Raw genomic sequence first — 83471 nt, forward strand, 5'->3', positions numbered from 1 at the left:
TCGCCCCCGCGGCGGCGGCGCAGAACTAGCCGCGCCAGAACCGGGGCAGGAACAGCACCAGCACCGACAGCAGTTCCAGCCGGCCCAGATACATGCCGAAGATCATCAGCCATTTCGCCGAATCGGGCAGGTCGGTGACGGCGCCGTTCGGCGTCAGCTCCGGCCCCCAGATCACGCCGACATTGGCGATGGCGGTCCAGGCCCCGGTCAGCGCGGTGCGTGGATGCAGCCCGGTCAGCGCCAGCCCGACGATCAGCAGGCCGAAGCTGAGGATGAACAGGGTGAAGAAGGACATCACCGAATCGACCACGTCCTGTTCCAGCGGCCGGTTGTCGTAGAGCAGCGGAAACACCCGGTGCGGCGACTGCATGCGCCGCAGCTGCGCCTTGACCGCCTGGAACAGCACCAGATAGCGGAACACCTTGACCGAGCACGAGGTCGAGCCGGTGCAGCCGCCGATCAGCCCGACGATCACCAGGATGACGAAGGGGAAATGCCCCCATTGGATCATGTCGGTCGAGGCGAAGCCGGTGCCGGAAAAGGTCGAGATGACGTTGAAGGTGGTCTCGCGGATCACGTCCAGCGGGTTCTGCGCCTTGAGCCAGAACAGCCGGTAGAGCACGATCACCGCGATGGCATAGAAGGTCCAGCGCAGATAGGCCCGGACCTGGATGTCGCGCCAGATCGGCTCGGCCTGGCCGCGGATCAGCTGCACCATGCGGATGAAGGGAATCGAGGCCAGGATCATGAAGAAGGCGGCGGCATATTCCGCCGGCCCGATGAAGGGCGCGAAGCTGGCGTCGTAATTCGAGAACCCGCCGGTCGAACAGGTCGAGAGCGCCAGCACCAGCGCGTCGAAGCCGTTCATGCCCAGCAGGATATAGACCACCATGCAGGCGGCGGTCATGGCGAAATAGACCCCGGTCATCTCGCGCGCGATATCGAAGGCGCGCGGCAGGATCTTGCCCAGGGTGTCGAAGCCTTCCGAGCGGAAGAACTGCATGCCGCCGACCTTCATCACCGGCAGGAAGATCATGGCGACGACGATGATCCCCAGGCCGCCCGCCCAGTTCAGGAAGGCCCGCCACAGGTTGGTGCCCTTGGGCAGGTCGTCGAGCGCGGGGAATGCGGTGGTGCCGGTGGTGGTGACGCCCGACATCGCCTCGAAATAGGCGTCGGTGAAGCTGACATGCGGGGCGCCGAGGATGAAGGGCAGGGCGCCCGCCACCGGAACCACCAGCCACAGCATCGCCGTCAGCAGGAAGACCTGGTGGATGCTCAGCGACTTGTCGGCTTGGGCGGTGGCGAGGCTGACGAGACCGCCCGCCAGCATGGTCAGCAGCCCGGACTCGAAGAAGCTCTGCCAATGCGGGTCGCCATGCCACCAGTCGACCAGCATCGGCAACGCCATGGTTGCCCCCAGCGTGACGACGATCTTGCCGACGATATTGGCCACGGGGCGGACATCCATCATGACGCCCTGCTTGCCGCGCCGCGTGAAAGGCGTCAAGCGCGCGACGCTTGCGCGGCCGGCCGCCACCGCCTATAGAAAGCCTCGATGCGGGTGTAGCTCAATGGTAGAGCAGCAGCCTTCCAAGCTGAATACGTGGGTTCGATTCCCATCACCCGCTCCATCCATCCTGCCACGCGCGATCCGGCTTCTTTCTTGCGGAAATATCCCGGGGGAACGCCCGAAGGCCTCCATCGAGGAGGCCTTCGGGCGTGGGGGCAGAGCCCCCGGCCCCGCCCGCCGCTTCGCACTTGCAGCAAAGCCGGGGCCATGCCTAATGTGACGGCACCATGACCGCGCTGACCGACCCCGACTCCATCGTCGAAATCACCCCCTCGGCGGGGATCCAGACCGCGCGCCACGGCTGGCGCGCAAAATGCCTGCAGCGCCTGATCCGCATGGAGCTGCCGGTCCCGACCAGCTTTGCGCTCTCGGCCGATGCGGTGCGCGCCATCGCCGCCGGCCAGATGCCCGACCGCGGCCGGCTGGCGCAGATGATCGAGCGCGCCGACGGGCTGGTCAGCGTGCGGCCCTCGGCGCAGAACCCGGCCTGGGGCGGACCGGGCACGGTGCTGAACGTCGGCATCAACCACGCATGCCACGCCCGGCTGGCCGAAACCCGCGGCAAGGCGGCCGCCGACGCGCTGTATCTGGGCTTCGTGCAATCCTATGCCATCCATGTCGCGCGGCTCGATCCCGACATGTTCTCGGACGCGGACGAGGGGCTCGAGGCGGCGCTGCGTGCCTATGAGGCCGAGACGGACGAGGAGTTCCCGCAGGACCCGGCCCGGCAGCTGGCCGAGGTGCTGCGCAGCATGGCGCGGGCCTGGGACGGGCCGACGGCGCGGCTGTTGCGCCAGGCCAAGGGCGCGCCGCCCATGGCGCCCCTGGGGCTGGTGGTGCAGGACATGGCGCTGGCCATCGGGCCGGGCGTCACCGGCTCGGGCTCGATCCAGCTCGTGGACAACGTCACCGGCATGCCGCGCATCACCGGGCGTTTCCGCGGCCAGAGCCAGGGCCGCGCCCGGGGCGAGGGCGCCGAGACGCTGTATCTGACCCGCGACCCGCGCGGCCCCTCGCTGGAGGAGGCCGCGCCCGAGGTCTTTGCCGAGCTGATCCGCTTCGGCGTCGCCGCGCGCGAGCGGCTGCGCGAGGAGATGCAGATCGAATTCGTCGTCTCGGACAGCAGGCTCGCCATCATCGACGCGGTGCGGGTCAGCCGCAGTTCGCGCGCCAGCGTGCGCATCGCGGTTTCGCTGGCGCGCGACGGCATCATCCCGCCCGAGGAGGCGGTGATGCGGGTCGAGCCGCGGGCGCTGTCGGACCTGCTGCACCACCAGGTCGATCCGCGCGCGCCGCGCGACATCATCGCCCGCGGCATCAACGCCAGCCCCGGCGCCGCGACCGGCCGCATCGTCTTCACCGCCGCGAGCGCCCAGGACGCCGAGGCGCGGGGCGAGCGCGCGGTGCTGGTCCGGCGCGAGACCGTGCCAGAGGACATCCGCGGCATGCACGCCTCGGTCGCGGTGCTGACCGAGCGCGGCGGCATGACCAGCCACGCCGCCGTCATCGCCCGCGGCATCGGCCTGCCCTGCATCGTCGGCGCCAGCGGCATCTCGATCGACTCGCGCGCCCGCACCATGCAGGTCGGCCCCCGCACCTTCCGCGAGGGCGAGGAGATCACCATCGACGGCACCTCGGGCGAGGTGCTGGCCGGCGCGGCCGAGATGCTGGAACCGGCGCTGGACGACAGCTTCAGCCAGCTTCTGGAATGGGCCGACCAGCATTGCCGCATCAGGATCCGCGCCAATGCCGACACGCCCGAGGACGCCCGCACCGCGCGCATGTTCAACGCGCAGGGCATCGGGCTGTGCCGCACCGAGCATATGTTCTTCGACGACGAGCGCCTGCCGGCCATGCGCGAGATGATTTTCGCCGGAAAGCCCGAGGACCGCCGCTTGTCGCTGGAGCGGCTGCTGCCGATGCAGCGCGGCGATTTCGCGGCGCTGTTCGAGATCATGGCCGGCCTGCCCGTCACCATCCGCCTGTTCGACCCGCCGCTGCACGAATTCCTGCCCCATGACCGCGAGGGCATGCGCGAGCTGGCCGAATCGCTGGACCTGCCGCTGTCGGACGTGACCCGGCGCGTCGAGGCGCTGTCAGAGTTCAATCCGATGCTGGGCATGCGCGGCGTGCGGCTGGGCATCACCGTGCCCGAGATCTATGACATGCAGGCCCGCGCCATCTTCGAGGCCACCATCGAGGCCAGCCGCAATGGCGCCCCGGTGGTGCCCGAGATCATGATCCCGCTGGTCAGCGCCCGGCGCGAGGTCGAGCTGGTCAAGACCCGCATCGACGCCGTCGCCGCCGCGGTCCGGAACGAGACCCGCCAGGACTTCGCCTATCGTCTGGGCGTGATGGTGGAAACGCCGCGCGCCGCGCTACGCGCCGGCGACATCGCCGAACACGCCGCCTTCCTGTCCTTCGGCACCAATGACCTGACGCAGATGACCTATGGCCTGTCGCGCGACGACGCCGGCCGCTTCATGGGCATCTATGTCAACCAGGGCGTCTATGCCGAGGACCCGTTCCACATCCTGGACCAGGACGGCGTGGGCGAGCTGGTGGCCATCGGCGCCGAGCGCGCGCGCAGCCACAAGCCGGGCATCACCATCTCGGTCTGCGGCGAACATGGCGGCAACCCCGAATCAATCGCCTTTTGTCTGCGCGCCGGGGTGAACTACGTCTCGTGCTCGCCCTTCCGGGTGCCGGTGGCGCGGCTTGCGGCGGCGCAGGAGTCGATTCTGATGGCGCGCGAAACGGCCGAGTCGGAGTTCGATCCGCAGTCCTAAGACCGGCCGGTTTTGGCCGGAATTCGCCCGTTAACCATTTTTTCGTCGGCGGGTTTCCGCCAAAATGCAGCAAATTCAATCGAATCTGCGCTGTCACGCGCATGTGGGCTTTCCCGCCCCGCCCGGTTTCGGGCCTTTGGCCGTCAGACACGGCCCCAGTTGGGGTCCCTCCGACGAAGCTGACCGGGCGCGGCCCGGACCGAAAACAGGACCAACATGTCGTTCAAAATGTCATGGCTGGCGCGCGTTTCCGTGTGTGTTGCCGTTCTTCTTTCGCCCGTGGCCGCCGTTCCGGCATTGGCCGATGCCCAGCACCAGGTCGCCTATGAGACCAAGACCGTGCGCACGGCCAGCGGCACCCATCAGATCAGCACCCGCGACCTGCAATGCCTGTCCGAGGCGCTGTATTTCGAGGCGCGCGGCGAAGGCACCGCCGGCCAGCAGGCCGTGGCCGAGGTGATCTTGAACCGCGTCGACCACCCGCGTTTTCCGAAATCGGTCTGCGGCGTGGTCAACCAGCGCGGCCAGTTCACCTATAACAAGAGCGCCCGCATCCGCGAGAAGGGCACCTTCGCCCGGGTCCAGAAGGTCGCCATGGCGGCCCTGGCCGGCGCGCCGCGCACCCTGACCAACGGCGCGACCTATTTCCACGCCCGCGGCGTGCGCCCGTCCTGGACCAAGCGGTTCGAAAAGACCACGCGGATCGGCAGCCATACCTTCTATCGCTCGGATCGCCGGATGGCCTCGAACTGATACGCTGACGCGAATCTGCCACGCAATGCGCGGCCCCGACCCTTGCGGCGGGGCCGTTTTCCTTTCATGGATAGGCGCATGGACCAGCCAGACCGCATCCACCTGCGCGACTACATCGTCTCGGCCGAGATCGGCGCCTTCCAGACCGAGCGCGGCCAGCGCCAGCGGCTGCGCTTCAACGTGGACGTTGACCTTGCCACCCATGTCGTGGGCGTGAACGACGAGGTCGACCGCATCCTCAGCTATGACATCCTGACCGGCGCGGTGGCGGCGGGGCTGGCGGACCGCCGCTATGACCTGCTGGAGACGCTGGCTGAAAAGATCGCGGCGCAGATCCTGGCGCATCCGCGCGCGGCGCAGGTCCGGGTCGCGGTGGAAAAGCTCGACCGCATCCCGGGCGCGCTGGGGGTGACGCTGGTGCGCCGCCAGGCCCGCGTCGCGGCCGAGGCGATCCAGGCGCCGATCCGCGTCATTTTCCACGGCGCCGAAGCGCCGCTGCCCGAGGGCGGCGTGGCGCTGGTGCCCGAGGATCCCGGCCTGCCGCTGCCGCAGGGCGGCAATGCGCGCGAGATCGCGCTCTTGGCGCTGGACCAGGCTGCCTGGGCCTTGGCCGGACGGCTGGGGCTGACCGTGGCCGACAGCCGCACCGAACTCGACTGGGCCGCGACCGAGGGCCGGGCCGTGGTCTGGGCGCCGGCGCGGATGCTGCGCGACGTGCCCGGCCTTGCGGCCGAACCCCAGGCCGCCGCGATCTGGCTGGCCGAGCGGCTAGGCGCCAGCCGGCTGGACTGGGCGCTGCCCGCGGGCACCGAGCCGCCGGCGCTGCCGGCCGGATTCGCCATCGCCTCGGGGCGGCTCTGACGCTTGGCGCTTGAATCGCCGCGACACCGGCGTAGGAACAGCGGCATGGGAACATGGGCATGAGCGACTATTTCCGACCGATCCCCTGCGAAACCGGGCGCTGGCCGCTGGCCGGCGGCTGGCTGCGCTTTTCGCAATTCGAGCTTTTGCGCCGGGGTGCCGCGCCGCGCGTGGTGGACAGCGCGCCGCCCGAGGTGCTGGCCGCGCTGACCGCGCCGCGCGCCGATCTGCTGGGCCTGTCCCTGGACCGGCCGCGCATCATGGGCATCGTCAACGCGACGCCCGACAGTTTCTCGGACGGCGGTCGCTATGACGGGGCCGCGCAGGCCCGGCTGCTGGCCGAGCAGGGCGCCGAGATCCTGGACATCGGCGGCGAATCGACCCGCCCCGGCGCGCGCGAGGTGCCGGTGGCCGAAGAGATCGCCCGGGTCGCGCCGGTGATCGCGGCGGCGCGCGGGCTGGCCGGGATCTCGGTCGATACACGCAAGGCAGCGGTGGCGCGGGCGGCCATCGCGGCGGGCGCGGGGCTGGTCAACGACGTCTCGGGCTTCGACTTCGACCCCGAGATGGCGGCTGCGGTGGCCGAGGCCGGCGTGCCGGTCTGCATCATGCATGCCCAAGGCGTGCCCGAGACGATGCAGGACAATCCGACCTATGGCGATGTGCTGCTGGACGTCTATGACGCGCTCAGGGCACGGATCGCGCGGGCGCGCTCGGCGGGAATCCCCCTTGGCCGCATCGTGATCGATCCGGGCATTGGTTTCGGCAAGACCCAGGCGCATAATCTGGCCATCCTGCGGCGGATTTCCGTCTATCACGGCCTGGGTTGCGCCATTCTTCTGGGCGTCTCGCGCAAGCGCTTCATCGGCGCGATCGGCGGGGCCGAGGTCGCGGCAGAGCGCATGCCGGGCACCTTGGCGGTGACGCTGGCCGGGGTCGCGCAGGGCATACAAATCCACCGCGTCCATGACGTGGCACAAACAAGGCAGGGCCTGGCGCTGTGGCGGGCCGTGACCGAGGGGGAAGCATGAGCAGGAAGCTTTTCGGCACCGACGGCGTCAGAGGCCGTGCCAATACCCATCCGATGACGGCCGAGATGGCGCTGCGCCTGGGCGCCGCCGCCGGCCGCTATTTCCGCCGCGGCGGGCAGGATCACCATCGCGTGGTCATCGGCAAGGACACCCGCCTGTCGGGCTATATGCTGGAGAACGCGCTGACCGCCGGGCTGACCAGCACGGGCATGAACGTGCTGCTGCTGGGCCCGGTGCCGACGCCGGCGGTGGGCTATCTGACGCGCTCGATGCGGGCGGACGTGGGCATCATGATCTCGGCCAGCCACAACCCGGCGCATGACAACGGCATCAAGTTCTTCGGCCCCGACGGCTTCAAGCTTTCCGACGAGGCCGAGGCCGAGATCGAGAGCATCGTCGCCGGCGAGATCGTTCCGGCGCAGCCGCAGAACATCGGCCGGGCCAAGCGCATCGACGACGGCCGCGGGCGCTATGTCGAATATGCCAAGACCACCTTCCCGGCCGGCCAGCGGCTGGAGGGGCTGAAGGTCGTGGTCGATTGCGCGCATGGCGCCGCCTATCGCGCCGCGCCGGACGTGCTGTGGGAACTGGGGGCCGAGGTGATCCCGCTGGGCGTGGCGCCCAACGGCCACAATATCAACGACGGCGTCGGCTCGACCCATCCCGAGGCGGCGGCGCGGGCGGTGCTGGAGCATGGCGCCGACATCGGCATCAGCCTGGACGGCGACGCCGACCGGGTGATGATCATCGACGAAAAGGGCCAGGTGGCCGACGGCGACCAGATCATGGCGCTGCTGGCCGGCCGCTGGGCCGAGCAGGGCCGGCTGCGCGGCGGCGCCCTGGTCGCGACGGTGATGTCGAACCTGGGGCTGGAGCGCTTCCTGCAGGGGCGCGGGTTGCGGCTGGAGCGCACCGCCGTCGGCGACCGCTATGTCGTCGAGCGCATGCGCGGCCAGGGCTTCAACCTGGGCGGCGAGCAGTCGGGCCATATCGTCATGACCGACTATGCCACCACCGGCGACGGGCTGATCGCCGGGCTGCAATTCCTGGCGGCGATGGCCGAAAGCGGCCGGCGGGCCTCGGACCTGGTGGCGCAGTTCGAGCCGGTGCCGCAGATGCTGAAGAACGTGCGCTATGCCGCCGGCGCCGATCCGCTGTCGGTCGAGGCCGTTCAGGCCGAGATCGCCCGCGCCGAGGCGCGGCTGGACGGCCAGGGCCGGGTGCTGATCCGCAAGTCCGGCACCGAGCCCTTGATCCGGGTCATGGCCGAGGCCGAGGACGAGACCGTGCTGCGTGAGGTCGTGGACGGCATCGTCGCGGCGGTCGAGAAGGCGGCCTGACGTCCCATCCGGCGGCGGCGTCGCCCGTGGCGTCGGCATTGGGTAATTTGGAAAACAGAGAAGGCCAAGGTGGCGCGCGATCCGGGCCGTCGCGCGGGCGGCGGCCTTGCCTTTGGGTATTTGGACAACAAAGAAGGCCGGTCAGAGCGCCGTCGGGTCGTGGTCGTAGAGCCAGGCGAAGCGCTCGATCAGCCGGGTCGGGGCCAGGCGGCTGACGGCGCGCAACCCGGCATGGGCCACGGCGCGGGTCGGGCCCTTGAGATGATAGTTGCGGGCATTGGCATTGGCGGCCTCGACGATGCGCTGGCAGCGCGGCTGGCGCAGCGCCTGGTAGCGGGCCAGCGCCGCCTGCTGGTCGGGGTCGGCGGCAAGGCAGGCGGCCAGGGTCCAGGCGTCCTCGAGCGCCATGACCGCGCCCTGCGCCAGGAAAGGCAGCGTTGGGTGGGCGGCATCGCCGATCAGCGCCCGGCTTCCGTCCTGCCAATGCGCCGCGACCGGGTGGCGGAACAGGCCCCATTGCCCGACCTGCTCGACCCGCGCCAGCCAGCCTGGCACCGGGCCGCCGAAACGGGCGAAGGCGGCGCGCAGCTCGGCCGCGTCGCCGGGGATCGACCAGCCCTCGTCCTGCCAGTCGGGGCGCTCCAGCACCGCGACGATATTGCGCAGGCCCTGGCCCAGCGGATAGCTGACCAGATGCCGGCCCGGGCCCATGAAGACCTGCGCCATGGGCTGCGCGTCGGCTTCGGCCGCAATCAGCGCCCGCCATGCCGTCTGGCCGGTGAAGAAGGGCGTTTCGGGGCCGTTCAGCAGCGGGCGCAACCGGCTTTTCACCCCGTCGGCGCCGATCAGCAGCGCGGCGGCGGGCGGGGCGGTGATTTCATGCCCCAGTTCGATGCGGGCGCCGGCCTCGCGCGCGGCCTGTTCCAGCAGCTCGACCAGCCGGGCGCGGTGCACCAGGCGGAAACGGTCCTGCGGCCGGTGGCGCGCCAACTCCAGCCGCGCGACCGGGCGGCCGGTCGAATCGTTCAACTCGACCCGATCGGAGCGGGTCGAGATCGCCTCGAACCGCGGCCAGAGCCCCAGCGCCTCGAGCACCCGCACGCCATTGGGCGAGATCTGCAGCCCGGCGCCGACCTCGCGCAGGGCGCCGGCGCGTTCCAGCACGGTGACGGAAAAGCCGCGCTGCGCCAGCGCGCAGGCGGCGGTCAGGCCGGCGACACCGGCGCCGATGATGGTGGCCTCGCGATTCACGGCCGCAGCTCGGCACCGGCAAGGGCGAGGAATTCGTCCAGCTTGTCCTGCGGCAGGCCGGCGGCGCGCAGCACCGCGGCGGCGAAGGTGATCGGCGCGGTGCCCGGCGCGGTGATGATCCCGCCGTCGGCCACGGCGCGGGGCTGGTCGCGGTAATGCGCGGCCTCGGCATAATCGGGCAGCCAGTGGCGCAGGAAGTCGAGCCCGTTCGAAGTATGGGCCCGGCCGGCGAGCAGACCGGCCCGGGCCAGCGCCAGCGTGCCGGCGCAGATGGCCGCGACCGCGTTGCCGCGCGCATGCGTGCTGCGCAGCATGGTGGACATATCCGGGGCATCGGGGCGGGTCCAGGCCTCGCTGCCGCAAAGCACCACGATTTCATCCGCGCGCGGCACGGCATCCGCAAGCCCCGTGACGGCCAAACAGCCCATGGAGCGGACATCGCCGCCGCCCGGCGTGACATGGCGGCAGGACAGGCCGTAGAAATCCCCGCCGACAGCGGCGATCAGCGGGGTTTCCCAATCGGCGAAGCCGTCGAGCACGACGATCATCACCGGCTTCAGGCCAGGATCCTGCATCCTTCGTCCTCCGGTTCCCGGGGGCGGCCGGCGGTCAGTCGTCGCGGTGCACGCGCTCGCGCCGCTCGTGCTTTTCCTGGGCTTCCAGCGTCATGGTGGCGATGGGCCGTGCGTCCAGCCGCTTCAGGCTGATCGGCTCGCCGGTCATCTCGCAATAGCCGTATTCGCCGGTCTCGATGCGGCGCAGCGCGGCGTCGATCTTGCTGACCAGCTTGCGCTGGCGGTCGCGGGTGCGCAGCTCCAGCGAGCGGTCGGTTTCCTCGGAGGCGCGGTCGGCAAGGTCGGGGACATTGCGTGCGCTGTCCTGCAAGCCCTCCAGCGTTTCGGCGGATTGGTCCAGAAGTTCCTGCTTCCAGGCAATCAGCTTGCGGCGGAAATATTCAAGCTGCCGCTCGTTCATGAAAGGTTCGTCTTCGGCGGGGCGATAATCTTCGGGCAGAAAGGTCTGGGCTTTCATCGTTCCTCCGGAAGCCGGGCGCCTGTATGCCCGATCCTTGGCGCCCGCATAAAGGATGGAAGACCGATTGTCACTAGGCCATTCCGACAGGTTTCGCCCATCGCTTGCGCAGCGGCGGCGCGCTGGCTAGTTTCGCGGGACTTGCGCAAAGGACAGGCGGATGCAGTTTACCTCAACCGAGACCTATGTGGCGCCGCCGGATCTGGCCATGGCGGTGAATGCGGCGATCACGCTGGAGCGGCCGCTGCTGGTCAAGGGCGAGCCCGGCACCGGCAAGACCGAGCTGGCCCGGCAGGTCGCCGCCAGCCTGGGCCTGCCGATGCTGGAGTGGAACGTCAAGTCGACCACGCGGGCGCAGCAGGGGCTTTACGTATACGACGCCGTCTCGCGCCTGCGCGACAGCCAGCTGGGCGAGGCGCGCGTCCACGACATCGCCAACTACATCCGCAAGGGCAAGCTGTGGCAGGCCTTCGAGGCGACCGGCAAGGTCGTGCTGCTGATCGACGAGATCGACAAGGCCGACATCGAGTTTCCGAACGACCTGCTCCAGGAACTCGACCGCATGGAGTTCCATGTCTACGAGACCGGCGAGACGGTGGTGGCCCGGCACCGGCCGGTGGTCATCATCACCTCGAACAATGAAAAAGAGCTGCCGGACGCCTTCCTGCGGCGCTGCTTCTTCCACTACATCCGCTTTCCCGACGCCGAGACGCTGAAGAAGATCGTCGCGGTGCATCATCCGGGGTTGAAGCCGCGCCTGCTGGACGAGGCCTTGCGCCAGTTCTTCGACCTGCGCGAGGTGCAGGGGCTGAAGAAGAAGCCCTCGACCAGCGAGCTTCTGGACTGGCTGAAGCTGATCCTGGCCGAGGACCTGTCGCCCGAGGATCTGGCCCGTCCGGCGGGCGAGATGCTGCCCAGGCTGCACGGCGCGCTCTTGAAGAACGAACAGGACGTGGCGCTGTTCGAGCGGCTGGCCTTCATGGCCCGCCGTCAACGCTGAGAGGGGCGGCGATGATCCGCGACCTGCGCCCCGAGGACCGGCCGGAGTGGCAGCGGCTCTACCAGGGTTACCAGGCGTTCTACGGCTTTCACGACCGCCCGGCCGGGTTCTATGACAAGGCCTTTGCGCGGCTGTTGTCGGGCGAGGCCGGGGATTTCCACGGGCTGGTCCATGAGGACGGCGGCCGGCTGCTGGGGCTGGTGCATTACGTCTTTCACCCGAACCTGTGGCGGGACGAGGGCGTGTGCTATCTGCAGGACCTGTTCACCGACCCGCAGGCGCGCGGCCGGGGCGTGGCGCGCGGGCTGATCGAGGCGGTCTATGCGGCGGCGGATGCCAGGGGCGTGCCCTTCGTCTATTGGCTGACGGCCGAGGACAACTACGCGGGGCGGATGCTTTACGACCGGGTGGCGATGAAGTCGGGGCTTATTCGGTATCAGCGGTGGGGGTAGGGGGCGGGCCTTTTCCGTCACATGCAGATGCGCGGTGGACCTTACTGAAGACCCTAGTTCATTTCTCCACCTGACCGTACATCTCCATCTCCTGTGCCAATCGGCTCGCAGGGAAGCAAGTTCCCTGTTTTTGCATAAAAGGGTTAATTCGCCCTCGCGGCAATCAGACTTAGATCCAGAAACCAAGCCCTGTAACGGTCCAGAATACAGTCGACATCACTGCCGCAACGGTCTCGCTGGCTGATCCAACTGTGCTGCTTCTGCGCCAGTGCGCTGCGCTCTTCACCGCTGCTCACATTACGAAGAATTGAGTAGATCGAGCCCAAAGCCCTGTCCTCCAGCCATAGCTCGAAGCTGCCGCAGATCGCCCGTTCGGTGATAGTCGCTGCATTGGTGCAATCGTAGCCTGGCCCGGCAATGCCGACTGACATACCCTCTTGGTGAAGGTCCGTCGCAGCGCCAGTGCACCAGTCTTTCAGCGCCATGCTTGCTTTTATCGAACTGACCCGGCCACTCATCTCCGGAACCAAACTAGCAAAGAGCTCGCCACCGAAAAGCTCGTGTCCAAGTCGGAGCCTCTGGCCGCCCTGCTCCTGCAGGAACGCGGCGTCGAGACCGAGGAGCGGGGCGCAGTCGCCGCTCAGACCAATATAAGTAGCCGATTGCCAAGCGAGACGACGCGGCGTCGGCCTCTCCTCGGGCATTCTAATCTGACCGCCCTCGGTAACAGCTGTATCGATGTCGAGTCGTTGAGCAATCTCCGGCGTTATAGGCAGGACGTCATTCGGTCCGGCTGTCGTAAAATAACGAATGGCCACCCGCGAAAGGCCCACATGCGTGAGGAAGGAGCCGATGCCGGCGTTGGCGACACCGGACTCCGATGCCAGCGATGTCCCATCTTCCAACGCCTGGTTGCGGTAGGCCGCGTGCACACCGATTGTCGAGGTGCTGTCCATCATTCGGCTGCCGCCACTGACCCAGATCACGGCGCAAATCGAGTGGCATTCGCCCCCCGGCGCTACGATCGTAGTAAAGCCGCGTTGCCCAATTTCCGCTGCGATTGACAATCCCTCCTCCACCAAGCCTCCTGGCGACTGGAGAAAGACGATAGCCTTCTCGGTTCGTTGCGAAAGATCATAGAACCGGTCGGCATCTCCGCTTTCGATTGGTCCGGTGATGTCGATGATGGACGGTGTTGTCGCATCCCCCTGTGTAATCTGGATGTCGGCCGCTGATGCAGAGGAATGTCCAACAAGGGCGAAGGCAGCAACGGAAAAGAAAGAGGCGTTCAAAATTTTCATTCTGGGTTCCGGAGAATAGGGCAGCCGCGTAGCGGCACCAATACAGCCTTTTTCCGATCGCCGGGCACCGGTCAACGGCTTCCTTCTAAAAAAAAATTGACTCGAACTTCGGCTGTTTAAGTGTCCGTCGAGAACGGCAGCGATGTCCCGTATAGCAGAATCTGGTGTTTCTCAACAAAAAGCCCACCTCGCGGCGGGCTGTTGTTTATCTCACAACGACCGGAGCCTAGCGCAGGCCGGTTTCTTCCAGCAGGCCCTTCTTCTTGGCCTCGTAGTAATAGCCGCGCGAATACCATTTCACCGCGTTGTCGTAATTGCCGCCGGCGACCATATAGGCGCCGCGCAGGTATTTGACGCCGTATTTCAGATTGGTCTCGGCATCCAGCAGGCCCGAGGCGCTGCCCTGATAGCCCATGCCGCGCGCGGTGGCGGGCAGCATCTGCATCAGCCCGTAATAGGGGCCGTTGCGGGCGCCGGGGCGGTGGCGCGACTCGCGGATGATGACGCGATGCACCAGATCGACGGGAACCTGGTATTCGGCGGCGTATTTGTTGATCAAGCGGCGCAGTTCCGGCGTTTCGTTGGCGTGCAGGCCGACGGTCTCGGCGGCGGTGGCGCGCGGTTCGACCAGATAGCGGCGGTCGGGATCGACCCGGTTGTCGCCGCAGGCGCTGACGGCCAAGACGCCGCTCAGGACCAGCAGTCCGATGATGGATTTCATCACTGTCCTCGAATTATCGTTGCCGACAGGCTTAGCCGCAGGCAGGCAATTCGTGGAATCAAAAGAAAGGGCCGCCCGGTGCGGGGCGGCCGATGGGCGAAAACTCGCCGTCGCCTTTTGCGTGTATCGGTGGAAATCCGCCGATCAGGCGTGGATCGCGCCGTCGCCGCAGGCCAAGGCCGCCTCGCGCACCGCTTCCGAGCAGGTCGGATGCGCGTGGCAGGTCAGCGCGATGTCTTGGGCCGAGGCGCCGAATTCCATCGCCACGCAGACCTCGTGGATCATCTCGCCGGCGTTCGGGCCGATGATGTGGCAGCCCAGAACCCGGTCGGTCTCGGCATCGGCGATCAGCTTGACGAAGCCGTCGGCCTGGAACAGCGCCTTGGCGCGGGCATTGCCCATGAAGGGGAACTTGCCGACCTTGATCTTGCGGCCGGTTTCCTTGGCGGCTTCCTCGGTCAGGCCGACGCTGGCGACCTCGGGCGTGGTGTAGATCACGCCGGGGATCACGTCATAGTTCACATGGCCGTGCTTGCCGGCGATGACCTCGGCCACCGCCATGCCCTCGTCCTCGGCCTTGTGGGCCAGCATCGGGCCGGGCACCGCGTCGCCGATGGCATAGATGCCCTTGACGCTGGTCTGCCAATGCTGGTCGATCTGGACGAAGCCGCGATCGGTCAGCGCCACGCCCACCGCGTCGAGGCCGAGGCCCGCGACATAGGGCCGGCGGCCGGTGGCGACCAGAACGCATTCGGCCTTGATCTCGTGCTTGCTGTCGTCCTTGCGCAGCGTGTATTCGACCTCGGCCAGGCCGTCCTCGACCTCGACCTCGGACACGGCGGCGCCAAGGACGAATTTCAACCCCTGCTTGGCCAGGATCTTCTGGAACTGCTTCTGCACCTCGCCGTCCATGCCGGGGGTGATGACGTCCAGGAATTCGACCACCGTCACCTCGGCACCAAGCCGGGCATAGACCGAGCCGAGCTCGAGCCCGATGACGCCGGCGCCGATCACCACCATCGACTTCGGGATCTTCGGCAGCGCCAGCGCGCCGGTGGAATCGACCACCACGCCGGCGGCATTGTCGACCTCGACCCCCTTCAGGCTGGCGGGTTCCGAGCCGGTGGCGATGACGATGTTCTTCGTCTCATGGGTGGTGTCGCCGACCTTGACCTTGCCGGGCGCCTCGATGCTGGCCCAGCCCTTCAGCCAGTCGATCTTGTTCTTCTTGAACAGGAATTCGATGCCCTTGGTGTTGCCGCCGACCGTCTCGGCCTTGTAGCCCTGCATCTTGTCCCAATCGACCTCGACATGGGCGTTCACCAGGCCCATCCTGGCGAAGTTCTCATGCGTCTCGTGCAGCATGTGGCTGGCGTGCAAGAGCGCCTTGGACGGGATGCAGCCGACGTTCAGGCAGGTTCCGCCCAGCGTCTCGCGCCCCTCGACGCAGGCGACCTTCAGGCCCAGCTGGGCGGCGCGGATCGCACAGACATAGCCGCCGGGGCCGGCGCCGATCACGATCAGGTCATAGGTGGACATTCAGGTCTCCTTGTTCCCGGCGCCGCTTCGCGCCGGTGCGGTTCATGTGAACAGGCTGGTGACGATCATCACCATGGTGGCGATAAATCCGACCGCCCAGATCAGCGAGCGCCAGGGCGACCAGCCGAAGGCATAGGCGGGGACGTAAAACATGCGCGCCAGCAGGTAGAGCCAGGCGCAAAGCGTGGTCAGGGCATTGCCGGCATCCGAGAGCATCACCAGCAGCACGGCGATGGTGAAGAGGATCAGCCCCTGGAAATGGTTGTCGACCGCGCGGCGCAGCCGCCCGGTCAGGACCGAGAATTCGGGCTGCGTGTCGCGGGGGCTGGCGTTCCAGCGCGCCCCCACGTCGCGGTTCATCGAGGCGGCGGCAACCCCGATCTGCGCCGCCTGCAGCAGCGCAGCCAGGGCCAGCGCGGTGGTCTCGGCCGCCATCAGGCGGTCTCGACCAGGTGGAAGGCGGTGCCGGTGACGCCGGCCTGCGAATTGAACACCCCGGCCGCGCCGTCCAGATAGGTCTTGGCCGCCTGGGCGTCGCCGATGTTGAACAGCGCCCAGGCGCTGGTATCGCTTTCGCGCCACAATTGCAGCAGCGACAACCCGTTGTTGCCGCGATCCTCGGCGTCATTGTCGAAGGCGGTCTTGAAGGCGGCGTAGTTCGCGACCTCGTAATGGGCGATCATCTGGGTCATGGTTCGGCTCCTGGCGTGAGGCGGGCGGGCCGGCACCCCGCGGGAAAGAACGAGACGGACCGGGCGCTGGCCCGTGCTGCGCCGGTCGCAAGAGCAACGATCCGGGGCGGCCTCGGGTTGCCATGGCCGGGGATGCAACGGGCTGCGCGCGTTGCCGTGCGCAACAAGGGCCGCACGATGCGGGTTTCGCCCAGCAATTGCCGGGATTTGCGCCGTGACAGCCGTGCAGCGGGCGTACACCGCCCGTACACAGCCCGTGCACCGCAGGATGCACAGGCGGGATGCGCGCGCCCGGTCCCGGCGCGGCCGAGAGAGAAGGATGCGCGCATCGCCATGGATCACAGATCCATCAGCAGGCGGCGCGGATCCTCCAGCGCCTCTTTCACCCGCACCAGGAAGGTCACGGCGCCCTTGCCGTCCACGATGCGGTGGTCGTAGCTCAGCGCCAGATACATCATCGGGCGGATGGTGATCTGGCCGTCCACGACGACCGGGCGGTCCTGGATCTTGTGCATGCCCAGGATGCCCGACTGCGGCGGGTTCAGGATCGGCGAGGACATCAGCGAGCCATAGACGCCGCCGTTCGAGATGGTGAAGGTGCCGCCCTGCATCTCGGCCATGGTCAGCTTGCCGTCGCGGCCCTTGGCGCCCAGCTCGGCGATTTCCTTCTCGATCTGGGCGAAGCTCTTGCGGTCGGCGTCGCGCAGCACCGGCACCACCAGCCCGTTCGGCGTGCCGACGGCGACGCCCATGTGGACGAAATGCTTGTAGACCACGTCGCCGCCGTCGATCTCGGCATTGACCTCGGGCACTTCCTTCAGGGCGTGGCAGCAGGCCTTCACGAAGAAGGACATGAAGCCCAGCTTGACCTTGTGCTTCTTCTCGAACTGGTCCTTGTATTCGTTGCGCAGGTCCATGATCGCCTTCATGTCCGCCTCGTTATACGTGGTCAGCATGGCGGCGGTGTTCTGGGCGTCCTTCAGCCGGCGGGCGATGGTGGCGCGCAGCCGGGTCATCTTGACCCGCTCCTCGCGCGCCGCATCCTCGGCCGAGCTGGGCGAGCGCGGCGCCTGGGCGGGGGCGGGGGCCGCCGCCGGCGCGGTGCCGGCGCGGGCCACGTCCTCTTTCATCACCCGGCCGTCGCGGCCGCTGCCGGTGACGGCATCGCGCGAGATCCCGGCCTCGGCCATGGCCTTCTTGGCCGCGGGCGCGTCCTCGATGTCGCGGGGCTTCGGCGTCTCGGGGCCGGCGCCGGGCGATTCCACCGCGGCGGCCTTCTTCGCCTCGGGCTCGGCCTTGGCGGGGGCGGCCGCACCGGCGGCGCCTTCGGTGATGATGGCCAGGCGCGCACCGGCGTCCACCGTCACGCCCTCGGGCGCCAGGATCTCGGCCAGCACGCCCGAGGCGGGGGCGGGCACCTCGACCGAGACCTTGTCGGTTTCCAGCTCGCACAGCATCTCGTCCTGGGTGACGCTGTCGCCGGCCTTCTTGAACCAGGTCGCGACCGTGGCTTCGGTCACGCTTTCGCCCAGGGTGGGCACCATCACGTCCACGGATTTTCCGCTCATCTTTTTCTGTCCTTCCTGGGCGTTGGTGCCCGTATCTGCCTTGGGCAACATTTCCTCGGGGCCTGCATCGCCCTGTTCCATGATCTGCGCGAGCAGGGCGTTGGGCGCGACCACCGCGCCCTCGGGCGCGACGATCTCGGCCAGCTTGCCGGCGACGGGCGAGGGCACCTCGACCGTCACCTTGTCGGTTTCCAGCTCGCACAGCATCTCGTCGACGGCGACGCGGTCGCCCGGTTTCTTGAACCAGGTCGCCACCGTCGCCTCCGAGACCGATTCCCCCAAAGTGGGGACGCGGAGTTCCACAGCCATCTTATCCACCGACCGTGATGGCTTCGCCGACCAGCGCCTCCTGCTCGGCCTTGTGGCGCGAAGCGAGGCCGGTCGCGGGCGAGGCCGAGGCGGCGCGGCCGACATAGCGCGCGCGGCCATGCGTGGCGCCGATGCGCGACAGCACCCATTCGATGTTCGGCTCGACGAAGCTCCAGCCGCCCATGTTCTTGGGCTCTTCCTGACACCAGACCACCTCGGCGGTCTTGAACCGTTCCAGCTCCTTCGACATGGCCTGGGCCGGGAAGGGATAGAACTGTTCCAGCCGCAGGATATAGACGTCGTCGGCGCCGGCCGCATCGCGGGCCTGCAAGAGGTCGTAATAGACCTTGCCCGAGCAGACCACCACGCGGCGGATCTCATTGTCGGGCTTCAGGGTCAGCTGCGAATTGCCGCGCTCGGCATCGTCCCAGAGCACGCGGTGGAAGTTCGAGCCGGTGGTGAACTCCTCGGCCGTCGAGACCGCCAGCGGGTGGCGCAGCAGCGATTTCGGCGTCATCATCATCAGCGGCTTGCGGAACGGACGCTTCAGCTGCCGGCGCAGGATGTGGAAATAGTTCGCCGGCGTGGTGCAGTTCGCCACGATCCAGTTGTCCTCGGCCGACATCTGCAGCCAGCGCTCCAGCCGGGCCGAGCTGTGCTCCGGGCCCTGGCCTTCGTAGCCATGCGGCATCAGCACCACCAGGCCCGACATGCGCAGCCATTTCTTCTCGCCCGAGTTGATGAACTGGTCGAACATGATCTGCGCGCCGTTGGCGAAATCGCCGAACTGGGCTTCCCACAGGGTCAGCGTGTTCGGCTCGGCCAGCGAATAGCCGTATTCGAAGCCCAGCACCGCATATTCCGACAGCATCGAGTCGGTGACCTCATAGCGCGCCTGCCCGCCGCGGATGTGGTTCAGCGGATAGTAACGCTCTTCCGTGGCCTGGTCGATGAAGGCGGAATGGCGCTGCGAGAAGGTGCCGCGCGTCGAGTCCTGGCCCGACAGCCGCACCGGATGGCCCTCGACCAAGAGCGAGCCATAGGCCAGCGCCTCGCCCGTGGCCCAGTCGAAACCCTTGCCGGTCTCGAACATCTGCTTCTTGGCTTCCAGCAGCCGGCCGACGGTCTTGTGCAGCTCGAACCCGTCGGGCACGCGGGTCAGCGCGGTGCCGATCTCGGCCATGGTCTCGGGGGCGATGCCGGTCTGGCCGGCGTTGTATTCCTCGCCCTCGGCGGCCAGGCCCGACCACTTTCCGTCCAGCCAGTCGGCCTTGTTCGGCTTGAAGTTCTTGCCGACCTCGAACTCGTCGTTCAGATGCGCCTGGAAGGCGGCCTTCATTTCCTCGATCTCGCCCTCGGGCACCAGCCCGTCGGCGACCAGCCGGTCGGTGTAAAGCTGCAAGGTGGTCTTGTGACCCTTGATGCTTTTATACATCGCCGGGTTGGTGAACATCGGCTCGTCGCCTTCGTTGTGACCGAAGCGGCGATAGCAGAAAATGTCGATGACCACGTCCTTGTGGAATTTCTGCCGGAACTCGGTCGCCACGCGGGCGGCATGCACCACCGCCTCGGGGTCGTCGCCGTTGACGTGGAAGATCGGCGCCTCGACCATCAGCGCGATGTCGGTCGGATAGGGCGAGGTGCGGCTGAAATGCGGCGCCGTGGTAAAGCCGATCTGGTTGTTCACCACGATATGGATGGTGCCGCCGGTGCGGTGGCCGCGGATGCCCGAAAGCTGGAAGCATTCCGCGACGATGCCCTGGCCGGCGAAGGCCGCGTCGCCATGCAAGAGGATCGGCAGCACGGCCGAGCGATGCGCCTGGTCCGACAGCTGGTCCTGCTTGGCGCGGACCTTGCCCAGCACCACCGGGTTCACCGCCTCGAGGTGGCTGGGGTTCGCGGTCAGCGACAGGTGCACGGTATTGTCGTCGAAGGTGCGGTCCGAGCTGGCGCCGAGGTGGTATTTCACGTCGCCCGAGCCGTCCACGTCCTCGGGCTTGTAGCTGCCGCCCTGGAATTCGTGGAAGATGGCGCGATAGGGCTTGTTCAGCACATTGGCCAGAACCGACAGCCGGCCGCGGTGCGGCATGCCGAAGACCACCTCCTTGACGCCAAGCGCGCCGCCGCGCTTGATGATCTGCTCCATGGCCGGGATCAGCGCCTCGCCGCCGTCAAGGCCGAAGCGCTTGGTGCCCATGTATTTGACATGCAGGAACTTCTCGAAGCCCTCGGCCTCGACCAGCTTGTTGAGGATGGCGCGGCGGCCTTCGCGGGTGAAGGCGATTTCCTTGCCGTAGCCCTCGATGCGTTCCTTCAGCCAGGCGGCCTGCTCGGGGTCCGAGATATGCATGAACTGCAGCGCGAAGGTGCCGCAATAGGTGCGCCGCATCAGGTCGGTGATCTGCCGGACCGAGGCGATCTGCATGCCCAGCACATTGTCGATGAAGATCGGCCGGTCCAGGTCGGCGTCCGAGAAGCCGTAGGTCTTGGGGTCCAGCTCGCCATCGCCGGGGACCTCGCGCATGCCGAGCGGATCCAGGTCGGCATGCAGATGGCCGCGGATGCGGAAGGCGCGGATCAGCATGATGGCGCGCACGCTGTCCAGCACCGCGCGCTTCAGCTGCTCGTCGGTCAGGCTGACGCCCTTTTCGCCGGCCTTGGCGGCGATCTTGTCCAGCGCGGCCTTGGCCTCGGACTTGGACGACATCGGCCATTCGCCGGTCAGCGCCGAGGTCAGCTCGTCCGACGGCATCGGCGGCCAGTCGCGGCGTTGCCAGCTTGCGCCCTTGGCCTCGCGCGTGACGGTGGCTTCCTCGTCGCCGAGGCTGCGGAAGAAGGCGTCCCAAGCCTGATCGACCGCCGCCGGATCCTGGGCCCAGCGGCCATAGAGCTGCTCGACATAGGCGGCGTTATGGCCTTGCAGGAAACTGGAATCGTGGAAGGCCGAGTTGGGAGATTGATCGTTCATGGCATTGCCTCCGGGAAATCCTATCGGTTGGCACCCTGGTCCAGGGCGTCCTTGGTCTTGTGGCCGTGGCTGGCCCGCGTGCCGGCCATCAGCGTTGTCTGTCGATCCTGGTACCATTGCGGCAGGCCGGCGCGCGGCTGGCGCAGCAGGGCCGGAAGTTGCCGCCCGGCCAGCAGGGCGCCGCGCAGCTGCGGCAGATCCCAGCGCCCGCCCGCCAGGTCCTTGGGCAGCTCGGCCAGCACCATGCGCAGATACCACAGCGCATAGCGGGCGAAATCGCGCCCCTGCCGGTCCGAATTGCGGCGGATGAAATAGGCGATGTTCAGAAGCGCCAGGGCGGTATTCACCCGGCGCCGGTCGCGGCCGGCCGCCGCCTCCAGGTGATGGATCGGCGCGTCGGGGGCAAAGGCCAGGATCCCGTGCCGGCCGAAGCGATAGCTCGCGTCCAGATCCTCGCCGATGGCGCTGCCGACCAGCCCGTCGTCGAAGGGCTCGGCCAGCGCCACGGAACGGCGCAGGGTCAGGGCGAAGCCGGTGATGAAATCCACGCGCGCCAGCCCCTCGGGCAGGCCGGCGTCGCCGTGCCAGCGCCGCTCGGGCCGGTCGTAGCCGACGAAGCGCTGGTCGGCCGGGATCATCAGCAGGTGGCGCAGCGCCAGGTCGAGGCCGCGCGAGCGCCGGTTCGCGACCAGGGCGCCGGCGCGGTTGGTCGCCTTGATCACGGCACCCGGCTGCGGCGCCCGGTCCAGCGGCGTGTTGCAGCAGGAGATCGCCACGATCCGGCCGCGGGCGTCGGCGCGGTAATGCGCCATGATCCGCGCCGCCGCCTGGCGGTGCAGCATGGCGTCATCGTCGATCAGGAACAGGATGTCAGCGCCGGCCAGCGCGATGCCCTGGTTGCGCTGCGCGGTCAGCGACTTGCGATGGGCGGGCACATAGGTCAGCGGGCAGGGGCCGGTCTCGGCGATCACCGCCTCGACGCCGGCGCGGTTCTGCTGCCAGTCGTCGCTGGCATCGACGATGACGATCTCGGCCGGTGGTTCGCTCGAGGTCAGCGCATGGCGCACGCAGTCGCAGAGCATGGCGCCGCGATTGTAGGTCGAGACGCACAGCGCCCAGCTTTCGGCGCGCTGCGGGTCGGGGGCAGGCGCGGGGGTCATCCTCGCCTCCCGCAGGGGACGGGCCGGGACGCCGCCGCGCGACAGGGCCGGGCCTGGGCGGGTCGAAAGGCGATCTGGCGACGGGGGCGGTCCACTCTGGCACCTGGCTTGGATGGTTTCGGCGCGGCCCCCGCAAGGTAGGCAGGGACCACGCCTAAGTCAAAAACCCTACGAAGACGTTACCGGCCGAGAGCCTTCAGCACGGCTTCGCCCAGACCGGCAGGGCTGTCGGCGACGATGATCCCGGCCGATTTCATGGCCTCGATCTTCGATTCCGCGTCGCCCTTGCCGCCCGAGACGATGGCGCCGGCATGGCCCATGCGACGGCCCTTCGGCGCGGTGCGGCCGGCGATGAAGCCGGCGGTCGGCTTCCACTTGCCCTTGCGCTTCTGCTCGGCCAGGAACTCGGCGGCCTCTTCCTCGGCCGATCCGCCGATCTCGCCGATCATGATGATCGACTCGGTCTCGGGGTCGTCCAGGAACATGCGCAGCACGTCGATATGCTCCATGCCCTTGATCGGGTCGCCGCCGATGCCGACGGCCGAGGACTGGCCCAGGCCCACGTCCGAAGTCTGCTTCACCGCCTCATAGGTCAGCGTGCCGGAACGCGACACGACGCCGACCGAGCCGCGCTTGAAGATGCTGCCGGGCATGATGCCGATCTTGCATTCGTCGGGCGTCATGATGCCGGGGCAGTTCGGCCCGATCAGCAGCGACTTCGAGCCTTGCAGCGCGCGCTTGACCTTCATCATGTCGAGCACCGGGATGCCCTCGGTGATGGCGACGATCAGCGGGATCTCGGCGTCGATGGCTTCCAGGATCGAGTCGGCCGCGAAGGGCGGCGGCACATAGATCGCGGTCGCATTGGCGCCGGTTTTCGCCACGGCCTCGTGGACCGAGTTGAAGACCGGCAGGCCCAGGTGTTCGCTGCCGCCCTTGCCGGGCGTCACGCCGCCGACCATCTTGGTGCCGTAGGCGATCGCCTGTTCGGTGTGGAACGTGCCTTGCGAGCCGGTGATGCCCTGGCAGATGACTTTGGTGTCTTTGTTGACGAGAACGGCCATGTTCAGCCTGCTCCTTCAGAATGGGTTTGCGCCGACGCGCGTCGCGTCCGGCGATGTCGCGAGATGAAATAGGCTGCCAGCGCCGGCCAAAGCGCCATGATCGGCATGATGACCATCGGCGCCCGGCTGCGCGTGACCAGCGGCGGGGTGATGCCGGTTTCGGCAAGGGCCAGCAGCCAGAACACGGCGGCGAGGATGACCAGCATCATCGCCAATCCCTGCGCCAGCCGCCAGACGCCCAGCAGGGCCGGCAAGCCCACCACCGCGACGGTCAGCAGGATCGAGATCAGCGACCAGACCGCGAAGAACAGCCCGGCCCAGAGAGCCAGAACCACGATGTTCGCGATCAGCATGGCAAGATCCCGACATGGCGAGCCTTACCCCTTCACCGCCTTGACGATCTTCTGCGCCGCATCCGACAGATCATCCGCCGCGATCACGTTCAGGCCCGAATCGCTGATGATTTTCTTGCCCAGATCGACGTTGGTGCCTTCCAGGCGCACGACCAGCGGGACTTGCAACCCGACCTCTTTCACCGCGGCGATGATGCCCTCGGCGATGATGTCGCAGCGCATGATGCCGCCGAAGATATTGACCAGGATGCCCTTCACGTTCGGGTCCGAGGTGATGATCTTGAACGCCTCGGTGACCTTTTCCTTGGTGGCGCCGCCGCCGACGTCAAGGAAGTTCGCGGGCTCGGCCCCGAACAGCTTGATGATGTCCATGGTCGCCATGGCCAGGCCCGCGCCGTTCACCATGCAGCCGATCTCGCCGTCCAGCGCGATGTAGTTCAGGTCGAACTTCGAGGCGGCCAGTTCCTTGGGGTCTTCCTCAGTCTCGTCGCGCAGAGCCATGATGTCGGGCTGGCGATAAAGCGCGTTGTTGTCGAAGCCCATCTTGGCGTCCAGCGCCTTGAGATTGCCTTCCTTGGTCACGATCAGCGGGTTGATCTCCAGCATCTCCATGTCCTTCTCGATGAACATGCGATACAGGTTGCGGATCAGCGCCACGCATTGCTTGACCTGGCCGCCGGTCAGACCTAGCGCGAAGGCCACGCGGCGGCCGTGGAAGTCCGAGAGCCCCGAGGCCGGATCGACCGAGAAGCTGACGATCTTTTCCGGGGTCGAGGCCGCGACTTCCTCGATGTCCATGCCGCCTTCGGTCGAGGCGACGAAGCTGACGCGCGAGGTCTGGCGGTCGACCAGCAGCGCCAGGTACAGCTCGCGCTCGATGTCGCTGCCGTCCTCGATATAGATGCGGTTGACCTGCTTGCCGGACTCGCCGGTCTGGTGCGTGACCAGGGTGCGGCCCAGCATCTGCCGGGTCAGTTCCTCGGCCTCGGCCACGGATTTCGCCAGGCGGACGCCGCCTTTTTCACCAGCGGCCGCTTCCTTGAAATGGCCCTTGCCGCGGCCGCCGGCGTGGATCTGCGCCTTGACGACCCAAAGCGGCCCGTCCAGCTCGCCCGCGGCGGATTTCGCCTCGTCGGCCTTGACGACGACGCGGCCGTCCGAGACCGGGGCGCCGTATTGGCGCAGCAGCGCCTTGGCCTGGTATTCGTGGATGTTCATCTGAGTTCCCCCGCATTAGTCGGTTGGCCGGGCTTGTGGCACATCCGCGCCGGCCTCCAAAGCACTATGCGCCGGGATTTGCAGAAAACCCGCCGCTTTTGCGGGTTTGTGATCACAGCCGTTCAGGCTGTGATCGCAAAAGCCCGAACCGTTACCGCAAGCAGGATCGGAGCGGTCGCGGTTGCCCCTGCGTCAACCTGCTTTTGCTTTGACTTTGCCGCTGCCGGCGCCAGAACTGACCGGGCGAAAATTTCTGGAAACGCAGGATTTGAAACATGGCGGATTATCCCACGAACGACAACGATACGTTGCGGGGCACCGAATCGTCCGAGACGATCGACGGCCTGGCGGGCAATGACACGATCTATGGCTACGGCGGCAACGACACGCTGATCGGCGGCACGGGCGACGACGTCTTCGCGATCGGCGGCACCGGACCGGGCACGGATTTCTTCAACGGCGGAGACGGTAACGACCAGATCCGGCTCTATTCCGACCTGACGGTGTCGAGCCTGCTGCTGGATGCGGCGCATCTGTCCAGCACCGAGACGCTGAACTTCTATGGCTATGATATCGAGGGCACCGGCGGCAACGATGTCTTCGACATCAGCGGCATCACCTATACCAGCAGCTATGACCGCATCTATATGAATGACGGCAACGACAGCTTTACCGGCTATCAGGGCAACGACAATGTCGATGGCGGCTCGGGCAATGACACGCTGCGCGGCGGGGCGGGCAACGACACGCTGATCGGCGGCTCGGGCGACGATTCGCTCGTTGGCGGCAGCGGCAGCGACGTGTTCTATATCGGCGGTACCGATTTCGGCCGCGATACCTTTGCCGGCGGCGACGGCGCGGACGAGATCCGCATGGTCTCGGACGTGACGGTGTCGAGCCTGCAACTGACCTCGGCCAATGTGCTCAGCACCGAGACGCTGAACTTCTATGGCTACGATATCGAAGGCACGGGCGGCGCGGACAATTTCAACATCAGCGGCATCACCTACGCCAGCAGCTACGGCCGCATCTATATGTATGACGGCAATGACAGCTTCATCGGCTATCAGGGCAACGACAATGTCGATGGCGGTTCGGGCAACGATACGCTGCGCGGCGGGGCGGGCAATGACACGCTGATCGGCGGCTCGGGCAACGATTCGCTGGAGGGTGGCAGCGGCAGCGACGTGTTCTATATCGGCGGCACGGAATTCGGTCGCGACGTCTTCAACGGCGGCGATGGCGCCGACGAGATCCGCATGGTCTCGGACGTGACGGTGTCGAGCCTGCAGCTGACCTCGGCCAACGTCCTCAGCACCGAGACGCTGAACTTCTATGGCTACGACATCGAAGGCACCGGCGGCGCGGACAGTTTCAACATCAGCGGCATCACCTACGCCAGCAGCTATGGCCGCATCTATATGTATGACGGCAATGACGTATTCACCGGCTATCGCGGCAACGACAACGTGGATGGTGGTTCCGGCAATGACACGCTGAACGGCGGCGCCGGCAACGACACCCTGATCGGCGGATCGGGCAACGACCGGCTGGTCGGGGATAGCGGCGACGACGTCTTCTATCTCTGGGGCACCGATATCGGCCAGGACACCTTTTTCGGGGGCGACGGCGGCGACCAGATCCGGCTGGTGGGCGATCTGACCGTCTCGCGCCTGATCCTGACGGCCGATACCGCCAAGAGCATCGAGACGCTGAACTTCTATGGCTATGACATCGAAGGCACCGGCGGCGCCGACGTCATCAACATCAGCGGCGTGGGTGGGGCCAGCAGCTATGACTGGATCGAGTTGAACGACGGCAACGACCTGTTCATCGGCCACCGCGGCGACGATTATGTGCGCGGCGGGGCGGGCAGCGACACGCTGAACGGCGGGGCGGGCAATGACCGGCTGGACGGCGGCGCCGGCGTCGACCTGGCCGCCTATGGCGCGGCGACCGGCGGCGTGAGGGTGAACCTGTCGCTGACCACGGCTCAGGTCATCGGCGGCGGGCAGGGCACCGACACCCTGCTCAACATCGAGAACGTGGACGGTTCGGCCTTTGCCGATGTGCTGACCGGGAATGGCGCGGCCAACGTGCTGTTCGGCGCTGCGGGCAACGACCTGCTTGTCGGCGGTGCAGGCAACGACGTGCTGAACGGCGGGTTGGGCGTCGATACCGCCGGCTATGGCGGTGCCAGCGCCGGGGTCACTGTCAACCTGGCGTTGACTGCGGCGCAGTTCATCGGCGGCGGGCAGGGCTCCGACCGGCTGAACAGCATCGAGAACGTGAACGGCTCGAATTTCGCCGACCGGCTGCTGGGCAATGCCGCGAACAACGTGCTGAATGGCGCCGGCGGCAACGACCGGCTGGAAGGGCAGGGCGGCAACGACACGCTGAACGGTGGCATCGGCGCCGATACCCTTCTGGGCGGGCTCGGCAACGACGTGCTGAACGGCGGCGTGGGCAACGACCTGCTGAACGGCGGCGCCGGGGCCGATGCCTTCGTCTTTGCCGTCAACAACGGCGCCGACCGCATTGCCGATTGGCAGGACGGCATCGACCGCATCCGCATCGTCTCGGGCAACTGGCAGGGTGAGCGTTACGACAGCTTCGACGACCTCGACATCCGCCAGACCGGGGCAGGGGCGGAGGTCAGCTTCGGCGGCACCACCATCACGCTGGCCGGCGTGCAGGCCGGGGTGCTGAACGCCGGAGATTTCGTCTTCGTCTGAGCCAAGAAAAAACCCCGCGGCTGCGTGCCGCGGGGTTTCCCGTTTGCCGAAGGGCGCCGATCAGGCCAGCGAGGCGTCGATGCCCTTGCAGGCCGCGACCAGACCCTTGACCGCGTCGACCGACTTGTCGAACATCGCCTGCTCGTCCTTGTTCAGCTCGATGTCGATGACCTTCTCGATGCCGCCGGCGCCGATCACGGTCGGCACGCCGACATAGAGGCCGTTCAACCCATAGGCGCCGTCCACATAGGCGGCGCAGGGCAGCACGCGCTTCTGATCCTTCAGATAGGCTTCCGCCATCTCGATGGCCGAGGTGGCCGGGGCGTAGAAGGCCGAGCCGGTCTTCAGCAGGCCGACGATCTCGGCGCCGCCGTCGCGGGTGCGCTGCACGATGGCGTCCAGCTTTTCCTGCGTGGTCCAGCCCATCTTGACCAGGTCGGGCAGCGGGATGCCGGCGACGGTCGAATAGCGGGCCAGCGGCACCATGGTGTCGCCATGGCCGCCCAGCACGAAGGCGGTCACGTCGCGCATCGAGACGCCGAATTCCAGCGACAGGAAGTGGCGGAAGCGCGCCGAATCGAGCACGCCGGCCATGCCGACGACCTTTTCGGCCGGCAGGCCGCTGAACTCGCGCAGCGCCCAGACCATCGCGTCCAGCGGGTTGGTGATGCAGATCACGAAGGCGTTCGGGGCATATTGCTTGATGCCTTCGCCGACCGATTTCATCACCTTCAGGTTGATGCCCAGAAGGTCGTCGCGCGACATGCCGGGTTTGCGCGGCACGCCGGCGGTCACGATGCAGACGTCGGCGCCGGCGATGTCGGCATAGTCATTCGCGCCCTTCATCACGGCGTCGAAACCCTCGGACGGGCCCGATTGCGCGATGTCCAGCGCCTTGCCCTGAGGCGTGCCCTCGGCAATGTCGAACAGGACGACATCGCCCAGTTCCTTCATCGCGGCCAGATGCGCCAGCGTGCCGCCGATCTGCCCCGCACCGATGAGTGCGATCTTGGGTCGGGCCATGAGTCAACCTCCGATTTCCATGATGGTTTCGCGGGGTGGGGTAGTCCCTTGGAATGGGAATCGCAAGCCATCTTGGCGCGCGAGCAAGAAGATTGCGCGCTGTCAACCGCTAACATGCCGAAACGGTCCCCGGCGTTGCCAAGGTCGGCGGGCTGGCGTAACCGGGACCGGGGATACCGGAGACGCGCATGGATCTGCTGGGTTGGGTGCTGGCGGCGGTGGCCGCCTTTTCGATCGGCCTGGCCAAGGGCGGGCTGTCGATGGTGGGCACGATCTCGGTGCCGCTGATGGCGCTGGTGATGTCGCCGGTGCAGGCGGCGGGGATCCTGCTGCCGGTCTATGTCGTCTCGGACATCGGCGGGCTGATCGCCTTTCGCCGCGATTTCGACGCGAGGGTGCTGGCGACGGTGGTGCCGGGCGCGATCACCGGCATCGGCCTGGGCTGGGCCACGGCGCATCTGGTCGACGACCGCCAGGTTGGCCTGATCGTCGGCGTGATCGGCATGGCCTTCGCGCTGAACGCCCTGCTGCGGCGCGGCGCGGGCGGGGCGGCGCGGGCGCCGGATCGGCTGCGCGGCGGGCTCTGGGGCACGGTCTCGGGCTATACCAGCTTTGTCAGCCATTCCGGCGCCGCGCCCTATCAGGTCTATGCCCAACCGCTGCACATGCCGCCGCTGACCTATGCCGGCACCACGACGATCTTCTTTGCCATCTGCAATGCGGTGAAGCTGATTCCCTATGCCATGCTGGGCCAGTTGTCGCTGCACAACCTGGCGATCTCGGCCGGGCTGATGCTGCCGGGCATCCTGGGCGTGCTGGCGGGGCTGTGGCTGGTCAGGCGCATGTCGCCGCAGGTTTTCTATGGGTTCATCACCTGGGCGCTGATGATCGTTTCGGCAAAACTGATCTGGGACGGGCTCTGACGCCGCGCTGCGGCAAAACAGCTCTTGCGATTCGGATCGTTTGCGGGCAGTTTCGCGCAAGATTATTACGCGAGGCGCCGATGACCCGTCCCTATCGCTCAGTTCTCTACATCCCCGCGGCCAATGCCCGCGCCATGGACAAGGCCCGCACGCTGCCGGCGGATGCGATCATATTCGACCTCGAGGACGCGGTGGCGCCCGGTGAAAAGCCGGCGGCGCGCGAGATGCTGAAACAGGCGCTGCAGACGGATTACGGCGCCCGCGCCCGGATCGTGCGCATCAACGGGCTGGATACCGAATGGGGCCAGGATGACGCCCGCGCCTTTGCCAGCGGCGCCGATGCGGTGCTGATCCCCAAGGTCAGCCGCCCCGAGGATCTGGACCGCGTGGCCGCGCTGGTGTCCGAAACCCCGCTCTGGGCGATGATGGAGACGCCGGCCGGGATGCTGAACGCCGGCGCCATCGCCGCCCATCCCCGCTTGGCCGGCATGGTCATGGGCACCAACGACCTGGCCAAGGACCTGGGCAGCCGCTTCCGCCCCGACCGCCTGCCGATGATGGCGGGCCTCGGCCTGTGCCTGCTGGCCGCCCGCGCGCATGGCCGGGTGATCGTCGATGGCGTCTACAATGCCTTCAAGGACGACGACGGCCTGCGTGCCGAATGCGAGCAGGGCCGCGACATGGGCTTCGACGGCAAGACCCTGATCCACCCCGCCCAGGTCGAGATCGCCAATGCCGTCTTCGCGCCCAGCGGGGACGAGATCGACCTGGCCCGGCGCCAGATCGAGGCCTTCGACGCCGCCTCGGCGCAGGGCAAGGGCGTGGCCGTGGTCGACGGCCGCATCGTCGAGAACCTGCATGTCGCCACCGCGCGCGGCACGCTGGCCAAGGCCGAGGCCATTGCGCGTCTGGCCAGCTAGGTCCAACCTGCGCCGGATACATCCAGCAAGGGGAAAGCCAGATGTTGATCCTGATCCTTGGCGTGGCCCTGTGGTGGGCGGCGCATCTCTCGAAGCGGCTGGCGCCGGGCCTGCGCGCCCGGCTGGGGCGCGGCGGCGTAGCCGGGCTGCTGGCGCTGTCGGTGGTTCTGATGATCTTCGGCTATCGCATGGCGGACGGGCCCTGGTGGTGGGGCGCCTCGGCGCCGGTCAAGGGCATCAACAACCTTCTGGTGCTGGTGGGTTTCTACCTGTTCGCGGCCGCCGGAATGAAGACCCGCATCACCGCGCGCATGCGCCATCCGCAGCTGACCGGCTTCGCGCTCTGGGCCTTTGCGCATCTGCTGCCGAATGGCGACCTGCCCAGCTTTGTCCTGTTCGGCGGGCTGCTGGTCTGGGCGCTGGTGGAAATGGCGGTGATCAACCGCGCCCAGCCGGTCTGGACCCCGCCCGCCGGCCCGTTCCCGGTCCGCAAGGAAGTCATGGCCGCCGTCGGCGCCGTTCTGGTCCTGCTGGTGGTCGGGCTGATCCATCGCTGGCTGGGCTACAACCCCTTTGGAGGCTGAATGCCCAAGATCTATCGCCTGCTGACCGAGGAGGACACCTCGGCCTTCTGCCACAAGGTCAGCGCCGCCCTGTCCAAGGGCTGGGAGCTTTACGGCAGCCCGTCCTATGGCTTTGATGCCGCAAGCGGAAAGATGCGCTGCGCCCAGGCGGTGACCAAGGACATCGCCGACGACTACCACCCCGAGATGAAGCTGGGACAACAATGAGCAAGACCAATCCGGGCCGTTTCTTCGAGGATTACCGCATCGGCCAGGTGATCCGCCACGCCGTCCCCCGCACCGTGGCCGAAGGCGAGCGCGCGCTGTATCACGCGCTTTATCCGGCGCGGCATGCGCTGTATTCCTCGGACGATTTCGCCGCCGATTGCGGGCTGGAGGGCTCGCCGCTGGACGACCTGATCGCCTTTCACACCGTTTTCGGCAAGACGGTGCCGGATGTCAGCCTGAACGCCATCGCGAACCTGGGTTATGCCGAGGGCCGCTGGCTGCGGCCGGTCTGGCCCGGCGACACGCTGCGCTCGGAATCCGAGGTGATCGGGCTCAAGGAGAACTCGAACGGCAAGTCCGGCGTGGTCTGGGTCCGCACCCGCGGCATCAACCAGGTCGGCGCGGTGGTGCTGGACTATGTGCGCTGGGTCATGGTGCGCAAGCGCGACGCCGCCAGCCCGGCGCCCGATCCGGTGGTGCCGGACCTGGCCAAGGTCGTGGCCGCCGCGGATCTGGTGGTGCCCGAGGGGCTGGATTTCAGCCGCTATGATTTCGAGCTGGCCGGCGAGCCGCATCGCTGGGGCGACTATGCCGTGGGCGAGATCATCGACCATGTCGACGGTGTCACCATTGAGGAGGCCGAGCATATGCTCGCCACGCGCCTGTGGCAGAACACCGCCAAGGTGCATTTCGACGTCACCGCGCGCGAGGACGGCCGCCGGCTGATCTATGGCGGCCATGTCATCAGCATGGCCCGGGCGCTGTCCTTCAACGGGCTCGCCAATGCGCAGATGATCGTGGCGCTGAACGGCGGCGCCCATGCCAACCCGTGCTTTGCCGGCGACACCGTGCGGGCTTGGTCCGAGGTGCTGGACAAGGCCCCGACCCCGGCGCCCGGCGTCGGTGCCCTCCGGCTGCGGCTGGTGGCGCAAAAGGGCGCGGCCGGCGATCACGCGCTGAAGGACGAACAGGGCAAATACGCCCCGAACGTGTTGCTGGATCTGGACTACTGGGCGCTGATCCCGACATGAGACCGGCGGCGCTTGCTCTTCTGACGCTGGCATGGGCCGGGCAGGCGCTGGCGCAGACCCCGCCCTGCGCCCTGAACGGGCTCGCGCCGCTGGCCGTGCAGGACGAGGCCAAGGCCGCCTTCCTGGCCGGCCGCTACGATGCGTTCTATCGCCTTGCCACGCCGCTGGTCCCCGAGGCGAAGGAGCGTTACGGCGCGGTGATCGGCAAGCTGCCCGTGCTGCTGCCCTCGGGCTTCGCCGATTGCTCGACCATCCTGCGGCGACAGGATCCGGGCGGAATGACGCAGGAAATCAGCCTGTTCAGGCTGAAGCCGCCCGGCACCGGCGTGCTTGCCCTGCTGCTGGCCACCGCCCCCGTCGGCGGCAAGGATCAGGTCATATTCTTCAGTTTCAACGAGAAAATTACTCAGGTTCTTGAGGATTTGCGGTGAGACGGGAGGTGATACCGCTAGCAGAATGGCGCATGTGATCACATGGGGCAAGTGCGTGATCACAAAGGCCGAAAATTTGTGATATTCGCCCTTTCATCTGGCCTCGCCCCGTGACAGATGCGACAAAACCACTAGAAGCAGACCCAATTTCTCGGCCAGCCCTCGCCGCCAGCCGCTTGTCGCGCCGAGGGCCCCTGAACGCAGGAGAGCGCATCATGGCTGACGTCAACCGGGGCAACCGGCCGCTGTCACCGCATCTGCAGGTCTATCGCCTGCCACTCGCCGCCATCACCTCGATCATGACGCGGATCACCGGCCATGCGCTGGTGGCCGGGATCCTGCTGATCGTCTGGTGGCTGGTCGCCGCCGTCGCCTCGCCGGGCGCCTTCGCCTGCGCCGACTGGGTGGTCCGGTCCTGGCTGGGCTTCATCATCCTGACCGGCTCGATGTGGGCGCTGTGGTACCACCTGCTCGCCGGGCTGCGCCACCTGTTCTACGACGCCGGCCGCGGGCTGGAGATCCAGACGGCGCAGAAATCCAGCCAGGCGATCATCGCCGGCTCGGTCGTGCTGGCCGTGCTGACGCTGATCATCTTCTTCGTGTTCTAAGGGGGCCGGACATGCGCTACATCACCCCGCTGAAAGCCGCCGAGGGCCTGGGTTCCGCCCATGAGGGCACCCAGCACCACTGGGCCATGACCGTTTCCGCCGTCGCGCTGACCGTGCTGACGCCGCTGTTCATGATCGTCGTCGCCCGCGCCATCGGCCTGCCGCATCCCGAGCTGGTCGCCTATTTCGGCCGGCCGCTGCCGGCACTGATCACCGCGCTGTTCGTCATCGTGGGCATGGTGCATTTCATCAAGGGCACCCGCATCATGATCGACGACTATTTCCACGGCGGCGTGCGCAAGGGCGCGATCATCTTCTCCGTCATCTTCGGCTGGGCGGTCATCGCCTGCGCCGTCTACGCGCTGGCCCGCATGGGTCTGGGCGCGATCGTCGTGCTTTGAGGTTCCGCCATGGCTGATTACAAGATCCAGACACATGATTACGATGTCGTGGTGGTCGGCGCCGGCGGCGCGGGCCTGCGCGCGACGCTGGGCATGGCCGAGCAGGGGCTGCGCACCGCCTGCGTGACCAAGGTCTTCCCGACCCGCTCGCACACGGTCGCGGCGCAGGGCGGCATCGCCGCCAGCCTGTCGAACATGGGTCCCGACAACTGGCAGTGGCACATGTATGACACCGTCAAGGGCTCGGACTGGCTGGGCGACACCGACGCCATGGAATACCTGGCGCGCGAGGCCCCGAAGGCGGTCTATGAGCTGGAGCATTACGGCGTCCCGTTCAGCCGCACCGAAGAAGGCAAGATCTACCAGCGCCCCTTCGGCGGCCACACCACCGAATTCGGCGAAGGCCCGCCGGTGCAGCGCACCTGTGCCGCCGCCGACCGCACCGGCCACGCCATCCTGCACACGCTCTATGGCCAGTCGCTGAAGGAAAAGGCCGAGTTCTTCATCGAATATTTCGCGCTGGACCTGGTCATCACCGACGGCGCCTGCACCGGCGTGGTGTGCTGGAAGCTCGACGACGGCACCATGCATGTCTTCAACGCCAAGATGGTGGTGCTGGCGACCGGCGGCTATGGCCGGGCCTATTTCAGCGCCACCTCGGCCCATACCTGCACCGGCGACGGCGGCGGTATGGTGGCGCGCGCGGGCCTGCCCTTGCAGGACATGGAATTCGTGCAGTTCCACCCGACCGGCATCTATGGCTCGGGCTGCCTGATCACCGAGGGCGCGCGCGGCGAAGGCGGCTACCTGACCAACTCGGAAGGCGAGCGCTTCATGGAACGCTATGCCCCGACCTACAAGGACCTGGCGTCCCGCGACGTGGTCAGCCGCTGCATCACGCTGGAGATCCGCGAGGGCCGCGGCGTGGGCGAGCACAAGGACCACATGTTCCTGAACCTGCAGCACCTGCCGCCGGAAAGCCTGGCCGAACGCCTGCCGGGGATCAGCGAATCCGCCCGAATCTTCGCCGGCGTGGACGTGACGCGCGAGCCGATCCCGATCCTGCCGACGGTGCATTACAACATGGGCGGCATCCCGACCAACTATTGGGGCGAGGTGCTGAACCCGACCGAGGAAAACCCGGACGCGGTCTTCCCCGGCCTGATGGCGGTGGGCGAGGCCGGCTGCGCCTCGGTCCATGGCGCGAACCGCCTGGGCTCGAACTCGCTGATCGACCTCGTGGTCTTCGGCCGGGCGGCGGCGATCCGCGCGGCCGAGGTGGTGGACCGCGCCGCGCCGATCCCGCTGATGAACAAGCCGGCGGTGGACGCGATCCTCGACCGTTTCGACCGCATCCGCAATGCCAACGGTTCGGTGCCGACGGCCGAGCTGCGGCTGGAAATGCAGCGCACCATGCAGGCCGACGCGGCGGTGTTCCGCACCGACAAGACCCTGGCCGAAGGCGCCCAGAAGATGGAGGCGATCGCCGCCAAGCTGAACCACGTCAAGGTCACCGACCGCAGCCTGATCTGGAACAGCGACCTGATGGAAACGCTGGAGCTGACCAACCTGATGCCGAACGCGCTGGCCACCATCGTCGCCGCCGAGGCGCGCAAGGAAAGCCGCGGCGCGCATGCGCATGAGGACTGGCCCGAGCGGGATGATGCCAACTGGCGCAAGCACTCGCTTGCCTGGGTCGAAGGCAACCATGTTAGACTGGCCTATCGGCCCGTTCATCTGGACCCCCTGACCACCCAGGACGAGGGCGGGATCGACCTGAAAAAGATCGCACCCAAAGCGAGGGTTTATTGATGCGTCTTCCTCTGATCCTGACCATGGCCGCGCTGGCCGTTTCCGGCTGCGTGGTCCAGAATCCCGGCATGGCGCCGGGGCCTGCGCCGCTGCCGCCGGTGGCGGGGCCGTCGCCGGATGCGGCCATCCGCTCCTCGGCCCGCGTGGTCGTGAACCGCGAGATGGCCCGGCGCCTGCCCGGCGCCAATGTCGCGCCCTATACCGATTGCGTGATGTCGAACGCGACCACGGCCGAACTGGCCAGCATCGCCGACAGCGCCAATGCCAGCGGCGCGGTCGCGGCCATCGTCGGCCGTCCGGCGACCTCGCAATGCATCGCCGGCGCCGCGGCCGCGGCCAAGCGGACCGCCTGATGCGGCGCGGCGCGCAGATGCTGCTGGTCCCGGCCCTGCTGCTGGGCCTGGCGGCTTGCGCGCCGATCCCGGTCGAGCAGGCCGAGCGCGCCTGCCTGGCCGATGCCCGCGACGCCACCGGCCCGCGCACCGAGATGGGCATCGGCGTCGGCTCGCATGGCGTGCGCGGCGGCTTCGTCCAGATCGGCGTTTCCTCGGACTATATCATGGGCCGCGATCCGTCGCAGGTCTTCCAGGAATGCGTCCAGCGCCGCTCGGGCCAGGTGCCCACACGGCCGCTTTACGAACAACCGGGCTGGCGGGCGCGCTGAAGCCCCCGGCCGCTCTGACCCGAACCGCACCGGCGGTCTGACCACCAGGAGTTACCCAATGGTCCAACTTACCCTTCCCAAGAACAGCCGCATGCGGGTCGGCAAGACCTGGCCGAAGCCGGCGGGCGCCAAGAATGTCCGCCGCTTCAACATCTATCGCTGGGATCCTGATACCGGGGAAAACCCGCGCATCGACACCTATTTCATCGACCTGGACAAATGCGGGCCGATGGTTCTGGACGCGCTGATCAAGATCAAGAACGAGATCGACCCGACCCTGACCTTCCGCCGCTCCTGCCGCGAGGGGATCTGCGGCTCCTGCGCGATGAACATCGACGGCGGCAACCGCCTCGCCTGCATCTTCGGCATCGACGAGGTCAAGGGCAAGGACGTGAATATCTATCCGCTGCCGCATATGCCGGTGGTCAAGGACCTGATCCCCGACCTGACGCATTTCTATGCCCAGCACGCCTCGGTCCAGCCCTATCTGATCACCGAGACGCCGACCCCGGACAAGGAATGGCGCCAGTCGATCGAGGACCGCAAGAAGCTGGACGGCCTCTATGAATGCGTGATGTGCGCCTCGTGCTCGACCTCCTGCCCGAGCTACTGGTGGAACGGCGACCGCTACCTGGGGCCGGCGGCGCTGCTGCACGCCTATCGCTGGATCATCGATTCGCGCGACGAGGCGACGGGGCATCGGCTCGACAGCCTGGAAGACCCGTTCAAGCTGTATCGCTGCCACACGATCATGAACTGCACCAACACCTGCCCCAAGGGGCTGAACCCGGCCAAGGCCATCGCCTCGATCAAGCACATGATGGTCGACCGCATCGTCTGACCTGCACGGGGAACATAGCCGGTATACCACGGCGCACCAGTTACGCCGCGTCGCAGAGGTTTATTTTTCTGCAGCGCGGCGTTATCTTTTCCGACGGGGAGAATGCAATGATCGACCCGGAGACTACAGATGAAAACCCAAGTCGAAACCAGCAAGAAGCCGGCCAAACTGTCCGTCCTGCAAGCCAAGACCAGGACCGACGTGCAGGGGCTGGCGGTCTTGGAACAGATGTTCGGCTACTTCAGCTTTGATCCGATGCCGCTGGAAGCTGCCGAGCCTCGTCTCGCCGCCTGAGAACGAGCGCTGGCCCTTCGGGGCCTCTCAGCGCGGCTTTGCGGCCGCGCTTTCGTTTGTCCGGCCCCTGCCGCACCGCAGCAGGAGTATTTGGAAAACAGTGAAGGCGATGGGCTTCACCGTTTCCCAAATACTCATGCAGCCGCGCGCCCTGTCGCCGGGGCGGCGCTTGCGCGGGAACGGCTTCCGGGCTTAGCATCCGGCCATGAACCAGAACATCCCCCAGGACGCCGCCGAACGCCGGGCCATCGCGCCGGTCATCTGCTATCCGAACGATACCCTGCCCGATCCCGATCTGCCCGGGCTGGCCGAGGCGCGGCGCCTGGCGCGCAAGACCGGCGAATGCTTGGTGCCGCCGCGCGAGGCGCGCTGTTTCCGCGTGCCGGCCGGGCATTTCTTTCGCGTGACCAGCGTGGAGGGGCCGCAGGTCGGCGACCTGAACCTGTGGTCCGCCGCCGATCCGCGCGAGCGGTTCTATTCCGGCAAGACCCGCGCCCTGCATGGCACGCATCTGACGCGGGGCGACCGGCTGTGGTCCTCGTTCCCCTGGCTGCGGCCGATGGCCACGGTGGTTGAGGATACGCTGGAATGGTATGGCATCGACGAGCATGGCGGCTCGGTCCATGACGTGATCGGCACCCGCTGCGACCCCTATACCCACCACCTGCTGAGCGGCGGGCAGGATTATCACCATTGCTGCCACTCGAACCTGACCCATGCGCTGATGGACGCATTGGGCCTGGACCGCGCGGCGGCCGAGCCGCTGGTGCATGACGTGCTGAACGTCTTCATGTGCACCGGCTTCACCCGCGACACCGGGCAATATTTCATGAAGGCGAGCCCGGTGCGGCCGGGCGACTGCATCGAATTCCATGCCGAGATCGACCTGATCGGCGGCCTTTCCGCCTGTCCCGGCGGCGATTGCAGCGCCGAGCATTCCAGCGACGCCGCCCGCTGCCATCCGCTGCTGGTCGAGATCTTTGCGCCGCAGGGGCCGGCCGCACGGCCAGAGCCCGCCCCCAGCGGCTATCGCTGGCCTAGAGACTGATCGGCACCATCACCTCGGGCTCGATCACCTGCACGACGGGCAGACCGCGCTTCAGCGGCTCGGCATCCTGCGCCAGCAGCGGGAAGGTCTTGTAATGACAGGGGATCACCGTCTTGAAGTCGAAATACTTCCGCGCCGCCCAGGCCGCGCGGTCCATGTCCATGGTGAAATGCCCGCCCGCCGACAGGATGCCGATGTCGGGCTGGTGATATTCGCCCATCCAGCCCATGTCGGCCATGATGTCGGTATCGCCCGAGACATAGATGACATGGCCCTCGCCCGCGATCATGTAGCCCGATTCGTGGCCGGCATAGACCGGACCCTCGCTGCCCTCGATCGAGGAGGAGTGGCTGGCGTTCACCATCGTCACCCTGGCCCCGCCCAGGTCGACGGTGCCGCCCTTGTTGTAGCCGATGCCCTCGATCCCCTGATGCGTCTGCCAGGTCGAGATCAGGTCGTAGATGCCGGCGACCGGGATCTTCAGTTCTTTCGCGATGGCCAGCGTGTCGCCGGTATGGTCGCCATGGCCATGCGTGATCAGGATATGGGTGGCCCCGGCGACGGCCTCGGCGCGCTTGTCGTCCGGGAACATCGGGTTGCCCGACAGCCAGGGGTCGATCAGGATCACCGCCTGCTCGATTTCAAGCCGAAAGCCGGAATGGCCAAGCCAGGTCAGTTTCATGCGCGGGCTCCTTCTGCTACGTCGGCGCATCCTGCCAAGCCGCCGCCCGCGCGTAAAGTTCCGCCGCGCGGCGCTTGCCCCCTTCGGGTCGCGGCGGTAAACCCGCCCCAAGCGAAAGGAGCCCCCATGGCGATCACCGAGGACGAGGCCCGCAAGGTCGCGCATCTGGCGCGGATTGCGGTCAAGGACGCCGACCTGCCCGCATTGGCGCAGGAGCTGAACGGCATCCTGCATTTCATGGAACAGCTGAACGAGGTCGACGTCGCGGGCGTCGAGCCGATGACCGGCGTCGAGCCGATGCGGCTGAAGCGGCGCGAGGATGTCGTCACCGACGGCGAGATCCAGGCGCTGATCCTGAAAAACGCCCCCGACGCGCGCGAGGGCTTCTTTGCCGTGCCGAAGGTGGTGGAATGAGCGATCTGAACCGGCTGACCATTGCGAGCGCCCGCGACGGGCTGCGCAAGGGCGATTTCACCAGCCTTGAGCTGACCGAGGCCTGCCTTTCGGCCATCGAGGGGGCGGGGGCGCTGAACGCCTTTGTCCACAACACCCCCGAGCGTGCGCGCCAGATGGCCGCCGCCGCCGACAGCCGCATCGCGGGTGGCGACGCGCCGGCGATGTGCGGCATTCCGCTGGGCATCAAGGACCTGTTCTGCACCAAGGACGTGCCTTCGCAGGCGGCGAGCCGGATCCTCGACGGCTTCCTGCCGCAATATGAATCGACCGTGACGCAGAACCTGTGGGACGCGGGCGCGGTCATGCTGGGCAAGCTCAGCATGGACGAATTCGCCATGGGCTCCTCGAACGAAAGCGCCTGCTACGGGCCGGTGGTCAGCCCGTGGAAGGTCGATGACCGGCAGCTGACGCCGGGCGGTTCTTCGGGCGGCTCGGCGGCGGCGGTGGCGGCGGACCTGTGCCTGGCCGCGACCGGCACCGATACCGGCGGCTCGATCCGCCAGCCGGCGGCCTTCACCGGCACGGTCGGGCTGAAGCCAACCTATGGCCGCGTCAGCCGCTGGGGCGTGATCGCCTTTGCCAGCTCGCTGGACCAGGCCGGGCCGATGACCAAGACCGTGCGCGATGCCGCGATCATGCTGGGCGCCATGGCCTCGGTCGATCCGAGGGATTCGACCAGCGCCGAGCGCGCGGTGCCGGATTACGAGGCGGCGCTGACCGGCGACATTCGCGGCAAGAAAATCGGCATCCCGCGCGAATACCGCGTCGAGGGGCTCTCGGCCGAGATCGACGCGCTTTGGCACAAGGCGACCGAGATGCTGCGCGATGCCGGCGCAGAAGTTGTAGACATCAGCCTGCCGCATACAAAATATGCGCTGCCGGCCTATTATGTCATTGCCCCGGCCGAGGCGTCCTCGAACCTCGCGCGCTATGACGGCGTGCGCTACGGCCGCCGCGCCAAGCTGGGCGCGGGCGACGGCGTGGTCGAGATGTACGAAAAGACCCGCGCCGACGGCTTCGGCCCCGAGGTGCAGCGCCGCATCATGATCGGCACCTATGTGCTGTCGGCAGGGTTCTACGACGCCTATTACAACCGCGCCCGCAAGGTGCGCGCGCTGATCAAGCGCGACTTCGACGAGGCCTTCGCGGCGGGGGTCGATGCCATCCTGACCCCGGCCACCCCCAGCGCCGCCTTCGGCCTGGGCGAGATGGCGGGCAAGGACCCGGTCGAGATGTATCTCAACGACGTCTTCACCGTGACCGTCAACCTGGCCGGGCTGCCCGGGATCTCGGTTCCGGTCGGGCTGGACCGGCAGGGCCTGCCGCTGGGCATGCAGCTGATCGGCCGGCCCTGGGACGAGGGCAACCTGTTGAACCTTGCACAAAGCCTCGAATCTGCGGCAGGCTTCACGGCGAAACCCTCGCGCTGGTGGTGACCGGCCTTTCACGGGAGAACGCGATGCGGAACCTGTCCCTGGCTCTTGTCCCGCTGCTGGCGCTGGCCGCCTGCGGCGAGAACACCGGCTGGAATCCGAATTACAGCGCCATGCACAACGGCTCGGCCTATGCGGATTACCTGCAGAAGCGCGAGGTCGCCCTGCATGGCCGGGGCCCGGTGCCGGACGCGATTCCGGTGCAATTGCCGGCCAAGGCGCCGACCGCCGCCGACATTGCCGGCGTGCCGGCGAAAAAGCCCGGCACGGTGACCGTGACGACCCGGCCCGTGACGACCCGGCCCTTGACGGCGGCGCCGGTTGCGGCCAGCGGCGCGACGCCGGTGCTGGTGCGTTATGCGCATCAGGAAAGCCAGAACCCGGGCCAGACCAAATACCCGCGCTCGGGCGTCTCGGCCAATGCGGCGGCGCGGGCCTGCCTGGCGTTTCCCAGCGTGAACGCGGCGCAGACCGCCTTCATCGCGGCGGGCGGGCCGGTGATCGACCCGCGCGGGCTGGACCCGGACGGCGACGGTTTCGTCTGCGGCTGGGATCCGCGCCCCTATCGCCAACCCCGGCTTTGAGCCTGTCGCCCAATCACGGGGACCGGCGCGGGCAGATCCCGTCGCTGGTGGTGATCCATTACACCGGCATGGCGGATGGCGCCGCGGCTCGCGCCCGGCTCTGCGACCCCGAGGCCGAGGTCAGCGCGCATTGGCTGATCCATGAGGACGGGCTGGTCGAAGCGCTGGTGCCCGAGCACCGCCGCGCCTGGCACGCCGGCGCCGGCAGTTGGCGGGGCCTGGACGATGTGAACTCGCGCAGCATCGGCATCGAGCTGGTCAATCCCGGCGACCGGCCCTTTCCCGAGCCGCAGATGGCGGCGCTGGAGCAGCTGCTGCGCGGCATCATGGCGCGCTGGGACATCGGCCCCGAGGGCGTGATCGCCCATTCCGACATGGCGCCCGACCGCAAGACCGACCCCGGCCCACGCTTCGACTGGCGCCGGCTGGGTTTGCAGGGGCTGGCGCTGTGGCCTTTCGAACCCGGTGCGGACCTGCCCCTTGAGGAAAGCTTGGCCCGGATCGGCTATCCCGACAGCCCCGCGCGGTTGGCGGCCTTTCGCCTGCGGTTCCGGCCTTGGGCGGAAGGGCCGGAGGATGAGGCGGATCGAAAGGCGGCGGCTGCGCTTCTCAAAGTGCTTGCTTGAATCAAAAATCAATCATATGATTGATTTATGAATGACAAGCACGCCTATATCCGCAAGGATGGCCGCCGCGCGATGATTGCCCGGGCCGCGCGTGCCCTGATCGTGGAAAACGGCTATGCCGCCTTGCGCACGCGCGACGTGGCGGCGCGGGTCGGGATCAATATTTCGACCCTGCATTTCCACGTCGCGAACAAGTCCGCATTGGTGGCGCTGGTCGCCGAAACTACGCGCGACGCCTTTCTGGACCTGCTGCCGCCCGCACCCGATCCGACCCGGCCGGCGCAGGCGCAACTGCGTGCCGAGGCGCAAGCCTATTTCTTCAGCCTGCGCGACCGGCCCGAATTGGCCGCCTGTTTCGCGCAACTGATGCAACTGGCCGGGGCCGAGCCGGCAATTGCCGTTCAGATGGACAGCTTTGCGCAGAGTTGGTGCCAGCGCTATGCCGAGATTTTGGCCATCGGCCGCACGCAGGGTGTATTTCGCGCCAATCTGGACCCGCTGGCGGCGGCGTTGGCGATGACCGGCGCGCTGACGGCTTTTGCGCCACGCGGTCCCAAGGGGCTGGCGATGTTCTGGCCGGTCTTCGGCGAACTGGAGCGCGGCTTTCTTGCCGCATCGGACAGGGAGGGGCGGCAATGAAATTCTCGAACATGGCCGAGCGGCAGATCCTGAAGGCGCAGGCCGAGGGGCAGTTCGATAATCTGAAGGGTGCGGGCAAGCCGCTGAACCTTGCCGATGACGGCAGCGCGGATGCCATCGGTTTTCGGATTATGGCCGACGCCGGCGCTCTGCCGCGCGAGATCCAACTACGCAAGGCCGTTGCCGAGCAGACGAAAGTCGCGCAAGCCACGTCCGACGCGGCCTCGCGCAAGATGGAGATGAATAAGCTGGCCGATCTGCAATTACGGCTAGATATAGAGCAGGAAGCGCGGCATCGATTCTATGGCGACTAACTAGATTGCGGCGAAGAAGCGCTTCACCCGCTCCGCCTCCTCCTCCAGCCCATAAGGCGGATTGACCACGAACATGCCCGAGCCGACCATGCCATGCCCCGGCCGGGCCGGCGGGAAGCGGACCTCGGACAGCAGCGCCTCGGGATGGTCGCGCAGCAGGGCCTGGACCATCGGGCGCTGGCGGCCGTCCAGCAGCAGCGGATACCACAGCGCAATGACGCCGACGTTCCATTTGCGCGCGAGCTTGGCGATGTGGCGCGGGATGGAATCGTAATCGGCCTTCACCTCATAGCTCGGGTCGATCAGCAGGAGACCGCGCCGCGGTGTCGGCGGGCAGAGCGCGTTCGCCATCTGGAAGCCGTCCTGCCGGTGCAGATGCGCGAAGCCGGCGACGCGGGCCAGCGCCGCATGCTCGGCCGGGTGCAGCTCGGCCAGGTGCGCCTCGTCTTCGGGGCGCAGGAAGTGGCGCGCAATCAGCGGCGAGCCGGGATAGGCATGCGGGCCGTGCAGGGCGCGGATCTGCTCCAGCGCCTGGCGCAGCGGGTGGTTCTCGGGCAGCCAGTCCTGCGCTAGGGCGCGGGTGATGCCGGCAGCGGCCTCGCCCGTGCGGGCCGATTCGGGGCCGGAGAGATCGTAGAGCCCGCGCCCGGCGTGGGTTTCCAGATAGCTCAGCGGCTTCGGCTTGGCGGTCAGGTAGTCCAGCATCGACGCCAGCAGCGCGTGCTTGTGCAGGTCGGCCAGGTTCCCGGCGTGATAGGCGTGCTGATAGGACAACATGCGCTGCGCTTAAACCGAAGGGCCGGAAATGAAAAGCGGCGGCGCCCAGGGAGGAGGAGGGGGCACCGCCGCGCAACGCTGGCCCAGGGAGGAGGAGGGGCCGCGTATGGGGTGCGGCAATGGCAGGGAGGAGGAGGCCATTACCGCATGTCGACGATCCCAGGGAGGAGGAGGGGACCGTCGCATCCGAACCCGCCTTGCGGCGGAAGTTTTGGGCGGCACCTCCAGGGAGGAGGAGGGAGGCGCCGCCGGAACAGCCAGGCCCAGGGAGGAGGAGGGGCCGGACCGTATCGGTTTGGCGGCGCCCCAGGGAGGAGGAGGGGGCGGCCGCCGGAACCGCGAAACCCAGGGAGGAGGAGGGGTTTCGCCGTATGGGGTGGCGGCATCCCCAGGGAGGAGGAGGGGGAGCCGCCTTAAGTGCAAGACCCAGGGAGGAGGAGGGGTCTTACCTTATCTGAGCGGCGGCATCCTCTAGGGAGGAGGAGGGAGGATGCCGCCTGAACCCGGACCCAAGGGAGGAGGAGTGGGTCGGGTGTCCGAATTCTTACTTCGCGCCCCAGGCGGCTTCGTAGGCCACGCTGCGGATCGAGCCACGGTTCAGGCCCAGGTCGGCCAGGTCGCGGTTCGACAGTTGGTTCAGCTCGCGCAGGGTCTGGCGATACAGCGCCCGGCGGGCCATATTGTCGCGGACATTGGCCACGAAGGTCGCGATCGCGCCGTGACCGGCGACATTGCGGTGCGAACCGCTATGGATCAGATCGAGAACAGCCATTTCATACACTCTTTCGTCTTGCGGATGGCGCGTTGAGGTTCGCTTGCTTTCGCTTTGCGGTGATCCTCGGTGCGTTGTTGGAGCTAACATGGCCCGTTTGCTGCGCTTGCACAATGGACGAAGACGCCATGCTGCTATGCAGAAACGGCATGGCTGTTTCGGGAACCCTGTTGCAAATCGTTAATATTTCGTGAGTTTTCGTGAGCCCAAGCGCCGCCTGCACGGGATAACCGACTTCGCCGGTCGTATTTTACCCGAGGTCACAGCGACTTAGCCTGGGATGCGCGTTTGTCGCGCCTTGCCGAGCCTGTCGCGAATTGCCATGCTGCGGGCGCTGCAATTGGGGGCCTGCCATGACCATTTCACGGGAACGTGTGCTCGAGGAGCTTTCGCGGATCGCGATTCCCGGGGGCGGAACCCTGGTTTCGCGCGACCTAGTGCGGGCCCTGAACGTCGAATCGGGCATCGTGCGATTCGTCATCGAGGCTCCGGACCCCACGCTTGCCCGCGCGCTGGCCCCGGTCGAGGCCGAGGCGCAGCGGCTGCTTTCGGCGCTGCCGGGGGTCGAGAAGGTGCAAATCGTCACCACCGCCCCCGCCGGGCCGCGCGGCGCCGCGCCGCAGGTGACGGCGCGCTCGGGCCCGGCCGGGGCGCCGGCGCCCAGCCTGAAGATCGGCCGGCATCCGACGCCGCAGGCCGGCCCGGCGCCGGTCAGCGGCGTGGCGCGGATCCTGGCCATCGGCTCGGGCAAGGGCGGGGTCGGGAAATCGACGCTGACCTCGAACCTCGCCGTGGCGCTGGCGCGCAAGGGGCGCCGCGTCGGGCTGCTGGATGCGGATATATACGGTCCCTCGCAGCCGCGCATGCTGGGGCTGACCGGGCAGCGCCCGAAAAGCGACGGCGACATGATCGAGCCGCTGCACGCGCATGGCGTCACCACCATGTCGCTGGGCCTGATGATGAAGGAAGGCGAGGCGGTGGTCTGGCGCGGTCCCATGCTGATGGGCGCGCTGCAGCAGATGCTGAACCAGGTGAAATGGGGCGAGCTCGACGTGCTTCTGGTTGACCTGCCGCCCGGCACCGGCGACGTGCAGCTGTCGCTGTGCCAGAAGGCGCAGGTCACCGGGGCGATCATCGTCTCGACGCCGCAGGACGTGGCGCTGATCGACGCCCGCCGCGCCATCGACATGTTCGACAAGCTCAAGACGCCGGTGCTGGGGCTGGTGGAAAACATGTCCACCTATATTTGCCCGAACTGCGGGCACGAGGCGCATCTTTTCGGCCATGGCGGCGTCGCGGCCGAGGCGGCGAAGCTGAACCTGCCCTTCCTGGGCGAGATTCCCCTGAACCTCGAGGTGCGGCTGGCGGGCGATGCCGGCACGCCGGTCGCGGCCAAGGACGGGCCGGTGGCCGAATCCTTTGCCCGATTGGCCGACCGGCTGATCGGCGGCGGCATGGCCTGATTCCCGACCCGTTCGGCGGGTCTGGGAAAGCATGGGAACGGGCGCCGGGAATGCACGGGACAGGCGCAGTTTCCGAATCACTGCCGCGTGATGCTCCGTGATTCTGCCGCTCCTTTCCGATTCCCGGCCGGCCCAGGCCGGCTGACAGGGCGCCCTTCGGGGGCGCCCATGTCGATTCCGGGAATTGCTGGGATTTATTTGCCACAGCCCAAGGATGCACCAGATCTTGTGGTTAACGGCGGCTGGGCCGCGATACCTTCCCCGCACTCCGCCAAGATATGAAATTGTTCGCCGGCTGTTCACGCGCGGAGGCCCGCCTGCTGCCCCGGTCGGTCCAAACAAATCCATTGCGTCCCATAAATTCCCATGCCATCCCTTTGCTCACGGAGACGGGCTACAGGGGCACCAAGACCCCAAGGCGACAAGCAGGCTTCATACAGGCACCCGCTTCCGAAAAATGGCCTCTGCGACGCGCGAGCAGCACCTCCCCCAGGTGGCGTGAAACGCAGGGCACGATCCCCGAAACTACGGGGCCCAGAGATGGGAACGAGGGCGGCGGATCGGGCGGTGGCAGCAGCCCGATCCGCCCTTTCCTTTTCGGGAGACCGGAAAGGTCGGACAGTGAAAGGAGGGCGCGCCCTTGGCACGCCGGTTCAGAGGGTCGGAAGAGGTCAAGGTGGACGCGAAGGGCCGCGTTTCCATCCCGGCCAAGTTCCGTCGCGTCTTTGAATCCTCCGATCCCGACTGGCAGGCCGGCAAGCGCGCGCAGCTGGTCATCGTCTATGGCACCCGCGATTGGAACTGGCTGCAGCTTTTCACCATCGACGCCATGGAAGAGATCGAGGACGGCATCGCCCGCATGCCGCGCGGCTCGGCCGCCCGCAACCTTCTGGAAAACATCTATCAGGGTCACGCCGACGAGGCCGAGATCGACGGCGACGGCCGGCTGGTCCTGCCGCAGAAACTGCGCGAGAAGATCGGCCTGACCGACAGCGCCTTCTTCATCTCGGCCGGCGACAGCCTGAAGGTCTGGACCCCCGAGGCCTATGCCGAGGAAGAGCGTGCGCTGGAGGCCCGCGTGCCGGAACTGGAACCGGGCGCCGACCCGCTGTCGCTGCTGGCTCTTGCCGCAAGGGATGAGGGTTAGATGGCGTCCGACCCGCATATCCCCGTCCTGCTTGGCCCGCTGTTGCGGGCCGTTGCGCCTGTTGAGGGCACCTGGGTCGACGGCACCTTCGGCGCCGGCGGCTATGCCCGCGGCCTGCTGGCCCAAGGCGCCGCGCAGGTCATCGGCATCGACCGCGATCCCAGCGTGTTCCGCATGGCCGAGGCCTGGGCCGGCGAATACGGCGACCGGCTGCGGCTGGTTCAGGGCACCTTCTCGGATCTCGACACGCTGGCCGGCGGGCCGGTCGACGGCGTGGTGCTGGACCTGGGCGTCAGTTCGATGCAGCTCGACCAGCCCGAGCGCGGGTTCTCGTTCCTGCGCGACGGGCCCTTGGACATGCGCATGGGCGGCGACGGGCCGACGGCGGCCGATCTGCTGAACACCGCGCCCGAGCAGGTCATTGCCGACGTGCTTTACCTTTACGGCGAGGAGCGCGCCTCGCGCCGCATCGCCAAGGCCATCGTCGCGGCCCGGCCGCTGAGCCGCACCGGGCAGCTGTCCGACATTGTCGCCGGCTGCCTGCCGCGCGCCAAGCCGGGGCAAAGCCACCCCTCGACCCGCGCCTTCCAGGCGATCCGCATCTGGGTCAACGACGAATTCGGCCAGCTCGTCGCCGGGCTGGCGGCGGCAGAGCGCGCGCTGCGGCCGGGCGGCAAGCTGGCGGTGGTCAGCTTCCACTCGCTCGAGGACCGCATCGTCAAGCGCTTCATGCAGGCGCGCTCGAACAGCGCCGGCGGCGGCAGCCGCCATGCGCCCGAGACCCGGCGGACCGAGGCCGCCTTCACGCTGCCCTTCCGCCGCGCCATCGGTGCGGACGAGCAGGAGCTGGCGGTGAACCCGCGCTCGCGCTCGGCCCTGCTGCGGGTCGGCATCCGCACCACGGCGCCGGCCGGCCGCGTCGATCCCGAATCGCTGGGGCTGCCCCGTCTCGACGAAAGGGGGGCGTGATGCGCTCGGTGCTTTATCTGCTCACCACGCTGGTCGTCATGGGCCTGGCCTTCTGGGCCTATCGCGAGAATTACCGCACCCAGGCCGCGATCGGCGAAATGTCCGAGATCCAGCGCCAGATCGGCCATCTGCGCGAGGAGCTGGGCGTGATGCGCGCGGAATGGGCGTTCCTGAACCGGCCCGAGCGGCTGCGCCAGCTGGTGAACTTGAATTTCGACAAGCTGAAGCTGGTGCCCTTCGGCTCGGACCAGTTCGTCGACGTGGGCCAGGTCGCCTTCCCGACGCCCAAGGCACCCGAGCCGCCCGCCGGCACCGAAGTTCCGACCGAACGTCCCGCCGGCTATCCGCCGCGCCGTCCACAGGAGAGCACGCCATGATCCGCACCCCGCTGCGCCCGCTGGCCCGCATCCTTCGCGCCCGCGAAAAGGGCGAGAATCCCGACGCCATCGAGGCCGAGAACCGCGCCCAGCGTCACGCCGAGATCCAGGAAAGGGCGCGCGGCAGCGCCCGGACCCGGCTGTTCTTCATGTCCTGCGCCTTTGCGGCGGCGTTTTGCACCGTGGGCCTGAAGATGGGCGTGCTGGCCTCGTCCCACCCGGCCGAGCCGCGGGTGCAGACCTCGGGCGCGCAGATCATCTCGCAGCGCGCCGACATCACCGACCGCCACGGCCGGGTGCTGGCGACGAACCTGCTGACGCATTCGCTCTATGCCCATCCGCATCAGATGGTGGACCCGCAGGGCGCGGCCAAGGCGCTGGTCGGGATCTTTCCCGACCTGAGCCTGGAGCGGCTGCAGAAGGATTTCACCGGCAAGCGCACCTTCGTCTGGATCAAGAAGAAGATCAGCCCCGAGCAGATGCAGGCCGTCCACGACATCGGTGAGCCGGGCCTGCTGTTCGGCCCGCGCGAGATGCGGCTTTATCCGAACGGCCATATCGCCAGCCATATCCTGGGCGGCGCCACCTTTGGCAAGGAGGGCGTGGCCGACGCCGAGGTCGTCGGCGTGGCCGGCGTCGAAAAGGCCTTCGACCGCTGGCTGCGCGATCCGGCCAACGACGGCGCGCCGCTGAGCCTGTCGCTGGACCTGACCGTTCAGGCGGCGATGGAGGAGGTGCTGGGCAATGGCATGAAGGTCATGAACGCCAAGGGTGCCACCGGCATCCTGATGGAGGTCAAGACCGGCGAGATCGTGGCCATGGCCAGCCTGCCCGATTTCGACCCGAACGACCGGCCGCGGCCGCTGCTCAAGGGCGATCCCTCGGACAGCCCGCTGTTCAACCGCGCGGTGCAGGGCCAGTATGAACTCGGCTCGACCTTCAAGATCTTCCCGGTGGCGCAGGCCATCGACCTGAAGCTGGTCAGCCCGACGACGATGATCAACGGCAAGTCGCCGCTGCGCATCGGCAAATATCTGATCAGTGAATTCAACGGCCACCAGTATGGCGCGCAGATCTCGGTCGCCGACATCATCGCCAAGTCGTCGAACGTCGGCACGGTGCGCGTGGCGCAGCTCTTGGGACCCGAGCGGCAGAAGGATTTCCTGGAGCGGCTGGGCCTGTTCGAGCCGACGCCCATCGAGATGAGCGAGGCGCCGACCGGCAAGCCGCTGGTGCCGACGCGCTGGCCCGCCGTGACCTCGGCCACGGTGGCCTTCGGCCACGGGTTGGCGGCCAGCCCGCTGCACCTGGCCTCGGCCTATGCCACCATCGCCAATGGCGGCAAGCGCGTGCGCCCGACGCTGATCCACGACCGCTCGCGCCGCGAGGGCGAGCAGGTGCTGTCGGAATCCGCCGCCCATACCGCGATGCAGCTTCTGCGCCAGGTGGTGACGCGCGGCACCGCGCGCTCGGCCAATGTCGAGGGCTATGAGGTCGCCGGCAAGACCGGCACCGCCGACAAGCCGCGCCCGACCGGCGGCTATTACAAGAACAAGGTGGTGGCGACCTTTGCCTCGGCCTTCCCGGCCAGCGATCCGCGCTATGTGCTGGTGGTGACGCTGGACGAGCCCTCGGCCGGGCTGGCCGGCGGCGGCGAAAGCCGCACGGCGGGCATGACCGTGGCCCCCGTCGCGGGCGAGATGATCCGTCGCGTCGCGCCGCTTCTGGGCCTGCGTCCCAGCACCGAAACCCAGTTGCCGACGGTTGAACGGCCTTTGCCGGATGGGCTAAAGCTCGTCTCGAATTGATGAACGGGGGTTTCGTGGCGGATCGGGCGATGCGGCTGTCCCTTCTGGGGCTGAGGGGGGACAAGGGGCGCGACCCCGAGGTGACAGGCATGGCCGTCGATTCGCGGCAGGTGAAACCGGGCTTCCTGTTCGCGGCGCTGCCGGGCTCGGCGACGCATGGCGGCGAATTCATCCAATATGCGCTGCGTCAGGGCGCCGGCGCGGTGCTGACCGACCGCAAGGGCGCCGAGATCGCCGCGGCCGAACTGGCCGGCTCGGATGCGGCGCTGGTGGTGGCCGAGGATCCGCGCGCCGCGCTGGCCGGCGCCGCCGCGCTGTGGTTCGCCGCCCAGCCGGAAACCATGGTCGCCGTCACCGGCACCTCGGGCAAGACCTCCGTCGCCACCTTTACCCGACAGATCTGGCAGGCGCTGGGCCACAAGGCGATCAGCCTGGGCACCATGGGCGTGCAGGGCGACTATCAGGCCAAGCTGGCCCATACCACGCCCGAGCCGATCACCCTGCACCGCGTGCTGGCCGAGGCCGCCGCCGAGGGCGTCACCCATGCCGCGATGGAGGCATCGAGCCACGGGCTCGACCAGCGCCGGCTGGATGGGGTGCGGCTGAAGGCCGGTGCCTTCACCAATTTCAGCCAGGACCACTTGGACTATCACAAGAACTTCGACGAGTATTTCGCCGCCAAGGCCTTGCTTTTCAACCATATCCTGGACGAAGGCTCTACGGCGGTGGTCAATGTCGACGACCCGCGCGGCCGACAGATGGCGCAGATCGCGCGCGAACGCGGCCTGGCCCTGACCACAATCGGCCAGGCCGAGGGTGCCGACCTGCGCATCCTGGGCCAGCGCTATGATGCGACCGGGCAGGATCTGCGCTTTTCCTGGCACGGCCAGGCGCATCTGGTCCGGCTGGCGCTGATCGGCGGCTTCCAGGCCGAGAACGTGCTGGCCGCCGCCGGCCTCGCCATCGCCGCCGGCGACGAGCCCGCCCGGGTGATCGAGACCCTGCCGGGCCTGACCACCGTGCGCGGCCGCATGGAACTGGCCGCGGTGCGCGACAATGGCGCGGCGGTCTTCGTCGATTACAGCCACAAGCCGGGCGCGCTGGCCTCGGCCCTGCAATCGCTGCGCCCGCATGTCATGGGCCGCATCGTCGTGGTCTTCGGTGCCGGCGGCGACCGCGACCGGCTGAAGCGCCCCTTGATGGGCGAGGCGGCGCGCGCCTTTGCCGACGTGGTCTATGTCACCGACGACAACCCGCGCTCGGAGGAGCCGGCCGCGATCCGTGCCGAGGTCATGGCCGGCGCCGGCCCCGATGCGGTCGAGATCGGCGACCGCGCCGAGGCGATCCTGCGCGGCGTCGATGCCCTGCAACCCGGCGACGCGCTGCTGATCGCCGGCAAGGGCCACGAGACCGGCCAGATCATCGGCAGCGACGTCTATCCCTTCGATGATGCGGAACAAGCCTCGGTCGCCGTCGCCGCGCTGGATGGCAAGATATGACGCTCTGGACCTCTGACGCCGCCGCGCGGGCCACCGGCGGCCGCGCCACCCGCGACTTTGCGATCACGGGCGTCTCCATCGACACCCGCACCCTGCAGCCCGGCGACCTGTTCGTGGCGCTGAAGGATGTGCGCGACGGCCATGACTTCGTCGCCCAGGCGCTGGACAAGGGCGCCGCCGCCGCGCTGGTCAGCCGCATCCCCGAGGGCGTGGCCGAGGACGCGCCGCTGCTGGTCGTCCCCGATGTGCTGGCCGCGCTGGAATCGCTGGGCCGGGCCGGCCGCGCTCGGATGCGGGGCAGGGTCATCGCCATCACCGGCTCGGTCGGCAAGACCTCGACCAAGGAAATGGCCCGCATCGCGCTGGCCGGCCAGGGTGCGATCCACGCCGCCGAGGCCAGCTACAACAACCACTGGGGCGTGCCGCTGACCTTGGCGCGGATGCCCGAGGACACCGACTTCGCCATCGTCGAGATCGGCATGAACCACCCCGGCGAGATCGCGCCGCTGGCCCGCCTTGCCCGCCCGCATGTCGCGATGATCACCACGGTCGCAGCGGCGCATCTGGAAGCCTTCGGCGCCATCGAGGGCATCGCCCGCGAAAAGGGCGCGATCTTTGCCGGCCTGGAACCCGCCGGCCATGCCATCATCCCCGAGGACCTGGCGGTGACGCAGATCCTGCGCGACTGCGCCGATGCGGCGGGCGCGCTGGTGATCGGTTTCGGCCAGCATGGCATGGCGAAGCCGGTCAAGGCCGAGACCGTGGACGGCGCAACCCGGGTCCGCGCTCGCATCCTGGGCGAGACGGTGGATTTCACCCTCGCCACCGCCGGCACGCATTTCGTGATGAATGCGGTCGGCGTGCTGGCCGCGCTCTCGGCCGCCGGCGCCGATCTGGCCGCGGCGGCGCAGCATCTTTCGGACTGGAACCCGCCGCTGGGCCGGGGCGCGGTCGAGGATCTGGCCGGCGTCCGGCTGATCGACGACGCTTACAACTCGAACCCGACCTCGCTCTCGGCCGGCCTTGCGACGCTGGCGCGGCTGACCGGCGGGCGGCGGGTGGCGATCCTGGGCGACATGCTGGAACTGGGCCCCGAAGAGATCGCCATGCATGCCGGCATGGCGCAGGACCCCTCGATCCCGGCGGTCGATCTGGTCCATACCGCCGGCCCGCGCATGCGCGCACTGCACGAGGCGCTGCCGGAAAGCCGCCGCGGGGTGCATGCCGAGACCGCCGCCGAGCTGGCCCTGCGCATCGGCGAGCTGGTCGCGACCGGCGATATCGTGCTTGTGAAGGGCTCCAAATCCTCGCGGGTCTCGACTGTGGTTGACGCGCTGCGGCGGACACGCCAAAGCACGGCGCCTGGCGAAAGGACAGCGTAATGCTCTATTGGCTCACGAACCTCTCCGACGGCGGGGATTTTTTCAATCTTTTCAGATATATCACCTTTCGCGCCGGCGGCGCCTTCTTCACCGCGCTGGTCTTCGGCTTCTTCTTCGGCCGGCCGCTGATCGACCTTCTGCGCCGCAAGCAGAAAAAGGGCCAGCCGATCCGCGACGACGGCCCGCAAAGCCACCTGTCCAAGGCCGGCACGCCGACCATGGGCGGGCTGCTGATCCTCGCGGCGCTGACGCTCGGCACGCTTCTCTGGGCGCGGCTCGACAATGGCTATGTCTGGATCGTGCTTTTGGTGACGCTGGGCTTTGCCGCCATCGGCTTTGCCGATGATTACGCCAAGGTCACGAAACAGCACCACGCCGGGCTCTCGGGCCGGGTCCGGCTGCTGATCGGCCTCTGCATCGCCGGTGCCGCCGGCGCCGCCGCCGCCTGGCTGCACCCGGCCGCCCTCAGCGGCGAACTGGCGCTGCCCTTCTTCAAGAACGCGCTGATCAACCTGTCGATCCTCTACGTGCCCTTCACCGTCATCGTGATCCTCGGCGCCGCCAATGCGGTGAACCTCACCGACGGCCTCGACGGGCTGGCCATCATGCCGGTGATGATCGCCGCCGCGACCTTCGCGGTGATCGCCTATATGGTCGGCAACGCCAATTTCGCCAATTACCTCGGCGTGCATTTCGTCCCCGGCACCGGTGAGCTTGCAGTCTTCGTCGCCGCGCTGATCGGCGGCGGCCTGGGCTTTCTGTGGTACAACGCCCCGCCCGCCGCGGTCTTCATGGGCGACACCGGCAGCCTGGCGCTCGGCGGCGCGCTCGGCGCCATCGCCGTGGTCACCAAGCACGAGATCGTGCTGGCCATCGTCGGCGGCCTCTTCGTGGTCGAGGCGCTGTCTGTCATCATCCAGGTGCTCTACTTCAAGCGCACCGGCAAGCGCGTCTTCCTGATGGCCCCGATCCACCACCATTTCGAAAAGAAGGGCTGGGGCGAGGCGCAGATCGTCATCCGCTTCTGGATCATCGCGCTGATCCTCGCGCTGATCGGCCTCGCCACGCTCAAGCTGCGCTGATCCTTCTTTGTTCCAGAAATACCCTCGGGGGGTCCGGGGGGCGAAGCGCCCCCGGCCTTCCATAGCGAAGGCAGAACCATGATCCCCGTCCAAGGCGTCCAGAACCAGACCATCGCCGTGCTCGGCCTCGGCCGCTCGGGCCGCGCCACCGCCGCCGCCCTGACCGAGGGCGGCGCCCATGTCGTCGTCTGGGACGACGGCGCCGACACCCGCGACCAGGCGGCCGCCGACGGCATGAGCGTGCTCGACCTGACGCGCGAGGCGAATTGGGACGGCGTCAGCGCGCTGATCACCAGCCCCGGCATCCCGCATCTCTATCCCAAGCCGCACCCGGTCATCGCCATGGCTTACGCGCTCGGCGTGCCGGTCGACAACGACATCGGCCTGTTCTTCCGCAGCTTCGCCACAAGCGACTGGGAAGGCTACGACATCACGCCGCGCGTCATCGCCATCACCGGCTCGAACGGCAAATCCACCACCACGGCGCTGATCCACCACATCCTGCGCGAGGCCGGCCGCCCGACCCAGATCGGCGGCAATATCGGCACCGGAGTCCTGTCGCTCGACCCCGCCCATGACGGCGAGGTGGTGGTGCTGGAGCTCTCCAGCTATCAGACCGACCTGGCCCGGGCGCTGACCCCCGACATCGCGGTCTTCACCAACCTCTCGCCCGACCACCTTGACCGTCACGGCGGCCCCGGCGGCTATTTCGCCGCCAAGCGCCGGCTTTTCGCCGAGGGCGGCCCCGACCGCGCCGTGATCGGCGTCGATGAGATCGAGGGCCGCTACCTCGCCGACCAACTCGCCATGGCGCCCTCGGACGACCGGGTGATCCGCATCTCCTCGGGACAAAAGCTGGAACGCTTCGGCTGGTCGGTCTTCGCCCGCAAGGGCTATCTCGCCGAATGGCGCAAGGGCCGCCAGGTCGCCGCGATCGACCTGCGCGCGGTCACGGGCCTGCCGGGCGAACACAACCACCAGAACGCCTGCGCCGCCTATGCCGCGACCCGCGCCCTGGGGCTCGCCCCGCGCGAGATCGAGCGCGCCTTCCACAGCTTCCAAGGCCTGCCGCACCGCAGCCAGCGCGTGGCCGAGATCGACGGCGTGGCCTGGGTGAACGACAGCAAGGCCACCAATGTCGACGCCGCCGCCAAGGCGCTGGCGGCTTTCCGCAACATCCGCTGGATCGCCGGCGGCATGGGCAAGGACGGCGGCATCGAGGCGCTGCAACCCTGCCTCGGCCACGTGGTCAAGGCCTATCTGATCGGCCATTCCGCACGCGATTTCGCGCTGCAACTGGGCCAGACCCCGCATGAGGTGCTGGAGACCATGGACCAGGCCGTGGCCCGCGCCGCGGCCGAGGCGCAGCCCGGCGACACCGTGCTGCTCGCTCCGGCGGCGGCCAGCTTCGACCAATACCCGAATTTCGAAAAGCGCGGCGAGCATTTCACCGCCCTGGTCAAGGCCCTGCAGGGCTGAGATCGCGCCCGCGGCACGGCCGCAGGGGTATTTGGAAAACAGAGAAAGCAGGCGATTTCACCGTTTCCCAAATACTCGAATCCCAGCTGGCCACGCCCAGCGGCCGGGCCAATGAAAAGGCCCCGGGGGCAACCGGGGCCTTCTGCATCATGCCGGCAGGGATCAGAAGGAATAGCCGATCCGCACGCCAATCCCCCAGACCTCGCTGTCGTCCATGTTGGCAACCTCGCGCTTGGCGCCGCTGGGACCGACGCCCAGGGTCGCATCGCCCAGCTTGGTATAGTTGATGCCGGTGGTGATCTTGATGTTGTCCATCGTATAGATCGCCGCCACCGTCACCGCCTTGCGGCCGTTCACCGGCGCCAGGGGCGAGACCGTGTCGCCCTCGCTCGGCTCATAGAGGAACGAGACCGAGCCCGACCAGTTGTCGGTGAACTTGCGGCCGACGCCCAGCGTATAGGTGGTGGTGTCCTCGACCTCGACCAGTTCGGCGCCGGTGATCGTCGGGAACACAAAGTTGTCGACCCTGAACTCCGACCATTTCACCCAGCGGATCGAGCCGAACAGCAGGGTATCGGCCGCGATGCCGGTTTGACCCTCTAGTGTCCAACTGCGCGGGGTCTTGACCTCGTAGCTGTCGTTGCCGACCGGAACCGTGCCGACGCCGGGGATCGTGAAGGTTTCCTTCATTCCGAAATCATGCTCGATGGGCGAATTATAGGTCAAGGAGACCCGCGCCGCGATCTCGGGCATCTCATAGGCAATGCCCGCGACCCAGCCGATGCCCCACGCGCCGTCGATATCCAGGTCGTAGCCCGAGACCCCGGCCGGGGGCGGACCGTTGTATCCAAGCCCGCGCAGGCTGAGCTTTCCGTCGGCATGCGAGCCGCGCAACCCGCCGTGCACCGAGAAGTTGTTGTCGAACTTGTAGCGCAGCAGGGCGGTATAGGTGGTCGAGTTGACCTCGACCGCGGTGCCGCCCAGGACCGGGGAATTCGCGCCCGGATACAGGATGTCGGCGCCGAAGGGCTGCTCGACGATGATGGCGCCGGACAGGTTCGGCGTGAACTGGTGCTTGTAGGCCAGGCCAAAGAAGCCGTAGCCCTGCGCGACGTCGCCGGTGGCGAAGCCGGCGACATCCGTGCCCTTCACGCTGGGATTGACGCCGCCGAAGCTCAGCTCGGCATAGTTACCGTTCTCGAACAGCGGTGCCAGCGATTGCGGCGCACGCTCGATCCCGCCGGCAAGGACGGGCGCGGCGCTGGCCAGCAGGGCGCCGATGCCGGTGACGATCCTATTCATGAAATTCCTCCCCTTGAACCGGCCCTTGCAGAACCGCTGGGTTCAGCCTGCGACACGCGCGCCGGTTGCGTCAATCGGCTGACCCCCATGACGCGGCGTTCCGACGCAGGCGGCGCCTCTGGCGTGGCGCGGCGGCAACGATGGTGGCAACGACGATGACGGCGCCGGCGACGGCCCGATCCGGCCGAAACCGGCGGCCGGGGCGTGCGATGCTCTGGACATTCCGGCCGGCCCGTGAAATGGGAAACTGCCAAACGAACCCCGTGACAGGATGCTCCCATGCAGATTCGTGAGGCTTTGACCTTCGACGATGTTCTTCTGGTTCCTGCGGCCTCCTCGGTGATGCCCTCGACCGCCGACGTGACCACCCATGTCACCCAGCGGATCCGCATGAACATCCCGCTGCTGTCCTCGGCCATGGATACCGTCACCGAAAGCCGCATGGCCATCGCCATGGCCCAGGCCGGCGGCATCGGCGTGATCCACCGCAACCTGACCGCCGAACAGCAGGCCGACGAGGTGCGCCGGGTCAAGCGCTTCGAATCCGGCATCGTCTACGATCCCATCACGCTGACCCCGGACCAGACCATCGCCGACGCCCGCGCGCTGCAGGAACGCTATAACGTCACCGGCTTCCCGGTCGTCGATGCCGAGGGCCGGGTGGTCGGCATCATCACCAACCGCGACATGCGCTTCGCCGCCAGCGACGACATGCCGGTCAAGGCGGTGATGACCGGCGACAACCTCGCCATCCTGCGCGAGCCCGCCGACCGGGCCGAGGCGATCAGCCTGATGAAGGCGCGCCGCATCGAGAAACTCCTGGTCACGAATTCCTCGGGCCGGCTGACCGGCCTCCTGACGCTGAAGGACACCGAGAAGGCCGTGCTGAACCCGCTGGCCTGCAAGGACGAGCTGGGCCGGCTGCGCGTCGCCGCCGCCTCGACCGTCGGCGAGGAGGGCTATGAGCGCAGCCTGGCGCTGATCGAGGCCGGGGTGGACCTGGTGGTCATCGACACCGCGCATGGCCATTCCGAAGGCGTGGCCAAGGCCGTCGCCCGCATCAAGGCGCATTCCAACGAGGTGCAGGTGGTCGCCGGCAACGTCGCCACCGCCGAGGCGGCGCGCGCGCTGGTCGATGCCGGCGCCGATGCGATCAAGGTCGGCATCGGTCCGGGCTCGATCTGCACCACCCGCATCGTCGCGGGCGTGGGCGTGCCGCAGCTGACCGCGATCATGGATGCGGTGCGCGGCGCCGGCGACGTGCCGGTCATCGCCGATGGCGGCATCAAGTTCTCGGGCGATTTCGCCAAGGCCATCGCGGCGGGGGCCAGCTGCGCCATGGTGGGTTCCGCCATTGCCGGCACCGACGAAAGCCCGGGCGAGGTGATCCTGTATCAGGGCCGTTCGTTCAAATCCTATCGCGGCATGGGCAGCTTGGGCGCCATGGCGCGCGGTTCGGCCGACCGCTATTTCCAGAAGGATGCGGCCTCGGACAAGCTGGTCCCGGAGGGGATCGAGGGCCAGGTGCCCTACAAGGGCTCGGCCGCCGCGGTGATCCACCAGCTGGTCGGCGGCCTGCGCGCCGCCATGGGCTATACCGGCAATGCCACGGTGGCCGAAATGCGCGGCGGCTGCGAATTCGTGCGCATCACCGGGGCGGGGCTGAAGGAAAGCCATGTCCACGACGTGCAGATTACCCGCGAAAGCCCGAACTATCGTCTTGGATAATCAACGGGTTATCTGGTTTTTCGGTTGGTGCCCGGCTGATGTTCGGGCACCGGAAATCAGCGACTTACCTCGATATCAGCGCGGTTTGCTGATGCAAACTGATGCTGAATCGATAGGGTTGCCGATTTACTGATGCAGCCTCGGCGGCATCATGAATGATCGCCCTGGGTCAGATCACAAGGTCGGCGGCGTAGGCCGTCAGGATCCACTGGCGCAGGATCGGTGACGTCTTGATAAGCCGGCCATTGGCAAAGACAAGCATCTGCTGCTGCGGTGTGTTCAGCCGCGAATTGTCGAAGACCATGCCGCGATCAGCCCGCAGCACGGCTTCCCGGACAAGGGGCCGACTGCGCTCGTAGCGGGCGCGGATCTTGTCCTCGGGGACATCATGCCCGCCCTCCTCGGTGCGGGCCTTGACCCGGCCCACAGAAAGATCGGGACTGTCCACGCTCACACCATGACGATGACAAGGTATCGGGCTGCCGGCATCGCCGATATTGTCCGTCCGGTGATCGAGTTCTGTTCGCTGCCCAAAAGATGGGCCTCACCGATATCGCACCGCTGCCGCAGATTACCGGGCTGACCGCGCCTGCGGATCGCTCCAAAAAAGGCCGCTATCTGTCATTTAACGAGATTGCGGCGCTGATCGATGCGGCAGAACGCGAACATATGCGCGACCTCCTGATCCTGGCGCTGGGCACTGGTGCCCGCGTCGGTGTCCTGTGCGGCATCGAGGGCGCATATATCCATTCCGATCTGGCGTCATCAACCTGATGAAATGAAGATAGCTTCAGTCGAATAAGCGCAAGCCCATCGTTCCAATCAGCGGGTCTATGAAGGCCGTGCTTGATCGGCTGCTGGCGCAGCATGGGTGGATATCTTCCGCGAGCAGGGGGCGCGCGCCTGGCCGAGGATTCGTGCAACTGGACCCAGATGATCCACCGGCTTGTCGTCCGTGCGGGCGTCGACGATGGTCTGGCAAAAGGACAGACCGGCGCGAACTGCTATTCGATCCGGCATACCTTCGGCGATTTCCTCGCCGGGCGCGTGCCGGATTTTGCCATCTCGGCGGTGATGGGTCATACCTCGATCACCATGTCGGAACGGGATCGCCTGTTCGCCAGAGGCTCGCCTACAACCGAGATCTACAAGCGCAGGCAGCTTCAGCCGGTCCTGGATGTGGGGCAGGCGCCGGAGGCGGAGTGGTGGCCAGAGATCGTGATGCGGTCGGCAACCTTGCAAGCAGACTGACCGGTCCCATGCAGCGGCATTATGCCTGACAAGCAGGGGCCTGGCCCTTGCATCAGTTGGCTGATGCAGCGCTGATGCAAGGGTCAGGCAACTGATGGAACTGATGCGATTCAAAAAAACACCATCGTATCAAAACTATGAGCGTAAACGAAGCTCATATCCACGACGTGCAGATCACCCGCGAAAGCCCGCTTGGGCTGAAGGCCGCTAACCCGATCTTAACCGGACTGCCGTAAAGGTCGCGAGGGAACCACCTTCGCGGCCTTTCATGCTTTTCCGGGCTTTCCTTTTCCTTCTGGCGCTCGGCGCGCTGGCCCTCGGACCGGGGCACGGCATGGCGCTGCCCTCGGCCGATGTCTGCGAATGGGCGGCCGAGCAGGCGGCGCAGGAATATGGCGTGCCGGTGGACATCATGGGCGCGCTGACCCTGACCGAGACCGGGCGGCGGCTGGACGGTCTCGTGCGTCCCTGGGCCTGGAGCGCCAATGCCGAGGGCGAGGGCACCTGGTTCGACGACCCCGCCAGCGCCGTGGCCTTTGCCGAGGATCGCGTGGCGCAGGGCCGCACCAATATCGACATCGGCTGCTTCCAGCTGAATTTCCGCTGGCATGGCGAGAATTTTTCCTCGGTCGCGCAGATGTTCGACCCGCTGGAGAATGCCCGCTATGCGGCGCGTTTCGTGCGCGGGCTCTACACCGAGACCGGGGACTGGCGCGCGGCGGCGGGGGCCTTTCATTCCCGCACCCAGGTCCATGCCCAGAAATATCTGGCGCGCTTCGACACGCTGCGGCAGATGCTGCGCGAGCGCGGCTTCCAGGGCCTGACCGACGGGCCCGAGACCTACAACAGCTTCGCCGCGATCACCTCGGGGCAGCGCAAGCAGGTGCGCGAAAGGGTAATGCTGCTGGGCGCGCCTCTGGGCACCGGCGTCACCGGCACGCCCGGCTCGCTCGCCGCCATCGGTCAGGGACGCGGCGCCACGCTGACCCGGGCGCGGGGGCCGCTGCTTCTGGCATCGCGCGGGCCGCTGGCCGGGGGCGCGGGCGGGCAGGACCCGGAGGCGGCCGCCGGGCCCGATCCGCCCGAGCCGCCGCCCGGCTGGGATTGACAAATGCGCCGCAGCGGCCTTTCTGCCGCTTGTCCTTCCCATCCGCGCCGGGGGCGCAGGCCACATGACCCCAGCCGCCCGCATCGCCGCGGCCATCGAGATCCTCGACCGTATCCTGGCGGGCGATCCGGCCGAGCCGGCGCTGTTGCGCTGGTCCCGCGCCAGCCGCTTCGCCGGCTCGGGCGACCGCGCCGCGGTGCGCGACCTGGTCTTCGACAGCCTGCGCCGCCTGCGCTCGCGCGCGGCGCTGGGCGGGGCGATGACCGGGCGCGGGCTGATGCTGGGCCTGTGCCGCGACGAGGGCATCGACCCGGCCACGATCTTTACCGGCGAGGGCCACGCGCCTCCGCCGCTGTCGCTGGCCGAGCACGCTGCCGGAACGCCGGCCGGCTTGGGCGAGCGGCTGGACCTGCCCGACTGGCTGCTGCCGCTGTGGCAGCAGTCGCTGGGCGACGCGGCCGAGCCGGTGGCGCTGGCCCTGCGCGACCGCGCCCCGGTCTGGCTGCGCGTCAACCTGCGCCGCGCCACCCCCGAGGCTGCCGTGGCCGCCTTGGCCCGCGACGGCATCGCCGTGGCGCCGCATGCCGCGCTTGCCTCGGCCCTGCGCGTGACCGAGGGCGCACGCCGGCTTTCCGGCTCGGCCGCCTATCGCGACGGGCTGGTCGAGTTGCAGGATCTGTCGCCGCAGCTCGCCTGCGCGCTGCTGCCGGCGCAGGGCAGCCTGCTCGACCTTTGCGCCGGCGGCGGCGGCAAGGCGCTGGCCCTGGCCGCGCGCGGCGCGGGGCCGGTCGTGGCGCATGACATCGACCCCGGCCGGATGGCCGACCTGCCGGCCCGGGCCGAGCGCGCGGGCCTGCGTATCCGGCTGGCCGCGCCGGGCGGCGTCTCGGGCCGGTTCGACCTGGTCGTTGCGGACGTGCCCTGTTCCGGCAGCGGCACCTGGCGGCGCACGCCCGATGCGAAATGGCGCCTGACCGCCGCCGACCTTATGCGCCTGCAGCAGACCCAGGCGCAGATCCTGGACCAGGCCGCGGAATTCGTCGCGCCGGGCGGGCACCTGGCCTATATGACCTGTTCGCTGCTTGACGGCGAAAATGCGGGTCAGGCCGGGGCTTTCCTGTCCCGCAACGCCGAGTTCAGCCTGCTCGAGCAACGGCGGTATTCGCCGCTGACGGCCTCGGACGGATTTTTCCTGGCGCTGATGTGCCGGTGTTAACCGCCTGTTAACCCGCATGCGCTACTCCGAGCGGAAACGACTGGTGGCGAGGCGGCTGATGATTTCCGAACGGGCAGAGATCCTGCGCTCGGCGCAGATCCTGGTGCCTTTCCTGGTGCTGCCGGTCTTGGCCGGGGCGCTGTGGCTGGCGCTGACGAACGGACCGGCGCCGGGCGGCACCACGCTGCTGGCGGCGGGGGCGGCGGCGCTGGCCTGGTACCTGCTGGGCGGCGCGATCTCGGCCCGGCACCTGCATCGCGGGCTGGCGGTGCGGCGCGAACTGGCGCGGGCCATGCCGGCCGTGCTGGCCCATGACCTGCCCGCCCTTGCCGTCGATCCGCAGGGGCTGATCCTGGCGCAGAACGCGCTGGCGCTGGACCGCCTGGGCGATCTGGTCGGCCGCCCCGTCACCGATCTGCTGCGCCGCCGGCACGCCGATCCGCAGGCGCAATGGCACGCCCTGGGCATCGGCCTGGCCCGCAGCGGGCGCGGGTGCAGCGACCTGGGCGAGTTCGGCCATTTCGCCATCGCGCGCGAGGCGGGCGGGCTGGTGCAGCTGTGGCTGGCGACAGAGCCCGAGCCGGCGGCGCTGATCCCGGCCGAGCCGCCCCGCGCGACGGATGACGATTTCGACCTGCTGCCGGTGGCACTGCTGATGCTGGACCCCTCGGCCCGGATCCTGCGCGCCAATGCCGCCGCCTGCCAGCTGCTGGGCAGCGACATCGCCGGGCAGGGGCTGGCCGCGCTGCTGGACGGGTTGGGCCGCGAGCTGGGCGACTGGGTCGGCGACATCTGCGCCGGCCGTACGCTTGGCGGCTCCGAGGTGCTGCATGTCAAGGCCGAGGGTCCCGAGCGTTTCGTCCAGGTCACGGTGGCGCGCGGCCGGGGCGATCACGCCACGGCGGTGCTGTCGGACGCCAGCGCGCTGAAGACGCTCGAGGCGCAGTTCGTGCAAAGCCAGAAGATGCAGGCCATCGGCCAGCTTGCCGGCGGAATCGCGCATGACTTCAACAACCTGCTGACAGCGATCACCGGCCATTGCGACCTGTTGATGCTGCGCCACGACAAGGCCGACCCGGATTACGCCGATCTGGACCAGATCAGCCAGAACGCCAATCGCGCGGCGGCGCTGGTGCGGCAGCTGCTGGCGTTCTCGCGCAAGCAGACGCTCAAGCCGCAGATCATGGACCTGCGCGACACGCTTTCTGACCTGACGCATCTCTTGAACCGGCTGGTGGGCGAGCGGATCGTGCTGACCTTCGACCACGATCCCTCGCTGCGCATGATCCGCGCCGACCGCCGGCAGCTGGAACAGGTCATCATGAACCTGGTGGTGAACGCCCGCGACGCCATGCCCGAGGGCGGCGACATCACCGTCAGCACCGACAATGTCCGGCTGGACAGCCCGTCGGGTGTCGGTCGGGCGACGTTGCCGGCGGGGGATTACGTGCGGGTGCAGGTGCGCGACCAGGGCTGCGGCATCGCGCCGGACGACCTGGCCAAGATCTTCGAGCCCTTCTTCACCACCAAGCGCCTGGGCGAGGGCACGGGGCTTGGCCTCTCGACCGCCTATGGTATCGTCAAGCAGACCGGCGGCTATATCTTCTGCGACAGCACGCCGGGCGAAGGCAGCTGCTTCTCGCTGTTCTTCCCGGCGCATGACCGTGGCGCCGTCGATGAGCCGGCGCCCGAGCCCGCCGCGCCGATCCGGACCCGGCGCGAGGTCGAGGCCACGGTGCTGCTGGTCGAGGACGAGGCCCCGGTCCGTGCCTTTGCCAGCCGCGCCCTGAAGCTGCAGGGTTTCAACGTACTGGAAGCCGCCTGCGCCGAGGATGCACTGTCGCTGCTTTCCGACCAGCGGCTGCTGGTCGATGTCTTCGTGACCGACGTGGTGATGCCGGGCATGGACGGGCCGTCCTGGGTCAGGACCGCGCTGCGCGACCGGCCCGACACCAGGGTGATCTTCATGTCGGGCTATGCCGAGGACATCTTCTCGGAGGGCAGCCCGGTGCCGGACGCGGCCTTCCTGGCCAAGCCGTTCTCGCTGTCCGACCTGACCGCGCTGGTCACGCGCCAGCTGGAGGCGGCGCATTGAGCGCGACTGTCTACAGCGACTGGTAAAGCTGGAAATCGCGCTGCATCAGCCGGCGCAGCTCGGCCTCGTGCCCGGGGCTCAGGCTGACGTCGACGGCCGGCGGCACGTTGACGCGCGGCAGGCTGATGGCGCAGTCGAGGCTGTCCTCGAGGAAATGGGTGAAGCTCTCGATGTCCTCGTAGCGAAAGATCCGGTCGACCCGGTCCTGGCCCGCGGTCAGGAAATCCGCCTGGTTGCCGATGCGCGCCACGGCGGCGCCCTGCGGATCGACATAGGCGCGGGCGAAATCGGCGAAATCCAGGCCGGTCATCGCATGTTCCGCGTCCTCGCTGTCGTCGCGCAGGCGAAAGCGATACCAGCTGCGCAGCCAGTCCAGCGGCTCGCGCATCAGCGCGATGGTGGTGAAGTGATCGCCGGTGACCGAATGCAGCCAGGGCGCGATATGGCTGCGGTAATGGCCAAGGTCGGTGTGCTTCAGCTCGGCGGGTCGGCGGACGGCGAGGCTGGCCAGCGGCTCGAGCGCGGTTTCGATCGCGGTCGAGCCGGCCTTCGGCGTCGCGAGAAACACCAGGCGGCGTTCCCAGAAGATCAGCATGTCCACATCTTTCAGCCAGGGGCGGAACAGCGGCGGGATAGTGCTTCGTCCGGCGCGTGTAAACCGTTTCTTAATCTTTCCGGCGCAGGCTGGGGATCGGCAGGGCTGATTCGTCACGCAGGACTTGCTTTTTCGCCCGGACGGGCACAAATAGGAACAACTCGTGAACAAATCACGGGCGGGCATCGATTGCCCCGGCGGTCGGGGTGTGAAATAAGCATGAGGACGGCATGGCAGGGGCAACACTTTTCGACATGAACGACAAGCGATCGGCAGACAAGCAGAAGGCTCTAGACAGCGCGCTGGCCCAGATCGAACGGCAGTTCGGCAAGGGCTCGATCATGAAGCTGGGCGCCGACAATCCGGTGGCCGAGATCGAGGCGACCTCGACCGGCTCGCTGGGGCTCGATATCGCGCTGGGTATCGGCGGGTTGCCCAAGGGCCGTATCATCGAGATCTTCGGCCCCGAAAGCTCGGGCAAGACCACGCTGACGCTGCATGTGGTCGCCGAAGAGCAGAAGAAGGGCGGCGTCTGCGCCTTTGTCGACGCGGAACACGCGCTGGATCCGCAATATGCCAAGAAGCTGGGCGTGAACCTGGATGAGCTCCTGATCAGCCAGCCCGATACCGGCGAGCAGGCGCTGGAGATCGTCGATACGCTGGTGCGTTCGGGCGCGGTGAACCTGGTGGTGGTCGACTCGGTCGCGGCGCTGACGCCCAAGTCCGAGATCGAGGGCGACATGGGCGACATGCAGATGGGCAGCCAGGCCCGGCTGATGAGCCAGGCCATGCGCAAGCTGACCGCCAGCATCGGGCGCAGCAACTGCATGGTGATCTTCATCAACCAGATCCGCATGAAGATCGGCGTGATGTTCGGCAACCCCGAGACCACGACCGGCGGCAATGCGCTGAAATTCTATGCCTCGGTGCGGCTCGACATCCGCCGCACCGGCTCGATCAAGGACCGCGATGAGGTGGTGGGCAACGCCACCCGCGTCAAGGTGGTCAAGAACAAGGTCGCGCCGCCCTTCCGCCAGGTCGAATTCGACATCATGTATGGCGAGGGCATCTCGAAAGTTGGCGAGCTGATCGACCTGGGCATCAAGGCCGGGGTGGTCGAGAAATCGGGCAGCTGGTATTCCTATGGCGACGAGCGCATCGGCCAGGGTCGCGAGAATGCCAAGCAATACCTGCGCGACAATCCCGAGGCGGCCTATGCCATCGAGGACAAGATCCGCGCCAGCCACGGCCTGGATTTCGGTGCGACCGACGAAGCGGACGACTCGCTGACCGAGGAGTGAACCCGGGCTGACAGGCCCGACGGGATGCGCGGCATGGCCGCTCTTCCCCGGGGGCTTTGCCCCCACGCCTCCCGTGCCCCTCGATGGGGCGCGGGAGGCGTCCCCCAGGATATTTCTCCAAGAAAGAAGCCGCGTCTGCCCATGCGGGATTGCTGGACAGCCGCCATGGCTGGGGCTAGACCGGGCGGCAAACCGGCCCTGGCCGGGGGAACCGCATTGCGATGAAGGCCTGCCATGCCCAGCTTGAATGACATCCGTTCGACTTTCCTGAACTTCTTCGAACGCAACGGCCACCGGATCGTCGAGTCGAGTCCGCTGGTGCCGAGAAACGACCCCACCCTGATGTTCACCAACTCGGGCATGGTGCAGTTCAAGAACCTGTTCACCGGGGTCGAGACCCGCGACTACAATCGCGCGACCACGGCGCAGAAATGCGTGCGCGCCGGCGGCAAGCACAACGACCTCGACAATGTCGGCTATACCGCGCGGCACCATACCTTCTTCGAAATGCTGGGGAATTTCAGCTTCGGCGACTATTTCAAGTCGGACGCCATCCCCTTTGCCTGGGAATTGCTGACCAAGGATTTCGGCATCCCGAAGGACAAGCTGCTGGTCACCGTCTATCACACCGACGACGAGGCCGCGACCATCTGGAAGAAGGTCGCGGGCCTCAGCGACGACCGCATCATCCGCATCCCGACCGACGACAATTTCTGGCGCATGGGCCCGACCGGCCCCTGCGGCCCCTGCACCGAGATCTTCTACGACCACGGCGACCAGATCTGGGGCGGTCCGCCCGGCTCGGCCGATGAGGATGGCGACCGTTTCATCGAGATCTGGAACCTCGTCTTCATGCAGAACGAGCAGTTCGAGGACGGCTCGATGCGCGCACTCGACATGCAGTCGATCGACACCGGCATGGGGCTGGAGCGGATCGGCGCGCTGCTGCAGGGCAAGCACGACAACTATGACACCGATCTGATGCGCAGCCTGATCGAGGCCAGCGCCCATGCGACCAGCGCCGACCCGGACGGCCCCGGCAAGGTGCATCACCGTGTCATCGCCGACCACCTGCGCTCGACCAGCTTCCTGATCGCGGACGGCGTGATGCCCTCGAACGAGGGTCGCGGCTATGTGCTGCGCCGGATCATGCGCCGCGCCATGCGCCACGCGCATATGCTGGGCGCCAAGGATCCGGTCATGCACCGCCTGGTGCCGGCGCTGGTGCGCCAGATGGGCACCGCCTATCCCGAACTCGGCCGTGCCCAGGCGCTGATCGAGGAGACGCTGCGGCTCGAGGAGACGCGCTTCAAGCAGACGCTGGATCGCGGCTTGCGCCTGCTCGACGACGAGCTGTCGCGCCTGCCCGAGGGCGCGAATCTGCCGGGCGAGGCGGCCTTCAAGCTTTACGACACCTATGGCTTTCCGCTGGACCTGACCCAGGACGCGCTGCGCGAAAAGGGCCGCAGCGTCGATACCGCCGGCTTCGATGCCGCCATGGCCGAGCAGAAGGCCAAGGCGCGCGCCGCTTGGGCCGGCTCGGGCGAGACCAAGGACGCCGCGATCTGGTTCGACATTGCCGAAGAGCATGGCGCCACCGAGTTCCTGGGCTATGACACCGAAATCAGCGAGGGCCAGATCCTGGCCCTGGTGCAGGACGGCGCCGCGGTCGAGCAGGCGGGCGAGGGCCAGCAGGTGCAGATCGTCGTCAACCAGACGCCCTTCTATGGCGAATCCGGCGGCCAGGTCGGCGACACCGGGCTGATCAAGACCGAGACCGGCGCCGCCCGTGTCACCGATACGAAAAAGGCCAATGGCGTCTTCATCCATGTCGCCGAGGTGACGCTGGGCGCCATCGGCCGCGGCCAGGGCGCGCAGCTGTCGGTCGAGCACGACCGGCGCTCGGCCATCCGCGCCAATCACTCGGCCACGCATCTGCTGCACGAGGCGCTGCGCCGCGCCTTGGGCGAGCATGTCGCGCAGCGCGGCAGCCTGAACGCGCCCGACCGGCTGCGCTTCGACTTCAGCCACGGCAAGGCGCTGACCGCCGACGAGATCGCCCAGGTCGAACGCGAGGTGAACGACTTCATTCGTCAGAACAGCCCGGTCGAAACCCGGATCATGACCCCCGACGATGCCCGCGCCCTGGGCGCCCAGGCGCTGTTCGGCGAGAAATACGGCGACGAGGTGCGTGTGGTCTCCATGGGCGAGCTGGCGGGCTCGGGCAAGGGCACCGGCGGCCAGACCTATTCGCTGGAATTGTGCGGCGGCACCCATGTCGGGCGCACCGGCGACATCGGCATGTTCGCCCTGACCAGCGAGACCGCCTCGGCCGCCGGCATCCGCCGGATCGAGGCGCTGACCGGCCAGGCCGCGATGGACGAATTGCGCCGCGTGGACGCCGAGCTTTCCGAAATCGCCGGCATCCTCAAGGCGCAATCGGGCGATGTAGTGAACAAGGTCCGCGCGCTGGCCGAGGAACGCAAGACCCTGGCCAATGAGGTCGCGCAGCTCAAGCGCCAGCTCGCCATGGGCGGGGGCGCCGAGGATAAACCCAAGGACATCAACGGCATCAAGCTGATCGCCCGCCGTGTCGATGGCGTTTCCGGCAAGGAACTCGGCCCGCTGGTCGATGAGATGAAGGCGCGGTTGGGCTCGGGCGCCGTGGTGGTGCTGGCCGAGGCGGATGGCAAGGCCACCGTCGCCGCCGGCGTCACCCCGGACCTGACCGGCCGGCTCAGCGCGGTCGAGTTGGTGCAGGCGGCGACCGTCGCCCTGGGCGGCAAGGGCGGCGGCGGGCGCCCCGACCGCGCGCAGGGCGGCGCCCCCAGCCTCGCGGCCGCAGACCAGGCCATTATCGCCGTGGAAGCCCTGATCGGAGAGAAAGCATGACCGCGCTTTGGATTGCCCATGTGACCGTCACCGACCCCGAAGCCTATGGCGAATATGCCCGGCTGGCCGGCCCGGCCATCGCCGCGCATGGCGGGGTCTTCCTGGCCCGCGGCTCGCGCTTCGTGCAGCTGGAGGGGACCGAGCGCGCGCGCAATGTCGTCGCCCGCTTTCCCAGCGTCGAGGCCGCGGTGGCCTGCTACCAGTCGGCGGAATACCAAGCGGCGCTGGACCATGCCCGAAATGCCGCCGAGCGCGAGCTTGTGATCGTCGAGGAAAATCCCGCCTGACGGTTTTTGGTGATTCGTTAGGATTTCCGTGCTAGGCCTTGGAAAAGCACGGAAACGGGGGCAGGGAATGTGTCGCTGGGCAGCCTATGTCGGCAGTCCGATCTATCTCGAGGATGTCATCTGCCGTCCCGGTCATTCGCTGGTGCGGCAAAGCCACGGCGCCATGCGCTGCCATACGCCGGTCAATGCCGACGGTTTCGGCTTGGCCTGGTATGGCGACCGGCCCGAGCCCGGCCTCTATCGCGACATCATGCCGGCCTGGTCGGACAGCAACCTGAAAAGCCTGACCGCGACGCTGAAATCGCATCTGTTCCTGGCGCATGTCCGCGCCTCGACCGGCACCGCGACCAGCCGCAACAATTGCCATCCCTTCGTCGTCGGCCGCTGGAGCTTCATGCACAACGGCCAGTTCGGCGGCTATGACGGCTATCGCCGCCATGCCGAGGCGCTGATCCCCGACGAATTCTATCCGCATCGCAAGGGCGCCACCGACAGCGAGGTGCTGTTCCTGATGGCCCTGGGCGAGAGGCTCGACAGCGATCCGGCCGGCGCCATGGCCCGCGCCACCGCGAAATTCGAGGCCGTGGCCCGCCAGCGCGGCGACGCGCCGCATGTGCGGCTGACGGCGGCGTTCTCGGACGGCGAGCGGCTCTATGCGCTGCGCTATGCCAGCGACGACCAGGCGCCGACGCTCTATCACCGCTGGTCGGACAGCCGCAACGGCCGCGCCGTGGTGTCCGAACCCTTGGAAAGCGACGAGGCCGAATGGCAGGAAATCCCGCAGAAAAGCTTCTGCGTCTTCCAGGGCGAGCAGGTGGCGATCACGCCTTTCCTGCCCAACCCGATCAGCGCCGCCGCCTGACGAAGGCGGGTGTTTCACCGTTTTTCAAATACTCCAACCCGGCGCGCGCAAGCGGCCGGTGCCCCCCGCGGCGCCTGGCCAGCGCAGGAAGCGGCGCTCGTCGTTCCAGCACCGCGGCGTCGGATGCGCCAGAATGCGGCTCATCGCCCGGGCCCGCAAGAGCAGGGACGCCGGGCCGGCCCCGTAATCAAGGGCTTCCGGCGCCGACCGCTCCAACCCGCAAGGCAGGGGCGCGGTCAGACCCTGTTATCCGGGAGTCCGGTGCCGGGGGCACCCACCGCTCCGGCCCGCAGGGCAGGGGCGCGGCTTGGCCGATCCCGGCGGGTCGGATCAGAACCAGATCCGGTCGGCAAAGACGTGATGCACGATCCGGTCGCGGGTCAGGCCCAGCTCGGCCAATTGCGCGTCGGATTTCGCTTGCAGCGCCTCGATCTCGGCACGGCGCGACAGCCGGGCGAAATCGGCCTCGCCGCCCCTGCGGAACGCGGCCAGCAGGCGGTCGAACAGCGCCGGCAGGCGGGGCGCGTGGAAGTCGGTCGTGATAGCCATGGGAAACCCTTTCGGTCTTGGCGAATGGTTTCCTCCCCTGCGGCGACAGATAGCGGTGCCGCGAACCCGTGACCATGTCCAGTTTTGCAAGGCTGCGTTGCGGTTGAGACCGGAAATGGTGCTACGCCGAGCAATCTGCCATCCGCGCGCACCCCGCAGGGACCGACGCCGACCCGCGTTGTTCGGCGCCATGCTGGCCTAGGCGCACCGGGATGGGCTTCGCACAGCCGGAATCCGCCCCGGCCTGAAACGAAGGTCACGAGCTTGCCCGCATTGGTCTGCGCCCGGTTCGAGCCGTTCGGAGCGCCCATCTACGCCCCGCCGATCATGCCGCCGCCCAGCACCGTCACGGGCTTGGCGCCGGACATGGCGGGACCCAGCAGATCCGCATGCTTGCCGAGCCGCTCTCATGCGCGGGCGATGGCCGGATCGACGGCGCATTTCGCGACTTGACGCCGGGGCGGAGAGCGTCGTTCGCCCCGGTTTTCTTGGCCAGCGGCCCGCGCTGCATCGCCCTCTTATGCGCGGTCCCCCGGGGCGTGACCGTCGCCCTCTGGCGGGGCGGGCCATGCATCCGGGCACGGCCGGCGCGGGCCGATGGCCGGGGCCGCTCAATCCTCCAGGAAAAGCGGGTCGGTCGGCACCTGCAGGGCGGTGGCAAGCGCGTTGGTCTGGCTGGCCATGGCGATCACGGCCAGCAGTTCGGAATGCATCTCGGGCGTCATGCCCTTGGCGCGGGCGGCGGCGCTGTGCGAATGCACGCAATAGCCGCAGCCGTTTGCGCTCGAGACGGCGACATAGATCAGCTCCTTGACCAGCGGATCCAGCGCGCCGGGCGCCATGACGGCCTGGACCCGTTCCCAGGTGGTGCGCAGCGCGGCCGGGTCATGCGCCAGCGCGCGCCAGAAGTTGTTGACGTAATCGGTGCCGCGCGCGGCGCGGATGGCGTCGAAGACGGCCCGCGATTCCGCGGGCGCCTCTTCGTCGGTCAGCAGGGGAACCGTCGCCATCACAGCACCGCCATGACGCGGGCCGGGCCGCCGGTGCCGCGCGCGTGCTTGGGCGCGCCGACGAAGATGGTGGCGCCGGTCGCCGGAAGCTGGTCGACCTGGGCCAGGTTCTCGATGCCATAGCGCCCGCCCGGCAGCCATGAATTGTGCACCGCGAAATCCGCCGAACTGCCGGGGTCGAGCGACAGCGTGTCGCTGGCGATGGCGGCCACGTCCAGGCTGGCCAGAAGGTCGGTGGCCGATTGGCCGAAGCCCGGAAAGGCGAACTTGCCGTCCGGCGTGTTGCGAAACTCCGGCGTCGCCACCTTGGCGCCCCAGCCCGAGTTCATCGCCACGCAGGCGCCTTTCGGGATCTCGCCGTGCTGGCTGATCCAGGCCTCGACATCCTCGGCCTCGAGCGCGGCATTGGCATCCTCTCTGGCCTTGGCGGTGATGTCGATGACGCAAAGCGGGCAGATCAGGTTTTCCGGCGCCAGCTCCGCCACCGAGATGCCGTCTTTCGAGAAATGTAGCGGCGCGTCGATATGGGTGCCGGAATGTTCGAAGAAGGTGATCTTCCACAGCTGATAGCCCGACTTGTCGAAGTTCACCGCCTCTTCATAGGCGATGCCCGGCACGCCGTCGAAGGTCGGGAACCGCTCGTCGAAGACATAGGTCAGGTCCAGCACCTTGCCGCTGGCCTGGGCCAGTGCCGGCTGGGCGCTGAGCGGCCCGGCGGCGATGGCGGCCGCGCCGCTGGCCGCCAGGCCGGCGAACAGGCTGCGCCGGCTCATCATGGCGTGTTTGACGCTTTCGATCACGCAGGCATTGCACATGGTCCGTCTCTCCGAATGGCGCCGGGACTGCCCCGGTCGATGCGATGCTCCCACGTCTCGCGCGTCGAGGCCAAAGATTTCCGCGCCGGGCCGGGCGCATTGCGCAAACCGGCCTCAGGACGGAATGCGCTTTCCCCGCGCGGCCGGGGCCATTATACATCCCGCGGCATTCATGACCGCGGAAGGGAACCAATATGGCCAATGTGGTGGTCGTCGGCGCGCAATGGGGCGACGAAGGCAAGGGCAAGATCGTCGACTGGCTGTCGGAACGCGCCGATGTGATCGCGCGCTTCCAGGGTGGCCACAACGCCGGCCATACGCTGGTCATCGGGAACACGGTCTACAAGCTGTCGCTCCTGCCCTCGGGCATCGTGCGCAAGGGCAAGATGGCGGTGATCGGCAATGGCGTGGTGCTGGATCCTTGGGCGCTGTTCGCCGAGATCGACAAGCTGACCGCCCAGGGCGTCGAGATCGGCCCGGACAACCTGATGATCGCGGAAAACACCCCGCTGATCCTGCCGCTGCACCAGGACCTGGACCAGCTGCGCGAGGAAGCCGCGGGCGCCAGCAAGATCGGCACCACCGGCCGCGGCATCGGCCCGGCCTATGAGGACAAGGTCGGCCGCCGCACCATCCGCGTTGCCGACCTCGGCGACGAGGAAACGCTGGATTCGCGCCTCGACCGCCTGCTGGCGCATCACGACGCGCTACGCCAGGGCCTGGGCGCCACGCCCATCGACCGCGCCGAGCTGCGCGCGAAGCTCTTGGAGATCGCGCCGAAGCTGCTGCAATTCGCCCAGCCGGCCTGGAAGGTGATGAACGACTATCGCCGCGCCGGCAAACGCATCCTGTTCGAGGGCGCGCAGGGCTCGCTGCTCGACATCGACTTCGGCACCTATCCCTATGTGACCTCCTCGACCACCATGTCGGGCATGGCCGCGACCGGCACCGGCATGGGCCCCTCGGCCATCGGCTTCGTCCTGGGCATCGTCAAGGCCTATACCACCCGCGTCGGCTCGGGCCCGTTCCCGACCGAGCTTGACGACGCCGACGGCCAGCGCCTGGGCGAGCGCGGCCACGAATTCGGCACCGTCACCGGCCGCAAGCGCCGCTGCGGCTGGTTCGACGCCGTGCTGGTGCGCCAGACCTGCGCGATCTCCGGCGTGAACGGCATCGCGCTGACCAAGCTCGACGTGCTCGACGGGTTCGAGACGCTGAAGATCTGCACGGGCTACGAGATCGACGGCCAGCATTTCGACCACCTGCCGACCGCCGCCGCGCTGCAGGACAAGGTGCGCCCGGTCTACGAAGAGATGCCCGGCTGGCAACAATCGACGCAAGGCGCGCGCAGCTGGGCCGACCTGCCGGCCGAGGCGATCAAATACGTCCGCCGCATCGAGGAGCTGATCCAGTGCCCGGTGGCGCTGCTCTCGACCTCGCCCGAGCGCGACGACACCATCCTCGTCACCGATCCCTTCGCGGATTGAGATGGACCTGAAAGCCCGCAAACGCTGGTCCCTGCTGATCCTGCTGATCGGCCTGCCGCTTTACATCGTGGTGGCCGTGACGCTGGTGAACTGGATGGACCGGGCCTGGGGCCGGCAGCCGATCCTCGTCGAGGTGCTGGTCTATGTCGCCCTGGGCATCCTCTGGGCGCTGCCGTTCCGCCGCATCTTCAGCGGCATCGGCAAGGAAGAATGATTCTCGACAGCCCCCGGGCGGTCACGCTGATCGGCGGCGCGCCGGTCAGCCGCGCCGACCTCGACGCGGCGTTGGCGCTGGCCCCGACCGTCGCCGCCGCCGACCGCGGCGCCGATACCGCGCTGGGCTTCGGCCTGGTGCCGCGGGCGGTCTGGGGCGATTTCGACTCGATCTCGGACCGCGCCCGGCAGGTGATCCCGGCCGGGAATCTGCACCGCATCGCCGAACAGGAGAGCACCGATTTCGAGAAATGCCTGACCCGCATCCGCGCCCCCTTGGTGATCGGCATCGGCTTTTCCGGCGCCCGGCACGACCATTTCCTGGCCACGCTCTCGACGCTGGCCCGCCGCATCGGCCCGCCCATGATCCTGATCGCCGGCGATGACGCGATCACCCTGGCGCCGCCGAAAATCAGCCTCGACCTGGCGCCCGGCACCCGGCTGTCGCTTTTCCCCATGGGCCCGGCGACCGGCCGCTCCACCGGGCTGCACTGGCCCATCGACGGCCTGGGCTTCGCCCCGCAGGGCCGCATCGGCACCTCGAACCGCGCCACCGGCCCGGTCACGCTCCAGCTCGACGGCCCGATGCTGCTGATCCTGCCGCGCACGGAACTGCCGCGCCTGGCCGCGGCGCTCTAGGCTTCTTTGCTCCCCAAATACCCATGCACCCGCGCCGTCAGCGCCCGCGGATCCGCGGGTCCATGGCGTCGCGCAAGCCGTCGCCGATATAGTTCACCGACAGCACCGTCAGCGAGATGAAGGCCCCCGGCAGGATGACGCGCCAGGGATACATCTGCATCTGGTCCACCGCGTCGAACAGAAGCCGGCCCCAGGTCGGGAAATCCGGCGGGAATCCCAACCCCAGGAAGCTCAGCGCGCTTTCGGTGATGATCGCGGTGGCGATGCCCAGCGTCGCCGCCACCATGATGGGCGAGACGACGTTCGGCAGCACATGGCGCAGGATCATACGTGGCGCCGGCGTGCCGATGGATTTCGCCGCCAGGATGAACTCGCGCTCCTTCAGCCCCAGCACGTCGCCGCGCACGATGCGCGCGGTCTGCATCCACGAGGTCGCGCCGATGGCACAGACGATCAGCAGGAAGGTGCCGCCCGCCGGCCCCAGCGCCTTGCCCAAAGGCTCGCGGAACAGGGTCACCATCAGCAGAAGCAGCGGCAGCAGCGGCAAGGCCAGGAACAGCTCGGTCAGCCGCATCAAGGGCGCGTCGAGCCGGCGGAAATAGCCCGACAGCACCCCGACCAGGCTGCCGAGACTCAGCGCGATCGCCATGGCCACCAGCCCGACCGCGATCGAGACCTGGCCGCCCGCCATCATCCGCGCCAGCAGGTCGCGGCCCAGCTGGTCGGTGCCGAAGGGATGGGCCAGCGTGAAGCCCTGGTTCCGGGCGCGGTAATCGACGAAGGTCGGGTCGATCCGCCACAATACCGGTCCCAGGCTTACGAACAGCACGATGGCCGCGAAGATCACCAGCGCCAGCATGGCGCCGCGGTGGCTGCGGAACTGGCGCCAGACGTCGCGTCCCTGGCTGCGCATCGGCGCGCCCTCGACCGGGGCGTCGGGGGGCAGCGCCTCAGCCCCGGGGACGGCGGCGGGCGCGGCGGCTTCCTCGACCAGCTTCGGGTCAGTCATAGCGGATCCTCGGGTCCAGAACGCCATAGAGCAGGTCGGCGACCAGGGTGAAGACCACGATCAGCGCCGCGAAGATGAAGGTCAGCGTCATCACCATCGGAATGTCATTGGCATTGATCGCCAGGATCAGCAGCTGCCCCAGCCCGTTCACCTTGAACACCTGCTCGGTGATGATGGCGCCGCCGAAGACCGCCGGCAGCCCCAGCGCGATCACCGTCACCACCGGGATCAGCGAGTTCCTCAGCACATGCTTCAGCACCACCACCCGCTCGCTCAAGCCCTTGGCGCGGGCGGTGCGCACGTAATCCTGCCGCAGATTGTCCAGCATGGAGGCGCGCATGAAGCGGCTTATCTGCGCTGCGTTATACAGTGCCAGCACCGTGACCGGCATCACCATCTGCCGCACCTGAGCCAGGAAACTGTCCCAATCCGTCACCCGCAAGGTGGTGTCATAGATCGACGGAAACCATTGCAGCTTGATGCCGAAGACGATGATCAGCACCACCCCGGTAAAGAAGGTCGGCAGCGAAAACCCCACCATCGAGACGAAGGTGCCGATCTGGTCGAACCAGGAATATTGCCTGTAGGCCGAGACGATGCCGATCGGGACAGCGATCATCACCCCCAGCAGATAGGACAGCCCGACCACCGTCAGCGTCTGCGGCAGCCGCTGCGCGATGACGTCGAAGACCGGGCTGCGGCTCTGGAAGCTGATGATGCGCTGCATGCCGGCGCTGAAATCCGTGCCGAAGGCGCGGTCGAACCAGTAAAGCGGCTCGACCCAGAAGAACTGCTTCAGCCACAAGGCGTAGCGGATATACCAGGCCTGCCCCAGTCCCAACGCCTCGCGCATGCGCTCCTTGACCTCGGGCGGCACGGTCAGCGGCACGTCGCCCAAGGGGTCGCCGGGCGAGGCTTCCAGCAGCAAAAAGATCACCAGCGAGATGAACAGCAGCGTCGGGATCGCCAGCATCAGCCGGCGCAGGGCAAAGTTCAGCATGGCGATCCCCCGGTGCTCACTCGGCGCGGCTCCAGTCGGCCACGTTCCACAACTGCCCCTCCCAGCCGTTCGGCGCGACGCCGGCAAGGCTGTTGGCATGGGCCGAAACCATGCCGCGATGGATCAGCGGCAGCAGGTAATGGCCGTCCGCCGTCAGCGCGTCCGTCAGCGTCCTGGCGATCTCCTGGCGCTTGCCGGGCTCGGCGCTGGCATGCAGCGCGGCGATGCCGGCGTCATAGGCCTCGTCGCAGAAGCGCACGGAATTGTTGCCCTGCCACTGGTTCTCGGCCGAGGGGATGCGCGAACAGACGAACTTGTTCAGGAAGGAGGCGGGGTCGGGGATATAGAAGGCATCGGTGAACATCTGCGCATCGGCGTTGAAACGCTGCTGCGAATCCGGGTTGCCGGGGTCGCCGCCGAAGAATGAGGCGCCGTCCACCGCCTTCAGCTCGGTCGCGACGCCGATCTCGGACCACCATTGCTTGACCAGCGCCTGCACGTCCTGCCTGACCGGGTTCACCGTGGTCTGGAACAGCAGCGCCAGCCGGCGCCCGTCCTTTTCCCGCACCCCATCCGCGCCGGGCATCCAGCCGGCCTGGTCCAGCACCGCCTTGGCGCCCTCGATGTCCTGCGCCAGACAGTCGTCGCGGCCCGAGGCATAGGTAGCCGGCACCGGCACGATGGTGCAGGTCGGCTTGCCGGCCGGGCCATAGGTCAGCTCGGCCAGCACCGGGCGGTCGATGGCCATGGACAGCGCCTTGCGCACCGCCGGATCGCCCAGGACCGGATGCGGATGCGCCCGGGTCGAGCGTTCCTCGGCCGGCAGCTCGGGGCTGGGATCGGTCTGGTTCAGCTCGATCCGCTCGACCATCGAGCCAAAGCTGGCGACCAGCTTGCCCTTGCCCTGCGCCTCCATCGCGGCCACCGCTTCGGGCGGCAGTTGCAGGTTCCAGGCGAAATCGTATTCGCCCGATTCCAGCACCGCGCGCGCCGCCGCCATGGCATCGCCGCCGCCCTTGACCGTCACCCGGTCGAAGGCGGGCTTGGACGCATCGCGATATTCCGGGTTGATCTCGAAGACCGCCACGTCGCCGGGCCGGAACTCGGTCACGCGATAGGGGCCGGTGCCGATGGGACCGAAGTTCTGCGCCGTGCAGCTGGCACCCGCCGCGCCGCGGCAAGCCTGAAACTGCGCCTTTTGCAGCACCGGCGTGCGCCCGCCGACGAAAGCCTGCAAGGGCGCATAGCGCGGTGCGTCGAAGTTCAGCCGCACCGTCTGCGCATCCAGCACCTCGGCCGAACGGATGCCCTCGAACTCGGCCAGCACCGCGCAGCCAAAAGCCGGATCCATGCAATATTCGGCGGTAAAGGCCACGTCCTCGGCCGTCACCGGCGAACCATCGGACCAGGTCAGCCCCGGTTTCAGTTTCCAGGTGACCGAGGTGAAATCCTTGGCGATGCCGCCATTCTCGACGCTGGGGATCTCGGCCGCCAGCACCGGCAGCAGGCTGCCGTCATCGGCGACCAGCGCCAGGGGCTCGACCACCATCGAGGCCGGGTCCACGTCCTTGGCGCCGGTCGAGAGATAAGGGTTCAGCACCGTGGCGGCCTGCCAGTACAGCACCTTCAATTCGCCGTCGCCGCCGCGTTCGGCCAGCGCGGGGGTGGCAAGGCTCAGCGCCAGGGGCAAGGCGATCATGCGGGAAATCATCGTTTTCTTCCAGTTGGTTGACGGGGCGGCCCGACCCACCCGGGGGCCGGGCCGCCAGCATGGCCTATTGCTTGACGCGATACCAGTCCGCGACATTCCACAGCTCGCTGTCCCAGGCGTTCAGCTTGACGCCGCCCAAGGTATTCGACACGGCCGAGGCGGTGCCGCGATAGACCAGCGGGATCACCGCATTGCTGTCCCTGGTCAGCATCTCGTTCAGCTTCTTGCCCATGGCGCCGCGTTCGGCCGGATCGACGATCTGCGTCATCTCGCCGATCATCCTGTCGAACTCCGGGTCGCAGAAGCGGCTGGTGTTCTCGCCCTGCCACTGGTTTTCCGGGCCGGGGATCTTGTCGCAGGTCTGGCGCGCCAGATAGGGCTCGGGGTTGTTGCCCTCGAAGTTGTTGGCATACATCTCGACGTCGGCATAGAATTTCTGGAAGGTGTCGGGCGAGCCCGCGTCGCCGCCGAAGAACACCGACGGATCGACCGTCTTCAGCTCGGTCTCGACGCCGATCTCGGACCACCATTGCTTGATGAGCGCCTGGAAATCCTGACGCACCGCGTTGACCGAGGACTGGAACACCAGCTTCAGCCGCTTGCCGTCCTTTTCGCGGATGCCGTCGCCCCCCGCGACCCAGCCGGCCTGGTCCAGCAGCGCCTTGGCGCCCTCGATGTCCTGGGCCAGGCATTCGGTATTGTCCGAGGCCCAGGCCGCCGGCGCCGGCACCAGGTTGCAGGTGGGCCTGCCGGCCGGGCCATAGCCGATCTCGGTCAGCAGCTGGCGGTCGATGGCCATGGACAGCGCCTTGCGCACCGCTGCATCGGTCAGGATCGGATGCGGGTGCCGGGCGGTCGAGCGTTCGCCCTCGGGCAGGTCGGAACTCGGGTCGGTCAGGTTGACATGGATGCGCTCGACCAGGGAACCGAAGGCCGCCACGTTCTTGCCCTTGCCGGCCGCCTCCATGCCGGCGATGACCTCGGGCGCCAGCTGGGTGTTCCAGGCATAGTCGAACTCGCCCGTCTCCAGCACCGCGCGCGCCGCCGCCGCCGAATCGCCGCCGCCCTTGACCACCAGCCGGGCGAAGGCGGGCTTCGCCGCATCGCGATATTCCGGGTTCGCCTCGAAGGTGATGGTGTCGTTGGTGCGGAACTCGGCCACCTTGAAGGCGCCGGTGCCCTGCGGGTTGAAGTTTTGCTCGGTGCAGGTCGGGGCCTTCTCGCCGGTGCAATTCTGAAACTGCGCCTTTTGCAGCACCGGCGACTGCGCGCCGACGAAGGCCGAGAACGGATCGGGCCGCGGCGAGACGAAGCTGATCTTCACCGTCAGCTCGTCCACCGCCTCGACCTTTTCGACGCCCTCGAACTTCGCCAGCTGTGCGCAGCCGCCGTTCGGGTCCAGGCAATAGGCGGCGGTAAAGGCCACGTCCGCGGCGGTGAAGGGGCTGCCGTCGGCCCATTTCACCCCCGGCTTCAATTTCCAGGTGACGCTTTTCAGGTCCTTGGCGATGCCGCCGTTGTCCAGGCTGGGGATCTCGGCCGCCAGCCGCGGCTCGATGGTGCCCTCGGTGGTGAAGCTCGCCAGCGGCTCCAGCGCGATGGAACTGGCGATGATGTCCTTGGTCCCGGCCGACATATAGGGGTTCATCGTCGAGGGCGCCTGCCACATGATGACGTTCACCTGCCCGTCGGCGCCGCGTTCGGCCAGGGCGGCGGGGGCGGTCAGGGCCATGGTCGCGGCCCCCAGCATCAGGCATTTCAGTCGCATCGCACACTCCTTGCTCGCATGGATTGCCGGGCGGGCAGGGGACGTCGCGCCATGCCTGCCAATGGGTTCGCCGATTTTCAGACGGGTTTCCCGGCAAAAGCAAGGCGCATCTTTTGCGGTTGCAATGCCGAGGCGCGGCATTAGCCTGAACGCCTCGGGGCATCGACAGGGGAAACCATGCTGGACGCAAAGCCGCTCGTCTCGATCGAAGGCCTGCGCGTGGCGTTCCAGACCCACGGCGGCCCGGTGACCGGCGTCAACGACCTGTCCTTCGACATCCGTCCCGGCGAATGCGTCTGCGTGGTGGGCGAATCCGGCTCGGGCAAGTCGGTCAGCGCGCTGTCCCTGATGCGCCTGGTGGAATTCGGCGGCGGCGAGATCGCCCAGGGCCGGCTGCTGTTTCAGCGCGAAAGCGGCGCCCTCGACCTTGCCCGCGCCGCGCCCGCCGCCATGCGCGACATCCGCGGCAACCAGATCGCGATGATCTTCCAAGAGCCGATGACCGCGCTGAACCCGGTCTTCACCATCGGCGACCAGCTCTCCGAGGGGCTGATCGCCCACCGCGGCCTGTCGCGCCGCGACGCCATGGCCCGCGCGCTGGACCTGCTGGCCGAGGTCCGCATCCCCGAGCCCGAGCGCCGCCTGAAGCAATACCCGCACGAGCTGTCGGGCGGCATGCGCCAGCGCGTGGTCATCGCCATGGCCATGGCCTGCCGCCCGAAGCTGCTGATCTGCGACGAGCCGACCACCGCCCTCGACGTCACCATCCAGGCCGAGATCCTGGCCCTGATCGACCGGCTGAAGCGCGAAACCGGCATGGCGGTGCTGTTTATCACCCATGACATGGCCGTGGTCGCGCAGATGGCCGATCGCGTCGTGGTCATGTTCCGCGGCAACAAGGTCGAGGAAGGCCCCGTCGCCCGGATCTTCGAGCACCCGCGCGAACCCTATACCCAGGCGCTGCTCGCCGCCGTGCCGCGCCTGGGCGAGATGACCGGCCGCGACGCGCCCGAGCCGATGCGCCTGATGCGCGGCGCGAACGCCCCCGCCCCGGTCGTCCCCCGCGCGCCTCGGCCACTGCTCACCGTCGAGCACCTCTGCACCCGCTTCCCGGTCAAGGGCGGCATCCTGCGCCGCACCGTCGCCCAGGTCCATGCCGTCGAGGACGTCAGCTTCACCCTCAACGCCGGCGAGACCCTGGCGCTGGTCGGCGAATCCGGCTGCGGCAAGTCCACCACCGGCCGCTCGATCCTGCGCCTGGTCGAGCCGACCTCGGGGCAGGTCACCCTGGGCGACCGCGACCTGCTGGCGCTCACGCCGTCCGGGCTGCGCCAGGCGCGGCGCGACATGCAGATGATCTTCCAGGACCCTTTCGCCAGCCTCGACCCGCAGATGCGGCTGCTGGACCAGATCGAGGAGCCGATGCTGAACTATGGCATCGGCACCCGCGCCGAGCGCCGCGACCGCATCGCCCGGCTCTTCGACCGGGTCGAGCTGCCGCGCAGCTTCATGCGCCGCTATCCGCACGAGATGTCGGGCGGCCAGCGCCAGCGCATCGCCATCGCCCGCGCCCTGGCGCTGAACCCGAAACTGCTGGTCGCCGACGAGGCGGTCTCGGCCCTCGACGTCTCGGTCCAGGCGCAAGTGCTGAACCTGCTGATGGAGCTGCAGCGCGAACTCGGCATCGCCATGCTGTTCATCAGTCACGACATGGCGGTGGTCGAGCGCGTCAGCCACCGCGTCGCCGTCATGTATCTGGGCCGCATCGTCGAGATCGGCAGCCGCCGCCAGGTCTTCGAGAACCCGCAGCACAGCTACACCCGGCAGCTGATGGCGGCGGTCCCCATCGCCGACCCGCGCCGCAAGACCATCGGCGACGACTTGCGCTTTCGCCCGATCCCCTCGCCGATCCACCCGATGGGCTATGTCCCGCCGCCCTCGACCTATGCCGAGGTGGCGCCGGGGCATCGGGTGCTGGTCGAGCCGGTGACGCATGGGTGAGGGGGCGATTTCTCAGCTTTGCGGTCTTGCCTCAGCGTGTTGGATGTGCGCTGCGAATGGCAGCTATCGGGGAAAGACCAGTGGATCACAGCTGATAACCCAGCCTTTCACCTTAGGGCTATCGCCTTAGACGAGCCTGCGCGGGGGTTGCGACCTGCGGCCAATACCCTTTGCGAAGCCGCGTGCGGCGGTTCGATCCTTTGTGCTCCCGCCCTTGTGGAGGCGGCCGGACAGAGGATCAACGCAATGTTTGCAACTGATTATGGAATGGTTTGTCTTGGGTTGTGATTTATCTTAAACCAATGGCGGAATCAGTAACATAATTCTGAAAGGTGCATGTTTGTTGACATTCTCTGAAGACGACACGGCTTATCGCTTCCTTACCAAAGCGGCGATTAACGCGATGAAGGCAGATGGTTGGAGCGTTGCCAAAGCTCCCGGCTTTGGAAGGTCAAATATCTGGAATATAAGTAAAGTGGCAAATCTGGTCGTGTATCTATCCGCACGACACAGAACAGGTGGATCGCTTACCAGCCGCTAGATCGTGGAGGAAAATGGAAGACGCTTGATGATGCTGATTTTGTATGCGTTTCAGCGTTTTCGTATGATGGCGATGGTGCTTCCCCGACCAATGTAGACATTCACC

81 protein-coding genes and 1 tRNA gene (1 of these 82 cut by a window edge) are annotated in these 83471 nt (G+C 67.6%); 53 read left to right on the plus strand and 29 right to left on the minus strand.

The annotated features are described in order from the left end of the window. Nucleotides 1–29: the 3' portion of a peptidoglycan-binding domain-containing protein gene (locus ASV56_RS10470; RefSeq protein WP_062561915.1), read on the plus strand. The gene continues 1450 nt to the left of window position 1, outside the view; only the last 29 of its 1479 coding nucleotides appear in the window; its start codon lies beyond the left edge, outside the window; its stop codon occupies nucleotides 27–29. On the opposite strand, the gene ASV56_RS10475 is transcribed toward ASV56_RS10470, so the two are convergent. Next, complete coding sequence (locus ASV56_RS10475) at nucleotides 26–1474, minus strand: TrkH family potassium uptake protein (protein ID WP_062562321.1); 1449 nt, start codon at nucleotides 1472–1474, stop codon at nucleotides 26–28. The genes ASV56_RS10470 and ASV56_RS10475 overlap by 4 nt on opposite strands. An 86-nt stretch (nucleotides 1475–1560) precedes the next feature. Here ASV56_RS10475 and ASV56_RS10480 point away from each other — a divergent pair. The 6 genes from ASV56_RS10480 to glmM all read left to right on the plus strand — a co-directional run bounded on the left by ASV56_RS10480 (nucleotide 1561) and on the right by glmM (nucleotide 8347). Beyond that, nucleotides 1561–1634: transfer RNA gene (locus tag ASV56_RS10480), tRNA-Gly, on the plus strand. Nucleotides 1635–1800: 166 nt separating this feature from the next. Next, complete coding sequence (locus ASV56_RS10485; protein WP_062561916.1) at nucleotides 1801–4362, plus strand: putative PEP-binding protein; 2562 nt, start codon at nucleotides 1801–1803, stop codon at nucleotides 4360–4362. Between the two features lie 279 nt (nucleotides 4363–4641). Then, a complete protein-coding gene (locus ASV56_RS10490) occupies nucleotides 4642–5115 on the plus strand; it encodes a cell wall hydrolase (RefSeq protein ID WP_253879952.1) in 474 nt (157 codons plus the stop codon). A gap of 78 nt (nucleotides 5116–5193) precedes the next feature. After that, entirely contained in the window at nucleotides 5194–5976 is a 783-nt protein-coding gene (locus tag ASV56_RS10495) for a dihydroneopterin aldolase (RefSeq protein WP_062561918.1), read from the plus strand. A gap of 59 nt (nucleotides 5977–6035) precedes the next feature. Beyond that, nucleotides 6036–7007: a dihydropteroate synthase gene (gene folP / locus ASV56_RS10500; protein ID WP_062561919.1), complete on the plus strand. Its 972-nt coding sequence runs from the start codon at nucleotides 6036–6038 to the stop codon at nucleotides 7005–7007. Beyond that, nucleotides 7004–8347, plus strand: coding sequence for a phosphoglucosamine mutase (gene glmM / locus ASV56_RS10505; protein ID WP_062561920.1), 1344 nt, complete (start codon nucleotides 7004–7006; stop codon nucleotides 8345–8347). The genes folP and glmM overlap by 4 nt, the downstream gene beginning before the upstream one ends. Nucleotides 8348–8488: 141 nt before the next feature. Here the strand turns inward: glmM and ASV56_RS10510 are convergent, their stop codons facing one another. Genes ASV56_RS10510 through dksA form a run of 3 tightly spaced genes read right to left on the minus strand, consistent with a single transcriptional unit; the run spans nucleotide 8489 to nucleotide 10630 of the window. Continuing rightward, nucleotides 8489–9598, minus strand: a complete 1110-nt coding sequence (locus ASV56_RS10510) for an FAD-dependent oxidoreductase (protein WP_062561921.1) — start codon at nucleotides 9596–9598, stop codon at nucleotides 8489–8491. Further along, nucleotides 9595–10173 carry a DJ-1/PfpI family protein gene (locus ASV56_RS10515; RefSeq protein ID WP_062561922.1) on the minus strand — a complete coding sequence of 193 codons (579 nt, stop codon included), beginning with the start codon at nucleotides 10171–10173 and terminating at the stop codon, nucleotides 9595–9597. The genes ASV56_RS10510 and ASV56_RS10515 overlap by 4 nt, the downstream gene beginning before the upstream one ends. Nucleotides 10174–10207: 34 nt before the next feature. Further along, on the minus strand, nucleotides 10208–10630 hold the full coding sequence (dksA, locus tag ASV56_RS10520) for an RNA polymerase-binding protein DksA (protein ID WP_017998592.1): 423 nt from the start codon (nucleotides 10628–10630) through the stop codon (nucleotides 10208–10210). Between the two features lie 160 nt (nucleotides 10631–10790). On the opposite strand from dksA, the gene ASV56_RS10525 reads away from it, so the two are divergent. Together ASV56_RS10525 and ASV56_RS10530 are read left to right on the plus strand one after the other, a co-directional pair. Beyond that, nucleotides 10791–11630 (plus strand): AAA family ATPase, encoded by an 840-nt coding sequence (locus ASV56_RS10525; protein ID WP_062561923.1) that lies wholly within the window; start codon nucleotides 10791–10793, stop codon nucleotides 11628–11630. An 11-nt stretch (nucleotides 11631–11641) separates the two neighbouring features. After that, nucleotides 11642–12082 (plus strand): GNAT family N-acetyltransferase, encoded by a 441-nt coding sequence (locus tag ASV56_RS10530; protein WP_062561924.1) that lies wholly within the window; start codon nucleotides 11642–11644, stop codon nucleotides 12080–12082. Between the two features lie 143 nt (nucleotides 12083–12225). Here the strand turns inward: ASV56_RS10530 and ASV56_RS10535 are convergent, their stop codons facing one another. From ASV56_RS10535 to sucC, 11 genes are all read right to left on the minus strand, one after another. Further along, nucleotides 12226–13383 (minus strand): lysozyme inhibitor LprI family protein, encoded by a 1158-nt coding sequence (locus ASV56_RS10535; protein WP_156429123.1) that lies wholly within the window; start codon nucleotides 13381–13383, stop codon nucleotides 12226–12228. Between the two features lie 226 nt (nucleotides 13384–13609). Beyond that, nucleotides 13610–14104 (minus strand): lytic transglycosylase domain-containing protein, encoded by a 495-nt coding sequence (locus ASV56_RS10540; RefSeq protein WP_062561926.1) that lies wholly within the window; start codon nucleotides 14102–14104, stop codon nucleotides 13610–13612. 144 nt (nucleotides 14105–14248) lie between these two features. Beyond that, entirely contained in the window at nucleotides 14249–15643 is a 1395-nt protein-coding gene (lpdA, locus tag ASV56_RS10545) for a dihydrolipoyl dehydrogenase (RefSeq protein ID WP_062561927.1), read from the minus strand. 42 nt (nucleotides 15644–15685) lie between these two features. Beyond that, nucleotides 15686–16078: an MAPEG family protein gene (locus ASV56_RS10550; protein ID WP_062561928.1), complete on the minus strand. Its 393-nt coding sequence runs from the start codon at nucleotides 16076–16078 to the stop codon at nucleotides 15686–15688. Next, the gene (locus tag ASV56_RS10555) at nucleotides 16078–16335 is read right to left on the minus strand and encodes a hypothetical protein (RefSeq protein ID WP_062561929.1); all 258 of its coding nucleotides are present in this window, start codon (nucleotides 16333–16335) and stop codon (nucleotides 16078–16080) included. The genes ASV56_RS10550 and ASV56_RS10555 overlap by 1 nt, the downstream gene beginning before the upstream one ends. Before the next feature lie 338 nt (nucleotides 16336–16673). Beyond that, nucleotides 16674–18212 carry a 2-oxoglutarate dehydrogenase complex dihydrolipoyllysine-residue succinyltransferase gene (gene odhB, locus ASV56_RS10560; protein WP_062561930.1) on the minus strand — a complete coding sequence of 513 codons (1539 nt, stop codon included), beginning with the start codon at nucleotides 18210–18212 and terminating at the stop codon, nucleotides 16674–16676. Nucleotide 18213: 1 nt separating this feature from the next. Next, nucleotides 18214–21180, minus strand: coding sequence for a 2-oxoglutarate dehydrogenase E1 component (locus ASV56_RS10565; protein ID WP_062561931.1), 2967 nt, complete (start codon nucleotides 21178–21180; stop codon nucleotides 18214–18216). A 20-nt stretch (nucleotides 21181–21200) separates the two neighbouring features. Then, nucleotides 21201–22340: a glycosyltransferase family 2 protein gene (locus ASV56_RS10570; protein ID WP_062561932.1), complete on the minus strand. Its 1140-nt coding sequence runs from the start codon at nucleotides 22338–22340 to the stop codon at nucleotides 21201–21203. Between the two features lie 179 nt (nucleotides 22341–22519). After that, on the minus strand, nucleotides 22520–23404 hold the full coding sequence (gene sucD / locus ASV56_RS10575) for a succinate--CoA ligase subunit alpha (RefSeq protein WP_062561933.1): 885 nt from the start codon (nucleotides 23402–23404) through the stop codon (nucleotides 22520–22522). Between the two features lie 2 nt (nucleotides 23405–23406). Further along, nucleotides 23407–23757: a hypothetical protein gene (locus tag ASV56_RS10580; RefSeq protein WP_062561934.1), complete on the minus strand. Its 351-nt coding sequence runs from the start codon at nucleotides 23755–23757 to the stop codon at nucleotides 23407–23409. A 24-nt stretch (nucleotides 23758–23781) separates the two neighbouring features. Beyond that, complete coding sequence (gene sucC / locus ASV56_RS10585) at nucleotides 23782–24975, minus strand: ADP-forming succinate--CoA ligase subunit beta (RefSeq protein WP_062561935.1); 1194 nt, start codon at nucleotides 24973–24975, stop codon at nucleotides 23782–23784. Nucleotides 24976–25250: 275 nt separating this feature from the next. Here sucC and ASV56_RS10590 point away from each other — a divergent pair, with 275 nt between their 5' ends. Continuing rightward, a complete protein-coding gene (locus tag ASV56_RS10590; protein ID WP_062561936.1) occupies nucleotides 25251–27710 on the plus strand; it encodes a beta strand repeat-containing protein in 2460 nt (819 codons plus the stop codon). Nucleotides 27711–27770: 60 nt separating this feature from the next. Here ASV56_RS10590 and mdh read toward each other — a convergent pair whose 3' ends face one another. Continuing rightward, a complete protein-coding gene (mdh, locus tag ASV56_RS10595; protein ID WP_062561937.1) occupies nucleotides 27771–28733 on the minus strand; it encodes a malate dehydrogenase in 963 nt (320 codons plus the stop codon). Between the two features lie 188 nt (nucleotides 28734–28921). Here mdh and ASV56_RS10600 point away from each other — a divergent pair, with 188 nt between their 5' ends. The 14 genes from ASV56_RS10600 (at nucleotide 28922) to ASV56_RS10660 (ending at nucleotide 38497) form a co-directional block, all read left to right on the plus strand. After that, entirely contained in the window at nucleotides 28922–29656 is a 735-nt protein-coding gene (locus ASV56_RS10600) for a sulfite exporter TauE/SafE family protein (RefSeq protein ID WP_062561938.1), read from the plus strand. An 80-nt stretch (nucleotides 29657–29736) separates the two neighbouring features. Then, complete coding sequence (locus ASV56_RS10605; RefSeq protein ID WP_062561939.1) at nucleotides 29737–30576, plus strand: HpcH/HpaI aldolase/citrate lyase family protein; 840 nt, start codon at nucleotides 29737–29739, stop codon at nucleotides 30574–30576. A gap of 41 nt (nucleotides 30577–30617) precedes the next feature. Next, nucleotides 30618–31160 (plus strand): NnrU family protein, encoded by a 543-nt coding sequence (locus ASV56_RS10610; RefSeq protein ID WP_062561940.1) that lies wholly within the window; start codon nucleotides 30618–30620, stop codon nucleotides 31158–31160. Continuing rightward, nucleotides 31161–31367: a DUF1737 domain-containing protein gene (locus tag ASV56_RS10615; protein WP_062561941.1), complete on the plus strand. Its 207-nt coding sequence runs from the start codon at nucleotides 31161–31163 to the stop codon at nucleotides 31365–31367. After that, nucleotides 31364–32398 (plus strand): MaoC family dehydratase, encoded by a 1035-nt coding sequence (locus tag ASV56_RS10620; RefSeq protein WP_062561942.1) that lies wholly within the window; start codon nucleotides 31364–31366, stop codon nucleotides 32396–32398. Before ASV56_RS10615 ends, ASV56_RS10620 begins: the two co-directional genes overlap by 4 nt. Continuing rightward, nucleotides 32395–32829 carry a hypothetical protein gene (locus ASV56_RS10625; RefSeq protein ID WP_062561943.1) on the plus strand — a complete coding sequence of 145 codons (435 nt, stop codon included), beginning with the start codon at nucleotides 32395–32397 and terminating at the stop codon, nucleotides 32827–32829. Before ASV56_RS10620 ends, ASV56_RS10625 begins: the two co-directional genes overlap by 4 nt. 215 nt (nucleotides 32830–33044) lie before the next feature. After that, a complete protein-coding gene (gene sdhC, locus ASV56_RS10630) occupies nucleotides 33045–33437 on the plus strand; it encodes a succinate dehydrogenase, cytochrome b556 subunit (RefSeq protein WP_062561944.1) in 393 nt (130 codons plus the stop codon). Nucleotides 33438–33448: 11 nt separating this feature from the next. Further along, nucleotides 33449–33838 (plus strand): succinate dehydrogenase, hydrophobic membrane anchor protein, encoded by a 390-nt coding sequence (sdhD, locus tag ASV56_RS10635; RefSeq protein ID WP_017998570.1) that lies wholly within the window; start codon nucleotides 33449–33451, stop codon nucleotides 33836–33838. 9 nt (nucleotides 33839–33847) lie between these two features. Next, on the plus strand, nucleotides 33848–35650 hold the full coding sequence (gene sdhA, locus ASV56_RS10640; protein ID WP_062561945.1) for a succinate dehydrogenase flavoprotein subunit: 1803 nt from the start codon (nucleotides 33848–33850) through the stop codon (nucleotides 35648–35650). Further along, nucleotides 35650–36003, plus strand: a complete 354-nt coding sequence (locus ASV56_RS10645; RefSeq protein ID WP_062561946.1) for a hypothetical protein — start codon at nucleotides 35650–35652, stop codon at nucleotides 36001–36003. Before sdhA ends, ASV56_RS10645 begins: the two co-directional genes overlap by 1 nt. Continuing rightward, entirely contained in the window at nucleotides 36003–36314 is a 312-nt protein-coding gene (locus ASV56_RS10650) for a hypothetical protein (RefSeq protein WP_062562322.1), read from the plus strand. Before ASV56_RS10645 ends, ASV56_RS10650 begins: the two co-directional genes overlap by 1 nt. 58 nt (nucleotides 36315–36372) lie before the next feature. Continuing rightward, nucleotides 36373–37155: a succinate dehydrogenase iron-sulfur subunit gene (locus ASV56_RS10655; protein ID WP_026155167.1), complete on the plus strand. Its 783-nt coding sequence runs from the start codon at nucleotides 36373–36375 to the stop codon at nucleotides 37153–37155. A 129-nt stretch (nucleotides 37156–37284) separates the two neighbouring features. Further along, nucleotides 37285–37449, plus strand: coding sequence for a hypothetical protein (locus ASV56_RS23550; RefSeq protein WP_156429124.1), 165 nt, complete (start codon nucleotides 37285–37287; stop codon nucleotides 37447–37449). A gap of 205 nt (nucleotides 37450–37654) precedes the next feature. Then, entirely contained in the window at nucleotides 37655–38497 is an 843-nt protein-coding gene (locus tag ASV56_RS10660; protein ID WP_062561947.1) for an urea carboxylase-associated family protein, read from the plus strand. Here the strand turns inward: ASV56_RS10660 and ASV56_RS10665 are convergent. Next, nucleotides 38487–39179, minus strand: coding sequence for a metal-dependent hydrolase (locus ASV56_RS10665; protein ID WP_062561948.1), 693 nt, complete (start codon nucleotides 39177–39179; stop codon nucleotides 38487–38489). The two genes, ASV56_RS10660 and ASV56_RS10665, sit on opposite strands and share 11 nt — an antisense overlap. Nucleotides 39180–39305: 126 nt before the next feature. Here ASV56_RS10665 and gatC point away from each other — a divergent pair, with 126 nt between their 5' ends. The 6 genes from gatC to ASV56_RS10695 are packed head-to-tail and all read left to right on the plus strand — an operon-like array spanning nucleotide 39306 to nucleotide 43231. Beyond that, complete coding sequence (gatC, locus tag ASV56_RS10670; protein WP_017998562.1) at nucleotides 39306–39593, plus strand: Asp-tRNA(Asn)/Glu-tRNA(Gln) amidotransferase subunit GatC; 288 nt, start codon at nucleotides 39306–39308, stop codon at nucleotides 39591–39593. Next, on the plus strand, nucleotides 39590–41071 hold the full coding sequence (gatA, locus tag ASV56_RS10675; RefSeq protein WP_062561949.1) for an Asp-tRNA(Asn)/Glu-tRNA(Gln) amidotransferase subunit GatA: 1482 nt from the start codon (nucleotides 39590–39592) through the stop codon (nucleotides 41069–41071). Before gatC ends, gatA begins: the two co-directional genes overlap by 4 nt. A 23-nt stretch (nucleotides 41072–41094) precedes the next feature. Further along, nucleotides 41095–41652: a hypothetical protein gene (locus ASV56_RS10680; protein WP_062561950.1), complete on the plus strand. Its 558-nt coding sequence runs from the start codon at nucleotides 41095–41097 to the stop codon at nucleotides 41650–41652. Further along, the gene (locus tag ASV56_RS10685; protein WP_062561951.1) at nucleotides 41649–42278 is read left to right on the plus strand and encodes an N-acetylmuramoyl-L-alanine amidase; all 630 of its coding nucleotides are present in this window, start codon (nucleotides 41649–41651) and stop codon (nucleotides 42276–42278) included. The genes ASV56_RS10680 and ASV56_RS10685 overlap by 4 nt, the downstream gene beginning before the upstream one ends. Before the next feature lie 27 nt (nucleotides 42279–42305). Further along, nucleotides 42306–42917, plus strand: coding sequence for a TetR/AcrR family transcriptional regulator (locus ASV56_RS10690; RefSeq protein WP_062561952.1), 612 nt, complete (start codon nucleotides 42306–42308; stop codon nucleotides 42915–42917). Then, the gene (locus ASV56_RS10695) at nucleotides 42914–43231 is read left to right on the plus strand and encodes a DnaJ family domain-containing protein (protein WP_062561953.1); all 318 of its coding nucleotides are present in this window, start codon (nucleotides 42914–42916) and stop codon (nucleotides 43229–43231) included. Before ASV56_RS10690 ends, ASV56_RS10695 begins: the two co-directional genes overlap by 4 nt. On the opposite strand, the gene ASV56_RS10700 is transcribed toward ASV56_RS10695, so the two are convergent. Together ASV56_RS10700 and ASV56_RS10705 are read right to left on the minus strand one after the other, a co-directional pair. Continuing rightward, nucleotides 43232–44008, minus strand: a complete 777-nt coding sequence (locus ASV56_RS10700; protein ID WP_062561954.1) for a 23S rRNA (adenine(2030)-N(6))-methyltransferase RlmJ — start codon at nucleotides 44006–44008, stop codon at nucleotides 43232–43234. Between the two features lie 544 nt (nucleotides 44009–44552). Continuing rightward, on the minus strand, nucleotides 44553–44780 hold the full coding sequence (locus tag ASV56_RS10705) for a DUF1127 domain-containing protein (RefSeq protein ID WP_062561955.1): 228 nt from the start codon (nucleotides 44778–44780) through the stop codon (nucleotides 44553–44555). Nucleotides 44781–45133: 353 nt separating this feature from the next. On the opposite strand from ASV56_RS10705, the gene ASV56_RS10710 reads away from it, so the two are divergent. The 9 genes from ASV56_RS10710 to murD all read left to right on the plus strand — a co-directional run bounded on the left by ASV56_RS10710 (nucleotide 45134) and on the right by murD (nucleotide 55986). After that, the gene (locus ASV56_RS10710; RefSeq protein ID WP_062561956.1) at nucleotides 45134–46243 is read left to right on the plus strand and encodes an Mrp/NBP35 family ATP-binding protein; all 1110 of its coding nucleotides are present in this window, start codon (nucleotides 45134–45136) and stop codon (nucleotides 46241–46243) included. A 640-nt stretch (nucleotides 46244–46883) separates the two neighbouring features. Further along, the gene (mraZ, locus tag ASV56_RS10715) at nucleotides 46884–47390 is read left to right on the plus strand and encodes a division/cell wall cluster transcriptional repressor MraZ (RefSeq protein ID WP_062561957.1); all 507 of its coding nucleotides are present in this window, start codon (nucleotides 46884–46886) and stop codon (nucleotides 47388–47390) included. After that, nucleotides 47391–48359, plus strand: a complete 969-nt coding sequence (rsmH, locus tag ASV56_RS10720) for a 16S rRNA (cytosine(1402)-N(4))-methyltransferase RsmH (protein WP_062561958.1) — start codon at nucleotides 47391–47393, stop codon at nucleotides 48357–48359. Further along, nucleotides 48359–48736 carry a cell division protein FtsL gene (gene ftsL / locus ASV56_RS10725; RefSeq protein WP_082724786.1) on the plus strand — a complete coding sequence of 126 codons (378 nt, stop codon included), beginning with the start codon at nucleotides 48359–48361 and terminating at the stop codon, nucleotides 48734–48736. The genes rsmH and ftsL overlap by 1 nt, the downstream gene beginning before the upstream one ends. Further along, nucleotides 48733–50544, plus strand: a complete 1812-nt coding sequence (locus tag ASV56_RS10730; RefSeq protein WP_062561960.1) for a peptidoglycan D,D-transpeptidase FtsI family protein — start codon at nucleotides 48733–48735, stop codon at nucleotides 50542–50544. The genes ftsL and ASV56_RS10730 overlap by 4 nt, the downstream gene beginning before the upstream one ends. 29 nt (nucleotides 50545–50573) lie before the next feature. After that, entirely contained in the window at nucleotides 50574–52043 is a 1470-nt protein-coding gene (locus tag ASV56_RS10735) for a UDP-N-acetylmuramoyl-L-alanyl-D-glutamate--2,6-diaminopimelate ligase (protein ID WP_062562323.1), read from the plus strand. Then, on the plus strand, nucleotides 52040–53425 hold the full coding sequence (locus tag ASV56_RS10740) for a UDP-N-acetylmuramoyl-tripeptide--D-alanyl-D-alanine ligase (RefSeq protein ID WP_062561961.1): 1386 nt from the start codon (nucleotides 52040–52042) through the stop codon (nucleotides 53423–53425). Before ASV56_RS10735 ends, ASV56_RS10740 begins: the two co-directional genes overlap by 4 nt. Then, a complete protein-coding gene (mraY, locus tag ASV56_RS10745; RefSeq protein ID WP_062561962.1) occupies nucleotides 53425–54507 on the plus strand; it encodes a phospho-N-acetylmuramoyl-pentapeptide-transferase in 1083 nt (360 codons plus the stop codon). Before ASV56_RS10740 ends, mraY begins: the two co-directional genes overlap by 1 nt. 78 nt (nucleotides 54508–54585) lie before the next feature. Then, on the plus strand, nucleotides 54586–55986 hold the full coding sequence (gene murD / locus ASV56_RS10750; RefSeq protein ID WP_062561963.1) for a UDP-N-acetylmuramoyl-L-alanine--D-glutamate ligase: 1401 nt from the start codon (nucleotides 54586–54588) through the stop codon (nucleotides 55984–55986). A 162-nt stretch (nucleotides 55987–56148) separates the two neighbouring features. Here the strand turns inward: murD and ASV56_RS10755 are convergent, their stop codons facing one another. Further along, complete coding sequence (locus ASV56_RS10755) at nucleotides 56149–57288, minus strand: OmpP1/FadL family transporter (protein WP_062561964.1); 1140 nt, start codon at nucleotides 57286–57288, stop codon at nucleotides 56149–56151. A gap of 279 nt (nucleotides 57289–57567) precedes the next feature. On the opposite strand from ASV56_RS10755, the gene guaB reads away from it, so the two are divergent. Further along, on the plus strand, nucleotides 57568–59016 hold the full coding sequence (guaB, locus tag ASV56_RS10760) for an IMP dehydrogenase (protein ID WP_062561965.1): 1449 nt from the start codon (nucleotides 57568–57570) through the stop codon (nucleotides 59014–59016). A gap of 169 nt (nucleotides 59017–59185) precedes the next feature. Here the strand turns inward: guaB and ASV56_RS10765 are convergent, their stop codons facing one another. Then, nucleotides 59186–59464: a signal transduction histidine kinase gene (locus ASV56_RS10765; RefSeq protein WP_253879954.1), complete on the minus strand. Its 279-nt coding sequence runs from the start codon at nucleotides 59462–59464 to the stop codon at nucleotides 59186–59188. Nucleotides 59465–59553: 89 nt separating this feature from the next. Between ASV56_RS10765 and ASV56_RS10770 the strand changes: the two genes are divergently transcribed. From ASV56_RS10770 to ASV56_RS10790, 5 genes are all read left to right on the plus strand, one after another. Next, nucleotides 59554–59790 (plus strand): site-specific integrase, encoded by a 237-nt coding sequence (locus tag ASV56_RS10770; protein ID WP_062561967.1) that lies wholly within the window; start codon nucleotides 59554–59556, stop codon nucleotides 59788–59790. A gap of 72 nt (nucleotides 59791–59862) precedes the next feature. Next, entirely contained in the window at nucleotides 59863–60267 is a 405-nt protein-coding gene (locus ASV56_RS10775; protein ID WP_156429125.1) for a site-specific integrase, read from the plus strand. Nucleotides 60268–60535: 268 nt separating this feature from the next. Beyond that, complete coding sequence (locus ASV56_RS10780; RefSeq protein WP_062561969.1) at nucleotides 60536–61375, plus strand: lysozyme family protein; 840 nt, start codon at nucleotides 60536–60538, stop codon at nucleotides 61373–61375. 64 nt (nucleotides 61376–61439) lie between these two features. Beyond that, nucleotides 61440–62591 carry an RsmB/NOP family class I SAM-dependent RNA methyltransferase gene (locus tag ASV56_RS10785; protein WP_062561970.1) on the plus strand — a complete coding sequence of 384 codons (1152 nt, stop codon included), beginning with the start codon at nucleotides 61440–61442 and terminating at the stop codon, nucleotides 62589–62591. A 58-nt stretch (nucleotides 62592–62649) separates the two neighbouring features. After that, nucleotides 62650–64686 carry an ATP-binding protein gene (locus tag ASV56_RS10790; RefSeq protein ID WP_062561971.1) on the plus strand — a complete coding sequence of 679 codons (2037 nt, stop codon included), beginning with the start codon at nucleotides 62650–62652 and terminating at the stop codon, nucleotides 64684–64686. 10 nt (nucleotides 64687–64696) lie between these two features. Here the strand turns inward: ASV56_RS10790 and ASV56_RS10795 are convergent, their stop codons facing one another. Further along, entirely contained in the window at nucleotides 64697–65281 is a 585-nt protein-coding gene (locus ASV56_RS10795) for a sulfotransferase family 2 domain-containing protein (RefSeq protein WP_062561972.1), read from the minus strand. A gap of 230 nt (nucleotides 65282–65511) precedes the next feature. On the opposite strand from ASV56_RS10795, the gene recA reads away from it, so the two are divergent. The 4 genes from recA to ASV56_RS10815 all read left to right on the plus strand — a co-directional run bounded on the left by recA (nucleotide 65512) and on the right by ASV56_RS10815 (nucleotide 70623). After that, nucleotides 65512–66582, plus strand: a complete 1071-nt coding sequence (gene recA / locus ASV56_RS10800) for a recombinase RecA (protein WP_026155163.1) — start codon at nucleotides 65512–65514, stop codon at nucleotides 66580–66582. 234 nt (nucleotides 66583–66816) lie between these two features. Next, on the plus strand, nucleotides 66817–69474 hold the full coding sequence (alaS, locus tag ASV56_RS10805) for an alanine--tRNA ligase (protein ID WP_062561973.1): 2658 nt from the start codon (nucleotides 66817–66819) through the stop codon (nucleotides 69472–69474). Beyond that, a complete protein-coding gene (locus ASV56_RS10810) occupies nucleotides 69471–69761 on the plus strand; it encodes a DUF1330 domain-containing protein (protein ID WP_062561974.1) in 291 nt (96 codons plus the stop codon). Before alaS ends, ASV56_RS10810 begins: the two co-directional genes overlap by 4 nt. Nucleotides 69762–69828: 67 nt before the next feature. Further along, nucleotides 69829–70623 (plus strand): class II glutamine amidotransferase, encoded by a 795-nt coding sequence (locus ASV56_RS10815; RefSeq protein ID WP_062561975.1) that lies wholly within the window; start codon nucleotides 69829–69831, stop codon nucleotides 70621–70623. A 330-nt stretch (nucleotides 70624–70953) separates the two neighbouring features. Here ASV56_RS10815 and ASV56_RS10820 read toward each other — a convergent pair whose 3' ends face one another. From ASV56_RS10820 to ASV56_RS10830, 3 genes are all read right to left on the minus strand, one after another. Beyond that, complete coding sequence (locus ASV56_RS10820) at nucleotides 70954–71172, minus strand: hypothetical protein (protein WP_062561976.1); 219 nt, start codon at nucleotides 71170–71172, stop codon at nucleotides 70954–70956. Between the two features lie 611 nt (nucleotides 71173–71783). After that, complete coding sequence (locus tag ASV56_RS10825; protein WP_062561977.1) at nucleotides 71784–72182, minus strand: carboxymuconolactone decarboxylase family protein; 399 nt, start codon at nucleotides 72180–72182, stop codon at nucleotides 71784–71786. Continuing rightward, nucleotides 72182–72997 carry a cyclase family protein gene (locus ASV56_RS10830; RefSeq protein WP_062561978.1) on the minus strand — a complete coding sequence of 272 codons (816 nt, stop codon included), beginning with the start codon at nucleotides 72995–72997 and terminating at the stop codon, nucleotides 72182–72184. The genes ASV56_RS10825 and ASV56_RS10830 overlap by 1 nt, the downstream gene beginning before the upstream one ends. Nucleotides 72998–73191: 194 nt before the next feature. Between ASV56_RS10830 and ASV56_RS10835 the strand changes: the two genes are divergently transcribed. The 3 genes from ASV56_RS10835 to ASV56_RS10845 are packed head-to-tail and all read left to right on the plus strand — an operon-like array spanning nucleotide 73192 to nucleotide 75336. Next, nucleotides 73192–74484 carry an adenylosuccinate synthase gene (locus tag ASV56_RS10835; protein WP_062561979.1) on the plus strand — a complete coding sequence of 431 codons (1293 nt, stop codon included), beginning with the start codon at nucleotides 73192–73194 and terminating at the stop codon, nucleotides 74482–74484. Nucleotide 74485: 1 nt separating this feature from the next. After that, a complete protein-coding gene (locus ASV56_RS10840; protein ID WP_062561980.1) occupies nucleotides 74486–74698 on the plus strand; it encodes a DUF2842 domain-containing protein in 213 nt (70 codons plus the stop codon). Then, entirely contained in the window at nucleotides 74695–75336 is a 642-nt protein-coding gene (locus ASV56_RS10845) for a thiamine diphosphokinase (protein WP_062561981.1), read from the plus strand. The genes ASV56_RS10840 and ASV56_RS10845 overlap by 4 nt, the downstream gene beginning before the upstream one ends. Nucleotides 75337–75373: 37 nt before the next feature. On the opposite strand, the gene ASV56_RS10850 is transcribed toward ASV56_RS10845, so the two are convergent. The 4 genes from ASV56_RS10850 to ASV56_RS10865 form a co-directional block, all read right to left on the minus strand. Next, on the minus strand, nucleotides 75374–76345 hold the full coding sequence (locus tag ASV56_RS10850; RefSeq protein ID WP_062561982.1) for an ABC transporter permease: 972 nt from the start codon (nucleotides 76343–76345) through the stop codon (nucleotides 75374–75376). Further along, complete coding sequence (locus ASV56_RS10855) at nucleotides 76338–77345, minus strand: ABC transporter permease (RefSeq protein WP_062561983.1); 1008 nt, start codon at nucleotides 77343–77345, stop codon at nucleotides 76338–76340. The genes ASV56_RS10850 and ASV56_RS10855 overlap by 8 nt, the downstream gene beginning before the upstream one ends. Nucleotides 77346–77361: 16 nt before the next feature. Further along, entirely contained in the window at nucleotides 77362–79044 is a 1683-nt protein-coding gene (locus tag ASV56_RS10860; protein ID WP_253879955.1) for a peptide ABC transporter substrate-binding protein, read from the minus strand. A 76-nt stretch (nucleotides 79045–79120) separates the two neighbouring features. Continuing rightward, nucleotides 79121–80824, minus strand: coding sequence for a peptide ABC transporter substrate-binding protein (locus ASV56_RS10865; protein ID WP_062561985.1), 1704 nt, complete (start codon nucleotides 80822–80824; stop codon nucleotides 79121–79123). Nucleotides 80825–81001: 177 nt separating this feature from the next. On the opposite strand from ASV56_RS10865, the gene ASV56_RS10870 reads away from it, so the two are divergent. Then, complete coding sequence (locus ASV56_RS10870) at nucleotides 81002–82825, plus strand: ABC transporter ATP-binding protein (RefSeq protein ID WP_062561986.1); 1824 nt, start codon at nucleotides 81002–81004, stop codon at nucleotides 82823–82825. Nucleotides 82826–83471: the final 646 nt, after the last annotated feature.

Source organism: Paracoccus aminovorans, from assembly GCF_001546115.1.
Lineage (GTDB): Bacteria > Pseudomonadota > Alphaproteobacteria > Rhodobacterales > Rhodobacteraceae > Paracoccus > Paracoccus aminovorans_B.

What these genes read in the sequence shown, in the direction of transcription:
- ASV56_RS10830 (WP_062561978.1), bottom strand. Translation starts at nt 72,997, where the DNA reads ATGTGCAATGCCTGCGTGATCGAAAGCGTCAAACACGCCATGATGAGC.
- ASV56_RS10840 (WP_062561980.1), top strand. Translation starts at nt 74,486, where the DNA reads ATGGACCTGAAAGCCCGCAAACGCTGGTCCCTGCTGATCCTGCTGATC.
- sucD (WP_062561933.1), bottom strand. Translation starts at nt 23,404, where the DNA reads ATGGCCGTTCTCGTCAACAAAGACACCAAAGTCATCTGCCAGGGCATC.
- ASV56_RS10730 (WP_062561960.1), top strand. Translation starts at nt 48,733, where the DNA reads ATGATCCGCACCCCGCTGCGCCCGCTGGCCCGCATCCTTCGCGCCCGC.
- rsmH (WP_062561958.1), top strand. Translation starts at nt 47,391, where the DNA reads ATGGCGTCCGACCCGCATATCCCCGTCCTGCTTGGCCCGCTGTTGCGG.
- ASV56_RS10855 (WP_062561983.1), bottom strand. Translation starts at nt 77,345, where the DNA reads ATGCTGAACTTTGCCCTGCGCCGGCTGATGCTGGCGATCCCGACGCTG.
- ASV56_RS10870 (WP_062561986.1), top strand. Translation starts at nt 81,002, where the DNA reads ATGCTGGACGCAAAGCCGCTCGTCTCGATCGAAGGCCTGCGCGTGGCG.
- ASV56_RS10655 (WP_026155167.1), top strand. Translation starts at nt 36,373, where the DNA reads ATGGTCCAACTTACCCTTCCCAAGAACAGCCGCATGCGGGTCGGCAAG.
- ASV56_RS10825 (WP_062561977.1), bottom strand. Translation starts at nt 72,182, where the DNA reads ATGGCGACGGTTCCCCTGCTGACCGACGAAGAGGCGCCCGCGGAATCG.
- ASV56_RS10810 (WP_062561974.1), top strand. Translation starts at nt 69,471, where the DNA reads ATGACCGCGCTTTGGATTGCCCATGTGACCGTCACCGACCCCGAAGCC.
- ASV56_RS10565 (WP_062561931.1), bottom strand. Translation starts at nt 21,180, where the DNA reads ATGAACGATCAATCTCCCAACTCGGCCTTCCACGATTCCAGTTTCCTG.
- ASV56_RS10605 (WP_062561939.1), top strand. Translation starts at nt 29,737, where the DNA reads ATGACCCGTCCCTATCGCTCAGTTCTCTACATCCCCGCGGCCAATGCC.
- ASV56_RS10525 (WP_062561923.1), top strand. Translation starts at nt 10,791, where the DNA reads ATGCAGTTTACCTCAACCGAGACCTATGTGGCGCCGCCGGATCTGGCC.
- ASV56_RS10705 (WP_062561955.1), bottom strand. Translation starts at nt 44,780, where the DNA reads ATGGCTGTTCTCGATCTGATCCATAGCGGTTCGCACCGCAATGTCGCC.
- guaB (WP_062561965.1), top strand. Translation starts at nt 57,568, where the DNA reads ATGCAGATTCGTGAGGCTTTGACCTTCGACGATGTTCTTCTGGTTCCT.
- sdhA (WP_062561945.1), top strand. Translation starts at nt 33,848, where the DNA reads ATGGCTGATTACAAGATCCAGACACATGATTACGATGTCGTGGTGGTC.
- ASV56_RS10540 (WP_062561926.1), bottom strand. Translation starts at nt 14,104, where the DNA reads ATGAAATCCATCATCGGACTGCTGGTCCTGAGCGGCGTCTTGGCCGTC.
- ASV56_RS10845 (WP_062561981.1), top strand. Translation starts at nt 74,695, where the DNA reads ATGATTCTCGACAGCCCCCGGGCGGTCACGCTGATCGGCGGCGCGCCG.
- ASV56_RS10820 (WP_062561976.1), bottom strand. Translation starts at nt 71,172, where the DNA reads ATGGCTATCACGACCGACTTCCACGCGCCCCGCCTGCCGGCGCTGTTC.
- mdh (WP_062561937.1), bottom strand. Translation starts at nt 28,733, where the DNA reads ATGGCCCGACCCAAGATCGCACTCATCGGTGCGGGGCAGATCGGCGGC.
- mraY (WP_062561962.1), top strand. Translation starts at nt 53,425, where the DNA reads ATGCTCTATTGGCTCACGAACCTCTCCGACGGCGGGGATTTTTTCAAT.
- recA (WP_026155163.1), top strand. Translation starts at nt 65,512, where the DNA reads ATGGCAGGGGCAACACTTTTCGACATGAACGACAAGCGATCGGCAGAC.
- ASV56_RS10550 (WP_062561928.1), bottom strand. Translation starts at nt 16,078, where the DNA reads ATGGCGGCCGAGACCACCGCGCTGGCCCTGGCTGCGCTGCTGCAGGCG.
- ASV56_RS10755 (WP_062561964.1), bottom strand. Translation starts at nt 57,288, where the DNA reads ATGAATAGGATCGTCACCGGCATCGGCGCCCTGCTGGCCAGCGCCGCG.
- ASV56_RS10475 (WP_062562321.1), bottom strand. Translation starts at nt 1,474, where the DNA reads ATGATGGATGTCCGCCCCGTGGCCAATATCGTCGGCAAGATCGTCGTC.
- ASV56_RS10645 (WP_062561946.1), top strand. Translation starts at nt 35,650, where the DNA reads ATGCGTCTTCCTCTGATCCTGACCATGGCCGCGCTGGCCGTTTCCGGC.
- ASV56_RS10535 (WP_156429123.1), bottom strand. Translation starts at nt 13,383, where the DNA reads ATGAAAATTTTGAACGCCTCTTTCTTTTCCGTTGCTGCCTTCGCCCTT.
- ASV56_RS10555 (WP_062561929.1), bottom strand. Translation starts at nt 16,335, where the DNA reads ATGACCCAGATGATCGCCCATTACGAGGTCGCGAACTACGCCGCCTTC.
- ASV56_RS10695 (WP_062561953.1), top strand. Translation starts at nt 42,914, where the DNA reads ATGAAATTCTCGAACATGGCCGAGCGGCAGATCCTGAAGGCGCAGGCC.
- folP (WP_062561919.1), top strand. Translation starts at nt 6,036, where the DNA reads ATGAGCGACTATTTCCGACCGATCCCCTGCGAAACCGGGCGCTGGCCG.
- ASV56_RS10530 (WP_062561924.1), top strand. Translation starts at nt 11,642, where the DNA reads ATGATCCGCGACCTGCGCCCCGAGGACCGGCCGGAGTGGCAGCGGCTC.
- ASV56_RS10580 (WP_062561934.1), bottom strand. Translation starts at nt 23,757, where the DNA reads ATGCTGATCGCGAACATCGTGGTTCTGGCTCTCTGGGCCGGGCTGTTC.
- ftsL (WP_082724786.1), top strand. Translation starts at nt 48,359, where the DNA reads ATGCGCTCGGTGCTTTATCTGCTCACCACGCTGGTCGTCATGGGCCTG.
- ASV56_RS10600 (WP_062561938.1), top strand. Translation starts at nt 28,922, where the DNA reads ATGGATCTGCTGGGTTGGGTGCTGGCGGCGGTGGCCGCCTTTTCGATC.
- glmM (WP_062561920.1), top strand. Translation starts at nt 7,004, where the DNA reads ATGAGCAGGAAGCTTTTCGGCACCGACGGCGTCAGAGGCCGTGCCAAT.
- alaS (WP_062561973.1), top strand. Translation starts at nt 66,817, where the DNA reads ATGCCCAGCTTGAATGACATCCGTTCGACTTTCCTGAACTTCTTCGAA.
- ASV56_RS10780 (WP_062561969.1), top strand. Translation starts at nt 60,536, where the DNA reads ATGCTTTTCCGGGCTTTCCTTTTCCTTCTGGCGCTCGGCGCGCTGGCC.
- ASV56_RS10665 (WP_062561948.1), bottom strand. Translation starts at nt 39,179, where the DNA reads ATGAAACTGACCTGGCTTGGCCATTCCGGCTTTCGGCTTGAAATCGAG.
- ASV56_RS10620 (WP_062561942.1), top strand. Translation starts at nt 31,364, where the DNA reads ATGAGCAAGACCAATCCGGGCCGTTTCTTCGAGGATTACCGCATCGGC.
- ASV56_RS10680 (WP_062561950.1), top strand. Translation starts at nt 41,095, where the DNA reads ATGCGGAACCTGTCCCTGGCTCTTGTCCCGCTGCTGGCGCTGGCCGCC.
- sucC (WP_062561935.1), bottom strand. Translation starts at nt 24,975, where the DNA reads ATGAACATCCACGAATACCAGGCCAAGGCGCTGCTGCGCCAATACGGC.
- ASV56_RS10625 (WP_062561943.1), top strand. Translation starts at nt 32,395, where the DNA reads ATGAGACCGGCGGCGCTTGCTCTTCTGACGCTGGCATGGGCCGGGCAG.
- ASV56_RS10795 (WP_062561972.1), bottom strand. Translation starts at nt 65,281, where the DNA reads ATGCTGATCTTCTGGGAACGCCGCCTGGTGTTTCTCGCGACGCCGAAG.
- ASV56_RS10650 (WP_062562322.1), top strand. Translation starts at nt 36,003, where the DNA reads ATGCGGCGCGGCGCGCAGATGCTGCTGGTCCCGGCCCTGCTGCTGGGC.
- gatC (WP_017998562.1), top strand. Translation starts at nt 39,306, where the DNA reads ATGGCGATCACCGAGGACGAGGCCCGCAAGGTCGCGCATCTGGCGCGG.
- ASV56_RS10790 (WP_062561971.1), top strand. Translation starts at nt 62,650, where the DNA reads ATGATTTCCGAACGGGCAGAGATCCTGCGCTCGGCGCAGATCCTGGTG.
- ASV56_RS10590 (WP_062561936.1), top strand. Translation starts at nt 25,251, where the DNA reads ATGGCGGATTATCCCACGAACGACAACGATACGTTGCGGGGCACCGAA.
- ASV56_RS10615 (WP_062561941.1), top strand. Translation starts at nt 31,161, where the DNA reads ATGCCCAAGATCTATCGCCTGCTGACCGAGGAGGACACCTCGGCCTTC.
- ASV56_RS10850 (WP_062561982.1), bottom strand. Translation starts at nt 76,345, where the DNA reads ATGACTGACCCGAAGCTGGTCGAGGAAGCCGCCGCGCCCGCCGCCGTC.
- ASV56_RS10865 (WP_062561985.1), bottom strand. Translation starts at nt 80,824, where the DNA reads ATGCGACTGAAATGCCTGATGCTGGGGGCCGCGACCATGGCCCTGACC.
- ASV56_RS10485 (WP_062561916.1), top strand. Translation starts at nt 1,801, where the DNA reads ATGACCGCGCTGACCGACCCCGACTCCATCGTCGAAATCACCCCCTCG.
- lpdA (WP_062561927.1), bottom strand. Translation starts at nt 15,643, where the DNA reads ATGTCCACCTATGACCTGATCGTGATCGGCGCCGGCCCCGGCGGCTAT.
- ASV56_RS10770 (WP_062561967.1), top strand. Translation starts at nt 59,554, where the DNA reads ATGGGCCTCACCGATATCGCACCGCTGCCGCAGATTACCGGGCTGACC.
- murD (WP_062561963.1), top strand. Translation starts at nt 54,586, where the DNA reads ATGATCCCCGTCCAAGGCGTCCAGAACCAGACCATCGCCGTGCTCGGC.
- ASV56_RS10690 (WP_062561952.1), top strand. Translation starts at nt 42,306, where the DNA reads ATGAATGACAAGCACGCCTATATCCGCAAGGATGGCCGCCGCGCGATG.
- ASV56_RS10495 (WP_062561918.1), top strand. Translation starts at nt 5,194, where the DNA reads ATGGACCAGCCAGACCGCATCCACCTGCGCGACTACATCGTCTCGGCC.
- sdhD (WP_017998570.1), top strand. Translation starts at nt 33,449, where the DNA reads ATGCGCTACATCACCCCGCTGAAAGCCGCCGAGGGCCTGGGTTCCGCC.
- ASV56_RS10610 (WP_062561940.1), top strand. Translation starts at nt 30,618, where the DNA reads ATGTTGATCCTGATCCTTGGCGTGGCCCTGTGGTGGGCGGCGCATCTC.
- ASV56_RS10660 (WP_062561947.1), top strand. Translation starts at nt 37,655, where the DNA reads ATGAACCAGAACATCCCCCAGGACGCCGCCGAACGCCGGGCCATCGCG.
- sdhC (WP_062561944.1), top strand. Translation starts at nt 33,045, where the DNA reads ATGGCTGACGTCAACCGGGGCAACCGGCCGCTGTCACCGCATCTGCAG.
- ASV56_RS10700 (WP_062561954.1), bottom strand. Translation starts at nt 44,008, where the DNA reads ATGTTGTCCTATCAGCACGCCTATCACGCCGGGAACCTGGCCGACCTG.
- odhB (WP_062561930.1), bottom strand. Translation starts at nt 18,212, where the DNA reads ATGGCTGTGGAACTCCGCGTCCCCACTTTGGGGGAATCGGTCTCGGAG.
- ASV56_RS10570 (WP_062561932.1), bottom strand. Translation starts at nt 22,340, where the DNA reads ATGACCCCCGCGCCTGCCCCCGACCCGCAGCGCGCCGAAAGCTGGGCG.
- ASV56_RS10740 (WP_062561961.1), top strand. Translation starts at nt 52,040, where the DNA reads ATGACGCTCTGGACCTCTGACGCCGCCGCGCGGGCCACCGGCGGCCGC.
- ASV56_RS10815 (WP_062561975.1), top strand. Translation starts at nt 69,829, where the DNA reads ATGTGTCGCTGGGCAGCCTATGTCGGCAGTCCGATCTATCTCGAGGAT.
- dksA (WP_017998592.1), bottom strand. Translation starts at nt 10,630, where the DNA reads ATGAAAGCCCAGACCTTTCTGCCCGAAGATTATCGCCCCGCCGAAGAC.
- ASV56_RS23550 (WP_156429124.1), top strand. Translation starts at nt 37,285, where the DNA reads ATGAAAACCCAAGTCGAAACCAGCAAGAAGCCGGCCAAACTGTCCGTC.
- ASV56_RS10735 (WP_062562323.1), top strand. Translation starts at nt 50,574, where the DNA reads ATGCGGCTGTCCCTTCTGGGGCTGAGGGGGGACAAGGGGCGCGACCCC.
- ASV56_RS10515 (WP_062561922.1), bottom strand. Translation starts at nt 10,173, where the DNA reads ATGCAGGATCCTGGCCTGAAGCCGGTGATGATCGTCGTGCTCGACGGC.
- ASV56_RS10785 (WP_062561970.1), top strand. Translation starts at nt 61,440, where the DNA reads ATGACCCCAGCCGCCCGCATCGCCGCGGCCATCGAGATCCTCGACCGT.
- gatA (WP_062561949.1), top strand. Translation starts at nt 39,590, where the DNA reads ATGAGCGATCTGAACCGGCTGACCATTGCGAGCGCCCGCGACGGGCTG.
- ASV56_RS10835 (WP_062561979.1), top strand. Translation starts at nt 73,192, where the DNA reads ATGGCCAATGTGGTGGTCGTCGGCGCGCAATGGGGCGACGAAGGCAAG.
- ASV56_RS10860 (WP_253879955.1), bottom strand. Translation starts at nt 79,044, where the DNA reads ATGATCGCCTTGCCCCTGGCGCTGAGCCTTGCCACCCCCGCGCTGGCC.
- ASV56_RS10710 (WP_062561956.1), top strand. Translation starts at nt 45,134, where the DNA reads ATGACCATTTCACGGGAACGTGTGCTCGAGGAGCTTTCGCGGATCGCG.